We start from the raw sequence: 115,343 nt of genomic DNA, 5'->3' as shown, positions 1-115,343 counted from the left end.
AGACTGGAGATCGTTCATGATTTGTTGAAAAAAGTAGGTTTAGCACCGGATCATGCGGTAAGATATCCTCATGAATTCAGTGGTGGCCAAAGACAAAGAATCGGTATTGCGAGAGCGTTAGCTGTAAAACCGGAATTTATTATCTGTGATGAGCCAATATCAGCCTTGGATGTGTCTATTCAAGCACAAGTTGTAAACATGCTTGAAGATTTGCAAAATGAGATGGGATTAACGTATCTCTTTATTGCCCATGACCTTTCCATGGTAAGACACATTTCCAACCGTGTAGGGGTTATGTATCTTGGAAAATTAGTGGAAATTGCAGATCGCAATGAACTCTATGAGCATCCTGCCCATCCCTATACGCAAGCGTTGTTGACTGCGATTCCGATTCCTGATCCGGATGTATCGAAGTCAAAACAAAGAATCATTCTGGAAGGAGATGTACCGAGTCCATTAAATCCGCCTTCTGGGTGTAGATTCCGCACACGTTGCAAGTATGCAATGGCAAAGTGTGCCGAAATTGAACCGGAAATGAAAGATATCGGCAGTGGACATATGGCGGCTTGCCACCTGTTGTAGGATAAAGTTCGGTTATCAGCTCATGGTCAAGGACAAGGGGAGCAATAGACTGTCCCGAATGCTGTAAAGGGGAGTACGGCTCTGTTTCCCTTGTCACACCATTGACAATAGGATCGGATCAAGCCTGGGATAATAAAAATATTTTCCATTTAAAAAAAATTATATAATTCAGAATGCGGGAAGGAATTTTTATAGGTCTGTAGAATATAATACTTTAGCAATTTAGCAGATTTTTTTTAGTGTATTTTTTCAGATTATTCAAGAACATTAAATCTTGGTAAAAAGATTTGTACATTTTTTTAAAATCAGTACAATAGAATAATAACAAGATTTTCCATTTTAAGGAGGTGATCCTTAAAAAGAAAGTGTTTAGCAATACAATTGTTTATAAATGATGAATGCAGTACAATGAAAATTATGGGAGGGGATTTACTTGTTCAAAAAAAGTTTAGTATTAATGCTTGTATTGGCATTAGTGGTAACCGCCTTTGTTGGCTGTGGACCTAAAGCGCCGACAGAAGCAGAAAAACCGGCAGAACCGGTAGTGTTAAGATGGAACCTAGGTGCTGATCCTAGAACGATTGACCCGCAATTAAATGCAGCAAATGAAGGGGGTCACGTAATCAACAATACTTTTGAAGGTTTAATGAGAGAATTGCCGGAAGGAAAAATTGAACCTGCAATGGCAGAAAAATATGAAATCTCTGAAGATGGAAAAACATACACATTCCACTTAAGAGATGCAAAATGGTCAGATGGCCAGCCTGTTACAGCTCACGATTTTGAATATGCCTGGAAGCGTGCGCTTAATCCAAACCTAGTTCCAGAACCATCCGAGTATTCATTCCAGCTCTTCTATGTTAAGGGTGGTCAAGAGTACTTCGAAGGAAATGGCAAGGAAGAGGATGTAGCAGTTAAGGCGTTAGATGACAAGACATTACAAGTAGAATTAGTGGCACCTACAGAATACTTCTTAGAGTTAACCGGCTTCTACACTTATATGCCAGTAAGAAAGGATATTGTTGAGCAAGATCCGGAAAACTGGGCAAGAAGACCAGATTTAGCCGTAAGCAATGGACCATTTAAGGTAGTTGAATACAAAATGGGCGATAGACTTGTTTTAGAAAAGAATGCTGAATATTGGGCTGCTGATAAGGTGAAAATCGATAAAATTGAAGCAGTTATGATCGTTGAAGATTCTACTGCACTTACAGCTTATGAAGCAGGAGAATTAGATGTTCTTCATAATGTTCCTAATCAAGAGATTCCTCGATTGTTAGCGAATGATCCGTCATTCTACATCCGTCCTAAGGTAGGAACATACTACTACAACTTCAACGTAACCAAGAAGCCTTTTGACGATGTAAGAGTTAGAAGAGCGCTTACCCTTGCCATTGATAGAACGGCTATCGTTGAAAAGGTATCAAAAGCTGGAGAAATTCCTGCATCAGGTTTTGTTCCTCCTGGATTACATGATGACAAAGGAAGAGATTTCAGAGAAACAAATGGTGACTTTGGAATCGATGTAAAGGCAGCTAAGGTAGAAGAAGCAAAAGCATTATTGGCAGAAGCTGGATATCCTGATGGAAAGGGCTTCCCGAATTTTGAAGTGCTTTACAACACCCATGAAGGACATAAGGCTATTGCAGAAGCCATTCAAGAAATGTGGAAGCAAAATCTTGGTCTTAATGTAACCCTTCAAAACCAAGAGTGGGCTGTATTCCAAGACAGCAGACATAACGGGCAATATGAAGTAGCCAGAGGCGGATGGATCGGAGATTATTTAGATCCGATGACTATGTTAGACTTATTTACATCTTACTCTGTATTAAATGACCCACAATGGAGAAATAAGGATTATGACAAATTAATCGAAAAAGCAAAAGTAACAATGGGTGAAGAAAGATTTAACACACTTTACGAAGCAGAAAAGATGATGATGGAAGAAATGATCGTATCACCAATCTACTACTATGTTGATAAGCTTGCAGTTAAGGAAAATGTAAAAAATGTAGAGATGGTTGGAACGGGCCATTGGTGGTTTGGATACGGTGAAATTCAATAATAAATGATTTTTTCTAAAAAGATGGTGCAGCTGCGCCATCTTTTCTGTTGTAACCAAAACCTCCTTTGATGAATACGATGAATATAAGTCAAAAATAAAGGAGGTATCCTTATGGTACAGTTAACCCTGCTTCATTGGGTATATGTTATCATGGTACTGGTAATCTTAACTGTTATGCTCCTTCGAAAAGATACCATTATTCCCTGCATACTGGGTGTATTTTTAATGGGGTTTGTAGCGAAAAACAGCATCATGGGTGCAACTATTGCAGTTTTTGATGGGCTCATTGTAGCTGGAAGAGAACTACTGGGTATTATTGTTGTTATCTCGTGTATCGTAGCTATGTCAAAGCTGTTGGAGGAAATCGGTGCCAATAGGCTCATGGTAGCACCCTTTACAAAATTTATCAAAACGCCTGATGTTGCCTTCTGGTTTACTGGTTTAGTTATGCTTGTGGTATCGTGGTTTTTTTGGCCGTCACCGGCGACGGCATTGGTTGGAGCAGTACTGCTGCCTGTAGCACTGAGAGTCGGACTGCCGGCAATCGGCGTGGCAATGGCTATCAATCTCTTTGGACATGGTTTAGCCCTATCCAGTGACTATGTGATCCAAGGAGCCCCTACCATCACAGCCACAGCTGCGGGTGTGCCTGTAGAGGCTGTCATGGTACAAGGAACACCATTATTTTTTACCATGGGATTCGTTACAATCATTACTGCCTTTATTTTATTAAAGCGGGATATGAAAAAAGGATTGATTGAAAAACCTGTCTTAGAGGATATCGAATTTAATGAAGCCAAAGAAGTTAAGCCCATTGCAAAATTGGCGTCAATCTTTGTTCCTATTGCCTTTGGACTAGATATTGTAGCTATGTTTTTATTTGAACTCCGTGGTGGTGACGCAACTGCATTGATCGGCGGAACTGCCATATTGGTACTATCATCAATTTGCGTAATAGAATACAAGGTGGGCGCCTTAGATAAGATTACAAAATTCGTACGGGAAGGCTTTATGTTTGGTATGGAAATCTTTGGACCCATTCTGCCAATAGCAGCCTTCTTCTATATGGGCGAAGTAGATCCAGTTCATGCAATATTAGGCGCCAATGCACTGCCAGAGGGTTCACAGGGCATATTGTCTGATATGGGTGTAGCTATGGCGTCTATTGCACCGATGAACCGTCCTGTCGTAGCTACAATGGAAATGTTGGTAGGTGCTATCACGGGCTTGGATGGATCGGGATTTTCCGGAATGTCTTTGGCAGGATCTTTAGCGAAGGTATTTGGTACAGCTGTCAATGGAAGTATAGCTGTGCTGGCAGCATTAGGACAGATTGGCGCCATTTGGGTAGGCGGCGGTACCCTGGTACCTTGGGGACTGATCCCGGCTGCAGCAATCTGCAGGGTTTTACCGATGGACCTGGCAAGACGCAACTTTATTCCAGTTGTGACGGGATTAATCGTTACGACTATTGTAGCCATGTTTTTAATATAAGAGCTATTTTTAGAAAAAGATCTTTTAAGCTGTTAGCCAAAGGGTTAACAGCTTCTTCTATTGTTTTGGGATATACGCCTGTTGTACAGTCATGGCGTATGCAGTTGCTTTATCTATATAGTGGAGACATTCTGGGTGGGGTGTTGAAGATGCAGTACGAATATGGGTCAGGGTACATTTTCCATCATTTTGAAAAAAACAATTTAGTGAACAATTGATATTCATCATGAAATCCCCTCCTAATTCTAGTATCTGAATAAATAAAGATTTCATGACTTGAAAATAATGTATACCGATGAATTTGGAAGGGTATAGGAAATCATAAAAATCGAGAATATAAAATAATAATATCACTAAATACTTACAAAGGATGTGATCTTATGATTTTTAAAGATTACCAAGAAACCGGGAGGATTTATCATATCATCAGCATTCATGATTTGGAAAACACATTGCTGCATGGCATTCAATTTGATGGCAAGCTATCCTATCATACCCGATATTATGAATTTCATGGAATGATTGATGCACTGAAGCCGGAATGGGTGCCTTCTTGGGTGGTTCGGAGCAAAGCCATTTTTGGCAGCTTAAACTATCCTGATGATCATAAATTTCATTCCCATACAGCGATCCTTGCCATAAAAATTCATCCGGAAAAATGTTGGATTGCTAATGAAAATTATGCAAATCAAATCTACGAACCTTTTGTACTGCAAAATTTGAAAGAATATGCTCCCTGTGTTCAATATCTGCAAACGGAAGGAAGAGAACTGTTATTGAAATACTGGAATACCTCCCACAGTTTTACAGAGAATCTGATCCATCGGTATGATCAGGAGGAACGATATGATGCAGAAGTACTTATTCTGCATGATATTGCTCCAGAGGATATAGAATTGAAATATATTATTTCCGATCACCGGATGATGAATATAAATGCTTGGAAGGCCCGTTTTTGTTGTTGTAGATAGAAATTTGGTATATAATGGAGAATAGAGAGGACATGACAAAAGGAGGCATTTTGATGAAAGCTGGAAAGCTGGATACAGAGACATTACGACAAATCGTACTAAATAAAATTACTTATCATAGAGAGGAAGTTATGGTACGACCGAATATTGGCGAAGACTGCGCTGTAGTGGATTTTGGAGAATATGCCTGCGTATTGTCCACAGACCCGATCACCGGTGCTGCTAATGAAGTAGGCAGACTGGCAGTGCATATCTCCTGTAATGATATTGCCTCCAGTGGCGTAGAACCCTTGGGACTCCTTCTGACGATTATGGCGCCGGAAGGGACTGCTGTTGAAGAAATTCGCCAGGTAATGGAGCAGGCTAGCGAAACGGCAGCGGCATTACAGGTAGAAATCATAGGCGGGCATACGGAAATTACTTCTGCGGTCAATCGTATTATTGTTTCTGCTACCGCCATTGGCAGGCAGCGGAAAGATAAAGTTGTTTTGTCTCAAGGGGCAAAAATAGGGAATGCAATCTTGATGACAAAATCTGCAGGTTTGGAAGGAACGGCTATTCTTGCCTATGATCATGAAGAACGCTTGAAAAAAGAATTAGGGTCGCCAGTAATAGAAGCGGCGAAAAAAATGGTAGATCAGATCAGCGTTATACCGGAAGGTAAGATTGCCGGAGAAGTAGGAGTATCCAGCATGCATGATGTTACGGAGGGCGGACTTTTAGGCGCGCTGTGGGAACTCTGTGAAGCATCGAAGGTTGGAGCGCACCTATATGAGGATGAAATTCCCATTGCACCGGAGACTGAGAAAATATGCAGTTTTTTTCAAATAGATCCGCTAAAGCTAATTTCCAGCGGCTGCATGCTCATGACCGTAGAGAAAGAAAAAGAAAAGGAATTACTGGAAAAGCTGAGAGAAAGAGGAATACCTGCAGCGGTTATTGGTGAAATTGTCGAAAGTGGGCGATACCTTGTAAAAGACAGCAGAAAAACAGTTGTTGAGCCGCCTGAGCGTGATGAATTGTTTAAGGTTATTTAGTACTATTACGCATATTACATCTCAGTTACAATTCTGTGAATAAAGTTGACATAAGTCACTCGGCGTTATATAACTATAAGTATAGGACAATATTGTCGAAATATACCACAGCAACTACATAATAGGAGAATTAGGTAAAATTGTCGAAAAACAGAAGACTGTAGCAACAAGGGAGGTAAGGTAATCACAATAGGGGGACGAAAGATGAAAAGATTTATAGCGTTTTTACTTGTATTTACTTTTGTACTAAGTACTTACTCTACCGCCTTTGCTGCCAAATCGGAGGCCACATCGATCCGGGTTGTGGACGGAGTGACAAAAAAAAGCTATGACATAACTGTGGTGAATCTACTGATGGGTGGCAAAGATGTAGTAACAGATGTACCTACGATGCTTTTTAACAACCGTACATTGGTACCCATTGCATTTGTTGTTGAAAATCTAGGAGCAAAAATTGAATGGAATCAGAAAGAACGTAAGGCTACCATCACAATGGCAGACAAGACCATCGTATTGCAAATCGATAGTCCTACAGCCCTTGTAAATGGAAAGAAAGTAACATTGCCAGATCAGGTGCCTGCTAAACTATTAGGCTATAAGGATAACTTTAGAACCATGGTACCGCTTCGATTCATATCTGAGCAGCTGGGAATGGATGTCAATTGGATTTCCCAAACGACAACAGCAACTGTAGACTTTCCCAAACAGTCTGTACTGGCAATTGATTATGATACCGATAGCCGGCTTCCACAGATTATTATTAAAACTACAGGGCAAGTAGGGATTTCGTCATTCTATCTGGAAGGAAGTAAAGTCGGCGGAACCGACCGTTTAGTATTAGACCTTCCAAATGTTCAGTTGAATATGCAGGATCGATCCATTGTGGATGCTTCAGGTGCAGTCAGTAAAAACATTGGACAAAATGGTATCCGCGGTGTACGAGCATCCCTTTTCGAGCCTGCACCTAGGGAAATAGCTCGAATTGTTTTTGATCTGGATGTACCAAAGGGATACAATATTCACTTTGACAAAGCAAAAAATGAAATAAGGGTTCAATTTTTAAATGGTATAAAGCAGGTTAAGTTAGAAAAGAAGAATAACACCGATGCAATTGTCGTTTATACCGAGGACTCTCCTGTATATAATACCCTTGATTTAGGAGACCGAATGGTAGTAGACATATTGAATGCTCAATTAAAGACAGACAGCAGAGAAATCAACATTGCCAAAGGCGGTGTGAAAAAGGTTAGAATGGCACCTTTTGCACCAGACAGCAACTACAATCCTGATGATAAGATCGTTAGAATTGTGCTGGATTTGGAAGAAGGGCAGACTACGGAAAATATTCATGTTGAAGAGGACGGAAATAACCTCCTAATCTACTTCCAAGCCAAGCCTTTAAAAGATATTGATTATCGGAAGGAAGCCTATAACCGCTCTGTATTTAATTTACAGCTGACGGCAAAAGGAAGTTTCGATGCAGACTATGATTCCTGGAACAGTGAATATGTGGTAACGGTACCAAAACAGCTGGCAGAATTACAGAGTATGCGTTTAAATACAGCAGACAATATTATTGAATATATCCAAATAGATGATAAGTCTGATGAAGAAAGTTATGTTATCCGGCTAAAACTGGCGGCGGGAACCGATTATAGACTCCTGACATCTGCCGGGGTAGGCGATAGAATCAGTATACTCTTTGAAAATCTTTCATTGGAGGAGTCAAAGGAGGAGCCAAAATACAGCGGAGGAATTGTTGTACTCGATCCTGGACACGGAGGAAAAGATCCTGGTGCCGTCAGTCCAAAGCTGGGATTGAAGGAAAAAGATTTGGCTTTGGATGTATCCCTACGATTGAATAAATTGCTGGAGGATGCAGGATTTACAACGATTATGACGAGAACAGACGATACATATATTGACCTTTATGAAAGAGCTGGAATCGCGAATGGTATGAATGCAGATGTATTTGTAAGCGTACACTTCAATGCCCATCCCAGCAGCCAGATTAATGGCGTACAGACCTTGTACAATGGAACAGATACAAAAAGAGATAACAAGACTTTTGCGCAAATGATGCAGCAGGAAATGATCAAGGAAATGGGTGCAGTGGACCGCAATATCGTAGACCGGCCGAACCTGGTAGTTATCCGGGAGACAAACATGCCTGCAGTATTGGCAGAACTGGCTTTTATCACCAATGCCCAAGAGGAATCTCTAGCTGCAACAGAGGAATACCGTCAAAAGTGTGCCCAAGCTTTATTTAACGGGATTACAAGATATTTTAATGAAGTACTAGGCAAATAAATAAGCAATGCAGATGCGGCAGAAATGCCGCATTTTCCTTTTCTTTCAAGAAAAAGGCGAAACTGGTTGGAAAATATGTGTCATGAATCTGTCAGGTTGTAGCATAAGTGTGGTAATATAGTAAATAGAGAATAAGGAGGAGGGATATTATGGAGTTATTGTTAGGCTATCTTTTAATTTTTTCAGCAAGAGTATTGGATGTATCAATTTCAGTTGTACGAACCCTCTTGATGGTTCGCGGCAAGAAACTTCAAGCAGCTTGCCTTGGGGCAATAGAAGTGTTTATATATATATCCGTCTTGACAAAAATCATGGGACAGTTGGACAATATCGGTAATCTAATCGCCTATTCCCTTGGTTTTGGAACAGGGCAGATGGTGGGAATTTTTATTGAAGGAAAAATGGCACTGGGAAATGTATCGGTGCAGGTGATTACACGACAGGATGAGGGGCAGCTGGTAGAACTGCTGCGGGAGCAAGGTTTCGGAGTAACAGTAGTGCAAGGCTATGGGAAAAATGGTATTAAGCATATCTTAAATATTATGTTGAAAAGAAGCGCATTGAGAAAACTATATACCATACTGGAGGAATACGATAAGGATGCATTTATTACGGTTTTAGATACCCAAAATATTCGTGGTGGATATATGGATCGGATGAAAAGAAAATAAAAGATTTTTATCTGTGTTGAATATATCAATCCTATAAAAAGAAGACAAGGTTTTCAAATAAATTAGACATAGTCTGCCCCCTTAACTAATATAATTTTATAAAGACTATTGGTTAGGGGGTTTTGTCCATGAAGCACAGGAGAATACTAGCAGTGATTCTCGTCTTTTGCATAATGATAAGCCTAGCAGGATGTAAGAGTCCAATAAGCTTGGTCAAAGGCCTGTTCGATAAAGAAGATAAAACTGCAACGCAGATTGTCACCAGCAGCGAGATACAAGATGGAGATGTTCAGCTTAGGGATACAGTGCTATATTATAAAGATGATAAGGGATTTTTAATTCCTGTTATGCGTAAAATACCATGGACAGAGGGGATTGCAAAGGCTACACTCGGTGCGCTGGTGGATAATCCTGCCAACCGAAAAGATATTGAGGGAATCGGGTTGACTCCTGTTATCCCTGCGAATACGGAAGTTCGTGGTATGAATATTGTCAACGGGTTGTGTAAAGTAGACTTTACTTCTGACTTCTTAAATTATGCAAGCAAGGATGAAGAAGAAGCATTGGTAAAGGCTGTTGTCTATACATTGACAGAATTTATCACCATTGACAGCGTGCAGATTATTATCGAAGGACAGGTGCAGAAGACACTGAAGTTTGGTATGAAAACAGATAAGCCTATTACAAGGGATAATATAAATTATGTTAGTGCAACACCAGGAAATCAGAAAGTGATTGTTTATTATGAAGGCACTATCAATGGCATGGAGACCTATTTTGTGCCTGTAACCAAAAATATTGAGAAGCTAGATAATACGCCGGTAAATGTATTGGATGCTTTAGATGCTTTGGTGGAAGGACCTCCATCTGGCATGGGACTCTACAGCCAAATTCCCGAGGGGGCACAAGTCATTGGTGTAGATGTGAGCAATGGAATTGCATATATAAACTTTAATGATAGAATCAAACAACTGGAAAGCAATAAGGAAGTAGGTCAAGAAGTGGCAAAAGCTATTGCTCTAACCATACGGGAGCAATACAGGGATTTGACAGGTGTAAAAATCCTTTCTAACGGAAAAGAAATAGATTTGGGGACTGTCAGCAAAGAAGAGCCTGTAGCAGTACCAACCTTTGCAAATCAATATTAGCATATGAGGCAGGGCCGGGAAAACTCCCGGCTTTTTCTATATCTTTAATTTTCTGCGTGACTGTAGAAAATAAATCCGTAGAAAAAAGGTTAAAATAATCCGAGATGTAATCCTTAAAAGAATATGGTAGAATATGTTATAACAAACAACAAAAGAGAGGAAGATCATTATGGGAAGATTTGACGGGAGAAGTGTGTCAGAACTTAGACCGGTAAAGATAACAAAAGATTATTTAGCTTATGCTGAAGGATCTGTACTGATAGAGATGGGAAATACAAAAGTGATTTGTACAGCATCGATTGAGGACCGTGTACCACCTTTTCTAAAGGGGAGCGGAAGCGGATGGATTACTGCGGAATACTCCATGCTGCCACGGTCTACGCAGGTACGGAAGGTAAGGGAATCCAGCAGGGGGAAGGTTGAGGGAAGAACACAGGAAATTCAGCGTTTGATTGGTCGGGCTTTACGTTCCGTTATTCAATTGGAAGACTTAGGGGAGAAAACCATCTGGATTGATTGTGATGTGATTCAAGCAGATGGAGGAACGAGAACAGCTTCGATTACAGGCGCATTTGTGGCTTTAGCAGAGGCTGTCTATAAGCTCTATGAGACCCAGCAAATAAAAAAATTCCCCATCAATAGCTTTGTATCAGCGGTGAGTGTAGGGATTGTAGAGGACTTGCCTGTACTGGACTTATGCTATGAGGAAGACGCTAAGGCAAAGGTAGATATGAACATTATCATGACGGATAAAAAGGAATTTGTTGAACTGCAGGGAACAGGAGAAGAGGCTCCGTTTAGCCGTGAAGAATTGCTGCAGTTGCTGGAACTGGGAGAAAAGGGTAATGAGGAATTGATACAAAAACAGAAAGCTGTGTTGGGGCAGGTGGCAGAACTGATTGGCAGCACAACAAAGCAGATGAAGAAAGAGGGCGAGGGCTATGAAGAATAAACTGGTGATTGCATCTAAAAACAAACATAAGATTGAAGAGATTAAAGACATTTTAAGTGCTTTTAATTTCAACATTTTATCTATGGATGAGGCCGGTCTTACAAACTTAGATGTAGTGGAAGACGGGGAAACCTTCGAAGAGAATTCTATGAAAAAGGCAGACGCTGTGATGATGGTGACAAACTGCATTGCTTTGGCCGATGACTCGGGTCTGGAAGTAGATATATTAGACAATCAGCCAGGTGTATATTCGGCTAGGTTTTCAGGGGAAGGGGCCAATGATCAGAAGAATAACGAGAAACTATTGGAACGGCTGCAGGAAGTTCCAATGGACAAGCGTCAGGGACGATTTGTATCTGTCATTTCCCTTGCTTTTCCCGATGGAAGAAAGGTTAGTGTGCGGGGGGAATGCTCCGGTATGATTGGGTTTGAGCCAAAAGGAGACCATGGTTTCGGCTATGATCCCCTCTTCATTGTACCGGAATACGGGAAGACTTTTGCAGAGTTGGGAGAGGAAATTAAGAATAAGATTAGCCACCGGGCGAAGGCTTTAGAAAAACTGCAGGAAGAGCTGAAACAAATTGTAGGAGGAAAGTTGCGTGAAGATCGGAATCATCAGTGATACCCATGGAGATTTGCAAGGCGCAAAATTAGCTTTGACAAAAATGGGGCATATCGACTTACTGATCCATTTAGGAGATCATTATGAGGATGGAATTGCTTTGAAGGAACACTCGGATGTCAATATACTTATGATTAGAGGTAACTGTGATCGCGGTTCCGTGGGAGAGGACGAGCTGGTGCTGGATTTGGAAGGAACGCGAATTTTTCTAGTCCACGGACACCAGTATGAGGTTAAGACGGGATTGAATCGCTTGTTTTATCGTGCTTTAGAACTGGGATGTAAAGTGGCTCTCTATGGGCATACCCATATACCGGTAAACATAAAAAAACCAGAGCTTTTAATTCTCAACCCTGGAAGTGTTACACTGCCAAGGGGTGGATCCAAAGCCTCCTTCGGATTAATAGAAATCCGTGACGGGGAGATTCGGAGTGAAATTGCAGCCCTGTAACTTTTAGAAAATCAAGTATAATACTGAAAATAGTGGTCTATACTATGGAAGGAAAAAGCGAATAAAGGCAATAGTGAAAGAAATGAAGTGAAAGAATGCCATTCCATGAGAAAAACCATGGAAATAGAGAAAAAATCAATGTACATTCTGTGTAGCAATTTTTGACCTTTGGTGAAATATGGAGTATACTATATTTTGTCAGTCAGATCGGGGTGTAGCGCAGCTTGGTAGCGCATCTGGTTCGGGACTAGAGGGTCGCAGGTTCAAATCCTGTCACCCCGACCATTTGATAAAAACTGGAAGGCAAAGATCTATTGACAGGATTTAAGAAACATGGTATTATAATATCCTGTTGATACAAAAGAATTGCTGTTATGAATGCAACGGTATTTCAGATCAACAGCCTTTCAGGTCGCGGGTCCATAGAGATAGCCCTATGGACAGCCAGTACATGGTGGCTGTAGTCAAGCGGTTAAGACACAGGATTGTGGCTCCTGCATTCGTGGGTTCGATTCCCATCAGCCACCCCAATTATTTCATTGGGGTATAGCCAAGTCGGTAAGGCACCAGACTTTGACTCTGGCATTCGTTGGTTCGAGTCCAGCTACCCCAGCCATTATGACCCATTAGCTCAGCAGGTAGAGCACTTGACTTTTAATCAAGGTGTCCCGCGTTCGAGCCGCGGATGGGTCACCAAAAAAATTAGGCATGCGGGCATGGCGGAATTGGCAGACGCACTAGATTCAGGTTCTAGCGGGAAACCGTGGGGGTTCGAATCCCTTTGCCCGCACCAAAAGCATGCGGATGTAGTTCAATGGTAGAACTTCAGCCTTCCAAGCTGATAGCGTGGGTTCGATTCCCATCATCCGCTCCATTATATCTGTGGGCTCATAGCTCAGTTGGATAGAGCAACGGCCTTCTAAGCCGTGTGTCCGGGGTTCGAATCCCTGTGGGCTCACCATATAAATATGCACCCTTAGCTCAGTCGGATAGAGTCGCTGGCTTCGAACCAGTTGGTCGGGGGTTCGAGTCCCTCAGGGTGCACCAATCAATTCCTTGCAAATACTAATATTTGCAAGGAATTTCCATTTTTGTTATGTTTATATAACTCATTTTGGGGGACAGAGGAACAAGGCATAGTAATAATCCAGGTAATTGGACCTTAATAAACTTCATTTAGACGGCCATATAACGATAATATAATGAAGATAAATTGATTCGCAATTTAGGATTCTATCGTGAAAAACTGGCGACCGAAGGTCGCCAGTTCATGGTGTATTCTTTACAATTTGCGATATTCATTTTCAATGAATATAAATAGCCAGATGATAGCAAAAATTAGAAGAATTAAAAGATTAATCTTAGAAAGGAGCATATAAGTTGAAATAGAAATTATCTTTCTAAGCCAAAGCTGATTAATAAGAAGAGATATAGATAGGGATAATAACCCAAAAAAGTAAATCACCCTGCCTGGCACGCAGAGTGATTAGATAAACTTTAACGCTTCTGTGGCAACCGCATCTTGCGGATTCGATTACCTTTTAGGGTTATATTATATCAAAAGTGACAGTATTGTAAACCTTTTAGTAGACATTTTTAATAGTTTTATTCTTATTTTTATAACAAGCACTCTCTCAAGAAGCATCCACCAATAATAAAAGCCTTGTAAGCAAGTATGTTTACAAGGCTTTTTATATATCATGTTTTATATGCTTCATTAGTGGCAAGGGGCCCTAAATAATAGAAGCATCACGTACATACTATTACGGAGATATTAGATTTACTGGTTAGGCGGCTTCATGGCAAACCATATAAGCTCCTTTACAAACACCTCGAGTTTCATTTCGTGGTTATCAGCAGCTTTTTGTATTTCCGACAGTTCCTGGTCAGTAAAGTCAATACATATGCGTTGGGTTTCCAAATTAAGAACCTCCTTCATTTTATATAGATTTATCTATAAGATACCCTTGAAAAAATGCTTTATTCAAGGACTTATGGAATCAATAGAATGGAATTTTGTACCGGAAGGAAATTGCGTAGTTTTAGCTAATATGATTATATAGCAATTTGAGTTTTAAATAAAGGAGCGATCATATGAAACGATGTAGATTTTTGTTAGCAGCAGTTCTTCTTGTCTTTTTTTTGAGTACAGGATTTGTTTTTGCTGTAGAAACAGTAGAGATCACTATAGATGGACAGTTGTTAGCGGTAGATGTACCCCCAGTGATCATTCAAGGGAGAACGCTGGCGCCAATGCGTGCTGTGTTTGAGTCTTTAGGGGCTGAGGTAGAGTGGGATGGCAAAACAAAAACCGTTACTGCCCATAAAGAAAATCAAGAAATCATACTGACCATTGGGAGCAACTATGCAACTGTAAATGGAAAGCAAAAGCTTTTGGATGTACCGGGAACCATAATCAATAATCGAACGCTAGTACCCCTCCGCTTCATTGGAGAGAGCCTGGGTGCAAAAGTAGACTGGGATGCAGTTCAGAAAAAAGTAATCATTAACAGCGAGGTTCTTTTATCTACGGATAAAGAGTTTAGGTTTCAGGAAATTGGTATTGGAGATGCTGAAGATCATGTGCTCCGCCAACTAGGTCAGCCGGCAAGGAAAGATCAAAGTGAATATGGCTTTATATGGTATATTTATAATAAAGATTATAATAAATACATTCAGGTAGGAATTGAAAATCAAAAGGTTGTAGGATTATACACCAATGCGGATAATTGGAAATCAAAACAGGGAATTCAGATTGGAACGAAAAAGGATCATGTGAACAAATTATTTGGAAAAGGACTTTCTAGCATCCGTAAAGGAAATACGCTTTTTCAGCTCAATCATGGAAGCCAGGCGGATGTCTATTTAATGAACGATTACTATGCAACCATATTCTATGACTTGCACAATCAGACCACGGTTACTGCGATTCAGCTAGTTGAAAAAAATGTAGAGGAGAACATGAAGTCTTTCTATGCTAAGCCCAGTGATCAACTAAAGGAGAGCTTTGAAAAACAGGTATTTGATTTGGCAAATGCCATTCGGGCTAGAAATAATCTGACAACCTTTAAGTGGGATGAGAAGATTTCCGGTACGGCTAGAAAGCACAGTTCGGATATGGCAGCAAATCAGTATTTTGATCACAACAATAAAAGAAATGAAAGTCCCTTTGACCGAATGACGGCGGATGGAATTGTCTATCGAATGGCTGCAGAAAACATTGCGGCGGGTCAATCCAGTGCAATTTTTGCCCACGAAGGGTGGATGAATTCGGCGGGACATAGAGCCAATATATTAGGAAGCTGTACACGACTTGGAGTAGGTGTACATTTTGGCGGCTCCTATCAAACCTATTATACACAAAATTTTTATACGCCAAAATAAATCTAAAAAGGCATGGAGCAGTTCAAAACTCCATGCCTTTTTAGATATTGATTAAATCAGCTTTTGATCAGTGTATTCGCGGAAAAGGAGGGCGTGTATTGTACGAATAAGTTTATATAACAATATTTACTGGATCATCGCCTAAAATGGACAGGCTGCTTTAAAGTATAATAAAAACCTAAGGTACTCATGAGCCCAAGACAGTAAGCCAATGTAGAATGCAAATAGGTCCATTTACTAGGAGTAAAGTGTAAAAAACCCAATTTTACGGCAAGTATTTCTATTGCTGTTGCAAAAAAGGACCAAAGAAGAACGGCTGCAAGCTGGCCGAAAGTGCTCTTGGGCAGGTATTGGAGCAATAACATGCCAATTGCGAAGAAAGGGCCGATTACGATAAATAGATCAACACCATCGACATGGATCATTATATATTTATCTTCCCAGAACTTATGTACAATAAAAAATCGTTCTAATATATATCCTACTACTGCTGACCATATACCTGCCGGCAGCAGTTTCAAAAAGGGTCTGTGCCTCGAAGAAAAATAGAGAATAATCCAAGAAATAACCGCTAGCAGCAACCACGGCAAATCATAGCGTTCTAAAAATTTTGTAAGCGTATTTAAGGTCATATTTCACCTCCATTATATTATTATGCAATATTTTGGCGAAAAGAATACCTGTCAAAAAGAAGGCTGTATTTGAATTTTCAAATACAGCCTTTTTATAATAGAATCAATATTTACTTACTGCGGTCCGTATAATGAGTATGAAGCAGCTTGTGGGCTTTATGGCTTCCCGGTGCTGTCAAGTAGGTATCATATAACTTTTGCACATCAGGATTTTCATGGGATCTCCGAATGGTGTTTGCGCTATCGGAATTGTATAGACCTTCTTTACGCTGCTCCCTCGTCTGTTTATAGTCCGGGATAGGAGCACCGCCGCCGCCTAAACATCCTCCGGGGCAGCCCATTACTTCAACAAAATGATATTCGGCTTCTCCTGATACAACCTTTTCAAATAGATTTTTTGCATGCATTGTACCATTTACGATAGCTACCTTTAATTTTTTTCCTGCGATTTCTAATTCTGCTTCCTTCGTTCCTTCCAGACCTCGTACTGCATGATAGTCCAGTGTATTGATTTCTCCATTGGTTAAAATATGGGCAACCGTTCTTAGGGCGGCTTCCATTACGCCGCCGGAAGCTGCAAAAATTCTAGCGGCTCCAGTACCTGTTCCTAAGAATTCGTCGAAGGCTTCATCCTTTAATTGCAGGAAAGGAACCTGCTGTAATTTTAAAAGCTTAGCCAATTCTCTGGTAGTTAGAACGATATCTACATCCCGCAGTCCATTAACTTCCATTTCAGGCCTTCTCGCTTCAAACTTCTTTGCTGTACAAGGCATAATGGAAATGCTGATAATATCTTGTGGGTTGATTCCCGTTATTTCTGCATAGTAGGACTTTGCCAGTGCACCGAACATCTGTTGAGGAGATTTGCAAGAAGACACATTGGGGAGCAATTGTGGAAAATTATGCTCTACAAATTTTACCCAACCAGGAGAACAGGAAGTCAATAGGGGAAGATTTTTTCCTTCCTCTAGTCGATGCAGCAGCTCTGTACCCTCTTCCATGATCGTGACATCCGCTGAGAAGTCGGTATTAAAAACCTTATCAGCACCTAGTCTTTTTAGTGCTGCAACGACTTTTCCAGTTACATCGGTTCCAGGTGCCAGGCCAAATTCTTCTCCTAGAGTATTTTTGATCGCAGGAGCAACTTGAACGACTACATGCTTACGGGAATCTCTCAGTGCCTTATAAGCATCATGAATCGCACTTTTTTCATGAAGGGCACCAACGGGACAGACTTTTACACACTGGCCGCAGTTTATACAATTTGTCTCTGATAAGGGTTTTCCGTCTTTTGTCACAATAAGTTTTCTGCCATCCTGTTCTGTCAATGTATAGACACCGATTCCCTGAACCTCTTCACACATTTGAATACATCGCTCACATAAAATGCATTTATTCATATCCCTTACGATGGCATCACTAGACTGATCTATATATGTTTCAACGATTTTATTCTGGAATGAATGATCTTCTCTGGTTACATCCATGACATAGCATAGATTTTGCAGCTCGCAATCACCTGAAGCTTTCATACAAGTTAAGCAATCATTCGGATGATTTTCTAAGATTGTTGAGAGGATTTCCTCTCTTTTTGCGTGGATTTTCTCTGTTTGCGTTCGAATAATCATACCCTCACGAATAGCAGTAGAGCATGATTCAACAAGATTCTCTATTCCCTCCACTTCTACACTACATATTTTACAGTTTGACCCTGGCTTTAGATCGGGATGGTAGCATAATGCTGGAATCCATACGTCGATACCTCTACAGGCTTCAAGGATTGTACTTCCTTCCGGAACCAAAACTTCTTTTTCATTAATTACTACTTTTACCCTATGCAATGTATATCCCCCTTTTAATAAAACTCATATTATGCTAAATATTCAACATAAATGAAGAATTTCCTTTGATACTTTTTTAACTAAAAAACTTTTTTTTAGTTAAAAGCCGTGAAAGGATAAGCTTTCACGGCATTGATAAATCAGTATATTACTATAAATATTATAGACTGCTTCTTTTCATGTCACTAATCATAAATTGAATGCTTTTATGACCATTCCATTCATTGAAGCAGGGAAAACCCAGCAGGTCCAATGCGGCAGGGTTGTTTAAATGATTTATATAGAAGTCAGCCAACCCGAAGCCAATTGCATCCATGGTTCCTTTATTTCCAGAAATACCTCTCAATTTGATATGTTCTTTAGATTTTCCCATGAACAAAAGATCAGATGGCGCAGGAGCTTTTAGATTGGGTATCAGGAAAAGAGGCTTTTCATTACCCATGCCATAAGGCTCTATGCGTTCTAAATCCTCGACCAGTTTTTCTGTGATCTCCGGCGGCGTTACAATACCATAAATTTTTAATGATTTCCTAAAAATATCCGGCGTATTTTCTATGATTTCCCGGGCCTGCAGATTCAGCCGCTGGCGAAGCAGATTTAATTTATCTTTCTCTATAGAAAATCCACAGGCATTCTTATGACCGCCAAACTTCAGAAAGAGATCTGCACACTTTTTTAATTCTTCATAAATATCCAACCCTTCAATACTGCGGCCACTTCCCTTTAAAATTCCTTCTTCAGCGGCTTCAGTGACTACAAGCGTTGGTTTATAATAAATATCCCGGATTCTTCCAGCAATAATACCGATGACACCCTCATGGGTAATGCCGGAATCTACTACTAAAAACAGGTCATCTTGATATTCTTTTTCAACCCTTTCACGGCACAGTTCCAGTCCTTGATCTTGTATCAGCTTCCGTTCGTCATTGCAGGCGATCAGGTGCTGGGTAAGAGCCACAATTTTATCCGGTTCCTTAGCAAGAAGCAGCTCTACTCCTGCCCGTGCATCATCAATTCTTCCGCTGGCATTAAAATGAGGCCCTAGGATATATCCAATATGATAGGCGGTGATTTTTTTTCCACCGAGGCCAATGGATTGGATCAAAAAGTTTAGTCCATGACGGGTCGTATGGGTCATTCGCTGTAGGCCGTATTTCAGCATGGTACGGTTTTCGTCGATCAGTGGAACAACATCGGCTACTGTAGCCAGAGCCACTAAGTCCAAGATCTCATTCAGACAGGTTTTAGGGGCATCCAGTTTTTTCTGCAATGCTTGGGCGAGCTTAAAAGCAATGCCACAGCCGCAGAGAAGCTTGAAGGGATATGGACAGTCCTCCTGTTTGGGATTGAGAATCAAACAGTCTGGCTTTTCCTCTGAAAGGTTATGGTGATCTGTGATGATGATTTCCATCCCCAGGGATTTGGCTAAAGCTACTTCTTTAACGGAAGTAGATCCACAATCTACCGTGATAATCAAATCAGCTCCATTATTTTTAATTTCCTGAATGGCGTCGCAGTTTAGGCCGTAGCCTTCCTCTGCTCTCAAGGGAATGTAGTAATGAAGATGATCTGTAAAACGACTTAAAAAGTCCATCAATAAAGCGATGCTCGCTACACCGTCTACGTCATAATCACCATAAATCCAGATGTTCTTTTTTTCGCGAATATATTGAAGGATTAGTGCTGAAGCTTCTTCCATATTTCTCATTAAGAATGGATTATAGGTTTTTTTAGGCTTCGGTGAAAGAAATTCCTCCATCTCTGCAGCTTCAGTGATTCCCTTGTAAAATAGTACTTTTTGTACGATAGGGTTTATACCATTTTGTAGAGGAATAAATTTTGAATCTATATCATGAAATTTCCATAGGGTTTCAACCATAAAAAAAACCTCCCATATAAGCTATGCTGTAAAGCTTATGCTACCATAAAAAGCTTAAGATTTCAACGGGAGAGTGACGATAAAACTTTTGTCGAAAGATTAAAAAAGGAAAATGCAGGCGAGTCTGGTAATATGTTAATATATATCCTAGGAGGTGAGGACCATCCGTTATAATGCTATAAAAGAAAAAATGCTGTTCAATCAGTTTGACAAAAACTGTGTGATGATTGAAGGAAAAAGAGCTACTGGGAAAACAACCTTAGCCATAGAGAAGTATCATCATATGGTCGGAGTTGAAAAAATACCCAGTGAAGAGATTCTGGTACTCTATATGAATCGGGATCAAGGATTAACTTGGAGAGCATCGATGGTTCTTAGCCAGGCTGGGGCGCTACGTCATCATACTTACAGCAGTTTTATTCAAAAAGAGCTAAACTTGTATTGGCCGTTGATTTTAAAAAACTGTCCTTTCATAAAAAAAGGATTGCTAAGGCCTACCTATGCATCTGCTGATATGGCCCATTTCATGATGAAGCTGCTGGTGGAGCACTTTAGAGGAAAAAAAGGATATCTGTTGGATATCAATGCACCAGCCCACCAGATATGCAGGTTGCTGACATCAAATATTCGTCAAGCCGCCTTGTCTAGAATCCCCTTTGAGGAAATCGGAAAGAGACTCTCCTTGGGGTTGGGAACTGGAGATTTGTTTGAGAAACAATTGTTTGGTGAGATCGAAGAGATTCTTCAACATTACATAGATAGTTTTTTGGAAAAAGGGGTTTTAGATGAAGGCCTGAGCATTTCTATCTATCATCAGTATCTATTGGAGGAGGATACTTATCAGAACAGCTTAAAAAGGCGAATCAAATACCTGCTGATAGATAATGCGGAAGAAGCTTGCCCTGCAGAAATCGACTTATTGAAACTGCTGATACCTCATGCTGAAATGAGCTATCTTTTCTATAACTCCGAAGGAGGAAGTGCTGTACAGTATGGAGCAGATCTTCTTTATCAGGTGAAACACTTCGATATAGAAAGGGAGCATGTGAAGCTAGAGGACTATTTTGATCATGAAGAAAGCCTGGTAAAACTAGCTGGTTTGCTGGAAAATGCTATTTTATATGAAACAAAAGAAAATTCCAATTTCTTTATATCGGCTGACCTTGATGATTCTGCTCAGTTACATATGGAGATGGTAGAAAAAATAATTGATAAAATCGAAGTTTTGTTGGAGCAGGGGATAGAACCCCATGAAATCTGTATCTTGTCTCCCGAAAATGATTTGCTGCTTCGCCACGAACTGAAAAAGTTGGCAGCGAGAAAGAATCTTCAAGTGTTGGATACAGAAGAAAGAGAAAAATTAGTGGAAAATCCCTTTGTACATGTACTGATCCTTTTGGCGGATATTTGCTATAGACCAGATAACAGTCAATTGACAGAGGATGATTATCGTATTTTTTTCATGAATATATTAGGAACCAACCCAGTAAAAGGAGCGTCCATTGCGAGAGATTTTTTAAAGAAAAGAACATTAGCGGATCCAATTCATTTTAGCAGACTTCATGAAGAACCACAGATTCAGCAAAGATATCAAGCCTTATATCACTGGGTTATGCAGGTTGTGGATCAGAAACCTACGATGGATGAATTCTTTCGAAAGGCTTATTTAGAAGTTTTATTTAAACTTCCTCATGCAAAAGATCATATGAATTCTGTAATTTTACTGACGGACAGGACAGAAAACTTTTTCGATATTGTTAAGGTCTTTGAACATATGAAGAATCCGCTGGAAAAGTTCTTCGATTTTATTCAAGGAGACTTGCTGGATTCCTCTGCTGCAATGGATGAAATAGATGGAATGGATGCATCCTGTATACTGCTGACGACACCCTTTCGGTATTTGATGAGCAATCGGAGAAGAAAAGTCCAGCTTTGGACAGATATTCGCAGCCGAAAATGGATCAATAGGATCAGAAAAGAACTGACAAATCCCCAAGTTTTAAAAAATACCTGGGATATGTTTACGCCTTACACGGAGACGATAGAAGAAGAGCTGGGGAAACAACAACTGATAGCTTTGCTGCATGGACTGTTGAAGAAATGTAGCGGACAAGTTTATATCTACAGCAGCAGCTACTCACAGCAGGGTTATGAGCAGCAAAACATATTGGCGGAGGCATTAGGCGAGATTCTCCCAAAAGGAGGTGCACTGCATGATCTTTCGAGAGGATCAAATATCGATTATGGCCTATAGTGGAGGTACTATGGCAGTACCAGCTGTACCGGGAGCAGGAAAAACCTTTATTATAGCCAATCTGGCTGCTGATATTTTATTAAAACAAAAACATAAGCCAGGAAAATTACTGATTGTAACCTATATGCTGAGTGCAGCCAATAATTTTAAAAGCAGGATTGGGAAACTATTGGAGGAAAAAGGTTTTTCCAATATGAGTGACTATGAAGTCATGACCATCCACAGCTTAGCGCTGAGAATTCTAAAAGAGTGTCCCGATGCCATTGGACTCCATGAGGATTTTGATATTCTAGATGAGGGAAAGAGAAATATTTTTTTGCAACAGGGGTTTGCTTATTGGTTATACCAAGGTGGGGAGGACTCTCTCAAAAGCTTTCTTCATACGGAGAAGGGGTTTAAACAGTGGAAGGATGGGTTTCATGGAGTTGCTGGTGCTTTGATCAGCAAACTAAAACTCCACGATCTCAGTGCGGGCACTTTTAAAAAAATGGCAGCAGAACAGAGGGAGCCGCTTTTGACAGCAGTGTCTAATATCTATGGCATTTATGATAAGGCGCTTCGGAGCAATGGCTATATTGACTATGATGATCTATTGAACTTTTCCTACAAGGTCCTGAAACAGGATGCAAGGATCAGAGAACGATATCAAAATCGGTATACTTACATATTTGAAGATGAATGCCAGGATTCCAATCTGCTGCAGGGAAAACTGCTGTCATTGCTCTCAGAGAAAAATGGAAATCTCATCCGGGTAGGAGATATAAATCAGAGCATTACAGGAACTTTTTCTGCATCGAATCCCGTATTTTTTAAAGAATTCTGCAGTCAAGCCCAACACTGTCACACAATGGATATGGCCAATCGAAGTTCAACGGATATTATAGGGATGGCTAATTTTTTGGTGCAGGATGTCAGTCAATCTCATCCAGAACCAAGCTGCAGAGATGCGTTAACAGCACAATATATTCGCCCGGTGCCGGCAGGACCCTGGGGACAAAATCCGAAGTTCAATGAATATCATCTCTATAGCTATATTGAAAATAGCTGGGATGGAGAAATTTATAGAGCAATACGCTTATTAAAAGGCTTTAAAAAAAAATATCCTGATAAAACAGCTGCACTGTTGGTACCTTCCAACTATCATGTGGAATCAATGGCTTCAGTCCTGAAAAAAGAAGGAATTGAATATGATGAATTGTCTAATACTTCGGAGAAGCGGATGCGGCCAGTTAGAACCTTAGGAATGGTGTTGGATTATTTAGCACAGCCAGAAAGTAAAGATAAATTTTTGCAATTATTGCAGCAGTTCATGGGGGGAAAAGAAGGAAAAGAAGCTGAGAAGCTGTGGGCTTGGGTGGGCAAACATAACCCAGAGCAGTTTTTGTATCAACAAAGGGAAACCGAACAAGAGGAAAAAGCCGTAAATCAACTAATTTCTGCTAATCTCCGTCAAGAATTTTGGAAGCAGATTGAGCGCATAAGAAGAATTCTGGATTTGCCGCAGACAAGAATAGAAGATTTGATTTTGAAAGCTGTAGATTTGCTTTCCTTTGAAAAAGAGGAAAAGGCTATGGCGGAAGCAGTAGCCTTTTTTATTAGGAACCGCAGGGCAAGGGAGCCAAGACTTACTTACAGTGAGATAGCAGACCTGCTGACGCATCAAGGCGGTAAAATATTTAAGACTGCTGCGGAGGTAATCTATGATCTACAGGAATATGAGCCGAATGCAGATCGCGTTACGGTGTGTACATACCATAAAGCAAAGGGATTGGAGTGGGACTGTGTGATGTTGCTCGGGTTGACCCAGTATAATTTTCCATCCTCCCTTGTCCATAAAAACCGTTCGGAATACTGGTACCTGAAAGAGGATTATAAAAATCCTACGGCTGTAGGAAATGCACAAATTGATCGATTGCTAGGAAGAGAAAGCCCCCAAAATCCTGTAATAGAAGCTAAAGAGGAAGTAATCAGGGAGAAAATCCGATTGCTGTATGTGGGAATCACCAGAGCCAAGGAATTCTTGATTCTTTTAGCCCATCAACAATACGGTGAAAAAGGTAAATCTGAGGAAGTATCCTACTACTTTCAAAGATTGGCCGAATATATTCGATCACAAAGGAGTAAACAGCTATGATAGATTTGAGAAAGCAAGAAACCTTTTATTATAGCCAGAACTCCTTGAATACTTTTCTACAATGCCCTAAGAAGTTTCGTTTTAAATATGTGGAGCGTCTTCACTGGAAGAAAGCACTTCCAGGTGCAGATTTGTATTATGAAAATATGAAAGTAGGTCTAGATTTTCATCTGCTTTGTGAAAGATATTTTTCCGGTATTGCCTGCGATGTACCAGAGGCAGTAGAAAATCGAGAACAGCTTCAGACTTGGCTTAAGCAATTGAAAGAAATGATTCCGCTAAAGGAAGAGCATCGATATCTTCCAGAATATGAGATGCGCATGATCAAAGGAGATGTACGGCTGCAAGCCAAATACGATTTGATTGTTTTGAAAGGAGATGGGGATGTAGAAATTTGGGATTGGAAAACAGAGGAGCGGCAGATGAGCATGGCTGAAGTAGCAAAAAAGATACAGACTATGGTATATATGTATTTATTTATGGAAAATGCACAGGGGTTGCTCAGGTGCCCTATAGATTATGAAAAAATAAAAATGATCTACTGGCAGCCCCAGTATGGGACAAAAAGGCTAGAAGTTCCTTATTCCAGAGAAAAACACCTGCAGTATGAAGCAGAAATAAAGAACATTATACAGGAGCTGCAGGTCTATGACTTTGATTGTCCGATGAATAGAGAGCGCTTTGAAAAAAGTTGCAGATATTGTGAATTTCAAAGTTTATGCAACCAGGAGGCGTAAAGGAAGCTTGCTTTGAAGAGAAAATAGGAGTACAGGCCTATGGAAAGAAACTATTGAAGAATTGTATTATCTAAGGCTTTCCTGTACAATGAATCTTATAGCAGGAAAGCTTCCCGATTTTGGGAACCTATGTAAATTTGCAATGAAGTGAAAATCGGAATGACAGGCAGAAGGGCTGTGAAAGATATATGGATGCTTCTTACATCGAAAAGTATAATATTCTGCAAACCTTTCAGAGCAATGACCATCAAAAAGTATTCATCGGTACAGTAAAGGATCGGGATCATGAGATCGTGATCATCAATATATTGAGAGATTTAGGAGATCTGTGGAAAAAGGACAAAGAAAAGCTGGAAAATGCACTGGGCAATCTTCTGCATTTGGAAATCGTAGAAGAGGGGTTTGTTCTGGTAACCACTTTTAAAGATGCACAACCCTTAGAAGATTACTTCAATCAAACCCATGTGGGCATCCATAAGAGAATGAATATTCTATTTGCTTATCTGCGAGATATTGTGAAATATAAGGAACTGGATTATTCTTTGCAAAGTATGTTGATTGATGAAGCTCAGATATTGATAGACAATCACCAGCCTTTTTTAAGTGAATTGATTTTGATAGACAAAAATTTGGAGATGGACACGCCCTTTGAAGGGTTAGTCAAAAAGATTGCGGGTGTTATGAAAAAGATTCTTATAGCAGGATCTTCGCTGGAAGATGAGAATAAGGATATGCTCCAATTTATACATAAGCTAGAGAACGGGGAACATACCTATAAAGATATCGAGGACATTTATCATGCTTTTCGAAGCTACTATTTATACCAATGGGCTATGGGCGAGCAAAGTACTGGGAGTAGAAAGAGCCTTGCACTAAGGGAAGAGTCTTCTTTTAGGAAAAAAGCTCAGCCCCGCATGGGAAAAAGCATGTTGGGGAAGATGGCTCTTTTGGTGGTGGCATTAGGCTTGGGGACTTATGGTCTTTCAAAATATGGATTGCTGGAAGGACGGCAAGAGAATGTTTTAGTAGAGCCAGTGGCCTATTTTGAAAGAATAGAGACGAGTACAGGCTGGGAATTTGTTAATAAGAGTACAGGAAATAATTTAAAAGAATCTATCTGGGAAGTTCTAAAGAATGAGGAGATTATTGAAAGTACAAAGGCAAAAGACCTTATGATTGCCTCTCCAGAAGCAGGTATATACAAAGTCAGCTTAAAAGTAAAGGGAGAAAAAGGGCAGTGGAGCCAGCCGTACGAAGAAGAAATAATTCTGGGAAACAACGTCAATGACGAGTATAGTGAGGCAGAAGATTTATCTGATCCGTTAGAGGAGGTTGAAAGATTAGACAAGCTCCACTTGGAATATGATACAAGCCAGGGCATTTCTTTAGATCATGATATTTACAAAACGGGAAACTATGGGATACGCATTGAAGGAAGTATAGATTCACCCAGAAAGATAAGCTTTAAAAATCTTTCTCTAAATGATCAAAGTTTCTTCTCTATGTGGATCATGGCAGATGCTGCTGAACCTATAGAGATTCGTTTAAAGGGGTTACAAAAAAATCGGATTGTTTTCGAAAAAAACATTCAGCACCAGCCAAGCGGAGCCTACCTATGGGAACTGCTGAATATTGAGGATGGAATCGGTTCTATAGACAGATTGGAAATGAGCCTGTCTGCTCCGTCGGTTCTGTGGCTGGATGATATTGAAGTGGATAGTTTTAAATAATGGTAAGGAAAAAGAAACTTACAGTAAAGAAAAGCTGTAAGTTTTTTTTATTATTATGGTACAATAGAAGGGTATATAAATTCCAATAAAGTTCTGGAGGGAAGTCTATTATGAAGAAAGAGATTATCGAATGGATAAAGACAATTGCTATGGCTTTAGCCATTGCTTTTACAATAACTTTTTTTATTACACCCTTGGAAGTTCACAGTGTTTCAATGAATCCGACTTTAGTAGAGCGTGATTATTTGATTTTAAGAAATACACACAGTGTAGAGCGAGGGGATATTGTTTCCTTTAAAACAGATATTCAATATACGGAAGCAGAACTGCAGCAGTTTAATTTTATTCAAAGACTGCGTCAAGGAAAAACAAAAAATCTAATTAAGCGTGTTATTGCACTACCAGGGGATACATTGATGATCCGGGAGGGCAAAGTATACGTCAATGGGGAACAATTGGAAGAAGCCTATTTAAATGGAGAATACACTTCTGGAGATATAGAGATTGACAGAATCCCAGAGGGACAGATCTTTGTAATGGGCGATAATCGCGACAATAGCTTGGACAGTAGGAGCTTTGGTCCTGTAGACATGGAGATGGTTCAAGGAAAGGCAATCTTTCGCGTGCTGCCTGTGGAAAAAATAGGAAAGCTTGATTAAGGTTAGGCATTTAATTGTTAGAATGTGTAATCTTCGAAACCTATAGGAAAGGTCCCGCAGTTGATATTGCTGACGGGACTTTTATTCATAGCAAAATATTAAGAATATAAAACTGCATTATAAAAAGAGCAAATATATATTTCAAAAAATTTACAAATCGTGGTGTATTTTTTAGAAATATGCTATAATTTGTATTAATATGAAATGAGAAAAAAGTCCTAGAAAAACTCGGGACTTCCAGTGAATCAAACCATAATAATACTAAAATATTGTGCAGTTTGTTTCTATATAAGTCACACTAAGTGAATTACATCCGCTTCGCCAGGGGGACAGTTCCATCGTCTTCCCTCCGGACCTTCGCTATGCTTCGGTGACGCTCGAACCGTCCCCCTGACTCCGCTACTTTGTGACTGACTGTAATATACTTAGTGTTATTTATATAGAATAGGCCTTTTTAGTGTAATGACTGAGTAGAAATAAAAATTTCCGTTATATGCGTAGTAAAAGAAGAATCTTGATTCTACACAGAGGTGATGGTAATGACGTCGAAAATACTAATTGTAGATGATACACTTTTTAATCGCAGGATCATACGTGATATATTGTACAAGCACGTTGAAGGCGGGATCTTTTTTGAAGCGGATAATGGAAAAATAGCACTGGAGATTATGGATCGTGAAAATATAGATCTTATTATACTGGATCTAATTATGCCGGTTATGGATGGATTTTCATTCTTGAGGCAGATAAAGGCCGATGCGCAGCATAAGGAGATTCCTGTCATTGTATTTTCTGCTGCTGATGAGATTGAGAGTATTCAAAAAGCCCTGGAAATGGGGGTTTATGATTATGTAACCCGTCCACTATCCAAGGAACAGACCGATATCGTACTGCCTCTAAAAGTAAGAAATGCATTAAAAAGTCATGAACAAAAGAAAGCCTTAATAAAGGTAAACGAAGATCTTAACCGGGAAATGGAACTGATTCGCCACCTAGGCTGTCATGATAGTCTAACAGGGATCTATAATCGTATGTTTTTTGATCAAGAATTGGAGCGAATCAACAAAGATCGCGAAAGATATTCTGCAATTAGCATTATGGTGATAGATTTGGATGGCGTAAAAATTGTTAATGATATATTAGGCCATACCGCTGGAGATAGATTGATAAAGAGTGCTGCAGAGATCATTTGCAAACCCTTTCGAAAAGGAGATATCATTGCCAGATTAGGCGGAGACGAATTTGGTATTCTACTGCCCGGTATGGATGAAGAAACCTGTAACAATAAAAAGCGAGAGCTATTAATGGCGCTGGAAGCTTACAATGAAGATAATCCATTTATAACGATCAGCATGTCCATAGGGTCTAATACCAGTATAAATACATCAGAAGATGTTTATCAGATCTTTCATCGTGCAGACAAAAAAATGTACGAAAACAAACTGAATGAGAAGGGGCATTATCATAAAAAAATGGCAGATTTATTTATTACAACTCTGTTACGGAATGAGGCCTTTGAAGGAAAGGATGCCCTGGAGGAAATCGATAAGATGATGGAAAGACTTCGTATTACAAAGGATGAAGTAAAGAATATTCTGCTAGCGAATAATATCAATAACTTATATCAATAGCCAAGGAGAAAGAAATCCTTGGCTATTGATCTGGTTATGCAATATACTCTTTATGGAAATAAACGAACCATCCATGCAGAAAGAGTCGGATAATACAGCAGGAATACAACCAGTAGTACGGAAAGCCAGAAGATGATTTTACTGTTTCGGTTATTGGGATTTTTTTCGATGATTCGATAGGCAAAAAACAAGAGTACGGCAGTAATGAAAATAAAAAGATTACGATAGGGTGCAAGCCTCGATGCAAGGGTAAAGCCAAATATCCCCAACCCTAGGGGTGCCAGCAATAGGCCCCCGCCTCAGCATAAGGCGGCAAACACGGCAGAAAAGACAGAAGAGATACTAAGTAACTTTTCCCTCATACAAAACCCTCCTCTCTATATCTATTATATTATCAATAACTATTATCTTTTACAATTTAATTTTAAAATTTTTCCGGAATGTCGAAAATTGTTATACGAAAAGTTCACACGAGTTCACGCAAATTTTGACACGATATTGACGAAAATTGCGGAACTATGTATAATTTAGTTATATTGAACTAGGAATGCAGGTGTCTACATGCCCACGCGAGGGAAGATTGCCAAGGCTAGAAGAATACAAAATGAGCAGCAGATGGCTATCACCATAGCAAAGCTTCTTAAAGACGCTACAGGCAAGGGACCGAAAAATATAAAAGCAAAAATACTGGAAGATATTGTGGAAATTTCCATAGAGGGATTTTTGACAGAGCTAGAGCAATTTCTATTGGCGGACTTGAATAATAGAGTGCTCATAGAGCAGATAAGGGACCGTATAATGGGAAAAATAGACCGAAGGATTGAGGAAGAATTATCAAAGATTACAGAAGCAGAACTGCAGATTTTACATGTGCACAAAGATTTACTGCAGGATTACTGCCGGATCACCCTTATTATTACATAATATGCAGGTTTGATGGAAAGAGAGAAATGGAATGATCTCATCCCATTGTCTTAGCTGGAAATAGGCCAACACGCGAATGTTACAGAGGTAACAGTCATTGTGTTGGCTTTTTGATTTGTTTTTATTTCAACATTTTTGTATATAAAAAAGCAATGGCAGAAAGGCAAGTGACAGATAGAAATGTCATTTATTGAAATGAGGGGAAGGGGCGAATATGTATATGGAGGCTAAAGGGATGGAAATGGTTGAACTACTGCCGATTCCAGTATTGATTATGGACGAAAGGGGAAAGTTCATATATGTAAACCGGGAAGCGGAAGAGGCATATGGTTATGGGCGAGGAGAGTTCTTACAGCTGTTTTTAACAGATTTAAGCATAGATGAAGAGGATGCTGCAGTTCACCAGAAAATATTAGAATTTTCACTAAAAAATAAAAGGAAAAGACGGTTAATGCGCAGGCATAAAAAGAAGGATGGCAGCATTATTGATGTAGATATACAATGGTCTATTGTAGAGCTTCAGAAAAAAACCTATGCCCTTTGCTGTATCAGAGAAATTACTGAACAGCAGGAGGTGCTGCGAACCTACGAACGCTCAATAGACTTAATGGCAAAGATTGTTCAAGAGCTGTCCCATAGTACTGAAGTATAGATGATAGGGATTTGCAACTTAAAGACAATGTAAAACGAGTACAAACTACAACATAAGGGGGCTACATTATGAAGATCAAGTTAAACTTAATGAAAAAACTGATGGCTTACTTTCTTGCACTGATTTTGATTCCTGTTTCAGTATTAGGCATTTATTCCTATACCAGTGCAGAAAAAGCCCTGAATGCAAAGGCAGAAGCAATACTAAACGCGGTTTTAGACGACGCTGCGGTAAATTTGGCTACCGAGAAAAAAAATATTGAAAACCTGGGGAGTATTTTTAACAGTCTTCCCAATATACAAACCTATGCGGATGAATTAAGCAAGGGTCAAGTCAGCGAAACAACCCTGAGACTCGCACAAAAAACAACCACAGAGTTTCGTAAAGCCATTGAGAACATATCAGAGGATTTTATGATTACGAATAACCAAGGGAAGGTGCTGCTAGATAGTGCAGGCGGCAGCAATGTAGGGATGGATCTTTCCGGCCGGGAATATTTCCGGGAAAGTATGTCAGGAAAGTCGCTATGGAGCGATGTGCTGCAATCCAAAATTTCAGGAAATCCTGTAATCGTACATAGTATTCCTTTAAAGACGGATACAGGAAGTATAGTAGGAATTATAGCCATTGCCATAAAATTTGAGGTGTTCAGCAACTGGGTTTCAATGATGCAGGCAGGCGATACAGGTTATGGATATCTGATTGATAAAAACGGACTGGTACTATATCATCCGGTGAAAGATAAAATTTTAAAAGAAAACCTGCTGGAAACCTCTACTGGAGCGTTAAGGGATCAAATTCTTCACATGACCCAGGGCGGTACGGGTTCCGGCTTTTATACATATAATAATGAACATAAGCTAAATAGGTACATGCCTGTAGGGGATTGGTCCCTAGCGGTAAACATACCTACCCATGAATATATGAAAGATGTTTTCAAAATCAGAAACAGCTCTTTACTTGTAGGTATCCTATCTGCATTGGTTGGCGCGTTGATTGCATTCTTTGCTGCCAGACAAATTACAAATCCGATCAAACAGCTAATGGAATTGATGGGAAAAGCAGAATCAGGAGATTTAACCGTTGTGGCTGAGGTAAAAACAAAGGATGAAATCGGCGACTTGGCAAAGAGCTTTAATCATATGATTCAAGGACAGCGTCATGCTATGATACAGGTGTTGGATGCAGCGAACCAGGTAGGCAGTGCTGCCCAGCAAGCCAGCAGTATTTCACAGGAAATGTCGGCTTCTGCAGAGAGCCAGACCGCTTCTATTGAAGAATTAACCACTGCTATGAATGAAATGAGTTCTTCTATCGGTCAGGTAGCTGCCAACATATCTGAGATGGCAGGCAATGTAAGCAGCGTAAGCAATGCAATGGATGAGTTGGGAAAATCAGCTGAGGATGTAGCAAAAAGCACGGAAGATACCTCGGTAACCATCGTAGATGTAACCAGTTCCATACAGCAAATGAATGCATCGATTGAACTGGCAGCAAATAATGCCCACAAAGCCAGTGGAGAAGCAAAAAATACTGTTCAAGTAGCAGAAGAGGGGAAAAAGGCAGTCGGACATACTATTACAGAAATGGACCAAATTAACAGAGCTATGGGAAATTTAACAGAGGCCATTAAGGGATTAGGAAAAGCAGCAATTCAGATAGGGGATATTGTCGAGGTGATTGATGATATTGCAGAACAGACAAATTTATTGGCATTGAATGCTGCCATTGAAGCTGCAAGAGCGGGAGAACACGGAAAGGGTTTTGCTGTTGTTGCCGGAGCGATTGGAAATCTGGCTGAGAAATCCAGTGATGCTACAAAGGATATTACCAACCTAATCAAGCAGATTCAAGAAGAAGTAAATAACGCTATTGAAACCACAAATTCAGGAGCAAAACAGGTAGAGAATGGTGTGAATTTAGTGAAGGATACAGGTACTGCATTGGATAAAATATTCCTAGCCATTGAAAGTACAACCAAGATGATTAATGATATTGCGGCTTCTACCGATGAGCAAACAAAGGCAAGTAAAGTAATCATGAATGCAGTGGAAAAGGTAAATGAGCTGTCTATGCAGGTATCTGCCGCAGTAGAAGAGCAGTCTTCTTCTATCCAGGATGTGATTTTATCCATGGGAAAAATTAATGAATTAGCCCAAGATGTTGCAGGGGCAGCAGAAGAACAGTCTGCCAGCAGTGAAGAAATTTTGGCAACGACTGAAAATGTCAATGAAGTAGCCAGTGAAGTATCTGCCGGAAGCGAAGAGGTGGCATCTACTGCTCAGAGCCTCGCAAGCCAGGCAACTTCCTTGTTAGAGATTGTGTCAAAATTCAAGATTTCATAGTGAGGTACTTATCTATATATAAATTCTGTTTTGAGATATGAACAGCGCTAGAACGAGGCAGGGAGGACAAAGGAATGGATGAAAACCAATATGTGGTATTCTACCTGGATAATGAAGAATATGCCATTGACATTGTAAAGATTCACGAGATCAATCGACTAAAAGAAATTACCATTACAAGGGTTCCAAGGGTTCCCCACTTTATCGAGGGGATTATTAATCTCCGTGGTGAAGTCGTGCCCATCATCAATTTACGTAAGAAATTTGGAATAGATCCTAAAAACATTAGCAAGGAGTCTAGAATTGTGATTGTAAAGATATTCAATAAGGTTATTGGATTATTAGTAGATAGTGTTTCTCATGTGCTTACTTTTGAAACAGTTGAGATTGCACCACCGCCGGAAGAGATAAAGATCAGCTGTGACTACATTACTGGACTGGGGAAAAAGGGAAAAAGAATGATCTTTTTATTAGATATAGAAAAAATTCTCCATATGGAAGAACAGCAAGAGCTGCAGCAAATGGGAGCATAATAAATCGGAGGCAAAGGAGAATGAAAGATGGATCGACTAGACATGGATGATCTGTATTATGCTATGTTCCTGGAAGAAACCAAGGAACAGATCCAGGCTATCGAACAAGAACTGTTAATTTTAGAACAAGGACAGGGAGATACAGAGACCATTAACAGCATATTTCGAATGGCCCACTCGATTAAAGGCGCTTCCGCTACCATGGGATTTGATGATATGACAACTCTTTCTCATCATCTGGAGAATCTCTTGTCAAGGGTTCGGGCTAAAGAAATACATGTAGATACTCAAGTAATGAACACTTTTTTTAAGAGCATAGATGCATTGCAAGAAATCCACCTGGGGATTCAGGAAAGAAGAGACAGCGGTGTAGATATAGAGAGTATTGTGGCAGAGATTCAAGAAATTATTCAAAATAAAAAACATCAGAAAATACAGTTTTTACAAGAGGAAGAATCTCTTCCGGAAGAAAATGAAGTGGAAGAGGCGGAATTGGAATTGACAGAAGGGGAAGCGTCCTTATGTCAGGATATTGACAAGAGATTACATATCTATAAAGTCCTTATTGAGATGGATAAAACCGCAAAAATGAAATCAGTAAAATCCTTTCTTATTGTCAATAATTTGTTGGGGATTGGGGATATCATCGCAACTTCTCCCGAGAACTATGAGCAGGTAGGGGACGAAAGCTTTGGAGATCTCTTTTCTATCATTATGGCCACAGAACGGGAACATGAGATCATTTATAAGAATATAAACACCATCTCTGAAATCAAGCACATCTATATGAAAAAGGTCCGCGAAGGCAAGGAAGAACAGCTTCGCCTTCCGGATAACGTGCGGGTAATGGGCAGCAGTCAAGGCAATGCCAGAAGAGAAGACCGGGCGACTGTTCGTGTAGATGTGAATAAGATTGATAAGCTGTTGAATCTGGTAGGAGAATTCATCATTGACAAGGAAAATCTAAACCAGATTGGTGCAGCTTTAAAAAGAAAGTATAAAAATGATCCGTTAATCCAAAAGTTGAATAATATACTGCCCCATATTAATTCTATAGGTTCTGAGATGCAAGAAACGGTTATGTCTACGAGAATGCTGCCGCTGGAACATATCTTCAACCGCTTTCCCAGGATGGTTAGAGACCTGGCTCAGCGCTGCAATAAAGAGATTCAATTCGAAATCGAGGGTAAAGAAACCGAGATTGACCGGGGAATTATTGAAGAATTGATTGATCCATTAACCCATATTCTAAGGAATGCTGTAGATCATGGATTTGAAGAAACAGAAGAACGATTGAAAAAAAACAAGAATCCTACAGGAACTTTAAGACTCAGTGCCAGACATGAAGAGAGCAGTGTGGTCATTGAAATAAAGGATGATGGTAAAGGCATCGATGCCCAAAGAATTCGTGAAAAGGTATTAGAAAAAGCCTTGGCAACTTCAGAGCATCTGAAACTTCTTTCTGATACAGAAGTGATTCATTATATATTCGAGCCAGGGTTTTCTACTGCTAAAGAAATCAGTGATATATCAGGAAGAGGAGTAGGGTTGGATGTAGTAAAGTCCAATATTGGAAAACTAAATGGTATGGTAGATGTTAAAACAGTATTAGGGGAAGGTACAAGATTTGTAATTAAATTGCCACTCACCCTTGCAATTATTCAAGCGCTTCTTATTCGTGAAGATGAATATGTTTTTGCTTTGCCGATTTCTTCAATTATAGAAACCATTCGATTGAAAGGCAATCAAGTCCGGGAAGAAATTCATGAGGTAGGCGGATTAGAAATCTTTGACTGGCGTGAACAAGCCATTCCTGTCATTCGCATCGGAAAATATTTTGATATTCAGGAAACAAAACGATCGGATAAGCTGTTTATTGTTATTGTGGGTCATTCGGAAAGGAAATTTGCTTTGGTTGTGAATAAATTGGTTGGAGAACAAGAAGTTGTCATAAAATCCATTGGAGATTTTATCGGCAAAAACAAGTTATTTGGAAATGTTCAAGGAATTTCTGGCGTTAGCATACTCGGAGATGGAAGTTTTGCACAGATTATTGATGTTGCGGCCATCAGCAGAAGAATGGGGGGGTAAACGTGACTACTTTAAATGAAAACTGTGGAGACCTTGAGGTAAAAAAAGAAAATAAGGCGCTGACACAGCTTAATTTAAATGCGGATATCCAGGGACTAAAAATACTGAAGTATTATTGTCATGAGGTTGCTGAGATTTATTTAAAGGACTCCGATAGAATTTTTGAATACATTCTTTGCTTGGATGAACTGTTTGTCAATTGCATATTACATGCCTATCAGGGAAAAGGCGGGTTAGTCAATATACAATTTAAGCTGGAGGACAATTATATAGTAGCTTATGTTCGAGATTTCGGGATAGGCATTTGCGAAAAATATATAGAGGATGTGCCGAAACTTTCAGAGGATTTGTTTTGTGAAGATGGAAGAGGATTGTTTTTAGTCAGCAGCCTATCCTCAAAATTGAAAATCGAAAGAGGGCAAGATCAAGGCACCCTTATTAAAGTGTATTTTGAAAGGATGTGCTGAAAAGATGATAATAGAGACCTATATACAGGAACATATAAAGATTGTAAAAATATCTGGAGAGGTTAACTTTGAAAACTATCGGGAATTTGGCGAAGGATTGATGAGAAGTATCAAAGGAAGCCATAATATTTTATTGGATTTAGAGGGACTCACCTACCTCAACAGTATGGGGCTTAGTTGTATTGTTAAAGCTTATGCTTTTGTAAAAAAAGATAAACGTGATTTTAAATTATGTGCATTAAAAGAACCTATTAAAAAGCTGTTTACCATTACAAAGCTAGATAAAATGATTGCACTTTATGAAACGCTGGAGGATGCCCGTTCAGCCTATAAGAAATAAAGAATGAGAAGTGATAATCGATGATGCAACATAGATATGTAGATGAAGAAAACCTTCATATGAAGGAAAAACTGGAAAAGCTAAAAATACAAAATCGCCAGCTGCTGTTTTTTGGAGATTTTTGTACTACCCTGTTATCTGAGACGGATTTGGAAAAAATTTCTCTGCGTCTTATGGAGCAGATGCAGCGGTCTATAGGCGGAAGGATTCGATTTGTTAGAAAAGAGGCATCGCCAGACCAATATGCATCCTATATACTGGAGAAGGGAGAAGTACAGAAAAAAGTTCTAAAGCGCAGTGAATTAGGATCTAACTGTTTCTTTATTTATTGCAGGAAGATATATATTGGAAATGTGGAGGAGCCCTTTATTGCACTACCTATCAAATATGAAGGGGAAAATTTGGGCGTTGTCATGTTGGAAAATCTAGATGAAACCAGCTTTAAAGAAGTAAATATCAAATATTTAGAGCTAATTGCGCTGCCTATTGGAGTAGCGGTTAAAAACTGTCTATTACTGCAGCAGTCTATGTTGGAGAAACACATTATTGCACTTCAGCACCATAAAATTCAGGAAGATCTAAAATTCGCACAAAAAATCCAATCTTATCTGATGCCAAGAGGCTTTCGTCAATATGGAAGCTACTCCCTTTATGGGAACCATATGCAGGCAAGGTATTTAGGCGGCGATTTTTATGATATTTTTCAAATTGACCAGGAAAGGGCTGTTTTCTATATTGCAGACGTATCTGGACACGGAGTGGCTGCTGCTATGATGACTGTTTTTCTAAAACAAGCAGTAAGGGGAATCACACATTCCTTCGGTGAAATGAATGCCCTGAAACCCTCTGCGATTCTAAAAAAGCTGCAGATTAGATTTCGGGATCTTCAAATGGATGAATCTGTTTATATTGGCATTCTGATAGGAATCTTAAACTTCAAAGGACATACGATTACCCTTGCGAATGCAGGGCATAATGTAGAACCTATACATATTCAACCGGGCAGACAGTCAGTTATGTCCTATGAAGTGAAAGGCCCCCCTATTAACAGCTGGGAAATCGACTGTTCTTTATTATCCTATGAAGAAAATACTATTTCCCTGGGAAAAGATGAACAACTGATTTTACTAACGGATGGTGCTACAGAGATGCATATCAGCGGCCATGTAAACAAAGAAATGGAAAAGATCGATATAATAAAGGAGATCCTTCGAAAAAAAACACAGCAGGAATGGAAAAAGGAGTTTCCAAATTTAATACAAGATATATTTCAGCGTTTAGAAAAAATACAATTAGAGGATGACATTGCTTTGTTGGCTATTAAAAGAGATGATTAGAAAGGAGCAAAAAGATGAGTGTACTGATTGTTGATGATGCGGCATTTATGCGAATGACCATTAGAAGGATTCTGGAAGAGAAGGATATAAAAATTGCAGGGGAGGCAGCGAATGGCTTAGAAGCCATAAAGAAATATCAAGAGTTAAAACCCAAGGTGGTGACGATGGATATTACGATGCCGGAGATGGATGGGGTTGAAGCGATTCGCCAAATTAGAAAAATTGATCCCAATGCCAAGATCATTGCTTGTTCTGCTATGGGACAGGAGGTTATGGTGATTGAGGCCATTAAAGCGGGGGCAAAAAGTTTTGTAGTGAAACCTTTTAAGAGTGAGAAACTTGTAGAAGAATTGCAAAGAGCACTAAATACATAAGAAAAGACCCTGTAAAATCGATTATCAACTTAGCAAAAAATGGAACGAAAAATTACAAAAATTCTGAAAAAATGCCTGTATTTTTATAAATATTTATGTTATAATAATATACAAGAAGATGAAAATCTTCTTGCAGATTCTAATTCACCCAAATGTAGATTTTTGTTCCAGAGGTTAGAAAAATTAACGAGTAAAAGTAAGCCTGTATTGAATTGGACTTAAAGAAAGCTTGAAAGAAATTGAAGAGTAGTAATTGACAAGTAAATTTAAAAGGATCATTCTATTGCGTTGAGGTTTTTCGGATCGTTAAGTAGTGAAGTACCGAAACATTAGGTTTTCCTGAGAAAGGAATGTGTTTGTAATTCAGGTTGAAAATGAAAAGTTTTATCGTGAATTAGAATCTGACAGATGATCGGTTCCCATATGAAATGGAAGCATATGGCGAACCGATCATCATTTTTTGTATGCAGGCCATATAGCGAAGAAATTTATCAGAAATGTACTATTGATTTTTTACTAGGAATAAGTTACATATAAAGTAGAGAAGTAGGACATGATTCCTAAATTTTAATGAATCTGCTATTGAAAATAGAAAAATACAGTATTGTTTTGAGACACATGTCCTTTATGAAAACGCTCTCAGCAGCTATAATTTGAATAAGGGGAGAAAATTTGTGGAAATAGAGAGAATTATTGAAGCCAACCAAGTTGTTTCAAACATATTAAGGGATTGCCCCTATGAGATTCTAAAAAAGTGGGAAGTAAAGAAATTTGACAGAGGTCAGATTGTTTGCCGGCAGGACGAGTACCATGACTATTTTTATATTATTACCCAAGGCATTGCCAACATCTATCGGGCTGCAGAAAGCGGCAAAAAATATTCTCAATCCGTTTACAAAACGGGAGACTATTTTGGAGAACTGGAGATATTTGACAAAAAACCGTATATCTGCACGGTAGAAGCATTGACTGATTTAAAGGTGCTTCGTATTCACCGCGATGTTTTTTTACAGTGGATCGATAAGGACAGAAACTTTCTATTGTACATAACAAGAACCTTGTGTGATAGTTTCTATAAACTTTCAAAAAAAGCCGGGGAAGATACGCTTTATCCGTTAAAATATAAGGTTTGCAATTATATGCGATATTGCCTGAAGAATGGAGTTAGGCGGGAAAACGGCGTCGAAATTCAATTACAAAAGGAGCAGCTCAGCGAACAGTTTGTGGTCACCCAAAGAAGCATCAATAGGATTTTAAAGCTGCTGAAAGAGGCAGATATCATTGAGGTAACGCAGGGAACCATCATTGTGAAGGATGAAGAAAGGCTAAGGGATGTTGAACAAGAAAGCATGAATGAATAGAAAAATAAAAGGAGGAGATAAAAATGAAAAAAATATTAAGCACGCTGCTCGTATTACTATTGCTTGTTGCATTTGGATTAGCCGGATGTACAAAGCCGATACCCCAAGATGTGCAGCCAAGCGGCGGTGAAACAGAGGCATCTGAGGCACCCATAAAGGCTGCACTTGTAGTAGCAGGAGGATTGGGAGACCGGTCTTTTTATGACTCAGCCAATGAAGGAATTGAGAGAGCTAAAAAAGAACTGGGGGTTGAAGCAAAGGTGTTGGAATGCAGAAATGATCCATCCTTATTCAATGACCAGTTAATCCAGGCTTCTCAGTATGGTTCTGTAGTGGTAGTCGTTGGATTTGAATTTTATGATGCTATTCAGGAAGTTGCACCGGAGTTCCCGGATGTAAACTATATTTATGTAGATAATGTGGTTGAAGAAATTTCAAACATTACCTGTATAGATTATATGGAAAATGAAGGTTCATTCCTTGCAGGAGCAATGGCTGCCCTGTTAACGCAGGACACAACCATAGAGGGCATCAATAAGGAGAAAGTGATTGGTATGGTTGGCGGGATGGACATCTCTGTCATCAGGAACTTTAAAGTGGGCTATGAAGAAGGGGCAAAATATATTGATCCTGAGATAAGAGTCGAAACGATATTTGCTGGGGATTTTGAAGATCCGGCAAAAGGAAAAGAGAGTGCGTTGGCACTCTATGCAAAGGGAGCCGATATTGTATTTCAGGTGGCAGGAAAAACCGGTGAAGGTGTATTTGAGGCGGCTAAGGATTCTAAGCAATTTGCCATTGGTGTAGATTCAGATCAAAGATACATTAATCCGGATGTGATTGTAGCCAGTATGACGAAGGGTGTAGGTCTATCTATTTTTGAGTCCATCCAAAAAATACAAGAGGGAACCTTTGCCCCTGGTAGTGTCTATCGTTATGGCATAAAAGAAAATGGTGTTGGGATCGCTTATGGCACGCCAGATATGAAACAGTTTGTGTCCGAAGAGGTAAAAACAAAAATTGAGGGACTAAAGGAGAAAATTGTAAGTGGGGAGATTAAAGTAACAGAAATACAATAAGGATTTACATAGGGGATGTATTGGGGTTTTGAGGGGAAGTGGCGGATTGCTGCTTCTCCTTTTTATGGACATGAATCTAAGGCAGAGAGGTGAAGATGTGTATCGAAACATTATTGAGTTAAAGGAAATTACAAAGGTATTCCCTGGAGTCCTTGCCAATGACAATATCAATCTTTCCATACGTGAAGGGGAGATTCATGCGATTGTGGGAGAAAATGGAGCCGGGAAGTCAACCTTAATGAAAATACTATATGGATTATACCAACCCAATAGCGGTGAAATCTATATTCGGGAGAAAAGGATGAATATTCGTAGTCCTATTGCGGCTATAAGAAATGGTATTGGCATGGTACACCAGCATTTTATGTTAATACCCTCTTTTACAGTGGCTGAAAATATTGTATTAGGGACGGAACCGAGAAAGAAAAAGTTCTTTATGGATTTCGAAAAGGCGGTTGAAATCACAAAAAAATTGGTAAGTATCTACGGACTGGAGGTTACACCGGAGCTAAAGGTGGAGGAAGTGTCTGTAGGAATACAGCAGCGTATAGAAATTCTTAAAATCCTCCATAAGGGTGCAGATATTTTGATACTGGATGAGCCCACGGCTGTATTAACCCCTCAGGAAACAGAGGAACTCTTTGTCGTCATTCGGAAGCTTGTAAAGGAAATGAATAAAACAGTCATTATCATTACCCATAAACTGCAGGAGGTTATGGCATTATCTGACCGGGTCAGTGTGATGCGCCAGGGGAGATTGATTGGTACTATGGATACAAAAGATGCTACAGAGCAAAAACTGGCAGAAATGATGGTCGGCAGGGAGATCCTGTTTGAAGCATTGTATAAAGAAGGGCAGCAGGGAAAAACGCTGTTTACCGTAAATCATCTGAATGTAAAAAATAATAGGGGTCTATGGGCTTTAAGGGATATAAGCTTTTCCATAAGAAATGGAGAAATTCTCGGTATTGCAGGAGTAGAGGGTAATGGGCAGTCAGAATTGGTAGAGGCTTTGACGGGACTGCGAGAAATCGAAAGCGGAGAAGTATATGTTGATGGCAATCTTGTATCTGGAAAATCCCCAAAGGAAATTCGAGGTCTTGGTGTGGTTCATGTTCCTGAGGATCGTTTGGCAACGGGATTGAGCAAGAAGGCTACAATAACAGAAAATCTGCTGATGGGTAGTCAGCGTCAAGAGCCCTTTACAAAAGGAGGCATTCATCTCAGGAGTAAACTCATTCGGAAGAAGGCCTCGGAATTAGTTGAAAAATTTGATGTTCGAACACCTTCCGTAGAGGTAGCTGTTGAGACCTTGTCTGGGGGAAATATGCAAAAAATTGTGATTGCCAGAGAGTTCACCCATGATGCAAAAATTCTAATTATATCACAGCCTACAAGGGGAGTAGACATTGGAGCTATTGAATTTATCCATAGACAAATTATTCAAAAAAGAAATGAAGGTTACGCGATTCTACTGGTGTCAGCAGAATTGGATGAGATTTTTAGATTATCGGACAGGATTCTTACCCTCTTTGCGGGAGAAATAACGGGAGAATTTGATAATAAAGATATTACGAAAAAGGAAATTGGCTTTTATATGACGGGAATCAGAAAGCCTGCTGAGGAAGAGGTGAGTAAATGCGTAGAAAGCTAAATACAGAATATTTATTTTCACTGGTCCTCTCCGTGACAGCTGCATTGCTCATTGGCGCTATGATTATGTTTGCTAACGGAAAAAGTCCTATATTAGGCTATAGTGCGTTGATTAACGGTGCACTGGGATCGAAATATAATCTTGCCACTACTCTGGCTAAGACAGTACCTCTTATCTTAACAGGATTGGCTACAGCAGTTTCTTTTCGCAGCGGCATTTATAATATTGGCGGAGAAGGCCAGCTCTACTTAGGAGCATTTGCCGGTGCCTATGTTGGATTTACTTTTGTCCAATTACCTGGATTTTGGGGAATTATACTTGCGGTAGCTGCAGCTGCGTTGGTGGGCGGATTTTACGCTTATATTCCAGCAATACTGAAAGTGCGGTATAAAATCGACGAGGTTATCACTACCATTATGATGAACAGCATTGCCATCCTATTTACCGATTATCTGGTGAATTACCCATTTGCAGCTGCTAGAGGGAAGATGGGCGGAACCGATATGATTGGAGAAGCCTATAAGCTTACAAGATTGGTGAAGCTGTCCAAGTTAAACACAAGTATTTTTATGACGGTACTCATAGCTATCAGCATCTATTACTTCCTGCAAAAAACTTCGATCGGATATGAATTGAAGATGGTAGGACAAAATGCAGCTTTTGCTAATTATGGAGGAATTTCTTCAAAAAAGAGAATGATTCTGGCAATGGTGCTATCCGGTGCTTTATGTGGGATTGCGGGAAGCTTTGAGGTTCTGGGAAGCCACTATCGCTTTTTGCAAAATATTTCTCCAGGGTATGCTTTTGATGGCATGTTGGTTTCGCTAATCGTGAAAAACAATCCTGTAGGAGTTGTTTTTATGGCCATATTCTTTGGTATTTTAAAAACAGGCTCCATTGCCATGGAGCACACCACATCCATTCCATCGGAGCTAGTATTGGTGATCCAATCGATTATTATCCTATTTATAGCAGGAGAAAACGGGTTTAAAGCAATTCTTAGAAAATTATTGGCAAAGGATCAATATGAAATTTCCAGTTTGGCATCGAAATTAGAGAAAGAGGCAGGTGAAAAGTAAAATGCTGCATGAGGTTTTTAATCTAACACTGCTTCAAAATACGATTAGAACTGCAACACCACTGATTCTGGCTGGATTGGGAGGACTCCTGACCATGCATGCGGGCATTTTGAATATTGGTATGGAGGGAATGATCCTCACTGGCGCATTCTTTGGTGTATTGGGCAGCTATTTTTTTAGCAGTTCCCTGATGGGTGTATTATTAGCAGTTGCCTCAGGAATTTTAATTGGACTCATCTTTGGTTTTTTTGTGATTGAGCTGAAGGCTGATGAGTTCATTATTGGGATTGCAATCAATATTTTTGCAGGAGGCTTGACCATATTCTTACTGCGGAGTATTTTTGGTGTGAAGGGGGCATTTTCTTCTCCAAGAATCAGGCCACTGCCGGATATACATTTTCCACTGATTGATAAAATAACTGCTTTGGATTTAACACTAAACAATCATTCTATATTTGTTTATATCAGTTGGATTTTGGTAGTGCTCATCTACATTACGATCTATCGAACACCCTATGGCATGTGGGTCAGGGCTTCAGGAGAATATCCGGAAGCACTTGCTACCGTAGGGGTCAATCCGAAGAAAATGAAATATATCAGTTCGATTGTCTGTGGGATTTTATGCGGATTTTCCGGTGCGCATCTTTCTTTAGGCTATCTAACCCTGTTTTCAGAGAACATGAGTGCAGGAAAAGGCTTTATTGCTTTGGCAGCCATTATTTTTGGCAGTTCGAATCCTATAAAGACCTTTGGCGCGGCTTTGTTATTTGGATTTTTCGATGCATTAGGAATACGCCTTCAGGGCGTAGGGATGCCCTCTCAATTTACCCAAATGATTCCCTATACGGTTACAGTAGCAGCATTGTTTATTGTTGCACAGAAATCATTAAGAAAGATGAAAAAAGAACAGCATTTTGAGAGAAATATGTAAAGGGGTGATGGAATGGACTATGATGTTTTAATCCTAGGGGGAGGCCCGGCAGGATATTATTGTGCGCTAGAATGTGCAAAAGGAGGGCTTAAGACTGCACTTGTAGAAAAACAGGAATTGGGAGGTACCGGTTTACGCTGGGGATGCTTACCCGTGAAGCGTATGCTGGATGCATTGAGGGAAAGGCAGAAGGCAGAAAAAATACTTTTCAGCAGGTCATCAGCAGATGTTCAGGAGATTTATAAAGGCTTTTTAGAAGAAATGCAAGGGATTGAAATACAGCTGGCAGAAAGACTAAGCGCTCGGGGAGTTGAGATTTTTTTCGGGGAAGGAAGCTTTTTGACCCCGCACACTTATCTTGTTGGAGAGCGGTGTATTGAAGCTGCACATATTGTGATTGCTACAGGCACTTCTCCTAAAGGGTTTCAGCAGGTAGAAGAGGATGGAGAATATGTGATCACACATAAAGACGCAGTTTCTCTAGAGCAGTTGCCCAAAACCATGACGATTATTGGTGCGAATGTAGAAGGTTGTGAATTTGCAGCACTTTTTGCAGCTCTTGGCGTGGATGTATTTCTATTGGAAAAGGAAAATCAAATTCTCAAAGGAATGGATCGGGATTTGGTGCAGCCCTTATTAGATCAGTTTGAAATGCAGGGTGTAAAAATTAAAGTGGATACGGCTGTAGAAGCGGTTGACAAAACTGGAAGCAGGCCCATTGTTTTGCTAAGTGACGGCAGTATGATAGAAGCTGAAAAAGTTTTGGTTACCATGGGGAGAAAACCTAATTTTCCATTGGGACTAGATCAGGCTGGCGTTTTTCATGAATCACAGAGAATCCCTGTAGATTCCTGTTGTCGAACCAGTAATTCACATATTTATGCAGTGGGAGATATCAATGGCATTGGCGGAATGGCCCATATGGCTATTCAGCAGGGTATTTTGGCAGCAGACAACATCTTGGGTAAGCGGAGAGAATTAAGCAGCGGTATAGCTGTTCCCAGTGCTATATTTACCATTCCGGAAATCGCCGGTTTAGGCTGTCAAGAGCAGGAATTGCTGGCAAGCCGTCAGCGATACAAGGTAGGGAAATATCCTTTCTCCCATACATGGAGAGGTTTTACAAAGGGCATTCAGTCAGGTTTTGTCAAAGTATTGTTTGATCAGAAAAATAAGTTGTTAGGCCTATGGATGGCAGGGGACGATGTATCGGAGTATATAGGTCTTCTACACAGCGTTTTTAGAAAAGGAATAAGCTTAAAGGATTTAGAGGATAGTCTTGCCATTCACCCTAGCCTATTGGAAGCGGTATGGGAAGCGGCACGGAATTTAGAGGAACGGGAGGGCGTACAGGATGAAACAACCTCATATATTATGCTCTAATGAGGATATTACGGAATATGTCCTGTTGCCTGGAGATCCTCAACGGACTTTACGAACCGCCGCCTATTTGGACGAATGGCAGGAAATCGCATATAATAGAGAATTTAGAAGCATAAAGGGACTTTATAAAGGGGCTCCTGTTACCATCGTCTCTACGGGTATCGGGGGTGCCTCTGCTGTGATTGCCCTAGAAGAATTGATTACCTGTGGCGGAAAATATTTTATAAGAATTGGGAGCGGTGGAGCTGTACAGCCTGGCATCCATATTGGAGATTTAATTATTCCCACCGCAGCAGTCCGAGAAGACGGTGCCTCTCGAATGTATGTAGGAGAAAACTATCCCGCAGTAGCAGATTTTGCATTGACCCATGCAATTCTTGAGACTTGTAATGTCTTGAAGTTTCCGCACTTTACAGGAATTGTCCGAAGTCATGACGGATTCTATATGGATGAGGAAGATGAAAAAATGTCCTATTGGAATAAGAAGGGGGTTTTGGCTTCAGATATGGAGACCGCTGCTCTTTTTACTGTAAGCCAATTGAGGGGTGTTAAGACTGCATCGATCCTGAACAATGTAGTGCTTTATCAAGGAAATATTCGGGAAGGCATTCAAGCGTATGTAGAAGAAGGGAAGGGAGCAGAAGCAGGAGAAAAAAGGGAGATCCTGTTAGCGTTGGAAACAATTAGAAGATTATATCGGGATCAGCAGGAATAGCTGAGCGTATATAATCTGAAAGGAAAAAATAATAAACAAATTTTAATTGAGTGGTTTACATTTTATAGCAGAATGTTATAATTTATTATGAATCAATACATATTTGTTTTAAAAGACCAATGGTAGATACCATTGGTCTTTTAAAATCCCTTTACAACTGTATAGTTTGCTTTGCTTTCGGTAAAAATTAGGAAAGTATAGCTTAAGAAATCCGGCAGAATAGGCAAAATATTAGTGTACATACAGTTTTTATGATATAATAAAAGGGTTAAAAAAGGGAATAGCCCGTGAATTCTATTAAAAGATAAAGATAGATAGAGGAGGAACAATATTCATGAGTTCAGTTGTTGTTAAGAAGGAAAATAATGAGGTAACATTAAAGATCGAGGCCAGTGCAGCAGAATTTGAAAAGGCAGTAGAAAAATCCTATCATAAAATGAAGGGAAAATTCAACATTCATGGCTTTAGAAAAGGAAAAGCCCCTCGGAAGCTGATTGAAATGCAATATGGAGAAGGTGTTTTCTATGAGGAAGCGATCAATGAATTATTCCCTGCAGCATATGAAAAAGCCATTCAGGAGCACAACATTGACCCGGTTGATAGACCTGCTATTGACATCGAGCAAATTGGTAAAGGCCAAGACTTTATTTTTACAGCAACCGTAACAGTGAAGCCGGAGGTAAAGCTGGGAGAATACAAAGGTATAGAAGTAGAGCAAATCGAGTATAATGTTAAAGAAGATGATGTAGACGCTGAAATCGAGAGATTAAGAGAGCGCAATTCAAGGCTAGTAGCTGTTGAAAGACCAGTTAAAGAAGGGGATACATTAATTATCGATTATGCAGGTTATGTAGGAGACCATCAGTTTGCAGGCGGTACTGCAGAAAATCAGACTTTAGTCATTGGATCCGGACAATTTATACCAGGTTTTGAAGAGCAATTGGTTGGCGTGGAAATCGGTAAAGAAGTAGAAGTAAAGGTAACTTTTCCAGAGGAATATCATGCAGAAGATCTAGCAGGTCAAGATGCGGTATTTAAAGTAACGGTTCATGAAATAAAAGAAAAAGAAATGCCAGAGCTGGATGATGAGTTTGCCAAGGATGTTAGTGAGCATGATACACTAGCAGAATTAAAGGAAGATATCCGCAAAAAGCAGGAAGAGGCTGCAAAGAATAGAGCTGAAAGAGAAAGAAGAGATGCTATCGTTGATAAAGCTGTTGCCAATGCGGAAGTAGATATTCCAGAAGTAATGGTTGAAGATGAAATTGAAAGTATGTTGAAAGATTTTGACCGACAGCTTCAATTCCAGGGGTTAAACTTAGAGACGTACTTACAATATGCAAATAAGAAAGTTGAAGAGATCAAGGAACAAATGAAAGATGATGCATATAATAGAGTAAAAACCCAATTGACACTAGAAGCTATTGCTAAGGAAGAGAACATTGAGGTAGATGCAGCAGAAGTTGATCAAGAAATTGAGAAATATGCAAAGCAATACAATACAGAGGTAGAAAAATTCAAGAATTCCATGAGACCACAAGATTATGGCTACATGAAAGAGGGTATTAAGATTAAAAAGGCTGTTGATTTTATTGTTCAACAGGCAAAATAATTTAAAGAAATTTACAAAAGGAGGTATATTCTAATGCCTTTAGTTCCAATGGTAGTTGAGCAAACCAATCGGGGAGAAAGATCTTATGACATTTACTCCCGATTATTAAAGGATAGAATCATTATTTTAGGGGAAGAGGTTAATGACCATACAGCGAGTCTAATCGTAGCACAGCTGATTTTCTTAGAAGCAGAAGATCCTGACAAAGATATCCAATTATATATCAATAGTCCAGGCGGTTCTATTACTGCAGGAATGGCGATCTATGATACCATGCAATATATTAAACCTGATGTATCGACGATTTGCATCGGTATGGCAGCAAGCATGGGGGCGTTTTTGTTGACAGCAGGTGCAAAAGGAAAAAGATTTGCACTTCCCAATGCAGAAATTATGATTCACCAGCCTCTTGGAGGGACCAGAGGTCAAGCGGAGGACATCCGAATTCATGCGGAAAGAATTCTAAAAAATCGGGAGACGATCAATAAAATCCTTAGTGAGAGAACCGGTCAACCTTTGGAAAAAATATCCAGAGACACGGATAGAGATTTCTTTATGGAGGCCCAGGAAGCCGTTACTTATGGATTGATCGATAAGGTTATCACTTCCAGGAAATAAGACAAGAGAGGTGTAAGGATGTCAAGATTTGATGATAAGAAGCAGTTAAAATGCTCTTTTTGCGGAAAATCTCAAGATCAAGTAAGACGGCTCATAGCTGGTCCCAGTGTATATATATGTGACGAATGTATAGAATTGTGCCAAGAGATTATTCAAGAAGAATTTGAAGAACATGTGGAAATGGAGATGACGGATCTTCCAAAGCCACAAGAAATTCGAAATGTGCTGGATCAGTATGTTGTCGGTCAGGATCGGGCAAAAAGAGCTTTGGCGGTAGCTGTGTATAATCACTACAAACGCATTAACCGTCAAGGAAAGCATGATGATGTAGAACTTCAAAAGAGCAATATAGTGATGCTTGGTCCAACTGGATCCGGTAAAACCTTACTTGCACAAACACTTGCCCGTATCCTTAATGTTCCATTTGCCATCGCAGATGCTACTTCTTTAACGGAAGCTGGCTATGTGGGTGAAGATGTTGAGAATATCTTGCTGAAGCTAATTCAAGCTGCGGATTATGACATCGAGCGGGCAGAAAAAGGAATCATCTATATTGATGAAATTGATAAAATTGCAAGAAAGTCTGATAACCCGTCTATCACGAGAGACGTAAGCGGCGAAGGGGTACAGCAGGCACTTCTGAAGATTTTAGAAGGAACCGTTGCCAGCGTACCGCCTCAAGGTGGAAGAAAGCATCCGCATCAGGAATTTATTCAAATTGATACCACTAACATTTTATTTATCTGCGGTGGTGCTTTTGATGGTGTGGATAAAATTATCCAAAAGCGAATTGGTCAAAAGTCTATGGGTTTTGAAGCCAACATTCAAAGCAAGGTAGTTAAGGATGTTGGGGAGTTATTAAATAAAATCCAACCAGAGGACTTGCTGCGATATGGGTTAATTCCCGAATTTGTAGGAAGACTTCCAGTAATGGTAACCCTTCATGAACTGGATGAGGAAGCTTTAGTAAAAATTTTGGTAGAGCCAAAGAATGCATTGGTAAAACAATACAAAAAGCTCTTCGAACTAGATGGTGTAGAGCTGGAGATGGATCAAGAGGCTTTGGTAGCCATTGCAAAAAAGGCTATTGAACGTAAAACCGGAGCCAGAGGCTTACGCAGTATAGTAGAAAATATCATAATGGATGTAATGTATGATATCCCATCCAGAGAAGATATTGAAAAATGCATTGTGACAAAGGAAACAGTTGAAAATACAACTGAACCGACTTTGGTTATTTCCGATGCAAAAAAAAGAAAGACAAAGAAGAAAAAAGAGGAAACTGCATCTTAAAAAGGTAGGCGAATAAGTCATTCGCCTACTTTATTGTTTATACCCCATTTTTTGTAATCAATAGGGAACCTTGAACTTCCATATACTAACCTTAGAATCAATTGTTAGATTCGAAGGGAGGTAACAAATTGCCAAATCTAGTGTTTCTTATTCAGTTTTTCTTTGCCATTGTAATTGGCCTTTACTTTTTAAACCTATTAAAGAGTCAGGCAGGAAGCAAGGCTGCGATAGAAAAGGAATCAAAAAAGGAAATGGATAAGCTCAATGCCTTAAGAGAACAATCACTGACCCTTCCCCTTTCAGAGAAAACCCGACCACAATCCTTCTGTGATATTGTGGGACAGGAAGATGGTATCAAAGCTTTAAAAGCGGCGTTATGCAGTCCCAATCCTCAACATGTGATTATTTATGGCCCACCAGGTACTGGAAAGACTGCGGCAGCAAGATTGGTGCTGGACGAAGCAAAAAAGATAAAGCATTCACCTTTTAACTACCGGTCTAAGTTTGTGGAAATGGATGCAACCACTGTGCGATTTGATGAAAGAAGTATAGCAGATCCTTTAATGGGTTCTGTTCATGACCCAATATATCAGGGCGCAGGGCCCCTTGGACAATCAGGAATTCCCCAACCAAAACCCGGCGCGGTTACAAGAGCCCATGGAGGTGTACTATTTCTCGACGAGATTGGAGAACTCCATCCGATTCAGATGAATAAACTGCTGAAGGTGTTAGAGGATCGAAAGGTTTTTTTAGAAAGTGCCTACTATAATTCTGAGGATCCCAGTGTTCCAAAGTATATCCATGAGATTTTTCAAAAAGGTTTGCCTGCAGATTTTAGACTGATTGGGGCTACTACAAGGAGCTCAGAAGAACTGCCGGCAGCAATACGCTCTCGATGCGTAGAAATATATTTTCGTCCATTATTGCAGGAAGAGATTGCAAAAATATGCAAAAATGCGGTGGATAAATGCGGTTTTGAAATTGAACCAGGAGCCGTGGAGATTGTAAAAAAATATGCCCATAACGGCCGGGAGACAGTAAATATGGTTCAAATTGCCAGCAGTGTAGCATTAAACGAGAATCGTAAAACCTTGACAGCAAAGGACCTGGAATGGGTGGTAGAAAGTGGTCACTATTTACCGCGGCCTCAATCTAAAATACATCAAAATCCACAAGTGGGTGTAGTGAATGGCCTTGCTGTAATTGGACCGAGTGTCGGTGTTCTCTCAGAAGTAGAGGCAACGGCAATTGTGGTGCCGAAAGGAACCGGCAATCTAAGGATTACTGGAATTGTCAATGAAGAAGAGTTGTCATCAATGGGAAGAAAGCTCAGAAGAAAAAGCACTGCACAGAGCGCTGTGGAGAATGTATTAACGGTTTTGCGAAAACAATTTCAACTGAATTCATCGGATTATGATATTCATTTGAATTTTCCAGGAGGAATGATGGTAGATGGACCATCGGCGGGGGTAACTGTAGCTGCTGCAATCTATTCGGCTATTACAAATAAGGAAATTGATAACAAGATTGCCATGACAGGAGAATTATCTATTCAAGGAAAAGTAAAACCTATTGGCGGTGTGAATGCAAAGATTGAAGCTGCTAAACAAGCAGGTTGTACGAAGGTGCTAATACCCAGCGAAAATTGGCAAGAAAGATTTCGAGACGCAGGAATTGAAGTCGTGAGAATAGAAAATATACAAGAAGTGATGGATCATGCACTTCGGTTCAATAGCATGAATGTTACTGCCTCAATACCTAATTCCTTGACCATTGCAATGGCTGAAGGTATCCAAAAACATTCCGGCACCCCAGACTGACAGGTTGGGGTGCTTTTAAGATTTAAACAGCCGATAAACAGAAAAGAACTTTTCAAGAAATGGAGATATTAGGAGATTGTATTGAAAAATTGTCTAAGATTATATATAATAATGAATTGCACAAGAAAAAAGTTTAGTAATATCTGGATAACGTATAAATGGAATATATAAAAACTTTATAAATAGATTATTCTTATGGGCGTTTTCACTATCAGATAGTATCCTAGCATAATTTAATTGAGAATACAAAAACTAAGCATATGAGTTTACAGATGAGGAGTTGATAGAATGAGTAAGAAAAAAGTAAAGAAATACGAATTGCCGTTGATTCCCCTAAGGGGCCTATCTGTTTTTCCATATATGGTACTGCATTTTGATGTAGGGCGGGAAAAATCTATAAATGCTCTTGAAGAGGCAATGGTTAATGATCAAATGATTTTTTTAACCACGCAAAAAGAAGCAGAAACGGATATTCCTACAGAGGAGGATTTTTATAAGGTGGGAACCATCTCCAAAATAAAGCAGATGCTAAAGCTGCCTGGAGATGCGATTCGTGTACTCGTAGAAGGAATTAGTAGAGCAAAGATCACAGAACTAACGCAAGAGGAACCTTTTTTTAAGGCCAGATTAGAGGAAGATACTTTTGAAGGAGAAACTGAAACCGATAAAGAGATGGAAGCATTGATGCGTACGGTTATGGATGCCTTTGAAAGCTACATCAGTGTCAGTAATCGAATTTCTCCTGAAGTGCTGATCTCTGTAAGCTCTATTGAGGAACCGGGAAGATTGGCAGATGTGATTGCTTCTCATATGATTTTAAAAATTGATCAAAAACAAGAAATTTTAGAGGCTTTCGATCCGAAGGATCGGCTAGAAGTGCTTTATAAAATTCTGCTTCGGGAAATTGAAATTTTAGAAATTGAAAAGGAAATTAATGTTCGTGTAAAAAAACAGATCAATAAGCTTCAGAAAGAATACTATTTAAAGGAGCAGCTAAAGGCCATTCAAGAGGAGCTAGGGGAAGAAGGCGGTGTTCAGGATGAAGCTGAGGAATACCGCGAGAGAATCAAGAAAGCCAAAATGCCAAAAAAGGTAGAAGAAAAAGTAGAAAAGGAAATTGATCGGCTTTTTAGGCTGGCTCCAGGATCCGCAGAAAGTGGAGTGATCCGGACCTATGTAGATTGGATTTTAGATCTGCCGTGGAATAAGCAAACAAAGGATCGCCTGGATATAAAACAGGCAAAGGTCATTTTAGATGAAGATCACTATGGATTAAAAAGCGTAAAAGAGAGAATTTTAGAATACTTAGCCATTCGTCAGCTGGCGCAGAATATGAAAGGACCTATTCTTTGTCTTGTAGGACCGCCAGGAGTTGGAAAAACCTCCATTGCGAAATCCATTGCCCGGTCTTTAAATCGCAACTTTGTCAGAATGTCCCTAGGAGGCGTTCGGGATGAAGCAGAAATCAGAGGTCATAGAAGAACCTATGTAGGAGCTATTCCGGGAAGAATTATTGCTTCTATAAAAGAAGGCGGTTCTAAAAATCCTGTATTTCTATTTGACGAAATCGATAAGCTAAGCCATGATTTCAGAGGAGACCCTGCATCAGCCCTATTGGAGGTACTAGATCCAGAACAAAATAAAGAATTTACAGATCACTATCTAGAGGTTCCCTTTGATCTTTCTAAGGTCATGTTTATCACTACAGCCAATAGCTTAGGTACCATACCAAGACCATTGTTGGATAGAATGGAAGTGATTGAGATTTCCGGCTATACTGAAGAGGAAAAGTTAAAGATTGGACAACGGTACTTAGTGCCTAAACAGATTAAAGAACATGGCTTAAAGTCGGAAAATCTTCAAATATCAGAGCAAGGCTTACGAGATGTGATCAATTATTATACAAGAGAATCTGGCGTTAGAAATCTCGAGAGACAGATTGCCACATTATGCAGAAAGTCGGCAAAACGAATTGTAGAGGACAAGCTAAAGATGATTCGGATTCATCCGAAAAATTTGAGTCAATATTTGGGAATCCCAAGGTTCCGTTATGAGAAAGCCCATGAAGATCACGAAGTGGGAATTGCTACAGGGCTCGCTTGGACAAGAGTGGGCGGAGATACCCTTTCTATTGAAGTAACTACCATGAAAGGAAACGGAAAATTGGTGTTAACAGGACAACTGGGCGATGTCATGAAGGAATCTGCCCGTGCAGGCATCAGTTATATCCGATCCAAGATGGAAGCATTAAGTATCACTGAGGATTTTTATCAAACCTTAGATATTCATATTCATATACCGGAAGGTGCTATTCCTAAGGATGGACCGTCGGCTGGAATTACGATGGCAACCGCAGTAATTTCAGCATTAACGGGCCTTCCGGTAGATAAGCATGTGGCTATGACAGGAGAAATTACCCTCCGTGGCAGAGTACTTCCGATTGGTGGTGTAAAGGAAAAGGTGCTGGCAGCCAATCGGGCAGGAATTACAAAAGTGCTGCTGCCTGTGGAGAATAAAAAAGATGTAGAGGAAATCCCAGACAATGTAAAGAAAAAGCTGGAGCTTGTTTTTGTTAGCAATATGGACGAAGTCCTACAGCATGCTTTGGTAAGGAAGGAAGAAAATCATGAAAATTAAGCATGCAGAGATTGTTATCAGCGCTGTGAAGCCAGAACAATATCCTGTGGACCCACTGTTGCCGGAGATCGCATTGGCAGGACGTTCCAACGTGGGAAAATCTTCTCTTATCAATATGCTGGTAAATATGCGAAAGCTGGCAAGGACTAGCTCTAGCCCAGGAAAGACACAGACTATCAATTTTTACCGAATCAATCAGCAGTTTCATTTTGTAGACCTGCCTGGTTATGGATATGCAAGGGTTTCTAAAAGCAGCAAGGAAGCCTGGGGGAAAATGATGGAAACCTATTTGACCACAAGGAAAAATCTTTACGAGGTTTTTCAACTGGTAGATATCCGGCATGAACCTACCCAGCAAGATAAGCATATGTATAGTTGGATTAAAAGCTTTGGATACAATGGAATTGTTATTGCTACAAAGTTGGATAAAATATCCAGAGGGCAGCGGCAAAAGCATCTAAACATTATACGTAAGGAATTGCAAATGACTTCAGAAGACCTATTGATCCCAGTTTCTGCAGAAACCAGAGAAGGAAAAGAACAACTTTGGGAAGTGATCCTGGAGGTATTCCGCGTGAATGGTTTTGAATTTGAAGAAGAAAAGTCTATTATAGAATAAAAAAATCAGCTGGGGATATCCAGCTGATTTTTTTATTGTGTATTTGTAGATGAATGCGACGTAATATGAATACTTACTCACTATAATATTTATCCAATTCCCATTTCAATGGATTGATAGCTATATATTCCCATATTTTTCGATATTCTACTTCATTGCGGATAATATGATCGTGATAGGATTTTTGCCAGACTTTTTTATCAAAGGGGGGATAACTATCTTTCCTGACACCCTCAATATATAATTTGGTGGTCAATACTTTAAAACGATGAATATAATCAGACAATTGCATTGTAGGGAACGGCCCCTGTGCCGTTCTGATACGCTGTATCATCAAGATTGCATGAAGATGATTGGGCATAACGACGAATTTGTCAACTGAAATATTAGGATAAAATTCAGGAATTTGTGCAAATTTATCTAATACCATTCTGCCTGCATTATTTAAAACTAAAATCTTGTTTTCAATTTTTCCAAACAATTGTAATTGTTTTTGCGTACATATTGTAACAAAATATGCACCGTTTTGACTATAATCGTAATTTTTCAGGCGTTGTAATTTTCTTTGTGGCAAATCCAATAACATCACCGTCCTATGGGCGGAACGCCACAGGGGGCGTTCCCTACAAAATATACCTTAATATATTAGAGATAGCATGCTTCGTCCATAATCGAAACAAGGATTTTAACGAAGAAAATATGAATCAATCTTATAATGCATCTTTTACGCACTGGGAACTACGTGTCCATATCCTGTACCTGCGCCTTTGGCTTTAGGAATGGAAGCTTAATTTCTAATTCTGCGGCCAGCATACCGGATAAGATCAGGATACTTCCCATGATTCCACGACCTGTCAGTACTTCCCCAGCAAGAAGATAGGCAAACATGGCGGAGAAAACAGGTTCTCCAGAGAAAATCAAAGCAGTATGGGTGGCAGTGGTATATTTTTGCGCGGCATTCTGTACAATAAAAGCACCTGAGGTGCAAACAAAGCTTAAGAACAACATAGAAGTCCATATGCTGCCACCTGTTGGAATAATTGGAGCTTCAAATAGAAAACTGATGATACCGCTCAAAATCCCAACCACACCAATCTGAAGAATGGCCAGGTTAATTGCATCTACCTTTACTGCGTATTTGCTCACAGTGATGATATGAAAAGCAAAGCAGAAGGCACCAATCAAAGTGTAAAGATCTCCAATGTTTAGACTCAGATTAGAATCCAAGGTCAGCAAGCCTAAACCCACAATGGCAAATACAACTCCGAGGATTGCAGCCGGCTTAGGGGCCTTCTTTAATACAAGGGCAGAGAAAATGGGCACGATAACTACAGAAAAACCGGTGATAAAGCCTGATTTAGAGGCTGTAGTATAATTAAGCCCTAGGGTTTGGGTGGCGTAGCCTAAAAACATAATTACCCCGATAAGCAGCCCATATTTTAAGGTATCCTTATCCAGTTGAATGATCCGCTTATAAAATATGAGTGCAGAAGTAAGTGCGGAGAGGGTAAATCGGATGGATAAGAAGTTAAAGGTTGATAAGGCATCTAAGGTATTTTTCGTGAGTATAAAAGAGATTCCCCAGGCCAAAGTGACCAATAATAATGCTAGATCTGCCTGATGTTGTTTTTTCATCGAATCAGCCTCCTATATTTCTATTACTTAAATAGTTTATCATAAAAGTCTATGACCATCGATAAGTAAATTGATTCAGTAATGAAAAAAGCTTCCATAGGAGATCTAGGAAGCTTCCATTCTATGTATTTTACTCTTCAGGTTCAAACATATCCTTACTTACGCCACATACAGGGCATACCCAATCCTCTGGAATATCTTCGAAAGCAGTTCCTGGTGCAACACCTCCGTCTGGATCGCCCACCTCTGGATCATAAAGATAACCACATGGAATACATCTGTATTTTTGCATAAAACATTCTCCTTTCATCTATTAAAAATAATTACAAACAATCTATCCTGATTGTACCCATTATCATAACACCCTAAACAAAAAAATAAGCCAAAATTTACTAGAATTTATATCCTACAGATAACATACATGTTATAATGTACCATATAGTAATTATTATATGTATAAATTATTAAATATAGCATAGAGAGCAGAATAAAATTTAAAAATAAATAGCAGGAGGCGATAGAATGGTAGACCCAAGAATACAACAACTGGCGCATAATCTAATCAATTATTCAACGGAGCTGAAGGAAGGAGAAAGCATACTCATTGAAATTATTGGTTTAGAGGTCCCCCTTGTTAAGGCGTTGGTAAAGGAAGCTTATAAGGTTGGAGCAAAACCCTTTGTTACAGTAAAAGATCCACAGCTGCAGAGAGAGCTGCTGTTAGGCTGTACAGAAGAGCAGCTGAAGAGGATGGCGCGCTATGAATTGGAAAGAATGAAGGATATGGATGCATACATAGGTATACGGGCAGGACAAAATGCAAATGAGCTCAGTGACGTACCAGGAAGTAAGATGAAGCTGTATTCGGAACTATTTCAAAAACCTGTCCATTCTGAGCAAAGGGTAAATCATACAAAATGGGTAGTATTGCGGTACCCAAATGCGGGAATGGCACAATTGGCCAATACCAGCTTAGAGAACTTTGAAGATTTTTATTTTGACGTATGCAATTTAGATTACAGCAAAATGTCAAAGGCAATGGACAGCCTGGTAGCATTAATGGAAAAGACCGATGAAGTACATATCAAAGGTGCGGGAACCGATCTAACCTTCTCTATTAAAGGAATTCCTGTGATTAAATGCGATGGAAAATTAAACATCCCTGATGGAGAGGTGTTTACAGCACCGGTTAAGAATTCGGTTAATGGTGTGCTTTCCTATAATTGTCCGGCGGTATTCCAGGGCTTTACCTATGAGAACATTCGTTTGGAGTTCGAAGCAGGTAAGATTATTAAAGCTACTGCCAATGATACAAAAAAACTCAACGAGGTTTTTGATACCGATGAGGGGGCCAGATATATCGGAGAGTTTGCTATCGGTGTTAACCCTTATATCCTAAAACCTATGAAGGATACATTGTTTGACGAAAAGATTATGGGAAGCTTTCATTTCACACCGGGTCAAAGCTATGATGATGCCAGCAATGGCAATGGCTCAGCTATTCATTGGGATTTGGTGTGCATCCAGACTCCCGAATATGGCGGAGGAGAAATCTATTTTGACGGTAAGCTGGTTCGTAAGGACGGCATTTTTGTGATTCCTGAGCTGGAATGTCTAAATCCAGAAAACTTAAAATAAATAATAGAATAATGGAGCTGCATAGAGATCTGTGACTGAGAAAGCTTACTTATCCATCCAAGACCGTAGGGGCAGGCCTTGTGTCTGCCCGCTGCATTTTCGGGAGGACCACAGATCCTCCCCTACCAGGATCTAGGACTTAAATCGGGTTGAATGTTAAATGTCCCAGTCACACATCTATATAGATGTGTGACTGGGAATCCTTATTTATAGGTGTACCGGCGAGGGCGTTGATCCCTACATTCCTGTTTTAGATTTATGTAGAGAGCGGTGAGGGCATGAGGCCGTTCCCTGCAATACCCGGTTTCTGTAGGAGCAGGCCTTGTGTCTGCCCGTAAAAAATACATTCAACAGTATAGTATTTGACAAAAAAAAGTAAATCATATAAAATTTGTAGAGAACCGATGAAGTATTTTCCAATTCTCCTTGCCGGGTATGAAGAAAGGAATGCAGCCTATGAAGGATTTAATAAAAATGTTTTCCATATTTTTTCGGATAGGTGCCTTTACCCTTGGGGGTGGCTATGCCATGATCCCTCTAATCCAGGAAGAAATTGTGGAAAAAAACAAGTGGATTGAAGAAGACGAATTTATGGATGTAATTGCACTTTCCCAGACGATTCCGGGAGCATTGGCAATCAATGCTTCCACCTATGTAGGCTATAGAATGTTTGGTTTCAAAGGTGCTTTATTGGCGTGTACAGCTACAATTTTGCCTTCTATCCTGATGATCTTATTGATTGCCGTATTCTTTGTACAGTTTCATCAAATGCCTGCTGTAGAGGCAGTTTTTAAGGGAATTCGTCCTGCGGTGGTTGCATTAATTATAGGTGCTGTATTAAAACTTGGAAAGAATCTCCCTAGAACAGCAAAGAATCTTACCTGGATTCTTATTGTGGTTGTTTTGATTGCCTACTTTCATATACATCCCATTCCCATCATTATAGGGTCAGGATTGCTGGGTTTTGTTCTTTATCGAAGGGAGCGGGGGCTATGAATACAATATTAGAGATATTTATTACATTCATGAAAATCGGAGGGTTCAGCTTTGGCGGCGGACTCGCAATGCTTCCCCTGATTGAGAAGGAAGTAGTAATCAATCATCAGTGGTTGACTGCAAAAGAATTTGTAGACATCATTGCTATAGCGGAAATGACTCCGGGGCCGATTGCGATTAATACGTCTACCTTCGTAGGCTATAAGGTAGCCGGTTATCCCGGCGCGCTGGCAGGAAGCATTGGTGTAACCATTATATCTTTTATGCTGGTTATTCTAGTAGCAAGATACTTCCTAAAAATTAAAGATGCAAAAGAGACCAAGGCTGTATTTGAAGGAATTCGTCCAGCGGTATTGGGGATGATTCTAAGTGCAGGGATTTCCGTTGGTCGGACAGCTTTTATCGATTATAAAAGTGTGTTGATTGCACTGCTGGTGCTTTTTAGTATTCATAAATTGAAGCTGCATCCAATTTTAAGCATCCTGGGTGCTGGCGCATTGGGTATATTGCTTTATTAACGATAGTTAAGCCGTGCTTTTTAGAAAGTGCGGTTTTCTTTGTTGTGTCCGGTATGTTAGAAAACATCGGGCATTAAGGTTTGCAGGGGAGATTATCCGGATATTCTTACTGATATTACCACAAGAGAAGCTGTGTCAGTATGGTACAATAGAATAAGAAATGAAGGACAAGGGAGAGAGGCTATGAGAGGAAAAGGATGGATGATTACTGCTGCGATACTCCTGTTCGTACTGATAGGAGCTGTTTTTAGTGTAATAGAATGGAAGGAAACAAATCCTGCATTTTTAAATAATCATATAAAGCTGGTAATCGGTAATGTGGAAATTGAAGATATAGAAGAGCCCTACATCGATGATACGGAAATTTATTTGCCTTTTGCTGTAGTGCAGCAGCATATAAGTGAAGGGATATCCCTGTCAGAGGATCAAAAACGGGTATTTATTCCTTTAAAGGATAAGGCAATACAACTGGAAGATTTAAAACTGACCCGGATGATTCAGGATAATGAAATCAGTATCAATATACCTACCAAGAATCTAGAGGGTCAAATTTATGTGCCTGTGGAATTGCTGCAAAAAATCGAGGGATTTAATATAAGTCTGTCTGAAAATAGAAGGACAGTTTTTGTTGATGAATTTTCAGAAAAAGAGCAGTGGGGAATTGTAACGGGAAATCCGCTGCGTTTAACCCCAAAAAGAACCTTTTTTACGTTTGCAGTGGAGAGATTGAACAACGGCAGCCAGGTTCGTATTCTGGAAGAGGAGAATGGCTGGGTTCGCGTACGCAGTCAAGAAGGGAACTTTGGATATTTAGAGAAAAAATATGTCAGTGAGATTTATGAGAAAAATACCACGGATTATCAGATGAATATAAAAAGGGAAGATTTTAACGATCGTGGAAAACAAATTAATCTGGCATGGGAATATGTCCATGAAAAATCTCCGAAGCTTTCAGAAGAAGAGAAGATTGAAGCACTGGATGTCATTGCACCCACTTGGTTTAGTGTAATGGATGAGGAAGGGACGGTACTGAACAAGGCTGATAAAAGTTACGTGGAAGAGGCCCATAAAAAGGGGTATCAGGTGTGGGCCTTGGTAGATAACAGCTTTGACCCAGATCTGACCTCTAAGGTTCTAAACAACAAAGATATAAGAAGTAAGGTGATCGGGCAGTTGGTATTTTATGCCAGCCTATATAATCTTGATGGAATCAATGTAGATTTTGAAAATATGTATTATGCAGATCAAGCAGCCTTTGTAACTTTTATGGAGGAGCTAAAAACGCAAATCAAACTACAGAGCCTGGTGCTTTCGGTAGACGTAACGGTACCTTCTACCAGTGAGCAGTGGTCAAAGGTATATGACCGGAAAGCTTTGGCAAGTATTGTCGATTATGTGGCAGTAATGACCTATGATGAACACTGGGCTTCCAGTCCCGTCAGCGGTTCTGTAGCATCTATCGGATGGGTAGAACGGGGAATTCAAAGAAGCTTAGAATTCATTCCGGAAGAAAAAATGCTCATTGGATTGCCTTTTTATACGAGGGTATGGCGTGAATATAAAGATGAAAATGGAAAGAATAAGGTAGAATCGAAAGCGATCTCCATGGTGCGTGCAAAGGAGATCATTCTTGAGAAAAAAGCCGATGTCCTTTGGGATGAAGCTGCAGGCCAATACTTCGCTAAATACGAAGAGGATGAGGGCATATTCAAAATCTGGCTGGAGGACCCCAGATCGATTGCATTAAAAGCCAGTTTAGTAAGCAAATATCAACTGGCAGGAACTGCAGCATGGAGAAGAGGCTTTGAGGATAGGGCAGTCTGGCCTGTATTGCAGGAGATGATAAAAGAGGGTAAAGACCATAAGGCATTAGTATTTCACAATCCTTTTTAGGACTGCCTATGAGTTATGTTTCGTATTTGTTGAATCATGTGACGTGAGACTGGTAGGGACGAACAGTGTTCGTCCGCATTACGTCTCATTTTTATCAATCCTACAAAAAATATAAATGATAAAGTCCCCTGAAATATAAAAACCATTATATTTCAGGGGACTTTGTCATTTGCTGCAATATTTCCCGGGAAAATGACAAAAATATTTTTTGAAATGGATGATTGCATAAAATATTTAAAAGGTATAAAATAATAGGAGTGAGTAATCACTCATTTAGGAGGTGTATATTGTGGATACAAAATTAGAAACCACAGAGGAGAGAATCATACAGGCTGCCATCGAAATTTTTGCTCAAAAAGGATACAATGGCACAACGACGAAAGAAATTGCAGTGAAAGCAGGTGTTGCAGAGGGGACTATTTTCCGATACTTTCCTAAAAAGCAGGATTTACTGCATGGAATTCTATACAAAGCCATTGAAGTAATGGTACCCAAGATTGCAGGACATGGTATAGTAGAAATTTTCGATCATAATGTTGAAAAAAGTGATCGCGAAATATTGATTACCTTTATGAAAAATAGATTGGAAATGATCCAACAGCATTTTTCTATTATCAAGGTTATATTGAATGAGGTGCAATACCACTCTGATATTGAAGACCTTTGGTTTCAAAAAATTATTCCTCCTATTAAGGGAATTATTGATAGATTCTTTGCTGAAGGAATGAGGAAAGGGCGATTCCGGCAATATCACCCGTCTATCCTTACTGGAATAATGGTAGGTGCAGCTATCATGAGTATTCTCCTGCAGCGTTATGAAGATCTAGCTGAAGGTTTGACGAAGGAAGAAATTATAGAACAAATGGCTGATGTTTTATTGAATGGAATTGCAAAAAAATAAAAAGGGGGGCATTTCTGTGAAAAGAAAACTGGTTTTATTGTTAGGCATTGCAATACTTATTTCAGGCTGTACAAAAGTCGAGACAAATTTGAGGTATACCGGTACAGTAGAAGCAACACAAATAGATGTTTCAGCGGAGTTAAGCGGCATTATAAGAGAAATCAGTATTTCTGAAGGGGATCAAGTAACAGAAGGACAGTTGCTTGCAATGTTGGATGATACCTCATTAGAACTGTCTGCACTTCAACGGGAATCGGCATATCAAGCACAGGAAGCTCAGCTAAAGGATCTTAAAAAAGGAACGCGTGAGGAAGAAATTGATATGGCCTATCAGCAGGTTAATACGGCGGAGCAGGCATTTATAACGGCTGAAGAGACCTATTTATATAGAAAGGATCTTTATGAGACGGCAAAGGAATTGTTTGAAAAGGAAGCTGTACCAGAACAACAATTGAAAGATGCTAAGCTTTCGCTGGATCAAGCCAGCACCACGATGGAAAATGCCAGGGAAGCGATAAATACAGCATTAACCAGAGTAAAGCTGTTGGAGAAGGGTGTAAGAGAAGATCAAGTTAAAGCACAGAGGCATCTTGCAGAACAGTCCAAAACAGCCTATAAAGAGGCTAAGCTGCAGCAGGAGAAAGCTATTGTGACATCCCCTGCCAAAGGTATGGTTTTATATAAAAATTTTCAACAAGGTGAATTTTTACCTCTGGGGGCGCCCCTTGTGACATTAGTAAATCTGCAGGATCTCTGGATAAAGGTCTATATACCGGAAAAAGAACTGCATCGCATTGCTTTAGGACAGCAGGTAAAACTTATTTCGGATATCCTTAAGAACGATGACATTCAGGGAGAAATCATCTTTATCTCCCCTAAAAGTGAGTTTACTCCTTCAAATGTGACAACGAAAGAAGATCGCCACAATCGGGTACATGAAGTGAAGATAAAGATTCTGGAAGGACAAGCACAGCTAAATCCTGGAATGATGTTGGACGTTGAACTATAACGGAGAGGGTGCAATGATGGAATATGCTATAGAAATAAAGAATATTACTAAAAGCTTTGGAGAATTTACTGCTGTTGATAATATCAGTTTCTCCATTCCAAAAGGAAAGATTTTTGGTTTTTTGGGGCCGAATGGATCAGGAAAGTCTACTACCATCCGGATGCTTTGCGGTGTGCTGACACCAACCTCAGGTTCGGGAATTGTACTTGGTTTAGATATTTTAAAAGAGGCAGAGCAAATAAAGCAGAGCATTGGGTATATGTCTCAGAAATTTGGACTCTATGAGGATTTAACGATCAAAGAAAATCTGGATTTTTTTGCTTCTATTTATGGAATTCCCCGAAGAGAGAAAAAAATACGAATTCAAGATACCATAGAGCTATGCGGACTGCAGGAAAAAGAAAGTGTATTAGCAGGTGTACTCTCAGGGGGGTGGAAGCAGCGACTAGCACTAGGATGCTCACTATTGCACCAGCCTAAACTGCTGATATTAGATGAACCCACTGCAGGAGTGGACCCTGTATCTCGAAGAGTCTTCTGGGGCGTTATTCATCAACTGGCAAAATCGGGCATTACCATTCTGGTGACAACCCATTACATGGATGAGGCAGAGAGCTGCGATTTATTGGGATTTATTTACCGGGGAAAATTGATGCAATTAGGAACTGTAGAAGAAATCCGACAGCAGGAGGGCCGACAAAGCATAGAGGATATTTTTATCTCCTATGTAGAACGGATGAGTGATATCAAGGTTAGCGGATCTTTTATGGAAATTAAGAATCATCTGGATTAGGGGGATAAAGATGAGTGTACAACGTTTTATGGCTATTGTAAAAAAGGAATTTATTCATATTCGAAGAGACAAGGCCAGCATGGCAATTGCTCTGATTGCACCGTTGATGATGCTGTTTTTGTTTGGTTATGCCGTAAAGCTGGAAATTGAGCGGGTAGATATGGCTGTATTTGATCAGGACCGCAGTACCCTTAGCAGGGAGCTCATCCAAAAACTAAAGCATACAGACTATTTTATCGACCGGTATTATGCCGGTAGTGATCGTGAAATCATGGAAATGATTGATAGAGGAACCGTCAAAGTTGGATTAATCATTCCGCCGGATTTTGAAAGGCAGATAAAAAGACGAAAAGAAGCACAGGTACAATTTTTGATAGATGGCAGTGATGCCACAACGGCAAGAACCGCACTTTCCAGTACGGTGCTTCTATCTTCTGACTTTGGCAGAAAGATAAGGGAGCAGACCCTCATGAAAGCCGGGACTATGGGCCTGAAGGCCGGCGGTGTTTTGGCACAGCCGAGAATTCTTTATAATCCGGCCATGGAAAGTATTAAATTTACCATACCTGGATTGATTGGACTGGTCATACAAAATATTACAATTATTTTAACGGCGTTCTCTCTTGTTCGTGAAAGGGAGCGGGGGACACTGGAACAATTGATTATTACCCCTGTGCGTCCCATAGAATTGATTTTAGGGAAGCTGGTTCCGTATATTCTCATTGGATTTTTTGACTTCTTTCTGGTTATGATTCTGGCAATGGTCGTTTTCCATATGGAGGTAAGAGGCAGTATGCTGCTGTTGCTGCTGTTCTCAGCCTGCTTTGTGGTTTGTGCTTTGGCTATGGGAATGATCATTTCAACCGTTGCAAAAACCCAACTGCAGGCCATGCAGATGGCATTGTTACTGCTGTTGCCCAGTGTTCTACTTTCTGGGTTTGTATTTCCAAGGGAAACAATGCCCAAACCGATCTATTGGATGGGTTTTGCAATGCCATTAACCTATTATCTGCAGATTATCCGCGGGATTGTATTAAAAGGGGTTGGTGCAGCAGCGCTGACATGGCAGATCGGCTTATTACTTTTCTTTACACTTTTGCTGGTTTTTATTGCAGTACTGCGTTTTAAAAAGCGGTTGGATTAGGCAGGCGGGGATGAAGCTTTGGATTTGTGTTTATATATGATAAACTATATATAAACATTTGAAAATGAAGTGGGGAAACACATGAAAAAACTTGTTATTGCGGAAAAACCTAGCGTTGCCCGGGATATTGCCAAGGTATTGGGGGCGAAAACAAAGGGTGAAGGATATCTGGAAGGAAATGGGTATGTTGTGACATGGGCTATCGGACATCTGGTAGCATTATGTGATCCGGAGGAATACGATTTAAAATATAAGCGGTGGGATATGCGGACACTTCCTGTAATTCCGGAGGAAATGAAGCTAAAGCCTATTAAAAGGACTTATCAACAGTATAAAATCATCAAAACTTTATTGGCAGATAAAGACGTATCTATGCTGATCTGTGCTACGGATGCAGGACGAGAAGGAGAACTGATATTTAGATATATCTACAGCTTAGCTCGATGCAGCAAGCCGGTGAAAAGACTCTGGATTTCATCCTTAACCGATGAAGCCATCAAAGAGGGATTTGAAAATTTGAAAGATGGAAAGGATTATGATGCCCTCTACTTATCTGCAAAATGTCGGAGTGAAAGTGACTGGCTGGTTGGAATTAACGCTACCAGAGCCTATACGGTAAAATATAACAGTCTGTTAACCATCGGCAGGGTTCAGACACCAACCTTAGCGATTCTTGTAAAGCGCGAAAAGGAAATTGAAGCATTTATTCCTCAGGCTTATTGGGAATTAAATGGAGATTTTGGCAGCTATAAAGGAATTTGGATAGATAAAGAGAACAAGGAAAGCCGGATTGATTCCCGGGAAAAGGCAGAGGCATTGGCAAAGAAGGTTTTGAACCAGTCAGGATTTGTGAAAGATATTGAATCTAAGAAAATTGTTAAAAAACCACCACTGCTTTATGATTTAACAGAGTTACAGCGAGATGCAAACAAACGCTATGGTTATACGGCGGAAAGGACCTTAACCATTGCACAAGGACTCTATGAAAAACGTAAGGTGATTACTTATCCAAGGACAGATAGCAAATATTTATCAAAGGACCTCATAAAAGGACTTCAAAAGAAGATTGAAAACCTGCGCGATGGACAGTATAAAGAGTTTTGTGAATACTTGTTAAAACTGGAAAAGCTGCCGATTAGTAAAAAGATTGTTGATGACAGCAAGGTAAGCGACCATCATGCGATTATTCCTACGGATAAGAAAGCAGACGTGAGTAAGTTTTCACAAGAGGAAAAAAACATATTTTATTTAATTGCCCAACGGTTTTTGTCTGTGTTTTTCCCAGATTATATCTATAATAGCACCACGGTAATATCAGAAGTAATGGAAGAATGGTTTAAAACCACAGGGCAGCAGATAATGCAACTGGGATGGCAAAGCCTATACCGTGATGAAGATGGATGCAAAGATAATATTCCGAAAGTTATGAAAGGACAGGAAATCCTTGTTAAAGGGACTTCCATTGAGGACAAACAAACCCAGCCGCCAAAACGCTATACGGAGGCTGCATTGCTATCAGCCATGGAGAATGCGGGGAAGTTTATAGAAGATGAGGACCTCAGGGAGCAGTTAAAGGAGAGTGGGATTGGAACCCCAGCTACTCGGGCATCCATTATTGAGCGATTAATTGAGGTAGGTTATGTACTTAGAGAGGGTAAAAATTTGATTCCTACAGAAAAGGGAAAAAATCTGATTGCCATTGTGCCAGAAGAACTATCTTCGCCAGAGCTGACAGGAAAATGGGAAAGAGCATTGAATCGAATTGCAAAGGGAAAAATGGATGAGAAGAGATTCATGGAAGGAATTGGGAGATTTACTGCTTTTCTGGTGAAAGATGCCTATGAAAGAGAAACAAGGATTGCATTTGAACGAGAAAGAAAAAAAACAGGAAGAAAAGGAAGTCAAGCGGCAGCTTCAGCTACGGCTCAAGAAAAGTTGGGGATTTGCCCTGCCTGTAAGGTTGGAGAAATCCTTGAAGGAAGCAAAAACTTTTACTGCAGTAATTATAAACAGGGCTGCAAGTTTGGTTTATTCAAGCAGGATAAACTTATGGCCAGATATAGAAAAAAGATGAGTAAGACAATTGTTAAACAACTGATTCAAAAGGGTGAAGCTCTTCTAAAAGGTGTCGTATCTCCAAAAGGAGGGAAATTTGACGCAAAAATTAAACTGAAACAACTGGAATCAGGCTATTGGGGTTGGTCCTTTGATTTTGAAAAACAGGAAAAACAGACATGATGTCAGGGACATCATTGAGAAAGCTTATTTATCCATCTAAGGTCGTAGGGGCAGTCCTTGTGTCTGCCCGCTGCATTTTCGGGAGGACACACAGGTCCCCACCTACCAGGATTTGGAATAAAATCGGGTTGAATGTTAAATATATTAGTCACACATCTATAGAGGTATAATTAAGATACTTCATATAAATAGGGATAAAAATTTTTGCTGGATTTTGCTTTTTTATCACAAAAATTTTAAAATTTTCCCATGAGATCCTCACAAAACCCTCACAAAGTTTGTACATAATAGTACTGTCAGAACGAATGACAATAAATTTTGAAGGAGGGAGAATAGCAATGGAGAAAAGACTATTCATGAAGAAAATGCTTTCTGGTGTATTGGTCAGCAGCATGATGTTTACAATGGGAGGTGCTGTATTTGCAAAAGAGACAGAGGGAACTGCCGATGCAGCCGCTGAAAAAAACACAAAGATCATGCAGAAATTTAAGGCAGGAAGTGAACTTAAAAAAGAGAACGGTTTTGCTTTAAAGAGTCAAGTACCAGGAAAAGGCTTGGAGGCAGTTCTAGACAAGCTTGCTGAAGAAGGAACCCTTTCAAAAGAAAAGGTTGAGGAAGTAAAAAAATATCTTGAAGAAAAAATGGAAGCAAAAAAGGCAGAATTTGAAAAAATAAAAGATTTGACCGAGGAAGAGCGCCAAAAATATTTTGAGGAAAATAAAGCGAATAAAACAGAGAGAGTCGATTTCATAGAGCAATTGGTTAAAGATGGCGTAATTACAGAAGCTCAGGAAGAACAAATAAAAGCGAAAATGAAAGAAATGATGCCGCAAGGTCTAGGCAAGAGAGGCTATGGAAAAGACATGTCCGTGCTTATTGGCAAGCTTGTAGAAGAAGGTAAGCTAACAGAGGAAAAGGCTGAAGCTTTAAAGGCATATTTTGAGAAAAAAGCAGAAGCGAAAAAGGCACAGTTTGAAGAGCTGAAAAACATGACGAAGGAAGAGAGACAGAAATATTTTGAAGAAAATAAAATAGAGCGAAAAAATATCTTTGACCAATTGGTAGAGGATGGTATACTCACCAAAGAGGAAGCAGAGAACTTAAAAGCATTAAAGACAAGACCGTCTAAAGAAAAGAACGATGCTTAATCCTGAAGTGTAGAAATAAATAATTGCCGAAAGCACCCCCTAGTGCTACAGAAAAACAATCTAAAAAATAGTAAATGTAAATAATAAGAAGCCCTTGCATATTGCGAGGGCTCAAATTTTTTCAGTAAAAGTGGATATGAAAATCCAGAATTCATAAAGATTTGCTAATGTCATCACAAATTCATCACAATTAAGCAATATAATACAGTTTAGCATGAGATGATGGATTTAATAAAAGGAGGTAATAGGGGTTGCTGAAAAAAATATTTCAAAACAAGGTTATTAGAATAGGAATGATTCTTTCCATTTTAGCAGGCGGTGGATTCTATGGCTTTAAAATGCTTGATAAAACGACACCTGCAGCATCGGGAGAAACCGTTTCAGTAACAGAAGAAAGTGTAAGAAGAGGTGATTTGACCATTGCGTTTGCAGGGGACGGGAGGTCTAGAATTCCAACGGTAAATCTGAATTTTAACTTATCGGGAAAGCTTAAGGAATTATATGTAAAGGAAGATGACGAGATACAGTCAGGACAAATATTAGCGAAGTTGGATGATTCAGAATACATAAAAAAACTAAAAACGGCCCAAATAAACTATGACAGAGCTGTGCTGAATTTAGAGCAGAAAAAACAGAATACCAATTTGTCTCTTGTAAATGAGAAGCAGCAGCTAGAAGATTTAAAAGCGAAGCTGGATCAAATTGAAATGGAATATTTGCCTATGTTGGAGATGACAAATTATTATTCCAAGCAAGAGCTGGAATTGAAAAAAATGTCCTATGAGAGCGCGAAAGCTGCCTACACAGTCCAGCAGGAAAGGTATAATGTCTTATTAAACTCAGATCTGGATTTAGAACTGGAAAAAGCAAACGTGGAAACGGCTAAAATTACACTGGAAACAGCCCAGGATGAGCTGAATAATACAGTCCTGCGCTCCGATGTAAATGCTAAGGTACTGAATGTTGCCTATAAACCAGGGGAGAATATTACAACGCCAAACAGTTCTGGAGAAATTACAGCAGATACCACTCATTTTTTAGTCGTATCTGATGCCAAAAAGATTGAGGTAATTGTCCCTGTTTCTGAATTGGATTTATCGAATGTAGCGGTTGGGCAAACGGTAGAGGTTACATTTGAGGCAATGGAGAGACAAATTTTCACAGGAAAGGTAATATCTATTGCATCCCTCCACAAGGTAGATCAAAACAGTTTAGTTACCTATGATGTTAAGATTGAACTGGATAGCGGCTTCGATCAAATCAAATCCGGCATGACATGTTCTGTATCCTTTATACTGAAACAGCGTAAAGATGTATTGATTATTCCAAATAAAGCTGTGAAAATGGTAGATGGAAAGCAAACCGTAAAAGTGAAAACACAGAATGGAAATATAGAGAGCAGAAACATTAAGACAGGATTAACCGATGGGAAAAATGTTGAAATAACGGAAGGCTTAAATGTAGGAGAAGTAGTATTGATAGAAAATAAGAAATAAGCGTAGGTGAAGCAGATGAGTTTAATTGAAATTCTCAGAGCGGTTTTTATGAATATTCAAGGAAATAAAACGAAAGTTTTCCTTACCACCTTAGGAATTATTGTTGGGGCATTGACGATTGTCGTGGTTATTTCTATTGGAAACGGCAGTCAAGCCAGTGTAGAAGAACAGTTTAAGAGTTTAAATGTAGGTACGCTTCAAATTATGGCCAACTTTGGCGCACGGTCTACAGAAAGATTAACTTCGGAGTTGGCAGAAAAGATTAGGGTCGAAGCCCCTTCCATTAAAAATATCTCCATGATTCTTGCCAGCAGGGGTGACGTTAGCTATTCAACCACTTCAGCTTCAGCCTCCATAGGGGGTGTTGCGGAAGATTTAAAAACGATTAACAATCTGGAATTAGCCTATGGAGAGTTTATTACTGCAGAGCAGAATGAAGATGCAGAGCGGGTAGCTGTTATCGGTTCAGATATTGCACAGGAGCTCTTCGGAGATGAAATCAGAGATGCAATAGGTGCGAGGATAACCATATTTGGAAGACGGTATGAAGTTACGGGTATTTTAAAGCGCATGGGAGATTCTTCAATGGGGGGGATTTCTCCTGACAGTGCAGTATTTGTACCCTATAAAGTGGCAGAAAAATACATAGTAGGGAGATTCGCAAGACCCAGCATCATTGCCTTGGCAAAGGATATCAATCATGTAGAATCAGCCATTGAGGAAATCAATCTCGTATTACAAGAGGTATATCGTAACCGGAGTGATCAATTCAGGATTGTTGACGCAGGAAACAGGCTGCAGTCTGCAAAGAATTCAGCCCGAACCATGACATTGATGCTTCTTGCAGTAGCTGTGGTAGTATTGGTAGTTGGCGGTATTGGGATTATGAATGTATTGTTTGTTTCTGTAAAAGAAAGAACCAAAGAAATCGGAATTTTAAAAGCCATCGGGGCAAGAAAAAAGGATATATTACTGATGTTTTTGTTAGAAGCGATTATCATCAGTGCAGTAGGAGGCGTATTGGGTATACTAGGCAGCATTCTGGCAATGCCGGTTATGAATTACTTTCAAGTTAGAGCCATCCCTACAACATTTGCCTACCTGCTTGCATTTGGATTCTCCGTGGGGATAGGAACCTTTTTTGGATATTATCCCGCTTCCAGGGCTGCAGCGCTAAAGCCAATTGATGCGCTAAATTATGAATAAAGGGAAGACGGATAAAAGGGGCATTGTAGAAATTTTACCAAATTATGCAAAGGAGTCGATGACATGAAGAATAAATATGTTTTTATGATTACAGGGATTATCGGGATTTCTTTATTGCTTTCTGCGTGCAATAAAACGGATGCAGCAGTGGATAAACCTACACAGGACAATAATGAGACACAAAGTCAGCAGGCAGCAAATCAGCAAGGCAGTAATGGGCAGAATAATAATGGCAGGCAGGAATTCCAAAGAGCAGATATAAGTGGACGGGTAAAGAGTATTGTAGGAAATGAAGTTGTACTGGAATTGATGGAGATGCCGGAAAGAGGCAATGGAGCACAGCAAGGCAGTACCGCACAGCAAACACCCGAGCGCCAGGCAAGTGGTGGAAGTGGAATGCCTGCTGGTGGAATGCCTGCTGGCGGCGCTGCACCTGGAATGCAAGGACCCGGCGGTGGCGGGCAGCAGAGAACCAATAGAGAGCTTAACCTTACAGGAGAAACGAAAACAATCTTAATTCCTGTGGGGGTTCCAATTATGACGATTGGCCAAAACACACAGAAAGAACTGGATCTGGCAGATATTTATCAAGGAATGATAATGCAAATCTGGCTAGATCAAAATGATAAAGAAATGATTACCCAGGTTCGTGTGATGCAGGGAAGGTAGAAGATATGGATATGGAGAATAATATAATTTATATGAAGGATATTGTCAAATCCTACAAGCTGGGTAAAAATAAATTGACAGTACTGAAAGAAGTATCTTTAGAAGTGACAGCAGGAGAATTTGTTGCCGTATTAGGGCCTTCCGGTTCGGGAAAATCAACGCTTATGAATATCATTGGATGCATTGATGTGGCAGACTCTGGGGAATACATACTAGGGGGACAGAACATTAAAGCGAGAAACGATGATGAACTGGCCCATGTTCGAAACCGGGAAATTGGATTTATTTTTCAAAGATTTAATCTTCTGCCTAAATATACAGCGATTCATAATGTAGCATTTCCACTCCTTCTTCGCGGTATAAATAAAGAAAAGGCATATGAAAGAGCAACGCTGCTATTAGAAAAGGTTGGATTAGGCGGCAGAATGAAGCATAAACCTCTGGAATTATCGGGCGGGGAGCAGCAGAGAGTATCCATTGCCCGGGCTCTTTCCGGTGAACCCAGATTATTATTGGCTGATGAGCCAACGGGAGCACTTGATTCAAAAACAGGCAGAGAAATAATTGATATGTTTTCGGAATTAAGCAGGGAAGGAAATACGATCGTAATGATTACCCATGATTTAGGTGTAGCAAAAGAGGCAAAAAGGATTGTTCGTGTAAAAGATGGAAAGATTGTTGAAGAATAGCTATGGATAAACAATCCATCTGATACAGGCAATTCTATATTGGGGAGGAACCATATGAATGAGGCAAGAATTCTTGTGGTAGATGATGAAGAAAAAATGCGTCATGTGATTCAGCTTTATTTGTCTAAGGAAGGATATGCGATTGAGACAGCAGCCAATGGCAGAGAGGCCTTGGAAAAGGTGGATGAAGGAAAATACGACCTCATATTGCTGGATGTTATGATGCCTGAAATTGATGGGTGGACAGTTTGCAGAAAAATACGTCAGGAATCAACAATTCCCATTATATTGCTTACTGCAAGAGGTGAGGAATACGAAAAAATTTTTGGTTTTGATTTGGGTGCAGATGACTATCTGACAAAACCTTTTAGTTTAAAAGAAATGGCCGTGAGAGTACGGGCTGTATTAAAACGCTATTTGGAACCAAATGGAAAGCAGCAGAAAGATATAAAGGCCGGGGCTTTACAAATCAAAGCCATGTATAAACAAGTCTTATTAGAAAGTCAGGAAGTTTTATTAACACCTAAAGAATACGAACTGCTTTATTTTCTTGCAAGAAGTCCACAGATTGTTTATTCAAGGGAGCAACTTTTAAATCATGTCTGGGGTTATGATTTTATCGGAGATGCGAGAACCGTGGATACGCACATTAAGCAGTTGAGAGAGAAATTAGGTGAGTATAAGAAATATATACAGACCGTTTGGGGAACCGGGTATAAGTTTAAGGTGGGTTATGAAAATGAAAAGCATACTGAGTAAATTATGGTTCGGTATTACGGCTGTAGTATTGCTCATATTATTAATCATTTGGTTGTTTCAGATTAGTTTTTTAAATGAATTTTATATTAGGGAAAGAAAAAGCATTCTGCTGAATGAAGCACAAAAGCTAAGGTCATTGATGCTGGAATCTGATGATAGCAGCGCAATATCTCAGGAAATGCTGGAAGAGATTCAGCACTTTACAACTTCTATTAATGCGATTGTTATGATTGTTGATAAAAAGAAGGATATCTTATTTGTAAATACTCCTGGCCGCATCTTTATCAATAATAGAGAACCAGATAAAAATGACCGGAGATTCCTTGCCCCGGTTTTGGGTGATAAGACAATCGAGCGCTATATTGCACAGGGAGAGCCTTTTGTGATTCAAAAAATGCATTCTAGATCCCCGGAAGGGTCTGTAATTGTAGGTGTGCCTGTTTTTCGGGCAGAGGAACTGGTGGGAAATGTTGTGATCTTCACAGCTTTAGCACCGATCGAAGAAGCTACAAGTATTCTGAAAAAACAATTATCCATTATTACGATTTTTTCATTGTGTATAGGGACTGTATTAGCTTTGTCGCTGGCGAAGTTTTTTGCTAAGCCCATTGTGAATATTATTGATGCTTCAAAGCGGATCGCCAAGGGAGATTTTTCAGTAGAGATCCTCCATTCCTCCAATGATGAAATCGGAGTGTTGGGGGAAACCATTAATGATTTGGCAAGACAGCTGGATAAAATTGAACAACTGAGAAAAGACTTTATTGCCAATGTGTCTCACGAGCTAAAGACGCCTATTAGTTTAATCAAAGCTTATGCTGAGGTGGTAAAGGATGTGGATAATTTCGATGCAGAGGATAAAGAACAATACCTCCAAGTAATTATCGATGAATCTGACCGGTTAAATAATATGGTGGAAGATATTCTCTATTTATCAAAAATGGAATCCGGATACTCAGATTTAGTATATGAAAAATTTTCATTACAAGAAATTTTAGATTATATTATTGAGAAACTCTCTTATTTTGCATCAAAAAATGATATTGAGATTGTTTTAGAAATGGAAAGTCAAAATCTTCTGATCTATGCAGACAAGAATAAAATCTATCAAGTTTTCTACAATATTATCGATAATGCGATCCACCATTCTTATAATCATGGAAGAATAATCATCAAAATCTGTGAGAAGGATGATGTGATGCGGGTTGAGGTTATTGATAATGGAAAAGGAATTCCTAAAGAAGACTTGCCGTATATATGGGATAGATTCTACAAGGTAGATAAATCAAGAAAGCGAGACAGCAGCGGTACGGGGCTAGGGATGGCAATCGTGAAAAACATACTGCAAGCCCATAAATTTCCATTTGGAATAGAAAGTGAAGTAAATAAGGGAACTGTGGTTTGGATAGAAATGCCCAGCCCCGAATTAATTTAAAGAAAAAATCAAATGAAGTGTGAAGAATCGCCACCTGTGAAAAATCAGGTGGCTTTGCTGTTAAGAGAAATAAGTAAAAGAATTTTTTATGTTTAGAAATTTAAAAGTGTCTTTGCAAAGTCGGGAAACGAAAATGAAATATGAAAAAAATTAGATCTATATTTAGTGAATAAAAGGAATCGGAAGATAAAAGAGCAAAATAGCAAAAAATAGATATATTTTGGAACTATTGATAAAAATCTGAAAATTGATACATTTTTTTGTTCGTAATATAATAACATATAATAGTTTTTACATTTTTGTAATATTTTAAGGAAGGAGGTTTAGAGAATCATCCATCGTCAGAAGAGCGATATGTTTAGGGGATTTATTTATTCAATTATAACTATTATTTTGGCGATTGGGATGCTGTCAAATTTATTCCAAGCTTAATAAAATAAAATAAGAAAGGGTGAAATTATGTCTCAAAACAGAGATCAATGGGGTTCCAAAATAGGTTTTATTCTTGCAGCAGTTGGTTCAGCAGTAGGATTAGGAAATATTTGGAGATACCCATACTTACTTTACTCCAGTGGTGGAGGCGCATTCTTAGTTCCTTATTTCTTTGCATTATTTACAGCGGGTATTCCTCTGATGATTCTTGAATACAGCTTTGGACACAAGTTTAAGGGGTCCACGCCTTTGGCCTTAGCAAGAGCCAATAAAAAATGGGAATGGCTGGGCTGGTGGCCGAGTTTTAACTCTATCGTTATTTTAACTTATTATTCTATGATTTTAGGTTGGGCAGTGAATTACTTGTTCCTAGCCTTTACACAAGCGTGGGGTTCTGATCCAAATGGATTCTTCTTTGGTGAATTCTTAAGCTTATCCAGTGGTCCTTTTGAACTCGGCGGAATCAAATGGCCGATATTCTTCGGTATTTCTTTAATATGGTTTATTAACTGGTTTATTTGCTACCGTGGTGTTTCCGGTGGTATTGAAAAAGTGAACAAAGTATTACTGCCAACCCTTATTGGTATGATGGTGCTGATCGTAATCAGAGGAATTACATTACCAGGTGCAGTTGTAGGTTTAAACAAATTATTTACTCCTGATTGGGCTAAAGTGATGGATCCAAAGGTATGGATTGCTGCTTATGGACAAATCTTCTTCTCTTTGAGTTTGGCCATGGGGGTTATGATAACGTATTCCAGTTATTTGCCGGAGAAAACAGATATTGTAAACAGTGCTTTTATGACTGCATTTGCAAACAGTGGATTTGAATTCTTGGCAGCTATCGGGGTATTTGGTATTCTAGGATTTATGGCAACAAGCCAGGGGGTACCTGTAGAAGAAGTTGTTACAGCTAGTATCGGGCTTGCTTTCGTAGCGTTCCCTAAAGTATTTGGACTGATGGGACCTTTAGGTGTAGTATTCGGCGTAATCTTCTTTACTTGCCTTGTTTTTGCAGGTATAACCTCTTCTGTATCCATGGTTGAAGCCTTTGCATCAGCAGTAATTGATAAAACAGGGGCCAGCAGAAAGAAAGTAGTTAATTATACGATTGGAATCGGGTATTTAGTAGGGATCCTATTCGCAACAGGTGCTGGTTTGTATTTCCTGGATATCATTGACCACTTTATCAACTCTTATGGTATTGTTTCCGTTGGATTAGCTGAAGCGGTGTTGATTGGATGGGTATACGGTGCACACAAAATCAGAGAACATGCGAATCCAATTTCTATCTATCCCGTTGGCAAGTGGTGGGATGTTATGGTTAAGTTTGTAACACCAGCCGTGTTGGTGTATATGTTGATTTCTAACTTTGTACTAGAAATGAAAGCACCTTATGAAGGATATCCAACATCTGCATTGTTGTTATTTGGCTGGGGTGTAGTAGCAGTAATTATTGCAATATCCTTCTATGTATCGTCAAAACCTTGGAAGGAAGGCGCATTGTCTTATAACGCCGAGGAGGTGAAATAGTATGAGTGCAACATCCATTATATTTTTCTTGTTTGGTGCAGTAGTACTATGGGGAGGATTGGCTTTTACATTGAGCAAAGCCCTCAAAGATAAATAGAATACGGAACGAAAAAGGAGATGCATTTGCATCTCTTTTTTTATTTGAAGAAAGCCTATAGGACTTGCGCACCAATCAGGTCTGTATTGTTCTAGTCATCTCGTACGAAATTGTTCTGATAGGCTAGGAATCGATGCAGAATTATTGTAAACTTATAAATATACTTTTTAACTTGATAGGAAATATAAGAGTAGGATCAGGACCAGGGGGAGGGACATAGGATGAAGAGAATGGCCGTTACAAATCTAAAAGATGGAATGCGGATTGCAAGGGAAATCGCATCGCCAACAGGAATTCTTTTAATTGCAGCAGGTACAGAAGTTAACCAATTTACCATTAACCGGCTAAGAAACTTAGAAATTGAATATGTGTATATTCATGAAGAAATAGATGCTACTGCTGCTATTGACTATAATAAATTGAAGATTCGATATGGCAACTTAGTTCAAAAGCTAAAATATACCTTCCGAACTCTTCGTTTTGGTCAAAAATATATTGCAGATGAACTAGATCTGAACATTGACCAGCTTATTGAAGAGTTGGTTAAGAGCAATAATTTGATGGCTTGTTTAAAAGTAATCGATAAAAAAGATGAAGGACTCTTCTTTCATTCTGCAAATGTTGCCGTTACATCTGTTTTGATAGCTAAATGGTTGAATTTATCCGATGAAGAAATAAAGCGAATTGCTTATGGTGCGCTTTTTCATGATATCGGAATGACAAAGATAGGAGACTATTTAATTGAAAAAACCTATCATAGCGGTTATCGATTAGATCGTGATGAAGAAATGAAGATAAAAAAGCATAGTGTGTATGGTTATCAGTTGCTGTCAGAGGTTTACGGACTTTCAAAAGATGTGGCTTTGATTGCATTACAGCACCATGAGGCCATGGATGGCAGCGGGTATCCCTTGAAAATTAAGGTCGGCAATATTCATCCTTTCTCTAGAATTGTTGCCATTGCGGATTTATATGATAATCTCATTTCAGGAAGAAATGGGAAGCTATACGGCTACTTTGAAGCGTTAGAGTATATTTTAGATGCGAGATTCCAGAAGATAGATCATGGGTTAGCTTTATTGTTTGTTAAAAATATGGTTAACTTCTATATTGGCAATCGCGTTTCACTAAGCAATGGAAAAGTAGGGGAGGTAATCTTTATTCATAACAATCACCTAACCCGGCCTGTTATTCGGACAAAAGATAGCTTTGTAGACTTAACAGAGAATAAAAACATACAAATTTTAGATGTTGTGATGTTATAAAAAGCAGTAAAACCCGGATTTTCCGGGTTTTACTGCTTTTTATAATAGCTTTCATAGATTCTTTTATACAGCAGATTATCTCCCATATAATTTTTCAGGTATTGAAGCAGCTGCTCCTGGTGACTGCCCGCAGCTTCCAGCATTTTATCTGCTGCAAAATCAATGATTACTGGTTCCTCACACTCTGAGATTACCTCGAAAATCTCAGCGAGATGTTGAGCCAAGCGGGAGGTTAGATCACTCCCTGTTTCATCATCTGGTACGATTTTGTTTTCTGCCATAGTATGAATGGCATCGCAAAGAATCCATGCTGTGCCTTCAATGGTTTTTGTAAGGTTATGGTAATGCTTTTGATCATCGATTTCATGCTTCATTTTATCCGCTCCTATCTTCCTACGAACATTTGAGTAGCCAATTTACCGTATTGAGAACCTTCTCGAACGCCGATGCCAACATGGGTAAAGTTTGGATTGAGAATGTTGTCACGGTGCCCTTGTGAGTTCATCAGTGAAGTATGGGCGCCTTGTATCGAAGGATTTCCTGCAAGGTTTTCTCCTGCGTAAATGTAGTGGATGCCAAATTGTTTCATCATATCAAAGGGACCGCCATAAGTAGGAGAATTGTGACTGAAATAATTGTTGTCAATCATATCCTGAGATTTCAATCTTGCTACCTTGGTTATTTCCATATCAACCTTTAAGGGATTTAGTCCTTTTTTCACTCTTTCTGCATTCAGCATTCGAAGCAGTTCTTCCTCATTGGGGGTAAGCCTTGCAATATTTTCAGTTTGTCCAACCATACTGGGAACTTCAATATGGGGCTGGGCATCTTTGGGCTCTACAGCTCCGATTTGTCCTTGATCGCCTTCAATAACATACCAGTTGTTGGATTCTCCTACAACATTATAAATACTATCTTGTGGAAGGCTGGCAATGACAGGGGAATTGACACTGTGTCCGGAACGCAATGGGGCATTGTTGTTTATGATTCGAATTTGTTGTACAGCACCTTTTTGAAAAATAGAAGAGGCTTGTGGATCAAGCATGGGGCGCTGCTGGGGTTGGACTGGTGCACAGGCCGTGGCAAACAGCAGCAAAAGGGCCAATATCCCTATTGTTTTTTTCATTTTTTTCATCACCTCAGTAATAGTATTACCGGGGCATTTTTAAAAATTTACTAAAGAACATCAGGAGGAGATTTCATATATTACCATAAATGGAAAAATATAGTGTGATCATCCACACTATATTCTGTATTTTTTTAATTCAAGTTTTAGATTGCCGGTTAGACTATCCAACTGCTGAATATAGTCAATCAAATCGCTGATACGGCTGGAATATTGAATAACATTGGCACTCATTTCTTGAGATGCTGCGGAATTTTCTTCTGCAATTGCTGCAAGCGAATGAATGTTTTGGAACACATCGGATATTTTTTGTGCTTCAAAGGAGAGTGCGTCTACCAGTTCAATAATTTTTTTAGCAACATCAGTAATTTCCGTAGTAGCTTTCTCATTGTCCTTTGCCACTGTACCTAAGGTTTTATTGCTATTCTCCAACCGCTGGAATTGATTGGCCACCTGCTCAATCATTTTTGTTACGTCCGCAATAAATGATAATAGACCCTCGTGAATCGTACTTACTGCATTTTTTGAGTCCTCAGCTAGATTTCTGATCTCTTGGGCTACCACCGTAAAGCCTTTACCCATTTCACCTGCCCGTGCAGCTTCAATGGCGGCATTCAAGGCCAATAGATTTGTTTGGTCAGAAATCTGTGCCACGGTTGTGACGATCTCCATGATGCCATGGGCCCGTTTTGACAGATCTTCACCTTGCTGATTTACTCTAGAAAAGTCATCTTTGATCTCTAGTAATGTAGCAGCGATGGTCTGAATCTGACCAAAAGATTTTCGAATATCAGCTACAGCGTTTTCTAATTGCTTTTGACTTAGGACTTCTTCTTCTGCCAATCGATTTAAGTTGTCAATATTTTCATTCAAAACATATACGGATTTCTCTGTTTCCTCGGCTTGATGCACAGCACCGCTGGCAACTTCTTGTACTAAGTCTGATATGCCTTGAGATACTTCTTTCATGTCTTGCGCAACCTGAGAGAATTTCATGGTAAAATTGTGCATATCATCGGTACCGCCTTTGAGGAACAGAAAATCTTTTTTCATTTTTTCTTTGATAACATTTAGATCGGCCATATAATCTTCCAGATGGTCTCCCGTCCGAATAGAGAGGTTTCCTTCAAAATCCATATCCGATAATTTGCTCAGCTGATCTTGAATTTTCTGGAAGGGAGCCAATACAATACGGCTAAAGAGCAAAGTTGTACCAAAAATGAACCCTGTTGATAGAAGTACCTGTATCGCCTGGTCTCTTCCAAAGAGGATGAACAGCAGCATTGCAGAAAGTATTGTAACAGAAACAGTGATTTTGAAAGGCAAATTGCGGATGATGCCAAAAGAGAGTATCCGGCTGAGGGGATATTGTATCGTTGTCCGGGTATCCTTTTCCAGACGAATTTTTATACGCATAAAATGCCTGCCATCCTGATGCATACCCTTTTCTAAGATTTCTGTTTCGATCTGCTCTTGGAAAAAAGCAGCACTGCCTTCTAGAAGACCAAGAAAATAATCAAACATACCTCGCTTTGATTCGTAGAGAATTTCTATAGTTTTTTCACCTATTTCCCTGGCAATCAGCCGAGGCGGATTTGCGCCTTTAATCATTTTCGTTAATTGACTATGCACATCGTCCATCATCATTAGAAAGCTTTTTAAACTAAAGCGTTCAAAGTAGGAAGGAAACCATGTGCGAAAGGTTTCAATATTACTCTTGCCAATTTCTCTCCAGACCTTTTCCGTAGACAGTCCAACAGCGGAAGCTACTTCACGGATAATTGCCATAGGTTCTTGATCGGGAACGTCTTCAAGAGGGGTAATCACCCGGTCTGTTTCCCAACCGGCCTTGGCAACAGCCCGGTCAATAATTTCTTTCCCGTAAAGCTTTTCCAGACTTTTAATCCAAGTAGATACGACAGTACCTTTCATATGTATTTTCCTCCTAGGGTGCGAATATTCTTACTTATTATAAACTCATTATATTATATTAGACATATTATGACAATAAAGTTATAAAGCTGAAAAAATAATAAAAATATGAATAAAAAGTTTAATAATGGGAAAATTAGATAATGAAACAAGTTATGGTTTAAAAGTCTATTATGACTTTTAAATACACCTTATTCCCACCCACAACTCATCAATAAGAAAAGAGCAGCCGAAGTGCTGCTCTTTTCTTATTAAATAATATAGATACAGTATAGTTTGGGTAAAACTGTAAAAAATAAAAAGCGAAGAGAGGTGGTTAAAAATGAGATTGTGGATGCCCCAGCGTGTGTACTTTGAGCCCTCAGCTTTAGACTATCCTATGGGAAAGCAAATTTACAATTATTGCAAAGAAAAGGAGATACCTATATTGCAGACAACTTCTCACAATCAAGTGCGGGGAATTCCCGGAGAGACAGAAAAAGCCAGGTACGCCAATGCAAGAAAAACACTGGTTGTGGGAGTAAAAAAAGCAATGAAACTGGATGTCTGCAAACCTTCAGCACACTATCAGTTTTCTCTAATGACTAATTGCCCTGGAAACTGTGAATACTGCTATCTATTTACTACCCAGGGAAAGAAACCCTATGTGAGAGTATATGTAAATCTAGAAGAAATTTTTCAATCCATTGAAAAGCATATCGAAAATAGGCTGCCTCAAACCACACTGTTTGAAGCAGCCAGCACAGGTGATCCACTGGCAGTTGAACATATAACCGGTGCATTGAAAAAAACAATTGAATATTTTGGAAGCTTGGAAAAAGGGAGATTGCGCATTGTAACCAAATTTTCTAATGTAGAAAGTCTGCTGAATGCAAATCATCAAGGACATACAAGATTTCGATTCTCTATCAATACGAACTATGTGATTAGTCAATTTGAGCATAACACCGAGGAGCTTTTCAATCGATTACAAGCAGCAGAGAAAGTTGCCAGAGCAGGGTACCCCTTGGGCTTTATTATTGCTCCGATTATGAGGCATGAGAATTGGAAGGACGAATATGCCCATATGATCCAGGCGTTGGATCACTATAAGGTATTTCACGGCAAAAGCCATATTACCTTTGAACTGATTCAGCATCGCTTCACAAGAAATGCAAAGAAAATCATTCAAGAACGCTATCCAAATACAAAGTTAAACATGAATGAAGAAGAGAGAATAAGAAAGTTTGGAAAGTATGGACGTGTTAAGTATGTTTATCCAAAAGATGAGGCGCTGGAAATGAAGGAATATTTATCTTACTTAATACGCAGTCATTTTCCTAATGCACATATCCAATACTTTACTTGATTGAGAAGATTTGTGCCATTTATCCTGTTGTGTTAAAATAAAAATGTCTACGAAGAGGCTTGCTGATAATTTGAGATAAAAGGAGGAACAAAGATGAGCTACATATTTAGTGGGAATAGAAAAGTAGTGGATGAAGATATTAAAAAAATAATACAAGAGACTACAGAATTCGATGTGACGACAGATATTTCTACGCGAACAAAACGAGAGGACGTTTTAGCCTTTATTCTACAGTGTGATGCAGACGCATTAAAACAAGACATAGAAGCAGAGGATTTAGAGATAGATATTGAATCTGACGAAGAAGCCTATATTTCAGAATTAATGAATAAGGCAGATGAATATGCAGTAGAGATTGAGGAGAATCTTCCGGAAGATCTGTTGGCTTATTATTATGCCTATGAATACGATGAGGATGAGGGTGTGATAAAAACGATTTTAGTAGTTTCTTCCGATGAATTAGGAGAACTAAAACTTCGTGAAGTGGGAAACCGCCTGATTACTGTTGTTGGAGATTAATGAACTGAAATGAAAAACTATAAGACTGCTGAAAATAATCAGTGTCTTATAGTTTTTTATTTTTACGGGAAAGCTAGAAATAAGACGTTTAGATCCAAGTTGGAGTGATAATAATGAAGAAGTTTATTTTAATGCTAGCCAGTGTGATTTTGATCATCTATATGGGAATGCAGGTTGATGTAGAAAAGCTATATCCGGAACGAGATGAAAAAGCACCGATTTATTTAAAAGCTATAGAAGATGAGGCATATTCTATGAAAGTTCGTCAGCAGATTCAGACTGTGATAGACCAATATACCGACAGTATGCTGAAAAAAGATGCACCGATGTTGATGCAGCAGATTTCTAGGGAGTATAGAGATGACCAGACAAGGGATTATCAATTACTGGAAAGTACGATTAAGGCGGAACTCAACAATCAGGGGTATGTACAATTAGACTATAAGATTCAATTAATTTATCCTACAGCACAGGGAATTCTGGTAAGGATGGAAAAACAATACGGGCAGGAAATCCAAGGAGAAAAAATTTCCAAGAGGCTTATGGAAGATTTCTTATTTATTCAGGAGAAAGGAACTTGGAAAATCAGGGGAATTGCAACAGTAAGTAAATTAATCTAGTTAAATCCAATCTAATCTAATAGAAAGTTTATCCTTAAGTATATAAAGAAAGGATGAAACAGGTTTAAACTTAGGTATTGTATTATCGATAAATGATACGAATATCGTAATTAGCATCTGCATAATCCGTCTTAACTAAAATAGGAGAAGTTAAAACCTTATTGAAGCCCCGGTCTTCAGATTCTCCTTCACGGACTGTGATATTGAAAATATAACCATAATTATCCTCTTTTACTTCAACCTTTTTTATCGCATAATTCTTATGCTCGCCCAAAGTAATGAGGAGATAGTTTCCCGAGTCAAAATTGTTTTTGTAAAGTCCGGTACTGGGTTTCGTTTCATGAATCCAGTCGAGGATTTCCTGATCTAAGGTGGATGTATCCTCAATGATGTGAAAACCACTTAATTCACAAGCAATTTTTGTATCTGTACAGCCAATCAAGGATACTGTTCCTATAAGTCCAACTAAAAAAATAATAAAAAACTTTTTCATATAATAATACCCCCTGAGTCTCACCCATTATTAAGACGTATCAGGGGGTAAAAAGGTTTCAAAATATACCAAAAAATATTAAGGAGAATTAAGAAATCTATGTCTTAGTCTAAATCCTGAGGTAGCTCATTGGTAGAAACCATTCCATTGGAGGCATTTTGCATTAAGGTATCATTCATCGTATCATCAACCTGTCCACCAGCCAGGCCGACTCTTCTGGGCGTAGTAGTACCTAGGTTCAAATCAGTCATTGCACTTAATTCTCCTGCGATTTCTTCCCGAAACTGATTCATTGCAATTCTCGCTTCTGTTGCAGCACCTTGATTTATCATTTATAGTACCTCCCCTAATTTTAAAAATCTCTAGTCTTTAGTATTTACTGAAATGCTGCAAATTATTTTTAAAAGCGTAAAAGATAAGCCTGGTGTAAATAGGATAGGAATGCTTTAATAATACCCATCCAATGGAGTTTATATAAAATCCTGCATCAGGGTATCAAACTGATTTGAGATATCTAAGTCCTGATGGACAACAGAAGTGCCGCGTTCCCCAGGAAGCTTGCTGTAGTAGTCAGGATCGTCATTTTCATAAAGGATGCCTGTAAATAAGCCATCGGTAGAGATATAGCGATTGATTGCTGATTGAAAGTCATGAGGATCATGGCTGTTCATTTCATCAAGGTTAACGAGATGTTCTCTGAACCATTGATACGTATTGGTTTTGTTAAAAGTGACACAGGGACTGAATACATTTACAAAGGAAAAACCCTTATGTAGAATTGCCCTGGTTAATATTTCAACCAACTGCTCTTGATAGGCGGAAAAGCCTTGAGCCACAAAGGTAGCACCAGAGGCCAATGCAATCATGCCGGGTTTGATGGGTGCCTCTATGGAGCCATAAGGGGTACTTTTTGTGACAAATCCTGTAGTACTCAAGGGTGAAGTATGTCCTTTGGTTAAACCATAGATTTGATTGTTCATGACTACATAAGTCATATCGATATTTCTTCGAATGGCATGAACCGTATGGGCTGTACCAATGGCGAAACCGTCCCCGTCCCCACCGGCAGCAATGACAGTCAGTTCAGGGTTGACTAGCTTAATACCTTGTGCAACCGGTAAAGCACGGCCATGAATGCTGTGAAAACCATAGACATTTAAGTAACCGGAAATCCTGCCTGAACAGCCAATGCCGGAAATTACCGCCATTTGATGAGGGGCAATGGCAAGGTGTGCTGCAGCTGTCTGAATGGAACGCAGAACAGAGAAATCACCACATCCGGGACACCAGGTGGGGGTAGAATTGTTACTATAATCCATTGCATTAGGCATTTATATCAACTCCTCTATTTTCATTCGAATATCCTTATGGATAAAGGGTAATCCGTCATACCTTACCAAACTATGAATTTGATGATGATACCCTATTTCCTGTTTTAAGATATTGGTCAATTGTCCTGTATAGTTATTTTCTATAACCAATATCTTAGGATATTGCTGGAACAGCTGGGTTAACTGATTCACCGGCAGAGGCTTGATTCGCTTGATCATGCCAAAAGCTACGGGAATATTAAAGGATTCAACAGCATCCTTAATAATGCCATAGTTAGAGCCCATAGATAAAACCAGCAGCTCACTATGAGGATTTCCAAATACATCTACCCCAGGCAGAACCTTTAATGAGTTTAGTTTATTCATACGTTTTTCCATCATCTGACTGCGGTTTTTGCTGCTTTCATCCGGGCGTCCAGTTTCTTGATGTTCAATACCTGTCAAAGGGTGCATATGGTTAGGCATACCAGGATAAGCCCTGGGAGATATGCCGTCTTCTGTAAAGCGGAAGCGCTTGTAAGCCTGTGCACCGGCTGGGCCATGATCGGGGACTTCTGTTATTTTGCCGCGGTCAATTGAAATTCTGTGAACATCCAACGGGTCAATGGTTTGTCTTGAAAGACTAAGATTTAAGTCACTCATCAGAAACACGGGACACTGATATTTTTCAGCAAGATTGAAAGCTTCCATTGCTTGATAGAAGCATTCTTCTGCGGAATATGGAGACAATATGATAGCAGGAATCTCTCCATGGGGGCCATGATAGAGGCAGTCAATATCACTTTGTTCATGTTTGGTGGGCAATCCAGTACTGGGCCCTCCTCGCTGTGCATCTACAACCACCAGTGGAATCTCTGCCATTCCTGCAAGTCCAATGCCTTCCATCATTAGAGATATGCCTGGACCAGAAGTTGCTGTCATGCTTCTGACTCCGGCATAGGAAGCACCGATGGTCATCGTAACTGCGGAGATTTCATCTTCTGTTTGAACCATTACACCATTTAACTGTGTAAATTTCTTTGTTAGGTACTCCATGATTTCTGAAGCTGGGGTAATGGGATAGGCCGCCATAAAACGACAGCCGGCTGCCAGCGCTCCTAATGCGAGGGCTTCATTTCCGATCATTGAAGCCCTCGTGCTAGGAGTCTCAGAAGGAGAAAGTGCATATCTAGAGACTTCTAATGCTTCGATAAGAGGGGAATCGTAACTCTCCTGTAAAACAGACAAGTTTTTAGCAACAATTTCTTCGCCTTTTTTTTGAAAAGTTTGTTGAATAATCCCTTGCACGTTAGAAAAAGGAAGTTGAAAAAGCTTTCCTAAAAGTCCAATAATTGCTGTATTTTTCATTACTGTAGAACCATAGGCTTTTGCACTCTTTGTTAAGGGGGCAGCAAGCCATGTGATTTTTTTATCTGTAAGTGTACGTTGAAGCTCCTTAACCAGTATAATATCATCGTAAATTAAAAGTCCGCCTTCCTTTAGCTTATTATAATGAATATCAATAGAATCCTGATCGAAGGCTACCAGGACATCTAATGCTTCGCTGCAGCTTAGAACCCTTTTGGTACTGATTTCAATTGCATAGTTGGTATGGCCTCCCTTAATTCTGGAGGAAAAAGTACGATAGCCGTAGGCAAAATATCCAGATCTTGAAAGGGCCTTAATCAGTGTGTCACCTGTACTCACCACCCCTTCACCCTGTATGCCGCCGAACACGATTGTGATCTTTTCTGCCAATATAATCACTCCCTAAAATTAGCTCTGTCTATCCTATATGTACCACCAGAGCTGCGTTACTAATCAAATAATTTGATAGTCTTAGTATCTACAAATTCTCTAAATCTATCAAAATATAAGATTGCATACATAAAACCACCTTTGATTGTAAATAATGTAATCATAAGGAAATTGGAGGTGTTTAGAATGGAAGAGAAAAGAAGAGAACGACGAGAAATAGGTTTTGGCGGCATGGTCATTAGAATTTTGGTATCGATGATTGTGCTGGCAGTAGCAGCATTTTTCACACCTTATTTCTCCATAACAGGCTTTGTACCGCTGTTGTTTGCGGCAATTGCCATAGGTGTTATTGATTATTTGATCGAATGGTTTACAGGCTTTGACGCGACACCTTTTGGTAGAGGAATTACAGGATTCCTTGTATCCGCACTGATTATTTATTTAACTGGCGTTTTGATTCAAGGAGTATTCGTAAATTGGCTTGGAGCAGTCCTTGCAGCATTAGCCATCGGAATTATCAATATGATTATTCCGGGAAGACAAGTGATGTAATCAAGACATCGGGGTTATGCCCCGATGTTTCTTTTTTTGACATAGGAGAGAATACCTATTCTTAAAAAATTCAACTTTTTTAAAAAGAAACAGATGAAAATACTATAAAACCCATGTTACAATAAGAATATATGTAGCCAAAATCTCGCGTACATATAAAAAATGAATCATTATCCATCAGAAGAGGAGACTGTCATGAAAGGTGAAAAGGCTGCTGTAGGAATCATTGTTATTGCAACGGTAATTGTGCTGGGTGGTGCGGTAGGAATTTTTGGAGGATATTATTTAAGTAACAGGGCTAGTGCTGAAAGTATTCGGACTGTAGCGGAGGACGCTTCCATACAAGCAGATTCAGCGTCACAGGAAGATGCTGTGGAGAACGCTGTAACTCCCGATATGGAGGAAGCAATTGCAGAAGAACCTTTTTCTATCCCGGAAATACATAATGTAGAAGTTTTCATGGAAACATGGGGAACACTGATTGAAAAGAGCTGCAGAGGAAGCATTTCGCCAAAAGAGGCATCCAAGATGGTTTATCAGTTGGCTAGCGAAGGATACCGTAGAAATATACCGGAGGGATATGGACCTTTGCGGATAAAGGGAATTTCGGATCAAGGACTGGGTTCCTTTGAAGCGATTCAATTCTCTAAGCCGATACTGGATGGGGAAGAACTGGCTCTTATAGATATAACGGAGATGTATAGCAATGGAAATAACAGCTATCGATTGAAGCTGGTAAAAGAAAATAACAAGTGGTATTTTGCTGCTCAATTTAGCCAATAAGAACCGGGTGATCAGGTTCTTTTTTTATAAAGATGACTAGTAGCGCGGAGAGGGGAAGATAAGAATGAAACGGGGCATACTATTTTTTTTTCTAATACTGATTCATAGTACGCTCAGTGCCTATGCAGATGATACGGTACTGGGGGGCACCGGGCAGACAGTATATCCTATATTTGACACCAACGTAAAAATGATGAGTGAGCAGGTGGACATTCATGTAAGGGATGGAAAATCCTATGTTCAGTGTACTTTTTTATTTCATAATACTGGAGAAACAGAGAAACTACTGATGGGATTTCCTGCATATGGAACCCTTCCGCCACGAGAAGGCCGGGAAGCTTTTGATGATGATGTTGGTTTATATGCGTTCAAGTCCTATATAGATGAAAAGGAAGTAGGCGTAGAGGTCCGAAAGGGTTTACAGCAGAAAGGCAATAATGTGGATCCGCTTTACTATCCGAATTGGTATGTTTGGGAAATGGAAATAAAGAAAGGTGAAATCAAGAAGGTAGTGAATAGCTATTGGATGCATAATACCTATGACTCCACCGGAGGAGAAACGATTCAGTATGTTCTTAAAACGGGGGCTACCTGGAAGGGGGAAATCGAGTATGGAAAAATTACGATTGTCTTTGATGACCCTGTTTCACCTCAGAATTTTAGTATTTTAGATTATGAGCTTTATCAGAGCAATAAAAATGTCCAAGTGTTTATTCATCCGGAAGACAAGTCCTTTATCTGGGAATTCTATAGATTGGAACCAGATTTTGATATAGGCCTCTATCGACAGGAGTGGCAGCGCCGGGGAATAGAAGTACTGCTTTATCAGGATTATCTGCCTAAGGAGCATAAAGAAGGGCAGCATCTGCGACAGTTGGGTTTAGCAGCTATAGAAGCATATGAAAAAGGGGATTATGAAAAAGCTATGGATGCCATTAAAAAGGCAAATCAGTATAAGGAAAGCCAAAATGCTGAAGTTGCATCCTATGCCCTTGAGGTAGCCAATTTGTTGGACTATTACCGTGGAATGATTTTAAAGCAACAGGGAGACTATAAAGGCGCTGCTTACTACTTAAAACTCAATGGCTTATCCGAGGATTACAATTTGTATGAACTGGCAAATGTTTATCGGCAGGCGGGTGAATTGGATCAATACATTCAGACATTAAAGAAGATTATCCGCCGGGAAAACGGACAAAACAGTTTACGACTCTGGGGACTAGGTGAAATCAATCGCCTGCCTGCAAGAATAAAAGAAAGTTATGAATTGATGCAACTGCCTTCTGCAGAAGCGCCTATAACGAAAGACCAATCAGAAATCCAGAATGAAAGTGGCGTCCGTGGTCCAAAGGCCTTTTTCTTTCCTTCCTTCTTATTATTCAATGGAGGTGTTGTTATCCTCATTTTAGTGTTATACTGGAATATAAAAAGACGATAAAAAATATAAAAGGTTCTGCCGTGAAGGGCAGAACCTTTAGTTTTCATCAATTGTAATTTTCATATTGATGTTGCAGCCTGATTTACAGTCACTGCATTGAGGAATTTCTTTGAGAATCGTATGGCATCTTGGACATCTCGGTTGTTTTGCTGCATCAGATACTTTATTTCCGCAGATAGGACAAATGACCTCCATAGAAACTACGCCTCCACTATGAATAGGTATGTGATTTTATTTTACATCACAAGCTGTGCTAATATTCCTGCTGTTAGAAAAGAAATTACAAAGCTTCCTACCCAGATCAAAGCAGATTCCTGCCAGCTTCTTTCTTTAAAGATAACCATGATCGCCGCAATACAAGGCACAAAGAGTGTAATCGCTACAAGGGAGACAATCACCTGCAGTGGATTTAAAATACCTTGAGAAGCCAAATCATTTAAACCAGCAGCGCCAAAATCTCGACGGATGATGCCCATGATAAAGGTTTGCGCTACTTCCTTTGGCAGTTTCAAAAAGCCTACAGTAACGGGTGCAAAAGAGTCAGATATCCTGTCTAAGGCACCGGTATACTGTAGAATTGTTACGATAACAGCGCCTACTACAAAAAGTGGACCAGCTTCAGCGATAAACATTTTTGACTTGATATAGGTTTTTTTCAAAACATTTGAAGCCAAGGGTACTCTTAAAGGCGGAAGGTCAATCAAAAGATCAGTTGACTCTCCAGGCATAAGTTTATTCAAAATTGTTCCAGTCAAGACAAACACAATAAAAATTGTAATACTATATAATAAAACCATTTTACCGCCTAGCGGAGCGATCAATCCAATGATAACACCCAATTGAGCAGAGCAGGGGATCGCAAGACCTAAAAGCATGGTGGCAATAAAACGCTCCCTTTTAGACCCCAATAATCGGGTGGTAATCGTAGCCATCGTAACACATCCAAAACCTAGAATCATTGGAATAATCGCTCTTCCATTCAGCCCAAGATTCGTTAACAAGCGATCTACGAGGGCCGCAATTCTCGGCAAATAACCTGAGTCTTCCATAATGGAGAGGATAAAATAAAATCCTGCTACCAGTGGAAGGAGTAGACCAAAGAGATAAATGGGAGCCATGGTCAGTACACCAAATTCACCGATGAGCAATTCTCCTAGGAAGGAAGATTCATCGACGAAGCGCGTCATGAGATCCATGACAAAGTTATAATAATACTCACCCATAATAACTTCTTCTGTGATGCCTACGACCGTCTGAGCTACAAAAACCCCGATTAACTGGTAGGTCAGATAGAGTGCCACAAACAAAATAGGAATAGCCGTTAGAGGCTGCAGCATCCAACGCCCAAGCTTTGTTTTAAAAGATGCACCTTGATTTGTCTGCGAAACTACCTTGTCAACGATTTGATCAATACGATTTCTACGCAATTTATAAATATATTCTCGTTGGCCGTATTCGTTTTTAAGCTGGTGTCTTTCAAGTATATTTTCATCTTCTTCTACTACCAGAAGGGCTTCAGCATTGATATCTACACGGTGTGAAACGGTACTGACCAAGGCTTTTATATCAGGAATTGCATTTCCTGGTTTTGCTCGATCAAAAGCCTTCTTAATATTTTCAAAACCTTCCTTTTTGATGGCTGTAGTAGGAATGACCTCTACCCCTAATTCTTGGGACAATTTTATGATATCAATCCGAAGACCATTTCGCTTAACTTCATCCATCATATTTAGAGCAACCACAACGGGAATCCCCATATCAATAAGCTGCTGAGTCAGAAACAGGTCGCGCTCTAAGTGTACGGCATCTACTACATTTAAGATGACATCTGCATATAGAATCACATCTCTTGCTACACGTTCTTCATCATTGAAGGAAGAGACGCCATAGACACCAGGAGTATCCATAACTACATCATTTTGAAATCTACCAACACTAATATCGACGGTGGTACCAGGAAAGTTTGATACATCTACATACATGCCGGTCAGGGCATTAAAAAACACGGATTTTCCAACGTTAGGATTACCTGCTAAAACAATTTTCCGTGCTCCTTCCGGGATGGGTATATTGCAAACTGGATTATGACAATGCATTGCTGGGCCTCCTTATGTATCGTTCCTAGATTGTTTTGATTGCAATTTTTTTTGCTAAATTTCTGCCAATGGCGATTTCCTGCATTCTGTTTTGAAGAATTACAGGACCTGCCGGTAGTTTTTCTGAGCAGACCAGCTTTGCGCCTTCATAAATACCTAATCTTATGGCCTGAGCCCGAATATTTTCATCAGGAATTGTGATCACTTCAATTTTCTGACCTTTTACTGCTAAGTCTAATGTCATTTTGTTTACCCCTTTCACTATAACAATAATAATTAATATGATATTAAAATGAAAATCATTCTCGTCAATACGGCAAAATTTAACTTTCCATTGTTTCAATAATAGCATACACCCATTGAGAATGATTGTCAATATAAATAATAAAAATATCCTGTGCTAAAATTCAGGATATTTTTATTATTTATATTGTCTTCTTTTCCAGAGATGTCATAAAAGGCAGGGATAATATTTAAGTGCAAATAAGATTTAACGGCAGCAATATTCTAAAGAAAATGCAGGAAGTTGCGGATGGCATACAAAATCTTTTTCATTACTATGGGTATAAGCTTTAGCCGCACCGCCACCGATCACAACGCCTATCAGAAGTAGTGTGAGAATACTATTCTGCAGCTTTTTCATAATAATCTCTCCTTTTTATATAAAAGCCATGGTCGTATACCCATCAACTTATAGGGCATTCATCTGTATAATAATTCTTATTAAATCCTTTTGTTATATTTTATTATTCGCACTTTCCGATGAAACTATTGAAACAGTTTTTATTAGCTTTTGCAAATATTGACAACATTTGTTGCAGATCAAAACTTCTCTCGTGTTATAAGAAAAAAGTGTTATGGTATAATAGAGTATATCAAAAAAATTTATGAATTTGAGGAGGCTAGTGTCGTGAAAATGAAAGATTATCTTGGCAAGAAATCGCAGACTGTCCAAGAAAAAGAAAAAATAGATGATATTTTTGATTTATTAAGCCAAGATAACCTGGATTTCATCACTGTACTGGATGAAACCAATAAGCCTGTGGGTATTATTTCTGCACAAATGATGGCTGCTTTTCAAAAAGCCCGGGGTTATTGCATAGATAAGAAAGTTGGAGAATTTTCGTCTAAAGATTATGTTGTTTTGTCAAAAGAAGATACGATTGATAAAGCCATAGAGCACTACGAAAAACCGATTTTGATTATAGATAGAAACAATCAATTTATAGGGATCTTAGACAAATCCAAAATGCTTAAAGATTATTTTGAAAAACAGCAGTTGCTTGCCAATGAACTGGCAGCGATCTTAGATTTTGCCCATGAAGGGATTGTAGTTACAGATAAAAAAGGCTACATCACGATGATGAATGAACCCTATGCAGAATTTTTAGGCGTGAAAAAAGAGGAAGTGATTGGAAAGCATGTAACAGAAATTATCGATGGGACACGACTTCATATTGTTGCAGCAACAGGAAAACAGGAGATAGGAGATATCCAACGGATACGGGGGAAAAACATCGTAGTTATGCGTATGCCAATTTTAAAGAATGGACAAGTTTCTGGAGCTATTGGAAAAATTATGTTTAAGGATCCAAAAGAAGTCAGTGTACTGGCTTCTAAAATTACTAAAATTGAAAAGGAATTAAATTATTATAAGGATGCCCTCGGGCAGGCAAGCAGCGCCCGGTACAGTTTCAGCAACATTATAGGTATTAGCGAAAAATTGCAGGAATCAAAATATTTAGCAGAAAAGGCTGCTCATACCAATTCGAATGTGTTGATTCGCGGAGAAAGTGGAACAGGGAAAGAGTTATTTGCCCATGCAATCCATAGTTGCAGCTATCGGTCGCCAAAGCCCTTTGTAAAAATAAACTGTGCTGCAATTCCTGCAGAACTGCTAGAATCGGAATTGTTTGGCTATGAAGAGGGTGCCTTCACTGGTGCAAGGAGAGGCGGAAAAATTGGAAAATTTGAATCTGCCAATGGCGGCAGTATCTTTCTTGATGAGATTGGAGACATGCCTTTAGCTATGCAGGCAAAACTGCTGCGTGTGCTGCAAGAGAAGGAGATTGAGCGAGTAGGCGGAGTCAAGAATATTGAGGTAGATGTTCGGATTATTGCTGCTACCCATAGAAATCTTGAAGAAATGGTTGAAAAAGGAGAGTTTCGAGAAGATCTCTACTACCGGTTGAATGTAATGAATATCCAAATTCCTTCGCTGCGGGAAAGGCCGGAAGATATCCCAATGATTGTCCGACATTTGCTGGAAAAAATATCAGAACAAGTAGGAAATTATGTATCAGGTATTTCTCAAGATGCAATGAATCGTTTGGGTCAATATAATTGGCCAGGAAATGTTCGGGAATTGGAGAATGTTTTAGAGAGAACGATTATTTTAGTGGATTATGCTGGAGAAATCAAAGAGACACACCTGCCTATGTATCTGCGAAAGGCAGAGAAGAGTCGATTTTCACAGCAAGGGAAAGACTTGAAGGAGATATTGGCAGATGCCGAGCGAGATGCGATTTTAGACTGTTTGCATCAGACGGGCGGCAATCGGTCTGAAACGGCAAAAATATTGAAGATTAGTCGGTCGAGTCTTTATGAACGGTTATGGAAGTATGGCATAGAATAAGAGGTACACGAATAAATCAATGAAATGTTATGGAAAAATAATCGTTGAGGCAGTCCTTGTGAACTGCCTCAAGCTTTTTAATTGGTCGAACTATTTATAGGGCCTGCTGTAGAAATGATCTACCATATAAAGAATTCCCATCATGCCGCAAAAAATCAGAAAAGAACTGATGATAAATCGCGGATGGAGAAGGTTTTGCAGCCGAATATCCTCAAATTGATTGCCTACATAGCTAAAAATCAGAGTGGGTGGGATCGTCAATGCGGTTACGATTCCTAGTTTGAGGGAAAAGCGACCTTGACGCTTGTTCTCCAGAAAATCATCTAACTCATCTAGTCCTTGCTTTACCTCTATATAAAGAATATCATTATCAAAGAGATGAAACCAGTGTTTCCAGATACTCATACCTAGTTCAGCATTGGTAATCTGAGTGAACCATGCAGTGTTCGTAAATTTTAAGATCTCAAAGCGGATATGCTCAATTTGGTTTTTATCATTTAGAATAGATTTTATCATACTGAGCTTGCGACAATAGTTGATCAATGAAATCCGCTGATAAAGAGCTAGGAGGAAAGTATCCAGGTAATAGGTGGAAAAATAGTTTGGGATATAAGCTTCATTTATATTGGCAGTAATGATTTTACCAGAAGGATCACGGTCTGATGCCAGCAGTACTCCTCCTTCTTTACTAAAACCATAGATTGAGGATTTGTGTCTTGAATAATAAATTGTATCCTGTTCCTGGGAAGATAAAACATGAGTACTTTCTTGATTCGGGTAAAAATGATTCAAACTTCTCAAGGCTTCTAAAAGATCCAAACGCTCATAGATCCATTGATTATCAGTTAATGAATCTTGCTCTAAACAGATATAGGTGTAATATAGTAGACGGTCCATATAAATATTATAAGTGCTGCTATATATTTTGGAGTGATAGATTTCTGCCAGCAATTCGTCCAATAGAGCCTTGATGCTGATGGGGTGATGGCTGTTTTTAAGAATTAAATCGGGCATGGAAAAGCCTTGATATAAGGGCCGAATAGGGCGGAATAATTGATTTACAGTAATTACATCATTGAGGGTAATGCTTTCAGTATCCAGCGCTGCTTCAAAGTAAAGAAATCCTACACCTCCGGTAAAGACTTTCAGATAGATGTTTTTTAAGATTAAGTCATAATGACAGCTTTGGCTGCTTAGATGAAGGTTTCTATATTTGTCAAGAATCGTCGGTTTAATAATAAAATCCAGACTAGACAGCTCTTGCAGGGTAGCGACGGATAGCTGGCTGATTGCCTTATATTCAGTCGAACTGCAATACATTGTGGGAAATAGAAATTTAATAATATGGGGAAGAAAATATTCTGTGCGGAGCCGGTCCTCTTCTTTTACGGAGTGGTATACTTTTAGCTGCCATTGGCTTTGGGGAGATAGTAGAGATTGAACGATTTGACGATGCTTCGAGTCTTCATAAATAAAGGGGTGGAGAAAAAAAAGCTTACAATTATGAACCAATGGTTGTTCCATATCAGGGCCTCCAAGTATGGGTTAAAATATTCAGATTATTTTTTAAAATACAGCAGGATTTTTTATAGCCTCGTAGAATAAGTTATAGCATGAAAGAAACTACTCCTTTCTTTCAAGTTCGGAAACTGCTATGGAATGGGGCACCGCTCAGGTGCCCAATTTTTTTACAAATCTTGTTCTGCCTTCTTTTTTCGCACAAGGGCTTCGATTTCGTCTCCGTCATATACATGCTCTTGTGTAAAACTAATACCTACGCCAACCTTTTCCTGTTCTAAGGAGGTAGGAATTTTCTTCCCTACAATTCCCTTTTTGGTTTTTCTTGTCATGCCAATCCTCCCTTTAATTTAATAAAGTAATGTTGCTTTGTTCAGTCATAGCGTATAATAGTATTATGTGCAAGGGAAAAAGAAACATACTTAAAACCAGAAACCAGGAGTGAAAAATGAGCCATCAAGAGCCTTTTATTGAAAAACTATGTGCAGAGATCACAAATGAAGACTTATTGGAAGAAACAGAACTTTATAGAATAACAAGTCAAATTTACTGCCACTATACACGAGAATCGTTTTTGGGAGATGTGAAGTGGTCTAACCGTTTGAAAACCTCAGGTGCCAATATACGGTACAACAGAGAAAAAGAAAATGCACGAATACAAATTAATCGTGCTTATGTTAAAAAATTTGGAAAAGAAGAACTGATAGAAATATTAAAGCATGAACTAACCCATTATTATCTTTATAAAAGGAAAAAATGGAAGCATGGTCACAGCAGCGAGTTTGTAAAAACTTTAAAAGATATATTTAAAAGTAACTGTATTGAGGCAAAATATAATGAAGAGATTTATCGTTATCATTACTATTGTCAAAGTTGTGGATCGGTTTACAAGAGTACGAGAAAGATACACCGAAGAATTTTCTGCAGTAAATGTGTAAAAAAAGACCGGGGACAGCTAAAAGATACATATCAAATGAAGATCAGGGACTCAAACACCATATCTCCAAAATAGATACTGGTATATAATAAGAAATAGAAAACTTTTGGTGGATCACAGGAGGAAGGATATGGATTTGGAAGACAAAATCAGAGGCATGTTGTTTGGGTTAGCTTTAGGGGATGCATTGGGAGGGCCTCTGGAGTTTATGAAACAGGAGGACATTCGCTGGAAGTTTGGAATTGTAGAAGATATGATGGGTGGTGGATGGCTAGATCTGGAACCTGGAGAAACAACCGATGATACTGCAATGATGTTGTGTGTGGTAAAAGGAATATTGGAAAAACCCGGAGATCCTATAGAATCCATTGGAAATCATTTTATACAATGGTATGCATCGAATCCAAAGGATATTGGAATTACTACGAGGCATGCTTTAGAGGCTTATCAAAGCCATAAAAACTGGATGAAGGCTGGTGAAGCTGCACATCGTGCCAGTGATGAGAAGTCAGCAGGAAATGGAGCCCTTATGCGCTGTGCCCCAGTGGCTTTTTTTTATAAGGATGACTATGAAAAGATGGTTGAAGTAACTAAAATGCAGTCACGAATGACCCATATAGACCCTCTTGGCATAGAGGCATGCTGTATCAATAACCATATTCTATGGGAGTTGTTCCGCGGCAAGGGGTTAGAGGAGAGCATTTTATCAGCGCTGGAACAGTATGATTCAGAAAAACGCTATCAAGATTGCATTGAAAGAACCGTGACCTATCAGCAGTTAAAACCCAGCGGCTTTGCTGTGGATACCCTGCGGTGCAGTATTTATGCATTACTGAACACCGGAGACTTCTACGATGCGGTAGTAACAGCCGTCAATATGGGGGGAGATGCAGATACTATTGGGGCTGTAACCGGTGCGATTGCAGGCGTTCACTACGGTTACGCTACTTTGCCTGCCATATGGGTTTATCAGTTAAAGAATTTTCATGAAATTGATGAGATCTGCGAAACATTGGCGGATTATTGATAACAAGTCATAAAAAAAAAGAGGCCAACCTCTCTTTTTTTATGACTTGTTATTTAATTTAATTTTGCGATCACAACTTGATCCTGCAATGCATTCAGAAGGGCATGAATAAAGCCTTCACTGGTATAAGTAGCACCGGAAACTACATCAATATCTAAATTTTGCTGATCTAAAATAAGGTTGCATAAATGGGACAGTGCACTATCTGCAATATCTGGTGTATCCTGATGCGTCAGAACTTGAAGATCGGTGATCTTGCCCTGTTCTACTTTTATCTCTACAAGAAGATCACCCATAAAGCCTCTTCCTTTTCCTTGATAGGTACCATCCGTTAAAGTTAGCTGAGCATCCTTATTTATAAGTTTATCCATAACACAAGCAGAGGGTTTCTTCTTTGCTATGTTATAAATGTGCTATTCCAATAGAAGTCAGGATCTTTAATCCCATACCTACAAACGCTCCAGATAATACATCAGCAGCTTGGGTGTAACCTCTAATGAAAAAGGCAGATGAAGACGTTCAGTGTATTTATGTGCATCTTTTCCTAAGACACCAATATTGATGACGGGTACATTCAGTTGTTCTAAGGCTTCTGCAGGCAAATCATAAGAAATTCCCCAAACGGGCATATTGGGTTTTAAGGCTTCTGTTATTTTTGTCCCATTTTTGATGCCAAAGTAGCTGTTGTCCGATAAACCTGGGAATGTTGGACAGCAGAAGAATTCAACACCAAATTGATCTTTGCTGTATTGGATGAGGTCTTGAATTTCTTGCAATACCTTCTTTTCCTTTTCAGTATTATTCTCGTTTAATGCACTGGGGTAGTAGGGCGGGGCAAAAAGTAAGATAATCAGAGGATTTTTATCAGGATAATAGCTATAGGTTTCATCTACGATTCTAATGGTCAGCTCACGCTCATCCCGAATGCCGCTAGCCATCCATTGGGAAATCTGATGGTCAAGATGGTGTTGGAAGTGATTGCCGTGAGTATCCAATACAATCTGAAAAACTTCAGCAAAGGTTTTTACATCAATCTGCCACTTGGAGTCCTTAATCCGATAGCTGGATAGCTGTTTAAATTGCGTTAGCCGGTCCTGTCGTTCTTTTAGAACCGTAGCAGCAGCATCATATGCAATCTTCTTCATTTTTTCTAATACTGCTTCAGGACCATCCTGCAATACAATCCAGTTATAGTAGGCTACTGCAGTTCTAGGAATCTGAACGGAATAAGCATCCTTTAAATCTTTGTGCTTTAAACAGGTTGGTGGAGGACTGACAAAATCTCCTAGTTTTTCACAATATTCAGGATTTACTTCTAATAAACGGTGAATCTCAGAGAGGATTAGATTCGGATTGAAACCGGAATAGGGTTCGCCTACATGTGTTTCCTTTCCTACACAGAAAAACATTGGCAGAAGTTTACCTACAGAACCAGTATAAAGATACTTGCGGGTATCTCCTGTATATAGAGGAAAGAAAGGCTCTGTATTAATTACCACTTGATAATCCAGTTCGTATTGGGCTGCCCATTCGGCCAATTTAGGCGCACAGCCCAACATTCCTTTTGAATTTCCTTCTTCATCGGGGACGGTGAGGAGCAGCAGGTTGCAATCCAAAGCTTCAAAATTACTTGAATAATGTTTAAGCAGTTCCATGTGAATAGCAAGGCCGCATTTCATATCCATGGTCCCCCTGCCGAAAAGCCATTGACCAGAATGCAGATCCTCCTGTACTTCGGGAGGAAGTTTGACTTCTTTTAATTTTTCTGTGTAAGCTTCTGCATCGAAAGCATAATCCTTTAAAAAACCGAATTCTTCTACACCCACTACATCAAAATGACTGATGAGGATCACCGTCTTATTCGTTGATTTTGGATGCTTCAGTAATGCCATCACGCCATATAGGTTATACTTTTCAATAGAGTGCAGCAGCAAATGGTCAGGGTGAGATTGAAAATAGGGGTTCTCCCTAAGCATTTCATAAATGCCTATGGCCATGTCTTGTTCCCCTTGCGTTTCGGTAATACTGGGACAAGAAGTAAGTTTTAACAATCGGGTATATATTTCAGATTTCATAAAGATTCCTCCTATAGTGCATAAATATTAAGAATAGTATTCGATATAGAAGGAAAGGATTCCTGCTGTAGGAGAAATGGCCTGATCACTTGGTTGGTAAATAGAAAAAAATTCTAAAAAGACAAATTGTTTTCTATTTACACAAAGGAAAAAAGTAGATATAATAAATTGTGATGACTGACCAGTCAGTTCAAAATACTATATTGTGGGATTTAATTATGCAGAAACGGATGAATTTTATATGAGGAGGGAAAGCATGAAAAAGAAAGTAATTGCAATACTTATGGCAACAGTACTACTGATGAGTCTTCTTACTGGCTGCAAAGGAAAAAAGGTGGAGGAAACAGATGCTCCCATAAAAGAAGAAGTAAACTATATTCCTGTAGAAACAGAAAAGGTAGAACTTAAGACAATTGCCAATGAAATCAGCTTTAGCGGAAAGGTAGAAGCCAACAGGGAGGTCAGTGTAGTACCAAAAACACCGGGAAAGGTAACCAGTGTACAGGCAAAAGTAGGTTCCACAGTGAGCCAAGGGACTACTCTTTTTGTATTGAATCAGGAAGATATTCAAAAACAAGTGGATCAGGCTCAAATATCAATAGCCTCGGCCAAAGCAAATTATGCCCGGACAGAGGAGCAAGTAGAAAATGCAAAGGTGAATTTAGAAAGAACGAGGCAGCTTTACGAGCAAGGAGCTGTACCCCTGAATCAATATGAACAGGCGGTATTGGCGGCTTCTGAAAAGCCTTTGGAGACAGCACGGGTTCAAATAGAGCAGGCAGAATTAGTCTATAAGCAGGCTTTGGATAGTTTAAAGGATGCATCCGTGGTTGCGCCGATTAGCGGAACCGTTTCAGCGGTAAATATTGAAGTGGGAGAAATGGCGTCCACTGCACAGCCAGCAGTGGTGATCGTAGATTTGAGCAGACTTTTTGTAAAAATTGATGTGCCGGAGAATATGATCAATGATGTAAAGCTGGGTCAAACGGTTGATATTCTAATTTCATCTGCATCAGAGGAAAAGTACATAGGAAAGGTAGAAACCATTAGTCCTATTGCTAATGCAACAACCAATCAATACACGGTGCAGATTTACATTGAGAATAAAGAACAAAGAATCAAGCCGGGGATGTTTGCAAAAATACAGTTGAATGCCCGCGTGAAGGAAAATGTGATTGCAGTAAAGGGAGAGACGATTGTTCAAAGAGGAGAAAAAAGCCTTGCTTATATCGTGGTAGATGGAAAGGCCGTGGAAAGAGAAGTGAAAAAAGGATTCGATACAGGTGTTTTTGTTGAGATTCTTGAAGGCCTAAAGCCAGGAGATGAGGTCATTACGAAGGGACAACACTATGTAGAAGAAGGATCCATTGTCAAAGTCGTAGGGAGTGATCAATAATGAATCTGTCTAGTATTTCTGTTAAGAGACCTGTTACTATTGTCATGATGACGCTGATCGTGGTTGTGCTCGGTGTCATATCCTTGACGAGAATTCCTATCGATTTGATGCCTAAAATAGAGGTGCCGGTAGCGATTGTATCTACCACCTATAGTGGTGTTGGCCCTCAGGAAATTGAAGAATTGATAACAAGACCTTTAGAAAATGCTGTGGCTACCGTCAGTGGGATAGATAGCCTTCAATCGATCTCTACGGAGGGAAGCTCTTTAGTTATTGCCCAGTTTGATTTTGGAACGGATATGGATAATGTAGCCTTGGAAATGCGGGAAAAGGTAGATATGGTCAAGGGAATGCTTCCCAGCGATGCCAATACGCCAATGGTAATGAAAATTGACCCCAATGCCCAGCCCATTATCCAGCTGGCTTTGACTGACGGAGATGATCTGGCGAAGCTTCAGACCTTTGCAGAGGATACGGTGAAGCCCCGATTGGAAAGATTGCCAGGGGTGGCCTCTGTCAGTGTAACCGGTGGATATACGGATCAGATTGAGATTGCTATTAATCAAGAAAAGCTAACCGGGTATGGTCTTACGGTAGATCAGATTGCCCAGGTGCTGAGAACCGAAAACTACAGTGCGCCGACAGGAGAAGTTAAAACCGGGGCACAGAAATTAACCATCCGGACAACCGGTGAATTTAAATCCCTGGAGGCGATCCAAAAGCTTCCGGTCTCCCTGTCGGGAGGCAGCCAGGTGCTCTTAGAGGATATTGCCACCGTTACGATGAAATACAAGGATGAGACTTCTATTTCCAGAACCAATGGAAAGAGAAGCATTAATGTGTCTATGCAGAAGCAATCCGGTACCAATACGGTAACGGTAGCGGATAAAATAGCCCAAGAGTTGGAAAAACTAAAAAAAGAATTTCCGGAGGTTGAGATTGTCACCGTTATGGATCAGTCCACCTACATCAAAGATGCTATTGGCAATGTGAGCAATAGTGCAATGATGGGGGGAATCCTAGCCGTTGTCGTTCTTTATATGTTTTTAAGAAATTTAAGAACCACCTTTATTATCGGCGTGGCCATACCGGTCTCTGTTATTGCAACTTTTATTTTGCTTTTCTTTAATGATATCACCATTAATATGATGACTTTAGGAGGACTTTCTCTGGGTGTCGGAATGCTCGTGGATAACTCCATTGTTGTTCTGGAAAATATATACCGATATAGGCAAATGGGATATTCTCGGGTTGATGCGGCAGTGAAAGGAGCACAAGAGGTTGGAATGGCTGTTGTAGCTTCTACTTTGACAACAGTGGCGGTATTTCTGCCGATTGCCTTCGTAGAGGGACTGGTTTCCATCTTATTTAAAGAATTGTCTTTGACTGTAGCTATGTCCTTGGGGGCATCTCTTGTCATATCGCTGACCCTGGTACCTATGCTTTCTTCAAAACTGCTGAAAGTAGATACGGCGGAGGGCAAGGGACGTCATGGAAGATTTAAATTGTTCAATTTTCTATATGATGCCTTTGATAAGGGATTTGAAAAGGTAGAAAGCGGGTATAGAAAATTGTTAGCGGGAGCGTTGAACCGCAGAAAGACGACTGTTTTTGTTGCATTTGTAATTTTCGCAGGGAGTTTGGCTTCCATTGCCGCAGTCGGTATGGAATTTTTTCCTGCCTCCGATGAAGGCCAGATTTCTATTTCTATTGAAATGCCAAATGGTTATGAATTAGAAAACGTAGATGAATTAACTACGAAGATAGAGGGAATGCTGGAAGGAATAGGGGAAGTGGAGACTATATTTTCAAATATCGGTTCTTCAGGAAATTCCTTTAGAGGTGGGGGATCCAATAAAGCCTCTGTCTACGTAATGCTTAAAAAGATGGCAGAGCGGGAACGATCAACCATAGAAGTAGCTGATGAAATAAGGGAAATGATAAAAGATATTCCGGGGGCGAAACTGGGCGTAAGCGCATCCAATTCCATGTCCTTTAGTGGCGGGTCTCCGGTTAATATTAAAATTAAAGGGGATGATCTGGATACCCTTAAGAAGATTGGTGAGGACATAAAGAACATCGTGATGTCTGTAGAAGGAACAAGAGAAGTAAAAAATAGCCTGGAAGAAGGAATTCCTGAAGTGGAAATTCAGGTCAACCGGGATGTGGCTGTCCAATATGGATTAACAGCCGCCCAGATTGCATCGGCTGTGAAAGGGACGGTAGCCGGCCAGACTGCTACCAAATACCGGATGAATGGTGAGGAAATTGATGTGGTGATCAAAGGAGATTCCATTTTCCAAGAAAGCCTTTCAAACCTTGGACAGATATCCGTTCCTTCCAGCAGGGGAAGTGTACCTTTAAATCAAGTTGCCCGAATTGCTGTGGTCCAAGGGCCTATTTCGATTAACCGCGAGGATCAAGTGCGAATTACCCAGGTAAACAGCCAGGTTTTCGGGAGAGATTTGGGAAGCATTAGTCGGGACATTCAGGCAAAGCTGGCCCAGTATCCAATGCCCAGCGGGTATACCTATGAGCTTGGCGGCGACAATCAGCAAATGATAGAGGCATTTCAGAACCTGCTGCTGGCATTGGGGCTGGCCATTGTCATCATGTATATGATTATGGCTTCACAGTTTGAATCTCTAATCCATCCATTTACCGTTATGTTTTCCGTACCCTTAGCTTTTTCCGGAGGGGCTTTAGGATTATTCATTACAGGAAGAACCCTAAGTGTTACGGCGCTGATCGGGGTAATCATGCTATCAGGGATTGTTGTAAACAATGCCATTGTACTGGTAGACTATATCAATACCCGCAGAGCTGAAGGAGAAGAAAGAAGGGAAGCCATTATCAATGCAGGCCCTATTCGTCTACGACCGATCCTGATGACCACCTTGACAACGGTACTAGGCCTATTGCCATTAGCTATTGGCATCGGTGAAGGAGCAGAATCCCAGGCCCCTATGGCTACGGTAGTAATTGGCGGCTTGGCATTATCAACATTATTAACCCTTGTGTTTGTACCTGTGATGTATACACTGCTCGATGATTTTAAGAATTTTATCAAGCGCAAGATATTGAGGAGAAAACCAGTTCAAGCATAAGGGGGAAGGCTATGGCTTCAGCAAAGGACCGGAGAACAGAGATTTTGCAAGCATCGGTTAAAATCTTTTCGAAGCAGGGATTCCACAATGCAAAGATTGATGATATTGCCCATGCGGCAGGCGTGGCAAAGGGAACAGTCTATCAATACTTTTCCAGTAAACAGGAACTGTTCCAAGAGATGATCAAATACACCATAGAGAGATATAGTCAAATCGTGCAAAAAATTGTATATGTATATAATGAAAGTAATATTGAAGAAAAAATATATACTTTGGCAATTGAACATGGCAAATTTATAAAAGAATATATTGAGATGGCAGAAGTTACTCCAAATCATTCAAATGGTGTATCTAAAGAAATGCGTCTTTGGATTAGGGAACAGCAATATTACATTTTGAAATTGCTGGAGAAAATGATTGAAGATGGAATAATTAGAGGAGAAATTAGAAAAGATGTAGATAAAGAGATAGCAGTATTATCCATCTTGGGTTCAATCTTTTCATACTATGAGAAAGAAATAAGAACGCATATAGGAACATCTCAAGAGATTGAGCCCAAGCCTTTGGTAGACTTTTTAATGAGGGCTTTGCGTTAGATCGAATTTGGATCGAGGAGGATATTAAATGGGTATGCTGACTGAGTTTTTATGGTCCATGATGGTTTTCCTGTTGGCTGTTCGGATCATGGGCACCGTGTTAAAACTGCTAACCAACAAGATGAGAATTCAAGACAATAAAATAGAAGCGAAACCTGTAGAAAAAGCTTCTGAAGAAAAAGAAGAAAAAGTCTTAGAGATTGAAATGGTACAGGACATGATTTGCGGGGCTCATGTTCCGAAGCACAAGGCTTATCAAGTGGTCAGAGACAATGTAACCCACTATTTTTGCAGCTGGGAGTGCAGGCAAAAGTTTATTTTAAGTGTGCGGGATGAAAGTGAATAATAAAGACTGTAGAAAAAACCTTCCAAATTGATTTTGGAAGGTTTTTTAAAAATAATTTTTCAAAAATATCAGGAAAAAAATATCAGGAAAACGTTTATATATATACTGAAAAATGAAATATTATGATCAAGAAACCTGCAAAAAATCACAATGAAAAGGTTTGCCTAACAATGGTAAAACCTTTATTTTATTGGAATTCAAGAGGTATTGATATAAAGTTAAAATGATGATAAAATAGTTTTTACATTATAAAAATTCATAATTCTAAAAATTCAAAAAAGTTTAACGTGAAATTGAGTTAAGAAAGGATTGATGAAGGATGGGACAAAATGGTTTGCCAGTAGACCAGGGCCTTTATGACCCAGGAATGGAAAAAGACAGTTGTGGAGTAGGCTTTATAGCGCATGTAAAGGGGAAAAAAACCCATGATATTCTATTGCAGGGACTTCAGATTCTAAAGAAGCTTAAGCATAGAGGTGCGGTAGGTGCCGATGCCAGTACCGGTGATGGTGCGGGGATTCTTATCCAAATTCCCCATGATTTTTTTGTAGAAGAGACAAAAAAAATAGGCTTTGACCTTCCAGAACCAATGGATTATGCAGTAGGAATGGTATTTTTACCCCAAGAGCCAAATGCCCGTTTATTTTGTGAGGGGATTTTTGAGCGAATTCTAAGAGAAGAGGGGCAAAAGCTCATTGGCTGGAGAGAAGTACCTATCAATGAGAATGCCTGCGGAATTTCGGCGAAAGCCACCAGGCCTGTTGTAAGTCAAGTTTTTATTGCTAGAGGAAATCAGACTCCAGAGGTGTTTAAAAGAAAACTGCTCGTTGTTCGAAAGGCCATACAAAATGCAATTCGAAAGGATAATCGACCTTATACGGATAATTTCTATATTTGCAGTTTATCCTTAGATACCATTGTTTATAAAGGACAGATTTTAGGCTATATGCTTGAAGATTTTTACACAGATTTACAGAATGAATCGGTAACAACTGCTATTGCGGTTGTTCATGAACGGTATAGTACCAATACCTTCCCTTCCTGGAAGCTTGCCCATCCTTTCCGGTATGTGGCCCATAATGGAGAAATCAATACCCTAAGAGGGAATATTAACTGGATGAACGCCAGAGAAGGAATCATGTATTCCACAAGTTTTGGAGAGGATTTTAAAAAGATCTTACCAGTCATTGAGCCGGAAGGGAGTGATTCCTCCAGCTTGGATAATATTTTTGAGATTTTCCTGGCCAATGGACACCCTTTAGAGCATGTAATGATGATGTTGATTCCGGAAGCATGGCAGGAAAATACCAGAATGGACAGACAGATCAGAGGCTTTTATGAATATCACGCCAGAATCTTAGAATCCTGGGATGGACCAGCAGCCCTTGTGTTTACAGATGGGAATAAGATTGGCGCCACAATGGACCGGAATGGATTGCGTCCTTTGCGCTATACGATTACGAAAGATGACTTCGTTATTATGGCCTCAGAAACCGGCGTAATTGATATAGCACCGAATAATATCCTTCAAAAAGGCAGTCTGAGACCCAGTGAGATGATTGTCATTGATATTCAGCAAGGATGTATTTTCCAGGATGAAGAAATTAAAAGCGAAATTTCCGGCAGAAAACCCTATGCCGAATGGATAGATCAAAATAAATTAACATTAGAAAGCTTAGAAGCTCATAACGAGATTCGAAAGATGAACCGGGAAGTGTTGCTGACTCATCAAAAAGTTTTCGGATATACAGAGGAAGAATTGCAGCATGTGATTGCAGCTATGGCAAAAAGCGGAGAAGAACCGATTAGTGCCATGGGGATTGATATGCCCCTTGCAATTCTGTCTAGTAAACCACAGCTTTTATTCAATTATTTTAAGCAGAAATTTGCACAGGTGACCAATCCGCCCATTGATCCTATCCGTGAGAAGGTGGTGATGTCGCTGGTGCAGTATATTGGAAAGCACGGTCAACTGTTAGATGAAATAGAAATCGATAAAAAGAGGAATTTTATCGAATTGAAAACACCGATCCTGAAGAATGATGAACTCGAAAGATTAAGACATTTATATTCAGAGGATTTTAAAGCGATTACCCTCCCGATTACCTTTCCCATTGATGGAGGAAAAGACGGATTGAAGAAGGCCTTGGAAAATCTCTGTAAACGGGCGGAAGAAAATATTCAGAATGGATATAATATCCTGGTTTTGAGTGACACCAATCTGGACTTATACAATGCTCCAATTCCTAGCGTATTGGCATTAGGAGCTGTCCACCACTATCTCATACGAAAAAAACTACGTACCCAGGTGGATATTGTAATGGAATGCGGTGATGCCCGTGATGTAATGCATGTGGCCCTGCTAATCGGGTATGGTGCCAAGGCTGTCAATCCTTATATGGCACTGGAATCTATCCGGCATATGGTGAACAATAAACAGTATATTGAAGGAATGGAACTGGAGGAAGGGTATAAAAACTATTGCAATGCCATTTCCCAGGGACTTTTAAAAATCATATCCAAAATGGGGATTTCTACACTGCAAAGCTATCATGGAGCCCAGATCTTCGAAGTGTTGGGAATTCATAAAGAAGTGATTGAAGAATACTTTACGGGAACATCCTCCAGACTTTCCGGCATTGGATTGGATCTGATTGCAGAAGAAGTGATCATAAGACATACAGAGGCATATGGGCTCTTTAAGAGCTTCAGAAGGCAGTTGGAGGAAGGCGGAGAATTCTTCTGGAAATCCGGTGGTGAATATCATATTCTGAATCCGGAGCGCATTAACAAGCTTCAAAAGGCATGTAGAAATAATAGCTTTGAAATGTATAAAGAATATGCAGAAGGAGTGAACAGTCCGAGAGAAGGAATTGCAACAATTCGTGGGTTATTACAGTTCAAGCCGCGAAAGAGTATTGAAGTAAATGAGGTAGAACCCATAGAGAATATTATGAAACGTTTTACATCAGGCGCCATATCCTTTGGCTCCATCAGCAAAGAGTGCCACGAGACCTTAGCTGTTGCAATGAATCGCTTGGGAGGAACGAGCAATAGCGGAGAAGGGGGAGAGGATACAAAAAGATATTATTCAGATATCAATGGAAATATTCGAAGAAGTGCCGTCAAACAAATTGCATCAGGGCGTTTCGGTGTAACTATTGACTACTTGATAAACTGTGATGAAATACAAATCAAGATGGCTCAAGGGGCTAAACCAGGAGAAGGCGGACATCTGCCAGGTAAAAAGGTTACTGCAGAAATTGCAAAGATACGCCATGCCATTCCTGGGATAGACTTGATTTCGCCACCCCCCCACCATGATATTTATTCTATAGAAGATCTAGCCCAATTAATATTTGATTTGAAAAACGCCAATCCTATGGCACGGATCAATATAAAACTAGCTGCCACCATGGGAATCGGAACAATTGCTGCAGGCGTAGCAAAGGGTTATGCGGATGCCATTACAATCTGTGGTCATGACGGGGGAACAGGAGCTGCACCCATTAGCTCTATGAAATATGTGGGGATGCCTTGGGAGCTGGGACTGGCAGAAACCCAGCAGACGCTATTGTTAAATGATTTGCGGAGCCGTGTAACCTTGCAAGTAGATGGAAAAATGACTACCGGCCGTGATGTGGTAATCGCTGCATTGTTAGGTGCTGAAGAATACGGATTTTCAACGGCTTGTCTGATTGCCAGCGGATGTATACTATGCAGAAAGTGCAATTTAAATAAATGTCCTGTAGGGATTGCAACGCAGGAATCAAGGCTGCGTGAACGCTTTAAAGGCAAGCCGGAGCACATTATTGCTTACTTTACCTTTGTAGCTCAAGAAGTACGTGAGATTATGGCAGAATTAGGTTTTAGGACCGTTGATGAAATGATTGGAAGGGTCGATATATTAGAGCCAAGAATCGTCAATAACCATAAAGCCAAGCATTTGGATATCGCACCAATCCTATACCGACCGGATCTGCCGTCTAAAATTGAAGGAAGATGTACCATCGGGCAGAAAAATCAGACGGAAAATGTATTGGATAGAGGGTTAATTCAGATTGCAGAAGATGCATTATTAAACAAAAACCCGGTAGAACATACGCTGCCTGTTGCCAACACGAATAGATCCATCGGAGCTATGCTTAGCGGTGCCATCGCAAAACAGTATGGTTATAAAGGGCTGCCGGAAGATACGATTCAGCTTAAGTTTGTAGGTTCAGCAGGACAAAGCTTTGGTGCTTTTTGTGCAAAGGGCTTAACGCTTCGGCTAGAGGGGGATGCCAATGATTATCTTGGAAAGGGCTTGTCTGGAGGAAAAATTATTGTAACACCGCCTAAAGGCAGTAATTTTCCATCAGGGAAAAACGTCATTGCAGGGAATACACTGCTCTATGGAGCTACTTTAGGGGAAGTATATATCTGCGGTGCGGCAGGAGGACGATTTGCGGTTAGAAACAGTGGTGCAACGGTAGTAGTAGAAGGAATTGGCAGCCATGGTTGTCAGTATATGACAGGTGGGACCGTCCTTATATTGGGTAAGACGGGAGATAACTTTGGGGCGGCCATGAGCGGCGGTATTGCCTATGTATTGGACGAATACGATGATCTTGCCGGGAAAGTAAATCAACAAATGGTTGTAATCGAAAGTTTATCGGAAGAAGATGTTCAGACCGTAAAAGACCTGCTTCAGAGACATGTGCAATATACAGAAAGCATGAAGGCAAAAAAGATTTTGGAAAATTGGCAGGAATATGCTCTCAAGATTCATCGCGTAAGTTCTCCTTCTTATTTAGAGGCATTAAGAAGCAAAGCAGTTGTGAATAAGGCAGTATAGAGGATAGAATCTGTAGGGGCGGCCTGTGGTCGCCCGAAAAAGATATGAATGTATCTGGCGAACACTGTTCGCCCCTACGGCTTTATAAGAATTCCACGTCTGCGTTTAGTTTATAAATTACGTCTTTCCGTTCTACGACAATCAATGCTTTTTTGCGGAGCTCTTCATTTAACTGGATATTTTGAAGCAACTCTTTTGTAGGATTAATAGCAATCGGATGCCCTACCATCGCCAGCATGGACAGGTCACCATTGGTATCTCCATAAGAATAACTATTTGCTAAATCAATATGGTATTGGTCAACAAATTCTAAAATGGCTTTTTGCTTGTTTTCCGAGTCCCACATTTGTATAATCTCGCCTGTATAGTTTCCATTTTCATCAATAAGATACTCTGTACCTTTGTAATCTTCGACTTCATATTTTTTTGCCATTTTAGAGACCAAATAGGATGGGCTGCCGGATATAAAAAGAATTTTATGGTTATGACATTTGTGCCAGGCGATACGGGCTCTTGTATAGCGATAGACACGGTCTCCTTTTTGGTTAATCACTTGATTGGTTATAAACTCCATTTGTTGGCTATTGAGCCCCTTCATTGATTCGATATAGATATTGGCAATCTCCAGCAAATAGTCATCATAATTTCCCTGCCGTTTATCCCAGTTTTGATAAGTTTGTTTCGCATTACGATGCCAAAGGGTGGCATCAATGACCTCATATTTCATCAGTTTTTTAAAATGCTCGACCATTAAGGAATCTCGATAAAGGGTACCGTCGATATCAAAAAAAGCAGCAATTGTCTTCATAACACCCTCCCAAGTTGATAAGAAATTTATTTAATATATGCCGGTATGCTTGGATGATAGTACCATATCCCTATAAGAAAAATATATTGTTAGGATTCTTTATTTTTATAAAGAATCCTCTTTAGTTTTAACAGAATAGAGAAAATGTTTTCAAAAAAATTTTTGGGGTAAAAATAAAGCAAGAAAATAGAAAAGGTGGGATGAATATGACAAGTGCAGTTTTTATTGCAGCGATGATTACTTTTTTGATCTTTGTGACGGTAGAAAATCTAAGACGGGATTTCCTTTTTCGAAACATAAAGGTCATTAATGAAGGTTTGCGACAATTCATCTCCGAATATCTTGGTGAGGCAAAGGTCTTTGATATATTTATGGTAAGAAATCTCCGGGAGCGGATCATGGAGGATTTTGCACTTAAAGAAGGTTTGGAGACTTTTGAATTGTCAATGATTGACAGCAATACTTTAAAGATTGTTTATGAGATTGACGGTGAGATTGAAGAAATAAATGTGATCACAGACTTTGGAAAAGTAGAAATCAAAGAAGCTCTTTTTTTTCATGAAGCAGATTATTATTAAAATTTTATATAAAAGGTTTAAATAAGCAGTAAGGGGTATATTCTATAATAGAAGTATATCAATTCTCCTCCAGCGGGAGGTTGATATAGATTGTTATAAGGATGGTATAGATTGCAAGTACAGATTTGCAAAGTAGACCAACGCATCAAGGATCTAATGAATGAATTTAATTTACTGGAGAAAAAAAGAATGCGCTGCTAGAATACGGAGGAATGTCCTATTGCGAAGACCCGTCTGATCAAAACTGAATATGGAAATATACAATACGGTCCTTATAACAAGTGACGGGGTTTTCCAAAAAATTATTGGAAAACCCCGTCTTATTTTATATGCATCTAGTGCTAATGCACATACATCTGCCACAATAATAGAATACTGATAAAACTGATGAACAGAATATTCGTGCTTTCAAAAGAAAGATTGAAATGGCGCAACTGATTTAAGAAAGCAGATTCTTTTTGAACAAAATGCAGGTTTGATAAATAACCTAGAAACAGTACAGCAAAATAAAGTATCCACTTTTCAAGTTGAAAAAGTGTGATATAAGACAGATCCAGTTCAAAGAGGAAAGAGAAAATGTTCACATAAAAAATACCAAAAAACATACACAAAAATGCCAATATAGACATAGCAAAGACATTATGAAAGTCTCGTCCTTCACTTCGCTTTTGCTTACCGAAAAATATTTGAGACATTTTGATAAAGGATGTAGCAGTTCCAATATTTACAATATAAATTAAAAAAGAAAAAACTCCTTTATCGGTTAGGCCATAGGCAATGAGAGATTTGCCAATATAGCCATTGAGAAAAGGGACACCTGTAATGGAGAGCATGGCAATAATCATCAAAGTTGAAACCGCTGGACAATGGGCCAAAACACCGCGAATTTGCGTTACATTACGTTCGTTATACTTGTTAATAATCACACCGGCTCCTAGAAAGAGAAGGGCTTTGAAAAAAGCATGATTGATCAAATGAATTAAACCGCCATAATAGTATTCAGTATCTAAATAACTTAACCCCATGATAATGAGCCCCACCTGGGAAACCGAATGAAATGCTAAGATTTGCTTGATATCCTTTTGGCTGATGGCAAAAAGGACACCACTCAAAGCTGTAATAAAGCCGATTATCAGGAAAAAAAGATAGTAGTCTGTTAACTGAAATGTCTGATTTATCCGAAAGAAAACATAAACCCCACTTTTGACCAAAAGACCGGACAATAGGGCAGAAATAGAAGCAGGGGCAGCACCATGAGCTTTAGGAAGCCAGTTATATACAGGAAAAAAAGCAGATTTAACACCGGCTGCGGTTAAAATAAAGATTATAGAAAGGTGAAAAGAGAAATGATTCCGAAGGCCTGCTGTTCGCTCTGCAATCAAGTCGATGTTTAGGGTTCCTGCTAAATTATATAACATAAAGGCACCAAGTAAGAAAAGGATCATGCTCACAGAGTTAAAGAGCAGGTAATAAAGTGCAGCACGCAGGGAGAAACCATCTTTTTTGTAGGCAACCAAGACCGTTGAGAGAATGGTACTGATTTCAATGAATAAGAACAAGGTATACAAGTCTCTGCTTTGAATAATACCAAAAAAGATCCCTTCTAGCAGCAAGAGAAAGAATAAAAAGGAAGCATCTGTTTTTCGGTAGTTCCAGTCGTAAATGAGACAAATGCTCCACATCATAATGCCCAGGGTAATAAATGCCAAGGAAATCTTATCATTGGCTAAGGTAATTCCGATATGGGCAGGCCAGCCTCCCAAAACTATCTGGTGTGTTTTACCGATATCCACAAGCGGATAATAGAAAAAAAGCATTGCAGCAAGACAGAATTGTATGATCAAAGCCATATAGTTCAAGATTTTATTGTGGAATACAAAAATGATAATTCCCGATAAAAAAGGAAGAAAAATAAAGAGTATTGGGATTAGGTTCATATAAATCTTACCTTTCTAATATTTCATTCCAATTTAAAGTGCCATAGTAGTGAAAGAGCTTTATGGCCAGCATCAAAGCCAAAGCTGTAATGGTTAAACCCACTACAATTGTAGTGATCATCAGTGCTTGCGGAAGAGGATCTACCATATTAGCAATATCACCGGGTAAAATAGGAATCTCCTTACCAGGGGTGCTTGAAAAACTCAATATTAATAAAATTACTGAAACCTCTGCAATATTGAGAAAAATAATAGATTTAATAATATTTTTTTGTGTGCACAGACCATAGAGGGCGATGAGCAGTAAGATAAAGCATAAAATTTGATTAATCATTTTTTCCCTCCTCATAAAAGGTTGAAAAGATAATTGCAAAGCCTAAGGCGACCTTAATACCGATCAATATATTGAGCAAGGCAAGAAAAATCCTTTTAGTAGAAATGGATGCATCTATGGAAGCAAAATTTGTAAAAGGGAAACCTCTTGTAAAAATACTCATACAAGAAACCAGTACGAGAAGGATAAAAACAAATTTTTCCAGTACTACAAAACGCTGAAGATCTTTAGGTTCTAAATCTGTGATGAGATATACACCCAGCAAAGCGGTAGCAAGCACAGCTCCCCCTTGAAATCCGCCACCGGGAGATACAGCTCCATTAAAAATAATATACAAACCAAAGAGAATGATGAAAGGAAACAACATGCGAAAAACAGTTTGCACAATTCTTGATTCTTTCATTTACAGCTCCTTTCTGGCCAAAAAGAGAATCCCTGCTGAGGTGGCCAATAATAGTGATGCCTCAAATATAGAATCATAAAGTCTATAATCTAAATAAATGGCTGTAACCAGATTAGAGGCTCCTGTTTCATTAAAACCTCGTGAGAGATAATAGGTCTTTGCATCATCTACACCAGAGAAGGGAGAAAAATCCTCCAGTGCAAGGATAAAAGCATATAATAGAAAAGCTAAGATGAAGATAACAATCACTTTTTTACTCATCGGTTTCACGATCCTCCAATGCAATCACACG

General features: G+C 39.5%; 104 protein-coding genes and 8 tRNA genes (2 of these 112 running past the window's edge). 82 read left to right on the top strand and 30 right to left on the bottom strand.

The genetic code is table 11. The features are described 5' to 3' along the window. The 3 genes from Gferi_RS09510 to Gferi_RS09500 all read left to right on the top strand — a co-directional run. Positions 1–582, top strand: partial view of an ABC transporter ATP-binding protein gene (locus Gferi_RS09510; RefSeq protein ID WP_069975869.1) — the 3' portion only. It extends 402 nt beyond the left edge of the window; 582 of the gene's 984 nt are visible here — the last part of the coding sequence; its start codon lies beyond the left edge, outside the window; it ends in the stop codon at positions 580–582. Positions 583–1,015: 433 nt separating this feature from the next. Then, entirely contained in the window at positions 1,016–2,647 is a 1,632-nt protein-coding gene (locus Gferi_RS09505) for a peptide ABC transporter substrate-binding protein (protein ID WP_207645812.1), read from the top strand. A gap of 111 nt (positions 2,648–2,758) precedes the next feature. Further along, positions 2,759–4,141 (top strand): hypothetical protein, encoded by a 1,383-nt coding sequence (locus Gferi_RS09500; RefSeq protein WP_069975867.1) that lies wholly within the window; start codon positions 2,759–2,761, stop codon positions 4,139–4,141. A gap of 57 nt (positions 4,142–4,198) precedes the next feature. Here Gferi_RS09500 and Gferi_RS28080 read toward each other — a convergent pair whose 3' ends face one another. Continuing rightward, the gene (locus Gferi_RS28080) at positions 4,199–4,369 is read right to left on the bottom strand and encodes a hydroxymyristoyl-ACP dehydratase (protein ID WP_156782360.1); all 171 of its coding nucleotides are present in this window, start codon (positions 4,367–4,369) and stop codon (positions 4,199–4,201) included. Between the two features lie 152 nt (positions 4,370–4,521). Here Gferi_RS28080 and Gferi_RS09495 point away from each other — a divergent pair, with 152 nt between their 5' ends. The 16 genes from Gferi_RS09495 to Gferi_RS09420 all read left to right on the top strand — a co-directional run bounded on the left by Gferi_RS09495 (position 4,522) and on the right by Gferi_RS09420 (position 13,350). Then, a complete protein-coding gene (locus tag Gferi_RS09495; RefSeq protein WP_069975865.1) occupies positions 4,522–5,112 on the top strand; it encodes a hypothetical protein in 591 nt (196 codons plus the stop codon). Positions 5,113–5,165: 53 nt separating this feature from the next. Continuing rightward, entirely contained in the window at positions 5,166–6,149 is a 984-nt protein-coding gene (locus Gferi_RS09490; protein WP_069975863.1) for an AIR synthase family protein, read from the top strand. A gap of 204 nt (positions 6,150–6,353) precedes the next feature. Beyond that, positions 6,354–8,459 carry an N-acetylmuramoyl-L-alanine amidase family protein gene (locus Gferi_RS09485; protein WP_069975861.1) on the top strand — a complete coding sequence of 702 codons (2,106 nt, stop codon included), beginning with the start codon at positions 6,354–6,356 and terminating at the stop codon, positions 8,457–8,459. Between the two features lie 149 nt (positions 8,460–8,608). Continuing rightward, positions 8,609–9,130, top strand: coding sequence for a DUF2179 domain-containing protein (locus Gferi_RS09480; protein ID WP_179948119.1), 522 nt, complete (start codon positions 8,609–8,611; stop codon positions 9,128–9,130). Positions 9,131–9,258: 128 nt separating this feature from the next. Beyond that, positions 9,259–10,278 (top strand): GerMN domain-containing protein, encoded by a 1,020-nt coding sequence (locus Gferi_RS09475; RefSeq protein ID WP_069975857.1) that lies wholly within the window; start codon positions 9,259–9,261, stop codon positions 10,276–10,278. A gap of 169 nt (positions 10,279–10,447) precedes the next feature. After that, positions 10,448–11,230 carry a ribonuclease PH gene (gene rph / locus Gferi_RS09470; protein WP_069975855.1) on the top strand — a complete coding sequence of 261 codons (783 nt, stop codon included), beginning with the start codon at positions 10,448–10,450 and terminating at the stop codon, positions 11,228–11,230. Further along, on the top strand, positions 11,220–11,852 hold the full coding sequence (locus Gferi_RS09465) for an XTP/dITP diphosphatase (protein WP_069975853.1): 633 nt from the start codon (positions 11,220–11,222) through the stop codon (positions 11,850–11,852). Before rph ends, Gferi_RS09465 begins: the two co-directional genes overlap by 11 nt. Next, positions 11,830–12,303 carry a metallophosphoesterase family protein gene (locus Gferi_RS09460; RefSeq protein WP_069975851.1) on the top strand — a complete coding sequence of 158 codons (474 nt, stop codon included), beginning with the start codon at positions 11,830–11,832 and terminating at the stop codon, positions 12,301–12,303. Before Gferi_RS09465 ends, Gferi_RS09460 begins: the two co-directional genes overlap by 23 nt. A gap of 208 nt (positions 12,304–12,511) precedes the next feature. After that, positions 12,512–12,588, top strand: a tRNA-Pro gene (locus Gferi_RS09455). 169 nt (positions 12,589–12,757) lie between these two features. Further along, positions 12,758–12,833: transfer RNA gene (locus tag Gferi_RS09450), tRNA-His, on the top strand. A 10-nt stretch (positions 12,834–12,843) separates the two neighbouring features. After that, a tRNA-Gln gene (locus Gferi_RS09445) sits at positions 12,844–12,919 on the top strand. Positions 12,920–12,923: 4 nt separating this feature from the next. Continuing rightward, positions 12,924–12,999 (top strand) — tRNA-Lys (locus tag Gferi_RS09440). Positions 13,000–13,013: 14 nt separating this feature from the next. Continuing rightward, a tRNA-Leu gene (locus Gferi_RS09435) sits at positions 13,014–13,096 on the top strand. Between the two features lie 7 nt (positions 13,097–13,103). Further along, positions 13,104–13,177 (top strand) — tRNA-Gly (locus Gferi_RS09430). 10 nt (positions 13,178–13,187) lie between these two features. Beyond that, a tRNA-Arg gene (locus Gferi_RS09425) sits at positions 13,188–13,264 on the top strand. 9 nt (positions 13,265–13,273) lie between these two features. After that, positions 13,274–13,350 (top strand) — tRNA-Arg (locus Gferi_RS09420). A 733-nt stretch (positions 13,351–14,083) separates the two neighbouring features. Here Gferi_RS09420 and Gferi_RS28075 read toward each other — a convergent pair. Continuing rightward, positions 14,084–14,224 carry a hypothetical protein gene (locus Gferi_RS28075; protein ID WP_156782359.1) on the bottom strand — a complete coding sequence of 47 codons (141 nt, stop codon included), beginning with the start codon at positions 14,222–14,224 and terminating at the stop codon, positions 14,084–14,086. A 173-nt stretch (positions 14,225–14,397) separates the two neighbouring features. Here Gferi_RS28075 and Gferi_RS09415 point away from each other — a divergent pair, with 173 nt between their 5' ends. Next, entirely contained in the window at positions 14,398–15,687 is a 1,290-nt protein-coding gene (locus tag Gferi_RS09415) for a stalk domain-containing protein (protein WP_069975849.1), read from the top strand. 134 nt (positions 15,688–15,821) lie between these two features. On the opposite strand, the gene Gferi_RS09410 is transcribed toward Gferi_RS09415, so the two are convergent. The 3 genes from Gferi_RS09410 to recJ form a co-directional block, all read right to left on the bottom strand. Next, on the bottom strand, positions 15,822–16,319 hold the full coding sequence (locus Gferi_RS09410) for a hypothetical protein (protein WP_069975847.1): 498 nt from the start codon (positions 16,317–16,319) through the stop codon (positions 15,822–15,824). 110 nt (positions 16,320–16,429) lie between these two features. Beyond that, positions 16,430–18,160 (bottom strand): NADH-dependent [FeFe] hydrogenase, group A6, encoded by a 1,731-nt coding sequence (locus tag Gferi_RS09405; RefSeq protein WP_069975845.1) that lies wholly within the window; start codon positions 18,158–18,160, stop codon positions 16,430–16,432. A 160-nt stretch (positions 18,161–18,320) separates the two neighbouring features. Beyond that, entirely contained in the window at positions 18,321–20,039 is a 1,719-nt protein-coding gene (gene recJ, locus Gferi_RS09400; RefSeq protein WP_069975843.1) for a single-stranded-DNA-specific exonuclease RecJ, read from the bottom strand. A 190-nt stretch (positions 20,040–20,229) separates the two neighbouring features. On the opposite strand from recJ, the gene Gferi_RS09395 reads away from it, so the two are divergent. The 6 genes from Gferi_RS09395 (at position 20,230) to Gferi_RS09370 (ending at position 29,184) form a co-directional block, all read left to right on the top strand. Next, positions 20,230–22,293 (top strand): hypothetical protein, encoded by a 2,064-nt coding sequence (locus Gferi_RS09395; protein WP_069975841.1) that lies wholly within the window; start codon positions 20,230–20,232, stop codon positions 22,291–22,293. Beyond that, positions 22,253–24,427 carry an ATP-dependent helicase gene (locus tag Gferi_RS09390; protein WP_069975839.1) on the top strand — a complete coding sequence of 725 codons (2,175 nt, stop codon included), beginning with the start codon at positions 22,253–22,255 and terminating at the stop codon, positions 24,425–24,427. The genes Gferi_RS09395 and Gferi_RS09390 overlap by 41 nt, the downstream gene beginning before the upstream one ends. Next, positions 24,424–25,164: a PD-(D/E)XK nuclease family protein gene (locus Gferi_RS09385; protein WP_069975837.1), complete on the top strand. Its 741-nt coding sequence runs from the start codon at positions 24,424–24,426 to the stop codon at positions 25,162–25,164. The genes Gferi_RS09390 and Gferi_RS09385 overlap by 4 nt, the downstream gene beginning before the upstream one ends. Before the next feature lie 188 nt (positions 25,165–25,352). Beyond that, complete coding sequence (locus Gferi_RS09380; protein WP_069975835.1) at positions 25,353–26,894, top strand: hypothetical protein; 1,542 nt, start codon at positions 25,353–25,355, stop codon at positions 26,892–26,894. 110 nt (positions 26,895–27,004) lie between these two features. Beyond that, positions 27,005–27,553 (top strand): signal peptidase I, encoded by a 549-nt coding sequence (gene lepB / locus Gferi_RS09375; RefSeq protein WP_069975833.1) that lies wholly within the window; start codon positions 27,005–27,007, stop codon positions 27,551–27,553. A 539-nt stretch (positions 27,554–28,092) separates the two neighbouring features. Beyond that, positions 28,093–29,184 carry a GGDEF domain-containing response regulator gene (locus tag Gferi_RS09370; RefSeq protein WP_069975831.1) on the top strand — a complete coding sequence of 364 codons (1,092 nt, stop codon included), beginning with the start codon at positions 28,093–28,095 and terminating at the stop codon, positions 29,182–29,184. Positions 29,185–29,234: 50 nt separating this feature from the next. On the opposite strand, the gene Gferi_RS09365 is transcribed toward Gferi_RS09370, so the two are convergent. Then, positions 29,235–29,471: a hypothetical protein gene (locus Gferi_RS09365; RefSeq protein ID WP_069975829.1), complete on the bottom strand. Its 237-nt coding sequence runs from the start codon at positions 29,469–29,471 to the stop codon at positions 29,235–29,237. Between the two features lie 274 nt (positions 29,472–29,745). Between Gferi_RS09365 and Gferi_RS09360 the strand changes: the two genes are divergently transcribed. From Gferi_RS09360 to yihA, 22 genes are all read left to right on the top strand, one after another. Then, complete coding sequence (locus Gferi_RS09360) at positions 29,746–30,108, top strand: Na-translocating system protein MpsC family protein (protein ID WP_069975827.1); 363 nt, start codon at positions 29,746–29,748, stop codon at positions 30,106–30,108. A gap of 235 nt (positions 30,109–30,343) precedes the next feature. Beyond that, positions 30,344–30,760, top strand: a complete 417-nt coding sequence (locus Gferi_RS09355) for a PAS domain S-box protein (RefSeq protein WP_169832978.1) — start codon at positions 30,344–30,346, stop codon at positions 30,758–30,760. A gap of 68 nt (positions 30,761–30,828) precedes the next feature. After that, positions 30,829–33,105, top strand: a complete 2,277-nt coding sequence (locus Gferi_RS09350; RefSeq protein WP_069975823.1) for a methyl-accepting chemotaxis protein — start codon at positions 30,829–30,831, stop codon at positions 33,103–33,105. 74 nt (positions 33,106–33,179) lie between these two features. Then, the gene (locus Gferi_RS09345) at positions 33,180–33,638 is read left to right on the top strand and encodes a chemotaxis protein CheW (RefSeq protein ID WP_069975821.1); all 459 of its coding nucleotides are present in this window, start codon (positions 33,180–33,182) and stop codon (positions 33,636–33,638) included. A gap of 27 nt (positions 33,639–33,665) precedes the next feature. Further along, positions 33,666–35,729: a chemotaxis protein CheA gene (locus tag Gferi_RS09340; protein ID WP_083273468.1), complete on the top strand. Its 2,064-nt coding sequence runs from the start codon at positions 33,666–33,668 to the stop codon at positions 35,727–35,729. 2 nt (positions 35,730–35,731) lie between these two features. Further along, the gene (locus Gferi_RS09335) at positions 35,732–36,196 is read left to right on the top strand and encodes an ATP-binding protein (protein WP_069975816.1); all 465 of its coding nucleotides are present in this window, start codon (positions 35,732–35,734) and stop codon (positions 36,194–36,196) included. A gap of 4 nt (positions 36,197–36,200) precedes the next feature. Next, entirely contained in the window at positions 36,201–36,536 is a 336-nt protein-coding gene (locus Gferi_RS09330; protein ID WP_069975814.1) for an STAS domain-containing protein, read from the top strand. A 20-nt stretch (positions 36,537–36,556) separates the two neighbouring features. Further along, positions 36,557–37,873 carry a GAF domain-containing SpoIIE family protein phosphatase gene (locus Gferi_RS09325; protein WP_069975812.1) on the top strand — a complete coding sequence of 439 codons (1,317 nt, stop codon included), beginning with the start codon at positions 36,557–36,559 and terminating at the stop codon, positions 37,871–37,873. 14 nt (positions 37,874–37,887) lie between these two features. Further along, positions 37,888–38,247, top strand: coding sequence for a response regulator (locus Gferi_RS09320; protein WP_069975810.1), 360 nt, complete (start codon positions 37,888–37,890; stop codon positions 38,245–38,247). A 674-nt stretch (positions 38,248–38,921) separates the two neighbouring features. Then, positions 38,922–39,608, top strand: coding sequence for a Crp/Fnr family transcriptional regulator (locus Gferi_RS09315; protein ID WP_069975808.1), 687 nt, complete (start codon positions 38,922–38,924; stop codon positions 39,606–39,608). Positions 39,609–39,631: 23 nt separating this feature from the next. After that, positions 39,632–40,687, top strand: a complete 1,056-nt coding sequence (locus Gferi_RS09310) for a BMP family lipoprotein (RefSeq protein WP_069975806.1) — start codon at positions 39,632–39,634, stop codon at positions 40,685–40,687. 97 nt (positions 40,688–40,784) lie between these two features. Further along, a complete protein-coding gene (locus tag Gferi_RS09305; protein ID WP_236932719.1) occupies positions 40,785–42,341 on the top strand; it encodes an ABC transporter ATP-binding protein in 1,557 nt (518 codons plus the stop codon). Continuing rightward, on the top strand, positions 42,326–43,420 hold the full coding sequence (locus tag Gferi_RS09300; protein ID WP_069975804.1) for an ABC transporter permease: 1,095 nt from the start codon (positions 42,326–42,328) through the stop codon (positions 43,418–43,420). The genes Gferi_RS09305 and Gferi_RS09300 overlap by 16 nt, the downstream gene beginning before the upstream one ends. 1 nt (position 43,421) lies before the next feature. Continuing rightward, positions 43,422–44,351: an ABC transporter permease gene (locus Gferi_RS09295; protein ID WP_069975802.1), complete on the top strand. Its 930-nt coding sequence runs from the start codon at positions 43,422–43,424 to the stop codon at positions 44,349–44,351. Positions 44,352–44,363: 12 nt separating this feature from the next. Further along, the gene (locus Gferi_RS09290; protein WP_069975800.1) at positions 44,364–45,734 is read left to right on the top strand and encodes a dihydrolipoyl dehydrogenase family protein; all 1,371 of its coding nucleotides are present in this window, start codon (positions 44,364–44,366) and stop codon (positions 45,732–45,734) included. Beyond that, positions 45,706–46,449 (top strand): nucleoside phosphorylase, encoded by a 744-nt coding sequence (locus tag Gferi_RS09285; protein WP_069975799.1) that lies wholly within the window; start codon positions 45,706–45,708, stop codon positions 46,447–46,449. Before Gferi_RS09290 ends, Gferi_RS09285 begins: the two co-directional genes overlap by 29 nt. Positions 46,450–46,783: 334 nt before the next feature. Then, complete coding sequence (gene tig / locus Gferi_RS09280) at positions 46,784–48,061, top strand: trigger factor (RefSeq protein WP_069975798.1); 1,278 nt, start codon at positions 46,784–46,786, stop codon at positions 48,059–48,061. A 33-nt stretch (positions 48,062–48,094) separates the two neighbouring features. Then, positions 48,095–48,679, top strand: coding sequence for an ATP-dependent Clp endopeptidase proteolytic subunit ClpP (gene clpP / locus Gferi_RS09275; protein ID WP_069975796.1), 585 nt, complete (start codon positions 48,095–48,097; stop codon positions 48,677–48,679). An 18-nt stretch (positions 48,680–48,697) separates the two neighbouring features. After that, positions 48,698–49,972, top strand: a complete 1,275-nt coding sequence (gene clpX / locus Gferi_RS09270) for an ATP-dependent Clp protease ATP-binding subunit ClpX (protein WP_069975794.1) — start codon at positions 48,698–48,700, stop codon at positions 49,970–49,972. 128 nt (positions 49,973–50,100) lie between these two features. Further along, on the top strand, positions 50,101–51,792 hold the full coding sequence (gene lonB, locus Gferi_RS09265) for an ATP-dependent protease LonB (RefSeq protein ID WP_069975792.1): 1,692 nt from the start codon (positions 50,101–50,103) through the stop codon (positions 51,790–51,792). A 288-nt stretch (positions 51,793–52,080) separates the two neighbouring features. Then, entirely contained in the window at positions 52,081–54,429 is a 2,349-nt protein-coding gene (gene lon, locus Gferi_RS09260) for an endopeptidase La (protein ID WP_069975790.1), read from the top strand. Further along, positions 54,419–55,048, top strand: a complete 630-nt coding sequence (gene yihA / locus Gferi_RS09255; RefSeq protein WP_069975788.1) for a ribosome biogenesis GTP-binding protein YihA/YsxC — start codon at positions 54,419–54,421, stop codon at positions 55,046–55,048. The genes lon and yihA overlap by 11 nt, the downstream gene beginning before the upstream one ends. A 73-nt stretch (positions 55,049–55,121) precedes the next feature. Here yihA and Gferi_RS09250 read toward each other — a convergent pair whose 3' ends face one another. From Gferi_RS09250 to rd, 3 genes are all read right to left on the bottom strand, one after another. After that, complete coding sequence (locus Gferi_RS09250; protein WP_207645811.1) at positions 55,122–55,628, bottom strand: transposase; 507 nt, start codon at positions 55,626–55,628, stop codon at positions 55,122–55,124. A 158-nt stretch (positions 55,629–55,786) separates the two neighbouring features. Beyond that, positions 55,787–56,683, bottom strand: coding sequence for a DMT family transporter (locus tag Gferi_RS09245; protein WP_069975784.1), 897 nt, complete (start codon positions 56,681–56,683; stop codon positions 55,787–55,789). A 130-nt stretch (positions 56,684–56,813) separates the two neighbouring features. Next, on the bottom strand, positions 56,814–56,975 hold the full coding sequence (gene rd, locus Gferi_RS09240; protein WP_069975783.1) for a rubredoxin: 162 nt from the start codon (positions 56,973–56,975) through the stop codon (positions 56,814–56,816). 230 nt (positions 56,976–57,205) lie between these two features. Here rd and Gferi_RS09235 point away from each other — a divergent pair, with 230 nt between their 5' ends. The 19 genes from Gferi_RS09235 to Gferi_RS09145 all read left to right on the top strand — a co-directional run bounded on the left by Gferi_RS09235 (position 57,206) and on the right by Gferi_RS09145 (position 78,542). After that, on the top strand, positions 57,206–58,321 hold the full coding sequence (locus Gferi_RS09235) for an aminopeptidase (RefSeq protein ID WP_069975782.1): 1,116 nt from the start codon (positions 57,206–57,208) through the stop codon (positions 58,319–58,321). Between the two features lie 456 nt (positions 58,322–58,777). Then, positions 58,778–59,317, top strand: a complete 540-nt coding sequence (locus Gferi_RS09230; protein ID WP_069975781.1) for a chromate transporter — start codon at positions 58,778–58,780, stop codon at positions 59,315–59,317. Beyond that, positions 59,314–59,835 (top strand): chromate transporter, encoded by a 522-nt coding sequence (locus Gferi_RS09225; protein ID WP_069975780.1) that lies wholly within the window; start codon positions 59,314–59,316, stop codon positions 59,833–59,835. Before Gferi_RS09230 ends, Gferi_RS09225 begins: the two co-directional genes overlap by 4 nt. A gap of 183 nt (positions 59,836–60,018) precedes the next feature. Beyond that, a complete protein-coding gene (locus Gferi_RS09220) occupies positions 60,019–61,728 on the top strand; it encodes a glycosyl hydrolase family 18 protein (protein WP_083273467.1) in 1,710 nt (569 codons plus the stop codon). 289 nt (positions 61,729–62,017) lie between these two features. Beyond that, entirely contained in the window at positions 62,018–62,629 is a 612-nt protein-coding gene (locus Gferi_RS09215) for a TetR/AcrR family transcriptional regulator (protein ID WP_069975778.1), read from the top strand. Between the two features lie 16 nt (positions 62,630–62,645). After that, on the top strand, positions 62,646–63,638 hold the full coding sequence (locus Gferi_RS09210; RefSeq protein ID WP_169832977.1) for an HlyD family secretion protein: 993 nt from the start codon (positions 62,646–62,648) through the stop codon (positions 63,636–63,638). Further along, the gene (locus Gferi_RS09205; RefSeq protein ID WP_330389637.1) at positions 63,628–64,431 is read left to right on the top strand and encodes an ABC transporter ATP-binding protein; all 804 of its coding nucleotides are present in this window, start codon (positions 63,628–63,630) and stop codon (positions 64,429–64,431) included. Before Gferi_RS09210 ends, Gferi_RS09205 begins: the two co-directional genes overlap by 11 nt. 10 nt (positions 64,432–64,441) lie before the next feature. Next, the gene (locus Gferi_RS09200; RefSeq protein WP_069975776.1) at positions 64,442–65,575 is read left to right on the top strand and encodes an ABC transporter permease; all 1,134 of its coding nucleotides are present in this window, start codon (positions 64,442–64,444) and stop codon (positions 65,573–65,575) included. An 81-nt stretch (positions 65,576–65,656) separates the two neighbouring features. Continuing rightward, positions 65,657–67,813, top strand: coding sequence for a DNA topoisomerase III (locus Gferi_RS09195; protein WP_069975775.1), 2,157 nt, complete (start codon positions 65,657–65,659; stop codon positions 67,811–67,813). Between the two features lie 338 nt (positions 67,814–68,151). Continuing rightward, positions 68,152–68,961 (top strand): hypothetical protein, encoded by an 810-nt coding sequence (locus Gferi_RS09185; RefSeq protein ID WP_069975771.1) that lies wholly within the window; start codon positions 68,152–68,154, stop codon positions 68,959–68,961. 251 nt (positions 68,962–69,212) lie between these two features. Then, a complete protein-coding gene (locus tag Gferi_RS09180; RefSeq protein WP_069975770.1) occupies positions 69,213–70,457 on the top strand; it encodes an efflux RND transporter periplasmic adaptor subunit in 1,245 nt (414 codons plus the stop codon). Between the two features lie 15 nt (positions 70,458–70,472). Beyond that, positions 70,473–71,663 carry an ABC transporter permease gene (locus Gferi_RS09175; RefSeq protein ID WP_069975767.1) on the top strand — a complete coding sequence of 397 codons (1,191 nt, stop codon included), beginning with the start codon at positions 70,473–70,475 and terminating at the stop codon, positions 71,661–71,663. A 63-nt stretch (positions 71,664–71,726) separates the two neighbouring features. Beyond that, entirely contained in the window at positions 71,727–72,332 is a 606-nt protein-coding gene (locus tag Gferi_RS09170; protein ID WP_069975765.1) for a hypothetical protein, read from the top strand. 11 nt (positions 72,333–72,343) lie between these two features. Further along, positions 72,344–73,021: an ABC transporter ATP-binding protein gene (locus tag Gferi_RS09165; RefSeq protein ID WP_169832976.1), complete on the top strand. Its 678-nt coding sequence runs from the start codon at positions 72,344–72,346 to the stop codon at positions 73,019–73,021. A 54-nt stretch (positions 73,022–73,075) separates the two neighbouring features. After that, on the top strand, positions 73,076–73,780 hold the full coding sequence (locus Gferi_RS09160) for a response regulator transcription factor (RefSeq protein ID WP_069975762.1): 705 nt from the start codon (positions 73,076–73,078) through the stop codon (positions 73,778–73,780). Next, complete coding sequence (locus Gferi_RS09155) at positions 73,761–75,215, top strand: sensor histidine kinase (protein ID WP_069975760.1); 1,455 nt, start codon at positions 73,761–73,763, stop codon at positions 75,213–75,215. Before Gferi_RS09160 ends, Gferi_RS09155 begins: the two co-directional genes overlap by 20 nt. Before the next feature lie 459 nt (positions 75,216–75,674). Then, positions 75,675–77,180: a sodium-dependent transporter gene (locus tag Gferi_RS09150; protein WP_069975758.1), complete on the top strand. Its 1,506-nt coding sequence runs from the start codon at positions 75,675–75,677 to the stop codon at positions 77,178–77,180. Position 77,181: 1 nt separating this feature from the next. Beyond that, on the top strand, positions 77,182–77,277 hold the full coding sequence (locus tag Gferi_RS28070) for a MetS family NSS transporter small subunit (protein ID WP_110940129.1): 96 nt from the start codon (positions 77,182–77,184) through the stop codon (positions 77,275–77,277). A gap of 221 nt (positions 77,278–77,498) precedes the next feature. Beyond that, the gene (locus Gferi_RS09145) at positions 77,499–78,542 is read left to right on the top strand and encodes an HD-GYP domain-containing protein (RefSeq protein ID WP_069975756.1); all 1,044 of its coding nucleotides are present in this window, start codon (positions 77,499–77,501) and stop codon (positions 78,540–78,542) included. 29 nt (positions 78,543–78,571) lie between these two features. Here the strand turns inward: Gferi_RS09145 and Gferi_RS09140 are convergent, their stop codons facing one another. The 3 genes from Gferi_RS09140 to Gferi_RS09130 all read right to left on the bottom strand — a co-directional run bounded on the left by Gferi_RS09140 (position 78,572) and on the right by Gferi_RS09130 (position 81,600). After that, on the bottom strand, positions 78,572–78,916 hold the full coding sequence (locus tag Gferi_RS09140; RefSeq protein ID WP_069975745.1) for a hypothetical protein: 345 nt from the start codon (positions 78,914–78,916) through the stop codon (positions 78,572–78,574). 11 nt (positions 78,917–78,927) lie between these two features. Beyond that, positions 78,928–79,668 carry a CAP domain-containing protein gene (locus Gferi_RS09135; protein ID WP_069975743.1) on the bottom strand — a complete coding sequence of 247 codons (741 nt, stop codon included), beginning with the start codon at positions 79,666–79,668 and terminating at the stop codon, positions 78,928–78,930. A 117-nt stretch (positions 79,669–79,785) separates the two neighbouring features. Next, positions 79,786–81,600, bottom strand: a complete 1,815-nt coding sequence (locus Gferi_RS09130; protein ID WP_069975741.1) for a heme NO-binding domain-containing protein — start codon at positions 81,598–81,600, stop codon at positions 79,786–79,788. Positions 81,601–81,922: 322 nt separating this feature from the next. Here Gferi_RS09130 and splB point away from each other — a divergent pair, with 322 nt between their 5' ends. The 3 genes from splB to Gferi_RS09115 all read left to right on the top strand — a co-directional run bounded on the left by splB (position 81,923) and on the right by Gferi_RS09115 (position 84,087). Continuing rightward, positions 81,923–82,948 carry a spore photoproduct lyase gene (gene splB / locus Gferi_RS09125; protein ID WP_069975739.1) on the top strand — a complete coding sequence of 342 codons (1,026 nt, stop codon included), beginning with the start codon at positions 81,923–81,925 and terminating at the stop codon, positions 82,946–82,948. A 93-nt stretch (positions 82,949–83,041) separates the two neighbouring features. Further along, complete coding sequence (locus tag Gferi_RS09120) at positions 83,042–83,467, top strand: hypothetical protein (RefSeq protein WP_069975738.1); 426 nt, start codon at positions 83,042–83,044, stop codon at positions 83,465–83,467. Positions 83,468–83,580: 113 nt separating this feature from the next. After that, the gene (locus tag Gferi_RS09115) at positions 83,581–84,087 is read left to right on the top strand and encodes a hypothetical protein (RefSeq protein ID WP_069975737.1); all 507 of its coding nucleotides are present in this window, start codon (positions 83,581–83,583) and stop codon (positions 84,085–84,087) included. An 82-nt stretch (positions 84,088–84,169) separates the two neighbouring features. Here the strand turns inward: Gferi_RS09115 and Gferi_RS09110 are convergent, their stop codons facing one another. From Gferi_RS09110 to Gferi_RS09095, 4 genes are all read right to left on the bottom strand, one after another. Further along, entirely contained in the window at positions 84,170–84,580 is a 411-nt protein-coding gene (locus Gferi_RS09110; RefSeq protein ID WP_069975736.1) for a hypothetical protein, read from the bottom strand. 104 nt (positions 84,581–84,684) lie between these two features. Then, entirely contained in the window at positions 84,685–84,912 is a 228-nt protein-coding gene (locus tag Gferi_RS09105; RefSeq protein ID WP_069975735.1) for a small, acid-soluble spore protein, alpha/beta type, read from the bottom strand. A gap of 138 nt (positions 84,913–85,050) precedes the next feature. Beyond that, complete coding sequence (locus tag Gferi_RS09100) at positions 85,051–85,911, bottom strand: 2-oxoacid:ferredoxin oxidoreductase subunit beta (RefSeq protein ID WP_069975733.1); 861 nt, start codon at positions 85,909–85,911, stop codon at positions 85,051–85,053. After that, a complete protein-coding gene (locus Gferi_RS09095) occupies positions 85,912–87,648 on the bottom strand; it encodes a 2-oxoacid:acceptor oxidoreductase subunit alpha (protein ID WP_069975731.1) in 1,737 nt (578 codons plus the stop codon). Positions 87,649–87,834: 186 nt separating this feature from the next. On the opposite strand from Gferi_RS09095, the gene Gferi_RS09090 reads away from it, so the two are divergent. From Gferi_RS09090 to Gferi_RS09080, 3 genes are all read left to right on the top strand, one after another. Beyond that, positions 87,835–88,200 carry a phage holin family protein gene (locus Gferi_RS09090; protein WP_069975729.1) on the top strand — a complete coding sequence of 122 codons (366 nt, stop codon included), beginning with the start codon at positions 87,835–87,837 and terminating at the stop codon, positions 88,198–88,200. A gap of 195 nt (positions 88,201–88,395) precedes the next feature. After that, positions 88,396–88,983 carry a hypothetical protein gene (locus Gferi_RS09085; protein WP_069975727.1) on the top strand — a complete coding sequence of 196 codons (588 nt, stop codon included), beginning with the start codon at positions 88,396–88,398 and terminating at the stop codon, positions 88,981–88,983. A gap of 64 nt (positions 88,984–89,047) precedes the next feature. Then, positions 89,048–90,421, top strand: a complete 1,374-nt coding sequence (locus Gferi_RS09080; RefSeq protein WP_069975725.1) for a tetratricopeptide repeat protein — start codon at positions 89,048–89,050, stop codon at positions 90,419–90,421. 36 nt (positions 90,422–90,457) lie between these two features. On the opposite strand, the gene Gferi_RS28065 is transcribed toward Gferi_RS09080, so the two are convergent. From Gferi_RS28065 to Gferi_RS28060, 4 genes are all read right to left on the bottom strand, one after another. Beyond that, a complete protein-coding gene (locus Gferi_RS28065; protein WP_156782357.1) occupies positions 90,458–90,616 on the bottom strand; it encodes a hypothetical protein in 159 nt (52 codons plus the stop codon). A 41-nt stretch (positions 90,617–90,657) separates the two neighbouring features. After that, positions 90,658–92,517, bottom strand: a complete 1,860-nt coding sequence (gene feoB, locus Gferi_RS09075; RefSeq protein WP_069975723.1) for a ferrous iron transport protein B — start codon at positions 92,515–92,517, stop codon at positions 90,658–90,660. Positions 92,518–92,542: 25 nt separating this feature from the next. After that, entirely contained in the window at positions 92,543–92,761 is a 219-nt protein-coding gene (locus Gferi_RS09070) for a FeoA family protein (RefSeq protein ID WP_069975721.1), read from the bottom strand. 246 nt (positions 92,762–93,007) lie between these two features. After that, positions 93,008–93,160 carry a hypothetical protein gene (locus tag Gferi_RS28060; RefSeq protein WP_156782356.1) on the bottom strand — a complete coding sequence of 51 codons (153 nt, stop codon included), beginning with the start codon at positions 93,158–93,160 and terminating at the stop codon, positions 93,008–93,010. A 273-nt stretch (positions 93,161–93,433) separates the two neighbouring features. On the opposite strand from Gferi_RS28060, the gene Gferi_RS09065 reads away from it, so the two are divergent. After that, complete coding sequence (locus tag Gferi_RS09065) at positions 93,434–95,152, top strand: sigma-54-dependent Fis family transcriptional regulator (protein WP_236932755.1); 1,719 nt, start codon at positions 93,434–93,436, stop codon at positions 95,150–95,152. 90 nt (positions 95,153–95,242) lie between these two features. On the opposite strand, the gene Gferi_RS09060 is transcribed toward Gferi_RS09065, so the two are convergent. Both Gferi_RS09060 and Gferi_RS28055 read right to left on the bottom strand, forming a co-directional pair. Beyond that, positions 95,243–96,676 (bottom strand): hypothetical protein, encoded by a 1,434-nt coding sequence (locus Gferi_RS09060; protein WP_069975719.1) that lies wholly within the window; start codon positions 96,674–96,676, stop codon positions 95,243–95,245. 164 nt (positions 96,677–96,840) lie between these two features. Continuing rightward, complete coding sequence (locus Gferi_RS28055; RefSeq protein ID WP_156782354.1) at positions 96,841–97,002, bottom strand: hypothetical protein; 162 nt, start codon at positions 97,000–97,002, stop codon at positions 96,841–96,843. 116 nt (positions 97,003–97,118) lie between these two features. On the opposite strand from Gferi_RS28055, the gene Gferi_RS09055 reads away from it, so the two are divergent. Beyond that, a complete protein-coding gene (locus Gferi_RS09055) occupies positions 97,119–97,682 on the top strand; it encodes a SprT-like domain-containing protein (RefSeq protein ID WP_069975717.1) in 564 nt (187 codons plus the stop codon). Positions 97,683–97,737: 55 nt separating this feature from the next. After that, positions 97,738–98,634, top strand: a complete 897-nt coding sequence (locus Gferi_RS09050) for an ADP-ribosylglycohydrolase family protein (RefSeq protein ID WP_069975715.1) — start codon at positions 97,738–97,740, stop codon at positions 98,632–98,634. 53 nt (positions 98,635–98,687) lie between these two features. Here the strand turns inward: Gferi_RS09050 and Gferi_RS09045 are convergent, their stop codons facing one another. Together Gferi_RS09045 and Gferi_RS09040 are read right to left on the bottom strand one after the other, a co-directional pair. Further along, entirely contained in the window at positions 98,688–98,930 is a 243-nt protein-coding gene (locus tag Gferi_RS09045; RefSeq protein WP_169832975.1) for an FMN-binding protein, read from the bottom strand. 153 nt (positions 98,931–99,083) lie between these two features. Beyond that, a complete protein-coding gene (locus tag Gferi_RS09040) occupies positions 99,084–100,709 on the bottom strand; it encodes a M20/M25/M40 family metallo-hydrolase (RefSeq protein WP_069975711.1) in 1,626 nt (541 codons plus the stop codon). 256 nt (positions 100,710–100,965) lie between these two features. On the opposite strand from Gferi_RS09040, the gene Gferi_RS09035 reads away from it, so the two are divergent. From Gferi_RS09035 to gltB, 5 genes are all read left to right on the top strand, one after another. After that, positions 100,966–102,105 carry an efflux RND transporter periplasmic adaptor subunit gene (locus tag Gferi_RS09035; protein WP_069975709.1) on the top strand — a complete coding sequence of 380 codons (1,140 nt, stop codon included), beginning with the start codon at positions 100,966–100,968 and terminating at the stop codon, positions 102,103–102,105. Continuing rightward, positions 102,105–105,212: an efflux RND transporter permease subunit gene (locus Gferi_RS09030; protein ID WP_069975707.1), complete on the top strand. Its 3,108-nt coding sequence runs from the start codon at positions 102,105–102,107 to the stop codon at positions 105,210–105,212. The genes Gferi_RS09035 and Gferi_RS09030 overlap by 1 nt, the downstream gene beginning before the upstream one ends. Positions 105,213–105,223: 11 nt before the next feature. Beyond that, on the top strand, positions 105,224–105,808 hold the full coding sequence (locus Gferi_RS09025; RefSeq protein ID WP_069975700.1) for a TetR/AcrR family transcriptional regulator: 585 nt from the start codon (positions 105,224–105,226) through the stop codon (positions 105,806–105,808). A gap of 28 nt (positions 105,809–105,836) precedes the next feature. Beyond that, entirely contained in the window at positions 105,837–106,154 is a 318-nt protein-coding gene (locus Gferi_RS09020; RefSeq protein ID WP_069975698.1) for a hypothetical protein, read from the top strand. A 319-nt stretch (positions 106,155–106,473) separates the two neighbouring features. Continuing rightward, a complete protein-coding gene (gltB, locus tag Gferi_RS09015) occupies positions 106,474–110,991 on the top strand; it encodes a glutamate synthase large subunit (RefSeq protein ID WP_069975696.1) in 4,518 nt (1,505 codons plus the stop codon). An 82-nt stretch (positions 110,992–111,073) separates the two neighbouring features. Here the strand turns inward: gltB and Gferi_RS09010 are convergent, their stop codons facing one another. After that, entirely contained in the window at positions 111,074–111,799 is a 726-nt protein-coding gene (locus tag Gferi_RS09010) for an HAD family hydrolase (protein ID WP_069975694.1), read from the bottom strand. 206 nt (positions 111,800–112,005) lie between these two features. On the opposite strand from Gferi_RS09010, the gene Gferi_RS09005 reads away from it, so the two are divergent. After that, positions 112,006–112,377, top strand: a complete 372-nt coding sequence (locus tag Gferi_RS09005) for a hypothetical protein (protein WP_069975692.1) — start codon at positions 112,006–112,008, stop codon at positions 112,375–112,377. Positions 112,378–112,718: 341 nt separating this feature from the next. Here the strand turns inward: Gferi_RS09005 and Gferi_RS09000 are convergent, their stop codons facing one another. The 5 genes in view from Gferi_RS09000 to Gferi_RS08980 are tightly spaced (at most 7 nt apart) and all read right to left on the bottom strand, a layout consistent with a single transcriptional unit that may run on beyond the window. Then, a complete protein-coding gene (locus Gferi_RS09000; protein ID WP_069975690.1) occupies positions 112,719–114,314 on the bottom strand; it encodes a complex I subunit 5 family protein in 1,596 nt (531 codons plus the stop codon). Between the two features lie 7 nt (positions 114,315–114,321). Further along, on the bottom strand, positions 114,322–114,648 hold the full coding sequence (locus Gferi_RS08995) for a sodium:proton antiporter (protein WP_069975688.1): 327 nt from the start codon (positions 114,646–114,648) through the stop codon (positions 114,322–114,324). Continuing rightward, a complete protein-coding gene (locus tag Gferi_RS08990; RefSeq protein ID WP_069975686.1) occupies positions 114,641–115,051 on the bottom strand; it encodes an MnhB domain-containing protein in 411 nt (136 codons plus the stop codon). Before Gferi_RS08990 ends, Gferi_RS08995 begins: the two co-directional genes overlap by 8 nt. Next, entirely contained in the window at positions 115,052–115,312 is a 261-nt protein-coding gene (locus Gferi_RS08985; protein ID WP_069975684.1) for a hypothetical protein, read from the bottom strand. Then, positions 115,305–115,343 carry the end of a hydrogenase subunit MbhD domain-containing protein gene (locus tag Gferi_RS08980; protein ID WP_069975682.1) on the bottom strand. The gene runs 510 nt beyond the window's last position, so only the last 39 of its 549 coding nucleotides appear in the window; its start codon lies beyond the right edge, outside the window — the gene reads right to left on this strand; its stop codon occupies positions 115,305–115,307. The genes Gferi_RS08985 and Gferi_RS08980 overlap by 8 nt, the downstream gene beginning before the upstream one ends.

Origin of the sequence: Geosporobacter ferrireducens, from assembly GCF_001750685.1 — a bacterium.
Classification (GTDB): domain Bacteria; phylum Bacillota; class Clostridia; order Peptostreptococcales; family Thermotaleaceae; genus Geosporobacter; species Geosporobacter ferrireducens.
This window is presented reverse-complemented; position numbering and strand designations above follow the sequence as displayed.

Bases quoted from the DNA above. Each gene is read 5' to 3' on its own strand.
- Gferi_RS09025 (WP_069975700.1), top strand. From the start codon at position 105,224: ATGGCTTCAGCAAAGGACCGGAGAACAGAGATTTTGCAAGCATCGGTT.
- yihA (WP_069975788.1), top strand. From the start codon at position 54,419: ATGAAAATTAAGCATGCAGAGATTGTTATCAGCGCTGTGAAGCCAGAA.
- lon (WP_069975790.1), top strand. From the start codon at position 52,081: ATGAGTAAGAAAAAAGTAAAGAAATACGAATTGCCGTTGATTCCCCTA.
- Gferi_RS09065 (WP_236932755.1), top strand. From the start codon at position 93,434: ATGAAAGATTATCTTGGCAAGAAATCGCAGACTGTCCAAGAAAAAGAA.
- Gferi_RS09115 (WP_069975737.1), top strand. From the start codon at position 83,581: ATGAAGAAGTTTATTTTAATGCTAGCCAGTGTGATTTTGATCATCTAT.
- Gferi_RS09390 (WP_069975839.1), top strand. From the start codon at position 22,253: ATGATCTTTCGAGAGGATCAAATATCGATTATGGCCTATAGTGGAGGT.
- Gferi_RS09295 (WP_069975802.1), top strand. From the start codon at position 43,422: ATGCTGCATGAGGTTTTTAATCTAACACTGCTTCAAAATACGATTAGA.
- Gferi_RS08990 (WP_069975686.1), bottom strand. From the start codon at position 115,051: ATGAAAGAATCAAGAATTGTGCAAACTGTTTTTCGCATGTTGTTTCCT.
- Gferi_RS09350 (WP_069975823.1), top strand. From the start codon at position 30,829: ATGAAGATCAAGTTAAACTTAATGAAAAAACTGATGGCTTACTTTCTT.
- Gferi_RS09395 (WP_069975841.1), top strand. From the start codon at position 20,230: ATGCTGTTCAATCAGTTTGACAAAAACTGTGTGATGATTGAAGGAAAA.
- Gferi_RS09000 (WP_069975690.1), bottom strand. From the start codon at position 114,314: ATGAACCTAATCCCAATACTCTTTATTTTTCTTCCTTTTTTATCGGGA.
- Gferi_RS09200 (WP_069975776.1), top strand. From the start codon at position 64,442: ATGAGTGTACAACGTTTTATGGCTATTGTAAAAAAGGAATTTATTCAT.
- Gferi_RS09195 (WP_069975775.1), top strand. From the start codon at position 65,657: ATGAAAAAACTTGTTATTGCGGAAAAACCTAGCGTTGCCCGGGATATT.
- Gferi_RS09085 (WP_069975727.1), top strand. From the start codon at position 88,396: ATGAAAGGTGAAAAGGCTGCTGTAGGAATCATTGTTATTGCAACGGTA.
- Gferi_RS09155 (WP_069975760.1), top strand. From the start codon at position 73,761: ATGAAAAGCATACTGAGTAAATTATGGTTCGGTATTACGGCTGTAGTA.
- rd (WP_069975783.1), bottom strand. From the start codon at position 56,975: ATGCAAAAATACAGATGTATTCCATGTGGTTATCTTTATGATCCAGAG.
- Gferi_RS09340 (WP_083273468.1), top strand. From the start codon at position 33,666: ATGGATCGACTAGACATGGATGATCTGTATTATGCTATGTTCCTGGAA.
- Gferi_RS09490 (WP_069975863.1), top strand. From the start codon at position 5,166: ATGAAAGCTGGAAAGCTGGATACAGAGACATTACGACAAATCGTACTA.
- recJ (WP_069975843.1), bottom strand. From the start codon at position 20,039: ATGGTTGAAACCCTATGGAAATTTCATGATATAGATTCAAAATTTATT.
- Gferi_RS09485 (WP_069975861.1), top strand. From the start codon at position 6,354: ATGAAAAGATTTATAGCGTTTTTACTTGTATTTACTTTTGTACTAAGT.
- Gferi_RS08985 (WP_069975684.1), bottom strand. From the start codon at position 115,312: ATGAGTAAAAAAGTGATTGTTATCTTCATCTTAGCTTTTCTATTATAT.
- Gferi_RS09385 (WP_069975837.1), top strand. From the start codon at position 24,424: ATGATAGATTTGAGAAAGCAAGAAACCTTTTATTATAGCCAGAACTCC.
- Gferi_RS09030 (WP_069975707.1), top strand. From the start codon at position 102,105: ATGAATCTGTCTAGTATTTCTGTTAAGAGACCTGTTACTATTGTCATG.
- Gferi_RS09100 (WP_069975733.1), bottom strand. From the start codon at position 85,911: ATGCCTAATGCAATGGATTATAGTAACAATTCTACCCCCACCTGGTGT.
- Gferi_RS09225 (WP_069975780.1), top strand. From the start codon at position 59,314: ATGAATACAATATTAGAGATATTTATTACATTCATGAAAATCGGAGGG.
- Gferi_RS09285 (WP_069975799.1), top strand. From the start codon at position 45,706: ATGAAACAACCTCATATATTATGCTCTAATGAGGATATTACGGAATAT.
- Gferi_RS09495 (WP_069975865.1), top strand. From the start codon at position 4,522: ATGATTTTTAAAGATTACCAAGAAACCGGGAGGATTTATCATATCATC.
- Gferi_RS09170 (WP_069975765.1), top strand. From the start codon at position 71,727: ATGAAGAATAAATATGTTTTTATGATTACAGGGATTATCGGGATTTCT.
- Gferi_RS09410 (WP_069975847.1), bottom strand. From the start codon at position 16,319: ATGACCTTAAATACGCTTACAAAATTTTTAGAACGCTATGATTTGCCG.
- Gferi_RS09500 (WP_069975867.1), top strand. From the start codon at position 2,759: ATGGTACAGTTAACCCTGCTTCATTGGGTATATGTTATCATGGTACTG.
- Gferi_RS09090 (WP_069975729.1), top strand. From the start codon at position 87,835: ATGGAAGAGAAAAGAAGAGAACGACGAGAAATAGGTTTTGGCGGCATG.
- Gferi_RS09300 (WP_069975804.1), top strand. From the start codon at position 42,326: ATGCGTAGAAAGCTAAATACAGAATATTTATTTTCACTGGTCCTCTCC.
- splB (WP_069975739.1), top strand. From the start codon at position 81,923: ATGAGATTGTGGATGCCCCAGCGTGTGTACTTTGAGCCCTCAGCTTTA.
- Gferi_RS09145 (WP_069975756.1), top strand. From the start codon at position 77,499: ATGAAGAGAATGGCCGTTACAAATCTAAAAGATGGAATGCGGATTGCA.
- Gferi_RS09040 (WP_069975711.1), bottom strand. From the start codon at position 100,709: ATGAAATCTGAAATATATACCCGATTGTTAAAACTTACTTCTTGTCCC.
- Gferi_RS09245 (WP_069975784.1), bottom strand. From the start codon at position 56,683: ATGAAAAAACAACATCAGGCAGATCTAGCATTATTATTGGTCACTTTG.
- Gferi_RS09370 (WP_069975831.1), top strand. From the start codon at position 28,093: ATGACGTCGAAAATACTAATTGTAGATGATACACTTTTTAATCGCAGG.
- Gferi_RS09310 (WP_069975806.1), top strand. From the start codon at position 39,632: ATGAAAAAAATATTAAGCACGCTGCTCGTATTACTATTGCTTGTTGCA.
- Gferi_RS09345 (WP_069975821.1), top strand. From the start codon at position 33,180: ATGGATGAAAACCAATATGTGGTATTCTACCTGGATAATGAAGAATAT.
- Gferi_RS09120 (WP_069975738.1), top strand. From the start codon at position 83,042: ATGAGCTACATATTTAGTGGGAATAGAAAAGTAGTGGATGAAGATATT.
- Gferi_RS09045 (WP_169832975.1), bottom strand. From the start codon at position 98,930: ATGGGTGATCTTCTTGTAGAGATAAAAGTAGAACAGGGCAAGATCACC.
- Gferi_RS09380 (WP_069975835.1), top strand. From the start codon at position 25,353: ATGGATGCTTCTTACATCGAAAAGTATAATATTCTGCAAACCTTTCAG.
- Gferi_RS09165 (WP_169832976.1), top strand. From the start codon at position 72,344: ATGGAGAATAATATAATTTATATGAAGGATATTGTCAAATCCTACAAG.
- Gferi_RS09185 (WP_069975771.1), top strand. From the start codon at position 68,152: ATGGAGAAAAGACTATTCATGAAGAAAATGCTTTCTGGTGTATTGGTC.
- Gferi_RS09050 (WP_069975715.1), top strand. From the start codon at position 97,738: ATGGATTTGGAAGACAAAATCAGAGGCATGTTGTTTGGGTTAGCTTTA.
- Gferi_RS09475 (WP_069975857.1), top strand. From the start codon at position 9,259: ATGAAGCACAGGAGAATACTAGCAGTGATTCTCGTCTTTTGCATAATG.
- Gferi_RS09235 (WP_069975782.1), top strand. From the start codon at position 57,206: ATGGTAGACCCAAGAATACAACAACTGGCGCATAATCTAATCAATTAT.
- Gferi_RS09020 (WP_069975698.1), top strand. From the start codon at position 105,837: ATGGGTATGCTGACTGAGTTTTTATGGTCCATGATGGTTTTCCTGTTG.
- Gferi_RS09330 (WP_069975814.1), top strand. From the start codon at position 36,201: ATGATAATAGAGACCTATATACAGGAACATATAAAGATTGTAAAAATA.
- Gferi_RS09060 (WP_069975719.1), bottom strand. From the start codon at position 96,676: ATGGAACAACCATTGGTTCATAATTGTAAGCTTTTTTTTCTCCACCCC.
- Gferi_RS09175 (WP_069975767.1), top strand. From the start codon at position 70,473: ATGAGTTTAATTGAAATTCTCAGAGCGGTTTTTATGAATATTCAAGGA.
- Gferi_RS09110 (WP_069975736.1), bottom strand. From the start codon at position 84,580: ATGAAAAAGTTTTTTATTATTTTTTTAGTTGGACTTATAGGAACAGTA.
- Gferi_RS28060 (WP_156782356.1), bottom strand. From the start codon at position 93,160: ATGAAAAAGCTGCAGAATAGTATTCTCACACTACTTCTGATAGGCGTT.
- rph (WP_069975855.1), top strand. From the start codon at position 10,448: ATGGGAAGATTTGACGGGAGAAGTGTGTCAGAACTTAGACCGGTAAAG.
- clpX (WP_069975794.1), top strand. From the start codon at position 48,698: ATGTCAAGATTTGATGATAAGAAGCAGTTAAAATGCTCTTTTTGCGGA.
- Gferi_RS09355 (WP_169832978.1), top strand. From the start codon at position 30,344: ATGGAAATGGTTGAACTACTGCCGATTCCAGTATTGATTATGGACGAA.
- Gferi_RS09290 (WP_069975800.1), top strand. From the start codon at position 44,364: ATGGACTATGATGTTTTAATCCTAGGGGGAGGCCCGGCAGGATATTAT.
- Gferi_RS09140 (WP_069975745.1), bottom strand. From the start codon at position 78,916: ATGAAGCATGAAATCGATGATCAAAAGCATTACCATAACCTTACAAAA.
- Gferi_RS09070 (WP_069975721.1), bottom strand. From the start codon at position 92,761: ATGACATTAGACTTAGCAGTAAAAGGTCAGAAAATTGAAGTGATCACA.
- Gferi_RS28055 (WP_156782354.1), bottom strand. From the start codon at position 97,002: ATGACAAGAAAAACCAAAAAGGGAATTGTAGGGAAGAAAATTCCTACC.
- Gferi_RS09150 (WP_069975758.1), top strand. From the start codon at position 75,675: ATGTCTCAAAACAGAGATCAATGGGGTTCCAAAATAGGTTTTATTCTT.
- tig (WP_069975798.1), top strand. From the start codon at position 46,784: ATGAGTTCAGTTGTTGTTAAGAAGGAAAATAATGAGGTAACATTAAAG.
- Gferi_RS09105 (WP_069975735.1), bottom strand. From the start codon at position 84,912: ATGATAAATCAAGGTGCTGCAACAGAAGCGAGAATTGCAATGAATCAG.
- Gferi_RS28070 (WP_110940129.1), top strand. From the start codon at position 77,182: ATGAGTGCAACATCCATTATATTTTTCTTGTTTGGTGCAGTAGTACTA.
- Gferi_RS09035 (WP_069975709.1), top strand. From the start codon at position 100,966: ATGAAAAAGAAAGTAATTGCAATACTTATGGCAACAGTACTACTGATG.
- Gferi_RS28065 (WP_156782357.1), bottom strand. From the start codon at position 90,616: ATGGAGGTCATTTGTCCTATCTGCGGAAATAAAGTATCTGATGCAGCA.
- clpP (WP_069975796.1), top strand. From the start codon at position 48,095: ATGCCTTTAGTTCCAATGGTAGTTGAGCAAACCAATCGGGGAGAAAGA.
- Gferi_RS09005 (WP_069975692.1), top strand. From the start codon at position 112,006: ATGACAAGTGCAGTTTTTATTGCAGCGATGATTACTTTTTTGATCTTT.
- Gferi_RS09130 (WP_069975741.1), bottom strand. From the start codon at position 81,600: ATGAAAGGTACTGTCGTATCTACTTGGATTAAAAGTCTGGAAAAGCTT.
- Gferi_RS09055 (WP_069975717.1), top strand. From the start codon at position 97,119: ATGAGCCATCAAGAGCCTTTTATTGAAAAACTATGTGCAGAGATCACA.
- Gferi_RS09320 (WP_069975810.1), top strand. From the start codon at position 37,888: ATGAGTGTACTGATTGTTGATGATGCGGCATTTATGCGAATGACCATT.
- Gferi_RS09480 (WP_179948119.1), top strand. From the start codon at position 8,609: ATGGAGTTATTGTTAGGCTATCTTTTAATTTTTTCAGCAAGAGTATTG.
- Gferi_RS09325 (WP_069975812.1), top strand. From the start codon at position 36,557: ATGATGCAACATAGATATGTAGATGAAGAAAACCTTCATATGAAGGAA.
- Gferi_RS09465 (WP_069975853.1), top strand. From the start codon at position 11,220: ATGAAGAATAAACTGGTGATTGCATCTAAAAACAAACATAAGATTGAA.
- Gferi_RS09160 (WP_069975762.1), top strand. From the start codon at position 73,076: ATGAATGAGGCAAGAATTCTTGTGGTAGATGATGAAGAAAAAATGCGT.
- Gferi_RS09415 (WP_069975849.1), top strand. From the start codon at position 14,398: ATGAAACGATGTAGATTTTTGTTAGCAGCAGTTCTTCTTGTCTTTTTT.
- Gferi_RS08995 (WP_069975688.1), bottom strand. From the start codon at position 114,648: ATGATTAATCAAATTTTATGCTTTATCTTACTGCTCATCGCCCTCTAT.
- Gferi_RS09135 (WP_069975743.1), bottom strand. From the start codon at position 79,668: ATGAAAAAAACAATAGGGATATTGGCCCTTTTGCTGCTGTTTGCCACG.
- Gferi_RS09360 (WP_069975827.1), top strand. From the start codon at position 29,746: ATGCCCACGCGAGGGAAGATTGCCAAGGCTAGAAGAATACAAAATGAG.
- lepB (WP_069975833.1), top strand. From the start codon at position 27,005: ATGAAGAAAGAGATTATCGAATGGATAAAGACAATTGCTATGGCTTTA.
- Gferi_RS09220 (WP_083273467.1), top strand. From the start codon at position 60,019: ATGAGAGGAAAAGGATGGATGATTACTGCTGCGATACTCCTGTTCGTA.
- feoB (WP_069975723.1), bottom strand. From the start codon at position 92,517: ATGCATTGTCATAATCCAGTTTGCAATATACCCATCCCGGAAGGAGCA.
- Gferi_RS09080 (WP_069975725.1), top strand. From the start codon at position 89,048: ATGAAACGGGGCATACTATTTTTTTTTCTAATACTGATTCATAGTACG.
- Gferi_RS28080 (WP_156782360.1), bottom strand. From the start codon at position 4,369: ATGATGAATATCAATTGTTCACTAAATTGTTTTTTTCAAAATGATGGA.
- Gferi_RS09010 (WP_069975694.1), bottom strand. From the start codon at position 111,799: ATGAAGACAATTGCTGCTTTTTTTGATATCGACGGTACCCTTTATCGA.
- gltB (WP_069975696.1), top strand. From the start codon at position 106,474: ATGGGACAAAATGGTTTGCCAGTAGACCAGGGCCTTTATGACCCAGGA.
- Gferi_RS09230 (WP_069975781.1), top strand. From the start codon at position 58,778: ATGAAGGATTTAATAAAAATGTTTTCCATATTTTTTCGGATAGGTGCC.